The sequence below is a fragment of the Hymenobacter tenuis genome (genome assembly GCF_054780495.1).
On the sequence record NZ_BAAGWF010000001.1, the window covers coordinates 2253572 to 2368058 of the forward strand.

98 protein-coding genes (2 of these 98 cut by a window edge) are annotated in these 114487 nt (G+C 57.3%); 61 read left to right on the forward strand and 37 right to left on the reverse strand.

The window, feature by feature from the left end; all coding sequences use genetic code 11:
* Positions 1-902: the 5' portion of a cation:proton antiporter gene (locus ACYVGU_RS09785; RefSeq protein ID WP_460621889.1), read on the reverse strand. 385 nt of this gene lie to the left of the window's left edge; the window shows 902 of its 1287 coding nt (coding positions 1-902); its start codon is at positions 900-902; the stop codon falls past the left edge of the window.
* Between the two features lie 217 nt (positions 903-1119).
* Between ACYVGU_RS09785 and ACYVGU_RS09790 the strand changes: the two genes are divergently transcribed.
* Together ACYVGU_RS09790 and ACYVGU_RS09795 are read left to right on the forward strand one after the other, a co-directional pair.
* Positions 1120-2112, forward strand: coding sequence for a DUF2157 domain-containing protein (locus ACYVGU_RS09790; protein ID WP_460621890.1), 993 nt, complete (start codon positions 1120-1122; stop codon positions 2110-2112).
* Positions 2093-3322 (forward strand): hypothetical protein, encoded by a 1230-nt coding sequence (locus ACYVGU_RS09795; protein WP_460621891.1) that lies wholly within the window; start codon positions 2093-2095, stop codon positions 3320-3322. Before ACYVGU_RS09790 ends, ACYVGU_RS09795 begins: the two co-directional genes overlap by 20 nt.
* 27 nt (positions 3323-3349) lie before the next feature.
* On the opposite strand, the gene ACYVGU_RS09800 is transcribed toward ACYVGU_RS09795, so the two are convergent.
* On the reverse strand, positions 3350-4696 hold the full coding sequence (locus ACYVGU_RS09800; RefSeq protein WP_460621892.1) for a type IX secretion system plug protein: 1347 nt from the start codon (positions 4694-4696) through the stop codon (positions 3350-3352).
* Between the two features lie 263 nt (positions 4697-4959).
* On the opposite strand from ACYVGU_RS09800, the gene ACYVGU_RS09805 reads away from it, so the two are divergent.
* Complete coding sequence (locus ACYVGU_RS09805) at positions 4960-5997, forward strand: class I SAM-dependent methyltransferase (protein ID WP_460621893.1); 1038 nt, start codon at positions 4960-4962, stop codon at positions 5995-5997.
* Between the two features lie 124 nt (positions 5998-6121).
* Here the strand turns inward: ACYVGU_RS09805 and ACYVGU_RS09810 are convergent, their stop codons facing one another.
* A complete protein-coding gene (locus ACYVGU_RS09810) occupies positions 6122-8032 on the reverse strand; it encodes an ABC-F family ATP-binding cassette domain-containing protein (protein WP_460621894.1) in 1911 nt (636 codons plus the stop codon).
* Positions 8033-8784: 752 nt separating this feature from the next.
* On the opposite strand from ACYVGU_RS09810, the gene ACYVGU_RS09815 reads away from it, so the two are divergent.
* Positions 8785-9330 (forward strand): hypothetical protein, encoded by a 546-nt coding sequence (locus ACYVGU_RS09815; RefSeq protein ID WP_460614652.1) that lies wholly within the window; start codon positions 8785-8787, stop codon positions 9328-9330.
* Positions 9331-9431: 101 nt separating this feature from the next.
* The gene (locus ACYVGU_RS09820; RefSeq protein WP_460614653.1) at positions 9432-9674 is read left to right on the forward strand and encodes a hypothetical protein; all 243 of its coding nucleotides are present in this window, start codon (positions 9432-9434) and stop codon (positions 9672-9674) included.
* A 176-nt stretch (positions 9675-9850) separates the two neighbouring features.
* Here ACYVGU_RS09820 and ACYVGU_RS09825 read toward each other — a convergent pair whose 3' ends face one another.
* Complete coding sequence (locus ACYVGU_RS09825; protein WP_460621895.1) at positions 9851-11479, reverse strand: amidase; 1629 nt, start codon at positions 11477-11479, stop codon at positions 9851-9853.
* Positions 11480-11804: 325 nt separating this feature from the next.
* Here ACYVGU_RS09825 and ACYVGU_RS09830 point away from each other — a divergent pair, with 325 nt between their 5' ends.
* Positions 11805-12209, forward strand: coding sequence for a hypothetical protein (locus tag ACYVGU_RS09830; RefSeq protein WP_460614655.1), 405 nt, complete (start codon positions 11805-11807; stop codon positions 12207-12209).
* Between the two features lie 125 nt (positions 12210-12334).
* On the opposite strand, the gene ACYVGU_RS09835 is transcribed toward ACYVGU_RS09830, so the two are convergent.
* Together ACYVGU_RS09835 and ACYVGU_RS09840 are read right to left on the reverse strand one after the other, a co-directional pair.
* Positions 12335-14491, reverse strand: coding sequence for an AsmA family protein (locus tag ACYVGU_RS09835; protein ID WP_460621896.1), 2157 nt, complete (start codon positions 14489-14491; stop codon positions 12335-12337).
* 316 nt (positions 14492-14807) lie between these two features.
* Positions 14808-15032 carry a KGG domain-containing protein gene (locus tag ACYVGU_RS09840; protein ID WP_460614657.1) on the reverse strand — a complete coding sequence of 75 codons (225 nt, stop codon included), beginning with the start codon at positions 15030-15032 and terminating at the stop codon, positions 14808-14810.
* A 646-nt stretch (positions 15033-15678) separates the two neighbouring features.
* Here ACYVGU_RS09840 and ACYVGU_RS09845 point away from each other — a divergent pair.
* The 4 genes from ACYVGU_RS09845 to ACYVGU_RS09860 all read left to right on the forward strand — a co-directional run bounded on the left by ACYVGU_RS09845 (position 15679) and on the right by ACYVGU_RS09860 (position 18916).
* Positions 15679-16257: a 2'-5' RNA ligase family protein gene (locus ACYVGU_RS09845; protein WP_460614658.1), complete on the forward strand. Its 579-nt coding sequence runs from the start codon at positions 15679-15681 to the stop codon at positions 16255-16257.
* Positions 16258-16407: 150 nt separating this feature from the next.
* A complete protein-coding gene (locus tag ACYVGU_RS09850; RefSeq protein ID WP_460621897.1) occupies positions 16408-16878 on the forward strand; it encodes a hypothetical protein in 471 nt (156 codons plus the stop codon).
* Positions 16879-17029: 151 nt separating this feature from the next.
* Positions 17030-17491: a hypothetical protein gene (locus tag ACYVGU_RS09855; RefSeq protein ID WP_460621898.1), complete on the forward strand. Its 462-nt coding sequence runs from the start codon at positions 17030-17032 to the stop codon at positions 17489-17491.
* Positions 17492-17851: 360 nt separating this feature from the next.
* Positions 17852-18916, forward strand: coding sequence for an N-acetylmuramoyl-L-alanine amidase family protein (locus ACYVGU_RS09860; RefSeq protein WP_460621899.1), 1065 nt, complete (start codon positions 17852-17854; stop codon positions 18914-18916).
* 162 nt (positions 18917-19078) lie between these two features.
* Here ACYVGU_RS09860 and ACYVGU_RS09865 read toward each other — a convergent pair whose 3' ends face one another.
* On the reverse strand, positions 19079-19411 hold the full coding sequence (locus ACYVGU_RS09865; RefSeq protein ID WP_460621900.1) for a hypothetical protein: 333 nt from the start codon (positions 19409-19411) through the stop codon (positions 19079-19081).
* 178 nt (positions 19412-19589) lie between these two features.
* On the opposite strand from ACYVGU_RS09865, the gene ACYVGU_RS09870 reads away from it, so the two are divergent.
* The 3 genes from ACYVGU_RS09870 to ACYVGU_RS09880 all read left to right on the forward strand — a co-directional run bounded on the left by ACYVGU_RS09870 (position 19590) and on the right by ACYVGU_RS09880 (position 22476).
* Positions 19590-20900, forward strand: coding sequence for a PLP-dependent aminotransferase family protein (locus ACYVGU_RS09870; protein ID WP_460621901.1), 1311 nt, complete (start codon positions 19590-19592; stop codon positions 20898-20900).
* A 32-nt stretch (positions 20901-20932) separates the two neighbouring features.
* Positions 20933-21505 (forward strand): hypothetical protein, encoded by a 573-nt coding sequence (locus ACYVGU_RS09875; RefSeq protein ID WP_460621902.1) that lies wholly within the window; start codon positions 20933-20935, stop codon positions 21503-21505.
* A gap of 146 nt (positions 21506-21651) precedes the next feature.
* On the forward strand, positions 21652-22476 hold the full coding sequence (locus ACYVGU_RS09880; protein WP_460621903.1) for a DUF3667 domain-containing protein: 825 nt from the start codon (positions 21652-21654) through the stop codon (positions 22474-22476).
* A 102-nt stretch (positions 22477-22578) separates the two neighbouring features.
* Here ACYVGU_RS09880 and ACYVGU_RS09885 read toward each other — a convergent pair whose 3' ends face one another.
* The 7 genes from ACYVGU_RS09885 to ACYVGU_RS09915 all read right to left on the reverse strand — a co-directional run bounded on the left by ACYVGU_RS09885 (position 22579) and on the right by ACYVGU_RS09915 (position 33226).
* Positions 22579-23550: a deoxyhypusine synthase family protein gene (locus tag ACYVGU_RS09885; protein WP_460614666.1), complete on the reverse strand. Its 972-nt coding sequence runs from the start codon at positions 23548-23550 to the stop codon at positions 22579-22581.
* A gap of 151 nt (positions 23551-23701) precedes the next feature.
* On the reverse strand, positions 23702-24217 hold the full coding sequence (locus ACYVGU_RS09890; protein ID WP_460621904.1) for an STM3941 family protein: 516 nt from the start codon (positions 24215-24217) through the stop codon (positions 23702-23704).
* A gap of 14 nt (positions 24218-24231) precedes the next feature.
* Positions 24232-24768 carry an ATP-dependent protease subunit HslV gene (hslV, locus tag ACYVGU_RS09895; protein WP_460614668.1) on the reverse strand — a complete coding sequence of 179 codons (537 nt, stop codon included), beginning with the start codon at positions 24766-24768 and terminating at the stop codon, positions 24232-24234.
* A 109-nt stretch (positions 24769-24877) separates the two neighbouring features.
* Positions 24878-27211 (reverse strand): S9 family peptidase, encoded by a 2334-nt coding sequence (locus tag ACYVGU_RS09900; RefSeq protein WP_460621905.1) that lies wholly within the window; start codon positions 27209-27211, stop codon positions 24878-24880.
* Positions 27212-27394: 183 nt separating this feature from the next.
* Positions 27395-29971, reverse strand: coding sequence for a TonB-dependent receptor (locus ACYVGU_RS09905; RefSeq protein ID WP_460621906.1), 2577 nt, complete (start codon positions 29969-29971; stop codon positions 27395-27397).
* Between the two features lie 234 nt (positions 29972-30205).
* Positions 30206-31972, reverse strand: coding sequence for a pyruvate dehydrogenase complex dihydrolipoamide acetyltransferase (locus tag ACYVGU_RS09910; protein ID WP_460621907.1), 1767 nt, complete (start codon positions 31970-31972; stop codon positions 30206-30208).
* 627 nt (positions 31973-32599) lie between these two features.
* Complete coding sequence (locus ACYVGU_RS09915; protein WP_460614672.1) at positions 32600-33226, reverse strand: histidine phosphatase family protein; 627 nt, start codon at positions 33224-33226, stop codon at positions 32600-32602.
* A 207-nt stretch (positions 33227-33433) separates the two neighbouring features.
* Between ACYVGU_RS09915 and ACYVGU_RS09920 the strand changes: the two genes are divergently transcribed.
* From ACYVGU_RS09920 to ACYVGU_RS09950, 7 genes are all read left to right on the forward strand, one after another.
* Positions 33434-33865 (forward strand): hotdog family protein, encoded by a 432-nt coding sequence (locus ACYVGU_RS09920; protein ID WP_460614673.1) that lies wholly within the window; start codon positions 33434-33436, stop codon positions 33863-33865.
* The gene (locus tag ACYVGU_RS09925; protein ID WP_460621908.1) at positions 33862-35085 is read left to right on the forward strand and encodes a chorismate-binding protein; all 1224 of its coding nucleotides are present in this window, start codon (positions 33862-33864) and stop codon (positions 35083-35085) included. Before ACYVGU_RS09920 ends, ACYVGU_RS09925 begins: the two co-directional genes overlap by 4 nt.
* A 64-nt stretch (positions 35086-35149) precedes the next feature.
* Positions 35150-37072 carry a 2-succinyl-5-enolpyruvyl-6-hydroxy-3-cyclohexene-1-carboxylate synthase gene (gene menD, locus ACYVGU_RS09930; protein ID WP_460621909.1) on the forward strand — a complete coding sequence of 641 codons (1923 nt, stop codon included), beginning with the start codon at positions 35150-35152 and terminating at the stop codon, positions 37070-37072.
* A 14-nt stretch (positions 37073-37086) separates the two neighbouring features.
* Positions 37087-37911 (forward strand): 1,4-dihydroxy-2-naphthoyl-CoA synthase, encoded by an 825-nt coding sequence (menB, locus tag ACYVGU_RS09935; protein WP_460614676.1) that lies wholly within the window; start codon positions 37087-37089, stop codon positions 37909-37911.
* 129 nt (positions 37912-38040) lie between these two features.
* The gene (locus tag ACYVGU_RS09940; protein WP_460621910.1) at positions 38041-38409 is read left to right on the forward strand and encodes a DUF6370 family protein; all 369 of its coding nucleotides are present in this window, start codon (positions 38041-38043) and stop codon (positions 38407-38409) included.
* 57 nt (positions 38410-38466) lie between these two features.
* The gene (locus ACYVGU_RS09945; RefSeq protein WP_460621911.1) at positions 38467-38973 is read left to right on the forward strand and encodes a hypothetical protein; all 507 of its coding nucleotides are present in this window, start codon (positions 38467-38469) and stop codon (positions 38971-38973) included.
* A 273-nt stretch (positions 38974-39246) separates the two neighbouring features.
* Positions 39247-40746 (forward strand): serine hydrolase, encoded by a 1500-nt coding sequence (locus ACYVGU_RS09950; protein ID WP_460621912.1) that lies wholly within the window; start codon positions 39247-39249, stop codon positions 40744-40746.
* A gap of 70 nt (positions 40747-40816) precedes the next feature.
* On the opposite strand, the gene ACYVGU_RS09955 is transcribed toward ACYVGU_RS09950, so the two are convergent.
* Positions 40817-41035, reverse strand: a complete 219-nt coding sequence (locus tag ACYVGU_RS09955; RefSeq protein WP_460614680.1) for a hypothetical protein — start codon at positions 41033-41035, stop codon at positions 40817-40819.
* Between the two features lie 179 nt (positions 41036-41214).
* Between ACYVGU_RS09955 and ACYVGU_RS09960 the strand changes: the two genes are divergently transcribed.
* From ACYVGU_RS09960 to ACYVGU_RS09975, 4 genes are all read left to right on the forward strand, one after another.
* Positions 41215-41664: a hypothetical protein gene (locus ACYVGU_RS09960; RefSeq protein WP_460621913.1), complete on the forward strand. Its 450-nt coding sequence runs from the start codon at positions 41215-41217 to the stop codon at positions 41662-41664.
* Positions 41665-41717: 53 nt separating this feature from the next.
* Positions 41718-42830, forward strand: coding sequence for an acyl-CoA synthetase family protein (locus ACYVGU_RS09965; RefSeq protein ID WP_460621914.1), 1113 nt, complete (start codon positions 41718-41720; stop codon positions 42828-42830).
* A 224-nt stretch (positions 42831-43054) separates the two neighbouring features.
* Entirely contained in the window at positions 43055-45217 is a 2163-nt protein-coding gene (locus tag ACYVGU_RS09970) for a M49 family metallopeptidase (RefSeq protein WP_460621915.1), read from the forward strand.
* A gap of 109 nt (positions 45218-45326) precedes the next feature.
* Entirely contained in the window at positions 45327-45761 is a 435-nt protein-coding gene (locus ACYVGU_RS09975) for a hypothetical protein (RefSeq protein WP_460621916.1), read from the forward strand.
* 134 nt (positions 45762-45895) lie between these two features.
* Here the strand turns inward: ACYVGU_RS09975 and ACYVGU_RS09980 are convergent, their stop codons facing one another.
* Positions 45896-46591 (reverse strand): hypothetical protein, encoded by a 696-nt coding sequence (locus tag ACYVGU_RS09980; protein ID WP_460621917.1) that lies wholly within the window; start codon positions 46589-46591, stop codon positions 45896-45898.
* A gap of 189 nt (positions 46592-46780) precedes the next feature.
* Here ACYVGU_RS09980 and ACYVGU_RS09985 point away from each other — a divergent pair, with 189 nt between their 5' ends.
* Positions 46781-47242, forward strand: coding sequence for an ABA4-like family protein (locus ACYVGU_RS09985; protein WP_460621918.1), 462 nt, complete (start codon positions 46781-46783; stop codon positions 47240-47242).
* A 12-nt stretch (positions 47243-47254) separates the two neighbouring features.
* Complete coding sequence (locus ACYVGU_RS09990; protein ID WP_460621919.1) at positions 47255-48118, forward strand: hypothetical protein; 864 nt, start codon at positions 47255-47257, stop codon at positions 48116-48118.
* Between the two features lie 130 nt (positions 48119-48248).
* On the opposite strand, the gene ACYVGU_RS09995 is transcribed toward ACYVGU_RS09990, so the two are convergent.
* Positions 48249-49793 carry a hypothetical protein gene (locus ACYVGU_RS09995; protein ID WP_460621920.1) on the reverse strand — a complete coding sequence of 515 codons (1545 nt, stop codon included), beginning with the start codon at positions 49791-49793 and terminating at the stop codon, positions 48249-48251.
* A 500-nt stretch (positions 49794-50293) separates the two neighbouring features.
* Between ACYVGU_RS09995 and ACYVGU_RS10000 the strand changes: the two genes are divergently transcribed.
* The 14 genes from ACYVGU_RS10000 (at position 50294) to ACYVGU_RS10065 (ending at position 66791) form a co-directional block, all read left to right on the forward strand.
* Positions 50294-51199, forward strand: a complete 906-nt coding sequence (locus ACYVGU_RS10000) for an aminotransferase class IV (protein WP_460621921.1) — start codon at positions 50294-50296, stop codon at positions 51197-51199.
* 177 nt (positions 51200-51376) lie between these two features.
* Positions 51377-53101: a dihydroxy-acid dehydratase gene (ilvD, locus tag ACYVGU_RS10005; protein WP_460621922.1), complete on the forward strand. Its 1725-nt coding sequence runs from the start codon at positions 51377-51379 to the stop codon at positions 53099-53101.
* Complete coding sequence (gene ilvB / locus ACYVGU_RS10010) at positions 53064-54821, forward strand: biosynthetic-type acetolactate synthase large subunit (RefSeq protein ID WP_460621923.1); 1758 nt, start codon at positions 53064-53066, stop codon at positions 54819-54821. The genes ilvD and ilvB overlap by 38 nt, the downstream gene beginning before the upstream one ends.
* A gap of 153 nt (positions 54822-54974) precedes the next feature.
* On the forward strand, positions 54975-55580 hold the full coding sequence (gene ilvN / locus ACYVGU_RS10015; protein WP_460614692.1) for an acetolactate synthase small subunit: 606 nt from the start codon (positions 54975-54977) through the stop codon (positions 55578-55580).
* A 185-nt stretch (positions 55581-55765) separates the two neighbouring features.
* The gene (ilvC, locus tag ACYVGU_RS10020; RefSeq protein ID WP_460621924.1) at positions 55766-56833 is read left to right on the forward strand and encodes a ketol-acid reductoisomerase; all 1068 of its coding nucleotides are present in this window, start codon (positions 55766-55768) and stop codon (positions 56831-56833) included.
* 80 nt (positions 56834-56913) lie between these two features.
* Positions 56914-58185: a threonine ammonia-lyase IlvA gene (ilvA, locus tag ACYVGU_RS10025; RefSeq protein ID WP_460621925.1), complete on the forward strand. Its 1272-nt coding sequence runs from the start codon at positions 56914-56916 to the stop codon at positions 58183-58185.
* 439 nt (positions 58186-58624) lie between these two features.
* Positions 58625-59791, forward strand: coding sequence for a 2-isopropylmalate synthase (locus ACYVGU_RS10030; protein ID WP_460621926.1), 1167 nt, complete (start codon positions 58625-58627; stop codon positions 59789-59791).
* Between the two features lie 44 nt (positions 59792-59835).
* Complete coding sequence (leuC, locus tag ACYVGU_RS10035; protein WP_460621927.1) at positions 59836-61233, forward strand: 3-isopropylmalate dehydratase large subunit; 1398 nt, start codon at positions 59836-59838, stop codon at positions 61231-61233.
* 180 nt (positions 61234-61413) lie between these two features.
* Positions 61414-62013, forward strand: a complete 600-nt coding sequence (gene leuD / locus ACYVGU_RS10040) for a 3-isopropylmalate dehydratase small subunit (RefSeq protein WP_460621928.1) — start codon at positions 61414-61416, stop codon at positions 62011-62013.
* A complete protein-coding gene (gene leuB, locus ACYVGU_RS10045) occupies positions 62001-63125 on the forward strand; it encodes a 3-isopropylmalate dehydrogenase (protein ID WP_460621929.1) in 1125 nt (374 codons plus the stop codon). The genes leuD and leuB overlap by 13 nt, the downstream gene beginning before the upstream one ends.
* A 227-nt stretch (positions 63126-63352) precedes the next feature.
* Entirely contained in the window at positions 63353-64309 is a 957-nt protein-coding gene (locus ACYVGU_RS10050; protein ID WP_460621930.1) for an alpha/beta fold hydrolase, read from the forward strand.
* 3 nt (positions 64310-64312) lie between these two features.
* Positions 64313-65365: a sensor histidine kinase gene (locus ACYVGU_RS10055; RefSeq protein ID WP_460621931.1), complete on the forward strand. Its 1053-nt coding sequence runs from the start codon at positions 64313-64315 to the stop codon at positions 65363-65365.
* 23 nt (positions 65366-65388) lie between these two features.
* On the forward strand, positions 65389-65886 hold the full coding sequence (locus ACYVGU_RS10060) for a DoxX family protein (RefSeq protein ID WP_460621932.1): 498 nt from the start codon (positions 65389-65391) through the stop codon (positions 65884-65886).
* A 113-nt stretch (positions 65887-65999) separates the two neighbouring features.
* Positions 66000-66791 (forward strand): LytR/AlgR family response regulator transcription factor, encoded by a 792-nt coding sequence (locus ACYVGU_RS10065; protein ID WP_460621933.1) that lies wholly within the window; start codon positions 66000-66002, stop codon positions 66789-66791.
* A 234-nt stretch (positions 66792-67025) separates the two neighbouring features.
* Here ACYVGU_RS10065 and ACYVGU_RS10070 read toward each other — a convergent pair whose 3' ends face one another.
* From ACYVGU_RS10070 to ACYVGU_RS10085, 4 genes are all read right to left on the reverse strand, one after another.
* Entirely contained in the window at positions 67026-67823 is a 798-nt protein-coding gene (locus tag ACYVGU_RS10070) for a LytR/AlgR family response regulator transcription factor (protein WP_460621934.1), read from the reverse strand.
* A 166-nt stretch (positions 67824-67989) separates the two neighbouring features.
* Positions 67990-69108, reverse strand: a complete 1119-nt coding sequence (locus ACYVGU_RS10075; RefSeq protein WP_460621935.1) for a sensor histidine kinase — start codon at positions 69106-69108, stop codon at positions 67990-67992.
* A gap of 78 nt (positions 69109-69186) precedes the next feature.
* Complete coding sequence (locus ACYVGU_RS10080) at positions 69187-69876, reverse strand: hypothetical protein (RefSeq protein WP_460621936.1); 690 nt, start codon at positions 69874-69876, stop codon at positions 69187-69189.
* Between the two features lie 375 nt (positions 69877-70251).
* Positions 70252-72453, reverse strand: coding sequence for a TonB-dependent receptor (locus ACYVGU_RS10085; RefSeq protein WP_460621937.1), 2202 nt, complete (start codon positions 72451-72453; stop codon positions 70252-70254).
* Positions 72454-72825: 372 nt separating this feature from the next.
* On the opposite strand from ACYVGU_RS10085, the gene ACYVGU_RS10090 reads away from it, so the two are divergent.
* The 5 genes from ACYVGU_RS10090 (at position 72826) to ACYVGU_RS10110 (ending at position 78701) form a co-directional block, all read left to right on the forward strand.
* Complete coding sequence (locus tag ACYVGU_RS10090) at positions 72826-73482, forward strand: HAD family hydrolase (RefSeq protein WP_460621938.1); 657 nt, start codon at positions 72826-72828, stop codon at positions 73480-73482.
* 95 nt (positions 73483-73577) lie between these two features.
* Complete coding sequence (locus ACYVGU_RS10095) at positions 73578-74459, forward strand: pirin family protein (RefSeq protein WP_460621939.1); 882 nt, start codon at positions 73578-73580, stop codon at positions 74457-74459.
* Between the two features lie 125 nt (positions 74460-74584).
* A complete protein-coding gene (locus tag ACYVGU_RS10100; RefSeq protein ID WP_460621940.1) occupies positions 74585-76312 on the forward strand; it encodes a PQQ-dependent sugar dehydrogenase in 1728 nt (575 codons plus the stop codon).
* 169 nt (positions 76313-76481) lie between these two features.
* Positions 76482-77192 carry a hypothetical protein gene (locus ACYVGU_RS10105; protein WP_460621941.1) on the forward strand — a complete coding sequence of 237 codons (711 nt, stop codon included), beginning with the start codon at positions 76482-76484 and terminating at the stop codon, positions 77190-77192.
* A gap of 306 nt (positions 77193-77498) precedes the next feature.
* A complete protein-coding gene (locus tag ACYVGU_RS10110) occupies positions 77499-78701 on the forward strand; it encodes a Gfo/Idh/MocA family protein (RefSeq protein ID WP_460621942.1) in 1203 nt (400 codons plus the stop codon).
* A 104-nt stretch (positions 78702-78805) separates the two neighbouring features.
* On the opposite strand, the gene ACYVGU_RS10115 is transcribed toward ACYVGU_RS10110, so the two are convergent.
* Both ACYVGU_RS10115 and ACYVGU_RS10120 read right to left on the reverse strand, forming a co-directional pair.
* Positions 78806-79159: a hypothetical protein gene (locus ACYVGU_RS10115; RefSeq protein ID WP_460621943.1), complete on the reverse strand. Its 354-nt coding sequence runs from the start codon at positions 79157-79159 to the stop codon at positions 78806-78808.
* A 108-nt stretch (positions 79160-79267) separates the two neighbouring features.
* Complete coding sequence (locus tag ACYVGU_RS10120; RefSeq protein ID WP_460621944.1) at positions 79268-79816, reverse strand: DUF4136 domain-containing protein; 549 nt, start codon at positions 79814-79816, stop codon at positions 79268-79270.
* A gap of 242 nt (positions 79817-80058) precedes the next feature.
* On the opposite strand from ACYVGU_RS10120, the gene ACYVGU_RS10125 reads away from it, so the two are divergent.
* The 6 genes from ACYVGU_RS10125 (at position 80059) to ACYVGU_RS10150 (ending at position 85750) form a co-directional block, all read left to right on the forward strand.
* Positions 80059-80508, forward strand: a complete 450-nt coding sequence (locus ACYVGU_RS10125) for a GNAT family N-acetyltransferase (RefSeq protein WP_460621945.1) — start codon at positions 80059-80061, stop codon at positions 80506-80508.
* A 207-nt stretch (positions 80509-80715) separates the two neighbouring features.
* On the forward strand, positions 80716-82020 hold the full coding sequence (locus tag ACYVGU_RS10130) for a PAS domain-containing protein (protein WP_460614721.1): 1305 nt from the start codon (positions 80716-80718) through the stop codon (positions 82018-82020).
* Positions 82021-82062: 42 nt separating this feature from the next.
* Positions 82063-82419, forward strand: a complete 357-nt coding sequence (locus tag ACYVGU_RS10135) for a hypothetical protein (RefSeq protein WP_460614722.1) — start codon at positions 82063-82065, stop codon at positions 82417-82419.
* Between the two features lie 46 nt (positions 82420-82465).
* Positions 82466-83224, forward strand: a complete 759-nt coding sequence (locus ACYVGU_RS10140; RefSeq protein WP_460621946.1) for a hypothetical protein — start codon at positions 82466-82468, stop codon at positions 83222-83224.
* A gap of 39 nt (positions 83225-83263) precedes the next feature.
* Positions 83264-84934: a M28 family peptidase gene (locus ACYVGU_RS10145; RefSeq protein ID WP_460621947.1), complete on the forward strand. Its 1671-nt coding sequence runs from the start codon at positions 83264-83266 to the stop codon at positions 84932-84934.
* Between the two features lie 213 nt (positions 84935-85147).
* A complete protein-coding gene (locus ACYVGU_RS10150) occupies positions 85148-85750 on the forward strand; it encodes a hypothetical protein (protein ID WP_460621948.1) in 603 nt (200 codons plus the stop codon).
* Between the two features lie 68 nt (positions 85751-85818).
* Here ACYVGU_RS10150 and ACYVGU_RS10155 read toward each other — a convergent pair whose 3' ends face one another.
* Together ACYVGU_RS10155 and ACYVGU_RS10160 are read right to left on the reverse strand one after the other, a co-directional pair.
* Positions 85819-87366, reverse strand: a complete 1548-nt coding sequence (locus tag ACYVGU_RS10155) for a glycosyltransferase family 39 protein (protein WP_460614726.1) — start codon at positions 87364-87366, stop codon at positions 85819-85821.
* 209 nt (positions 87367-87575) lie between these two features.
* Positions 87576-87821 carry a hypothetical protein gene (locus ACYVGU_RS10160; protein ID WP_460614727.1) on the reverse strand — a complete coding sequence of 82 codons (246 nt, stop codon included), beginning with the start codon at positions 87819-87821 and terminating at the stop codon, positions 87576-87578.
* A gap of 145 nt (positions 87822-87966) precedes the next feature.
* Here ACYVGU_RS10160 and ACYVGU_RS10165 point away from each other — a divergent pair, with 145 nt between their 5' ends.
* Positions 87967-89313 (forward strand): YfcC family protein, encoded by a 1347-nt coding sequence (locus ACYVGU_RS10165; protein ID WP_460621949.1) that lies wholly within the window; start codon positions 87967-87969, stop codon positions 89311-89313.
* Between the two features lie 83 nt (positions 89314-89396).
* Here the strand turns inward: ACYVGU_RS10165 and ACYVGU_RS10170 are convergent, their stop codons facing one another.
* A complete protein-coding gene (locus tag ACYVGU_RS10170) occupies positions 89397-89798 on the reverse strand; it encodes a DUF6960 family protein (RefSeq protein WP_460621950.1) in 402 nt (133 codons plus the stop codon).
* A gap of 632 nt (positions 89799-90430) precedes the next feature.
* On the opposite strand from ACYVGU_RS10170, the gene ACYVGU_RS10175 reads away from it, so the two are divergent.
* Both ACYVGU_RS10175 and ACYVGU_RS10180 read left to right on the forward strand, forming a co-directional pair.
* Complete coding sequence (locus ACYVGU_RS10175; RefSeq protein ID WP_460621951.1) at positions 90431-92251, forward strand: alpha-amylase family glycosyl hydrolase; 1821 nt, start codon at positions 90431-90433, stop codon at positions 92249-92251.
* A 160-nt stretch (positions 92252-92411) separates the two neighbouring features.
* The gene (locus tag ACYVGU_RS10180) at positions 92412-94250 is read left to right on the forward strand and encodes a glycosyltransferase family protein (RefSeq protein ID WP_460621952.1); all 1839 of its coding nucleotides are present in this window, start codon (positions 92412-92414) and stop codon (positions 94248-94250) included.
* A 109-nt stretch (positions 94251-94359) separates the two neighbouring features.
* Here ACYVGU_RS10180 and ACYVGU_RS10185 read toward each other — a convergent pair whose 3' ends face one another.
* Complete coding sequence (locus ACYVGU_RS10185) at positions 94360-95382, reverse strand: fasciclin domain-containing protein (RefSeq protein ID WP_460621953.1); 1023 nt, start codon at positions 95380-95382, stop codon at positions 94360-94362.
* 135 nt (positions 95383-95517) lie between these two features.
* Here ACYVGU_RS10185 and ACYVGU_RS10190 point away from each other — a divergent pair, with 135 nt between their 5' ends.
* From ACYVGU_RS10190 to trpS, 5 genes are all read left to right on the forward strand, one after another.
* Positions 95518-96378 carry a DUF4198 domain-containing protein gene (locus ACYVGU_RS10190; RefSeq protein ID WP_460621954.1) on the forward strand — a complete coding sequence of 287 codons (861 nt, stop codon included), beginning with the start codon at positions 95518-95520 and terminating at the stop codon, positions 96376-96378.
* A gap of 101 nt (positions 96379-96479) precedes the next feature.
* Positions 96480-96854 carry an STAS domain-containing protein gene (locus tag ACYVGU_RS10195; protein WP_044002696.1) on the forward strand — a complete coding sequence of 125 codons (375 nt, stop codon included), beginning with the start codon at positions 96480-96482 and terminating at the stop codon, positions 96852-96854.
* 157 nt (positions 96855-97011) lie between these two features.
* A complete protein-coding gene (locus ACYVGU_RS10200; RefSeq protein WP_460621955.1) occupies positions 97012-97929 on the forward strand; it encodes a ribonuclease Z in 918 nt (305 codons plus the stop codon).
* A gap of 84 nt (positions 97930-98013) precedes the next feature.
* Positions 98014-98763: a VUT family protein gene (locus ACYVGU_RS10205; RefSeq protein ID WP_460621956.1), complete on the forward strand. Its 750-nt coding sequence runs from the start codon at positions 98014-98016 to the stop codon at positions 98761-98763.
* 83 nt (positions 98764-98846) lie between these two features.
* Entirely contained in the window at positions 98847-99824 is a 978-nt protein-coding gene (gene trpS / locus ACYVGU_RS10210) for a tryptophan--tRNA ligase (protein ID WP_460621957.1), read from the forward strand.
* Between the two features lie 84 nt (positions 99825-99908).
* Here trpS and ACYVGU_RS10215 read toward each other — a convergent pair whose 3' ends face one another.
* The 5 genes from ACYVGU_RS10215 to ACYVGU_RS10235 form a co-directional block, all read right to left on the reverse strand.
* Positions 99909-100742, reverse strand: coding sequence for a hypothetical protein (locus ACYVGU_RS10215; RefSeq protein ID WP_460614737.1), 834 nt, complete (start codon positions 100740-100742; stop codon positions 99909-99911).
* Positions 100743-100921: 179 nt separating this feature from the next.
* Complete coding sequence (locus ACYVGU_RS10220) at positions 100922-102061, reverse strand: CaiB/BaiF CoA transferase family protein (RefSeq protein WP_460621958.1); 1140 nt, start codon at positions 102059-102061, stop codon at positions 100922-100924.
* Positions 102062-102090: 29 nt separating this feature from the next.
* Entirely contained in the window at positions 102091-102777 is a 687-nt protein-coding gene (locus ACYVGU_RS10225; protein WP_460621959.1) for a P-loop NTPase family protein, read from the reverse strand.
* Complete coding sequence (locus tag ACYVGU_RS10230) at positions 102774-103091, reverse strand: hypothetical protein (RefSeq protein WP_460621960.1); 318 nt, start codon at positions 103089-103091, stop codon at positions 102774-102776. Before ACYVGU_RS10230 ends, ACYVGU_RS10225 begins: the two co-directional genes overlap by 4 nt.
* Positions 103092-103137: 46 nt before the next feature.
* Positions 103138-103878, reverse strand: a complete 741-nt coding sequence (locus tag ACYVGU_RS10235; RefSeq protein WP_460621961.1) for a class I SAM-dependent methyltransferase — start codon at positions 103876-103878, stop codon at positions 103138-103140.
* Positions 103879-103986: 108 nt separating this feature from the next.
* Between ACYVGU_RS10235 and ACYVGU_RS10240 the strand changes: the two genes are divergently transcribed.
* Positions 103987-104997, forward strand: coding sequence for an oxidoreductase (locus ACYVGU_RS10240; protein ID WP_460614742.1), 1011 nt, complete (start codon positions 103987-103989; stop codon positions 104995-104997).
* Between the two features lie 6 nt (positions 104998-105003).
* Here ACYVGU_RS10240 and ACYVGU_RS10245 read toward each other — a convergent pair whose 3' ends face one another.
* A complete protein-coding gene (locus ACYVGU_RS10245) occupies positions 105004-106140 on the reverse strand; it encodes a porin (RefSeq protein WP_460614743.1) in 1137 nt (378 codons plus the stop codon).
* A gap of 127 nt (positions 106141-106267) precedes the next feature.
* A complete protein-coding gene (locus tag ACYVGU_RS10250) occupies positions 106268-107398 on the reverse strand; it encodes a redoxin domain-containing protein (RefSeq protein ID WP_460614744.1) in 1131 nt (376 codons plus the stop codon).
* A gap of 578 nt (positions 107399-107976) precedes the next feature.
* Here ACYVGU_RS10250 and ACYVGU_RS10255 point away from each other — a divergent pair.
* Positions 107977-109620 (forward strand): DEAD/DEAH box helicase, encoded by a 1644-nt coding sequence (locus ACYVGU_RS10255; protein WP_460614775.1) that lies wholly within the window; start codon positions 107977-107979, stop codon positions 109618-109620.
* A 71-nt stretch (positions 109621-109691) separates the two neighbouring features.
* Here ACYVGU_RS10255 and ACYVGU_RS10260 read toward each other — a convergent pair whose 3' ends face one another.
* From ACYVGU_RS10260 to ACYVGU_RS10270, 3 genes are all read right to left on the reverse strand, one after another.
* A complete protein-coding gene (locus ACYVGU_RS10260) occupies positions 109692-110216 on the reverse strand; it encodes a DUF4349 domain-containing protein (protein ID WP_460621962.1) in 525 nt (174 codons plus the stop codon).
* Positions 110217-110695: 479 nt separating this feature from the next.
* On the reverse strand, positions 110696-113620 hold the full coding sequence (locus tag ACYVGU_RS10265; RefSeq protein WP_460621963.1) for a family 43 glycosylhydrolase: 2925 nt from the start codon (positions 113618-113620) through the stop codon (positions 110696-110698).
* 332 nt (positions 113621-113952) lie between these two features.
* Positions 113953-114487: the 3' portion of an NAD(P)/FAD-dependent oxidoreductase gene (locus tag ACYVGU_RS10270; protein WP_460621964.1), read on the reverse strand. The gene runs 377 nt beyond the window's last position; only the last 535 of its 912 coding nucleotides appear in the window; its start codon lies off the right edge, out of view; the stop codon is at positions 113953-113955.

A 114487-nucleotide genomic window follows, 5' to 3' on the forward strand; every position in this document is an offset into this window, starting at 1 on the left:
CCAAATAAAATCAAAATGACGACAATGAACAGGCGTTCCAGCTGATCAGTAAACTCATGCATTTCCGTGTGATACTCATGGCTGCGCTCATGCCGCCGAAGCGTTACAGCGGCCACAAACACGGCCAAAAAGCCATAGCCTTTCAGCAGCTCCGTAGTGCCATAGGCAGTAAGCGTAACCGCCAGTGCCACAAATCCATACGCCTCCGGACTGATACTAATTCGGCGGGGCAAGTCAAAAATCAGGTACGACAGCACCTTACCGGCCAGCCAGCCGGCGAGCACGCCCATTCCCGTCCGGTAGAGCACATCCATCCAGGCCCAATGCACTAGGCGCTCAGCTAGCGGCAAAGCCGCCACGGGCAACAACACCAGGGCCAGGTGCACAAATGGGAAAGCTAATCCATCGTTAAGGCCAGCTTCACCGGTGAGAGCAAACCGTACGTTGTCTTCCCTACCCTCGCCGGGCTTGCCAACCTGCACGTCGCCGGCCAGTACGGGGTCGGTGGGAGCCATACTGGCGGCCAGCAGCACTGCTGAGGCCGGCGCCAACCCAACCATCCACCACGCGGCACCCGCAAACCCCACAATCGTGATAATCATCAGCACCAATACCAGCAGCAGCGGAATGCGCCAGCGAATGAATGAAAACTTGCGGTCGATTTTAAGGCCGGTGCCCGTGAGGGCTACCGTAACGCAGATTTCGGTGAGGTGCGTGGTAAAGCCCGAGTATTTGACGGGGTCAGGTGTAGGCAGCCCCAGCGGCAAGCTGTATACCAACATGCCCAGACCCACAAACAGAATGGGGTACGACAGCGGAAACTTCTTGAGCAGAGATGGTAACCAGGCCACGCCCATAATGGCAATGCCCAACACTACCAGAATCAAATTATAAAGCGACATGCAGCGAAATCCAGAATGAAGAGGAATACCCGCTTACGCAACCACTGCCCCTTTGGCTGTCCGGCCCAGCTTCCTTGCATGCTGCTAAAGCGCAAGGCGGCATTTCATACTACTCAGCCATTCAGCGGCTTGCCTACCTTCCTTGCCTCCCCGGAAAGCACTATGTTTGCTCGCCCGCCACTATTGGCGCTGGCCGCTTCATGCAGCAAGCTATTCTATGACGGAAACTATCCTGGCTTCGCTACGGGCCCGGCACCTGCTACCTGCTGAGCAGGCAGCTGCTATTGCGGAATATGAGCATAAAAAGCCCTTCTCCTTATACGTTGAGCTGCGCACCCTGCTAGCGCTAGGCGTTACGTTGCTGAGCACTGGCCTGGGGCTTCTGATCTATCAGCATATTGACAGCATTGGCCATGGCTTTGTGGTGGCGGGCATCGCGCTGATTTCCGGAGCCGGATTTGGCTACGCGTACTGGAAGCGGCAGCCATTTACCTGGCAAGCGAATCCTAGGACTTCTACGGGTGCCTCCTACATCTTACTACTAGCCTGCCTTACCTTCTTAACCTTGGTAGGCTATCTGCAATATCAATACAATTTCTTCGGGAGCCGGTACGGGTTGCTGGTGTTACTACCTACCGTGCTGTTCTTTTTCTGTGCTTACCGCTTCGACCACGTGGGCGTACTCTCCATGGCCATTACGGGGCTAGCGGCCTGGGTAGGCGTCAGCGTGGCTCCGTTGTCGGCCTTCACCCAGAACAATTATTCTCTTCCTCACCTTGATTCCGCAGCTATTGGGCTCGGGCTGCTTTTGTGCGCCGTGGGCTTGTTCTCGGAATACGCTGACAGGAAAAAGCACTTCGGCTACACCTACTTGCTACTAGGCAGCAACCTAGCGCTGGTGGCGGCCAATAGTATTCTGTGGCGCGGAGAAACGGAGCTTGGTTTCCTGTCGCCCGTACCGGCCGCCTTGCTCATTCTAGCCCTCAGCGCCGCCCTGTATCGGTACGCCAAACGAACGCACTCCTACGTGTTTCTGCTGCTAGGGGCGCTTTATGGATATACAGCCTTCACATACCTCTTCTTTCAGCTCGATAGCTCTATTTCCGTGGCGCTGGCCTTCCTGTATTTCCCGCTGTCAACCATCGGCGCCATTTGGCTATTACTCAACCTGAAAAAGATTCTGGAAATCCATGAAAGCAAAAGCCTATAACGAGCAGTGGATTTTCAATGGGTTTGTACAGAAAGCCGCGCGGCGCTGGCGGAAAAGCCACTTGCTTTCTGACGCGCATGTTTCAGACATTACCCAAGCCTTCCCCGACGAGCACTATTCGCCGCACCTGTTCATCAAGATCACGCTATTCATCTTCACCTGCATTGGGAGTGCGGGGGCAAGTTTGCTGTTCTTTCTGTCTGTACTAGGATCTTTCTCCAACGGAAATTCAAGCGTCGATGAGGAGTCGTTGATTATGTCATGCTCTCTGCTGTGCAGCGTTTTCGCCTTTATTCTGCTAGAAACTCTCATCGTGTCTAAGCGCCTCTATCGCTCAGGTGTAGACAATGCCTTGCTCTATATTGCGCTAGGCTTTGGAGTAGCAGCACTCTTGTATTTTTACAACAAAGCATTGATTGGGTCTTTGGATCTGGAGGGTTCGTTGGTGCGGGGCGTACTATGGCAACTGCTGCTACCTGTATGGTTTTTGCTGCTTGTAGCCCTAGTCCGCTACGCCGATCCGCTGGTGGGAGCCGTCAGCTTCGGGGTGTATCTGGCAATTGTAGTGGCCTTCATGCTGCCGTTTGCCCTAGGCAAAGCCCTGCTCCCGTTTGCCTTGATGCTGGCCACCGTTGGCAGTTACTATACCACCACGCAGCTTGCCCGCCGAGCCGACTACCCGTACTACCAAACTTGCCTCCGAACCCTGAAGGTTTTGGCGTTAGCCTGCTTTTACCTTGCTGGCAACTACCTGGTAGTACGCGAGGCAAACGCGCTGCTCAATAACCTGTCGGTATCTGTCCAGATCAGCTTTGCGCCTTTGTTTTACGTCTTCACGGCAGCTATTCCAGTGCTCTACATTTACCGGGGTCTGCGGCATTTCGACCGTATTTTTCTGCATACGGGCCTGGTGGCGCTGGCTTTTTCGCTGTACACCTACCGCTTCTACCGGCAGCTACTACCCCCAGAAGTAGCGCTTACCCTGGGCGGCGCGCTGCTGATAGTAGTGGCCGGTTGGGCCTTGCGCTACTTACGTTCTACTAGGCATGGCCTAACCTCCCAACCTGCCGACAGCCCAGAGTTCAGCCAACTAAACCTGGAAGCCCTCGTGATGTCGCACGTAACCGAAAACCAGCTGAAAGCGCCCGAGCCTAGCTTCCAGTTTGGTGGGGGCACCTCGGGAGGCGGTGGCGCCGACGGCAACTACTAAGGGTGCCACTTGCCGGCCACAATTACCCTAGGGACGCCGGCCGTTTACCGTCACGGTCTGGTACCCAATCAGCAAATCAGAGCGGGTGCCAGGCGGGCGGTAGTACACCAGCAGATCATACTGATTTTCGGTTTCTTGGTGGCTGCCTTCCCAGTACACGCTGTTGGGGCCTTGGGGCGTTTGCACGGCGTAGATGTAGTTATAGTACCCTTGCTTCAGCAGCGCATGGCCGGTATACACTTGGTTTGCTAGGTCGTAGGTGAGCTTAAACTCATCCTTGAGCTTCCAGTCGGTGAGAGCACCTAGTACATACACGGGGCCGGGCGCGGCTTGCGCAGCTCGGAGCTGAAACGTTACGTCAAGGTATTCGCCATTGGTAGCGCCGTTGCCATACTCGCGGCTTTCAATCACGCGCTGGCCGTTGATATCATCGTATTGGGTGTAGCCCTGGCCGTTGCGGGTAGCTTCGGACAGCAACACGGCCGTGCGTGGCGAGGCTTCGGCATCGAGCTTCGCCACGCCTTGCCCTAGGGCCCGGAACGTGCGCAAGTCAAAGAAGCGGAACTCGCTTAGGCCCGGAAAAGCATTTTCGAAGTTGAAGTACTGGTAGTCAAGCTGGCGCTCGGCATCGCGCACAAACGTGGGGCGCAGGTTATAGCGGGCATTATCCCAGCGGAAATTCTGGCGCAGCACCACCTTCACTTCCTGCGCCGGATTTACCAAGTTCATGCTGTAGCGAATCCCGAAATCCAGCTGCTGCAAGGTGTAGCGCTCCTGCCCCGCCACCGGAATTCCCTGCTTCAAAAATACCTGCACGCCGCCCTCATCAAACACCAGCACGCGGCGCGAGAGCAACGGCGTGCCGCCCGGCCCCTGCACTACCCACAGGTAGTTGCCCGAGAGCTTCACCCGCGGCATCCGGACGCGGTAATGGTAGTAGGGAACTTTGGTGTTAACGGAAGCCCGGTAATCCGTGATGTTCTGCTCGTTAATCTCGTTCAGAAACTGCATGTCCGTCAGCACCGACGGCTGCCAGTTCACGTCGCAATGGATGAGCTTGGCCGTGAGGCGCTGCCCCTGCCCGCCCAGCACATCAAACTCCAGCGCCAGCGGTTGCCCCTGTACCAACGGCACTATCGGCGGCGTAAACACCTCGTTGGCTTGACCTGTGGGCATATAGCACTGCACCGTCCGCACGTTGGGATCGTAGGTAGCGTCCTCGTAGCGCAGGGTTTTGTCGGCGTAGTACTCGGGTGCCTGCTGCCCCGGCGCACTAGGCCGGCGGGCGGCATTAGGGTCTGTAATGGGTGTACCCAATGGCACGCAGGCAGTGGCGGCAAGCAGGAGAAGTGGGTAGAAAGGCAGTAGGCGCATAAGCGAAAGTAGCGCGAAGTGGGAGTACCACACTACTCTACCTACGTTTTCAATGTCATTTTATGCCTCAGCGCCCTATTTTATAACAAGGGGCGAACAGGTTTCCTTCATATCAGCCTGCGGCAGTTAAGCTGAGTATCAGTAGGAAAATATGGTGTGTCCTTAAGGCACTATCGTTTGGGAGGAACAACCTGGTTGCTGGTTTAAGCCGGCTTATAACATCCAAAAACCATATTATATAATAAAATTTTACTATATATTACATGATATCCAAACTGCATACGACCATGGAGCAAGCTTCCGTCCCCGACCAACTCATGCAAATGCTCTTCGGATTTGCTGCATCACGCGCTATCGGAGTTGCGGCCGAACTCCATATTGCCGACCATTTACAACATGGTCCGAAAACAGCGGAGGAACTGGCAAAGCAACTAGGGGTTCATGCCAGATCCTTATACCGCGTACTGCGAGCCTGCGCCAGCATTGGCGTGTTTTCTGAAGACGGGGAAATGCGGTTTTCCTTAACTCCCTTAGCAGAGCCCTTGTTGAGTGATGCGCCCGGCAGTTTGCGGGCTTTTGCCGAAATGATTACTACTGATTGGCAATATCAAACTTGGGCAGAGCTACCCTATAGTGTAAAAACCGGCAAACCATCTTTCGACAAAGTGCATGGTATGTCGTCGTTTGACTATTTCTGGACGCACGAAAGAGAGGGGAAACAATTCAATGATGCCATGACGAGTAACAGTGCTTTCAGCAGTGTTGCCGTTGTGAATGCTTACGATTTTTCTCCTATTTCTACTTTGGTAGATGTAGGCGGCGGGCATGGCTTTCTATTGGCCTCCATTCTAGAAAAATACCCTAGTGTTAAAGGTATCCTATACGACACCCCAGCTGTTGTTACAGAAGCCGGCCAGCTTTTAGCTCGTCACGGTGTGTTGGAGAGGTGTGAGAGAGTTGGGGGCAATTTCTTTGATCAGGTTCCTCCAGAAGGTGATGCCTATATCATGAAGCATATCATTCATGATTGGAACGATGAGCAATGCATCACGATATTCAGAAACTGCCGTAGCACCATGAAAGAAGGCGGCAAGGTGCTAATCGTTGAAATGATTGTGCCGGAAGGAAACGAGCCGTCGCCAGCCAAATTTCTTGATCTGCAGATGTTACAGTATCTGCCCGGCTGTGAACGAACGGCGAAAGAATACCGCGAACTGCTTCACGCAGCCGGTTTTGAACTGACTCGAATTGTACCAACGATGTCGCCATTCAGCATCATTGAAGGCGTCGGAATAGCGTGAGGTTACTCAACGAAAACTTCATCTACCCTCAACAGGAATCTTTTTTTGTTGGACGCCTTCGTAGAAAAAGAAAAGCCCCGCTTGAAGCTTTATCAAGCGGGGCTTTTCTATACAATGCGGTCTATTACATCTCGGCCAGCATTTCCCAACGGTCATTCAGCTGGGCTAGCTCCTTTTTCACCTGCTCGAACTTGAGCGTAGCGTCCTTGAGCTGGGAGGCGTTTTGGTAAATCTGCGGGTCGGCGAGCTGGGCTTCGTATTGGGCTAGCTCCTTTTCCCGCTCGTCAATCTTCTTTTCTACCTCAGCCAGCTCTTTTAGGGCTTTCTTCTGGTCGGGAGAAGGAGTTTTGGCCGGGCTGGCATCCACTTTCTTTTCCTCTTTGGGTAGGGGCTTTGGAGCCGAGGGCGAGGGTAGTCCGGCCTTTTTGGCGGCCTTCTCGCGGTCTTCCTGCCACTGCTCGTACTCGTTGTAGGTGCCGGGGTACTCCTTTAGCTGGTAATCCTCGATGTACCAGATCTTGTTGGCCACGTTTTCCACAAAGAAACGGTCGTGACTAATCACGATGTAGGTACCCTGGTACTGCTCCAGCGCCTGAATCAGGATGTTCACCGACTGCATGTCCAAGTGGTTGGTCGGTTCGTCGAGGAGCAGGAAGTTGGCTTCCGAAATCAGGGTTTTGGCCAGCGCCACGCGGCTTTTCTCGCCGCCACTTAGCACCTTGATTTTTTTGTACACCTCGTCGCCGGTGAACAGGAAGGAACCTAGCACCGAGCGCAGTTCCATTTCGGAGCGCTTCGAGCCGGCTTCTACCATTTCCTGCAGAATCTCGTTTTCGATGCGCAGGCTTTCCAGCTGGTGCTGGGCGTAGAACGACATAATGACGTTGTGGCCTAACTGGTGGTTGCCAGTGCTAGGTGCCTCCGAACCCGCAACCAAGCGCATCAGCGTCGATTTGCCTTTACCGTTGGCCCCAATCAGCGCGATTTTGTCGCCGCGCTCAATGTGCACGTGCGTATCGCGGAAGATGATTTTCTCGCCGTACTTCTTGCCCACGTGCTCCATGCGCAAGATATGGCGGCCGGGCGTCACGGTGAAGTTGAACTTAATATTCACCCTTGCATCGGCCTGCGCGACATCGTCTATGCGCTCCAGCTTATCCAGCATTTTCACGCGGCTCTGGGCCTGCTTGGCTTTGCTGGCCTTGGCCTTAAAGCGCTCAATAAACCGCTCGGCCTGCTTAATCTGGGCCTGCTGGTTTTCGAAAGCGCCTTTCTGGATGGCGTTGCGCTCCTCTTTCTCTTCGAGGTAGAACGAATAGTTACCCGCGTACGGTACCAGCTTGCCGCCCGTTACCTCCACGGTAGTGTTAGTGGTGCGGTCCAGGAATTCCCGGTCGTGCGATACGATGATAACGGCACCTTCATAGCCCGCCAGGTAGTTTTCAATCCACTTAATGGAGGGCAAGTCCAAGTGGTTGGTTGGTTCGTCGAGGAGCAGCAACGAGGGTTGCTGCAGCAGAATTTTGGCCAGCATTACGCGCATGCGCCAGCCACCCGAGAATAGTTTCAGGGGGCGCTGCAGCTCCTCAGTGGTAAAGCCAAGGCCCTCTAAAATCTCTTCGGCGCGGGCTTGCATGGTGTAGCCACCTAGCGCCTCGAAGCGCTCCTGTAGGTTCGCCAGCTTTTCTACCAGATCATCGGTGTAGTTGGTTTCGAACTCCAGCAGCACCTCGTCAATCTTCTTCTGAACATCCAGCGCCTCGGCAAATGCTTGCATGGCTACCACCAGAATCGACTCGTGCGAGTCGTAAGAAAGCAAATCCTGGTTCAGAAAACCCAGACTCACGTCTTTGCTCATCGAGATGCTGCCGCCGTCGGGCTTGTACTCGCCCACTAGAATGCGCAGCAGCGTCGATTTGCCCCGACCGTTGAGCCCGATGAGGCCAATCTTATCCTTGGGCTTGATATGGAGGCTGGCCTTGTCGTACAGGGTACGCGAGCCGAAATGAAAGTCGAGGTCGGTAATGGAAATCATCCTACTTTGCGGGCTATGAAGCCGCAAAGGTACGGGTTCTGCAGGATGAGTTTTACTTGTCCGGTTACAAAGGTTGAATAGCCTGCCGGTTGCGTGTCACTGATGGTTCTTTTATCTCTCTATACGCTTTACAAATTATCTAATCTGAGCTACTGAGAGCAGCTTCAGCCTTAGGTTTACTGCTGAGGTTCGATCTGTATATCAGCGCTAATGCATTCGTGTAAAAGCTCAGTTCCTATATGCTAACTCAGAAATCCTACGATGACCTCGAATGTCATTTAGCCGGCGCTTTATCAGCCGTTGCGGGCCGTTTCACCTGTGATGGTGTACTGGGTCCGGAATGGCAATCAGACTATCTGCCTGAACACGTTGCCCATAGCAAGCAGATTATAATGCGGGCATGGATTGACGAAGGCTACAGTAAAGGAAACCAGTCGAGGCAGACGTTATACACGCTGGTGCTACATTTGGGAGCTTCGTCGTTGCAGGTTTACCTGCAGGAGCGGGAGCTGACTGGCATTCTTGTCAGAGGCCTGAATCCTGAGTGGGTCAGAATTGATCCTTCCAGTAAACTGGTAGAGGTACGGTTTCCGTGAACGCCCTCCCTTCCTTCGATATAATCCCTAATGGTTGCTCCAGTAGCACAGCTACCAGAGGTACCTGGGCATTGTGCATGCACTTAGCGCTCAGATAGTGGGCTTCCTGCTCCTTTTCGTCACAAACCACCTTGCCACCGCCTCGTACACTCCTGCATGAATCGCTCTTTACTACCCTTTGCCTTTTTGTTAACCCTAGTAACTGCTTGCCGCTCGGCGGAGAGTGAAACCTCCGTAGCCGAGTCCCGCGACAACGTACCGGCCGAATTGGCTGGTGAGCAGTCAACGACTGAGAAAGTAGGCAACACCGGGCGGGGCCATGCCTACGTGCGACGCTTCTATGAGCAAAAGGGGCGTTATTACGCTGAGGTCGATTATGTGCAATTTCTGAAAGGGGCCGATGCAGTAGCGGCCGCCCAGCGACGTGGCGATGCGATGGAGGAGGTGCAAAATGGCGACACGGTATACTCCGTGCCCAACGACTATTACATCGTCAACGACGACAAGAAAGTGCGCACGCTACCTCTGCGCACCGGGGCAACCTTCCGGTTCTGGCAGCACGGTGGCACCCAACTGGCCCAACGGCCCTTGTCGCCGGAGCAGGTGCTGGCTACACCGCCGCCCTCGCTCACGTATGCCCCTTTTATGGTGGAGACCAAGCAAGGAGAAATTATCAGCCTGACAGAGCAATTTGTGCCCTAATAAACGGCCATGCCCACAGTTTTTGCGACAAAAACGTGGCTTAAACAGTCGGCGCTGTCGTACAAGAGAGCAACTGTTTCACTTTACTACCTCCTTTTGTTATGGCAACTACCCCTCCCTCCGCTACCCCCGATGATACCGATGACCGCACTGCTCAGGCCGCCAAAGGGCAGCAATCTGGCAGCGCAGTAGGCCAGTCCTCGGGGCGGCCAAGCTATGGCAGCGGCGGCTACGAGCTGAACCTAGATGCGGAAGAAGGCGCAGAAGGTGGCTCTGGTAGCGCTGGCTCTTCCAACGAGCGCACCAGCCGCGAACAACCCAACGAGGATGAATCTGGCAAGTAGCCGTAGATTTATGTAGTAGGCTTCGGCTACAACCAGCTCCTAGCAATCAGCCCCGGCACCTGGCTAAGATAATCTTAGCCAGGTGCCGGGGCTGATTGTTTTAGGTTGCGTGCAGAGCCAGCAGTTTATAGCTGCTATACATGCCATGAATTGCTAGGCCTTACTCCTGCTTTAAGCTAGCCAACAAAGGGCGGCTTGAACGTGGGGGCCGACCGCTTTTTGGAGGCTTGCTCGTAGGCGTAAGCTAGTGCCAGCAACGGCCCTTCCTGATAGGCACCGCCCACAAACGATAAACCCACCGGCAACCCATGCACCAAGCCCATCGGCACCGTGATGTGCGGGTAGCCAGCCATGGCGGCCGGTGAAGAGAACCCCGGCCCACCGCCCGAGTCGCCGTTTATCAGATCAATGCAGCGGGCTGGAGCGTTGGTGATGGCTACCAATCCGTCGAGCTTGTTTTCGCGCATGACGGTATCAATGGCGGTGCGGGCTCCCTGATGCGACTTGCGCAGGGCCGCCTGGTATTTGGCGCTTTGCAGGCCTTCTAGCTTATCGGAGCTTTCCAGAATTTCCTGCTGGAAGAAGGGCATGGCCTTAGGCTTGTTCTCGGTGTTGAAGCGAATAACGTCGGTGAGGGTTTTCACGGGAGCACCAGCCGTAGCCAGGTACTTGTTCACACCATCCTTAAACTCATAGAGCAACACATCGTACTCGGCTTCGCCCAAGGGGTCGGTGAGTTTTTCTACTTCTACTTCCACAACGGTAGCCCCCTGGGCTTTCAGCAGCTCCACGGCGGCCAGCAAAAGCGGAATAGCATCAGAGCCTCCTTTCAAGTGGCCTTTCTCTACGCCTAGCCGCTTGCCTTTCAGGGCATTGGCATCCAGAAATTTCGTGTAGTCGGGCTGAATTTTGCCAGTACTTTCCTTGGTAACCGCGTCGGTGGGGTCTTCGCCGGCCAAGGCACCTAGCAAAATGGCAGCATCCCGGACGGTACGCGTCATGGGGCCGGCCGTGTCCTGGGTGGCTGATATCGGGATGATGCCGGTGCGGCTCCAAAGGCCCACAGTAGGCTTAACGCCCACCAGCCCGCTGCACGAGGCCGGTGACACAATAGAACCGTCGGTTTCGGTGCCGATGGCAATGGCGCACAGGTTGGCAGCAGCGGCCGCACCCGAGCCGGCGCTGCTGCCGCTTGGGGTGCGATCGAGGATGTACGGGTTTTTGGTTTGACCGCCGCGGCTACTCCAGCCGCTGGTAGAGCGCGTAGAGCGGAAATTTGCCCACTCGCTCAGGTTGGTTTTGCCAAGCAGCACGGCGCCGGCTTCACGCAGCTTCTTGATGATAAAGGCGTCTTGCTGGGCTTTGTGTCCGGCCAGGGCTAGCGAGCCCGCCGTGGTTTGCATCTTGTCGGCGGTATCGATATTGTCTTTTACCAGCACCGGAATGCCGTGCAGTGGGCCCCGCACTTTGCCGTTTTTACGCTCCTCGTCCAGTTTATCGGCCAGGGCTAAGGCATCGGGGTTGGTTTCCAGCACCGAGTTCAGCTTGGGACCGGCTTTGTCGATGGCCTCAATGCGCTGCAGGTACAGCTCCGTGATGCGGCGCGAGGTAAGCTGCCCGCTCTTCATCTTTTCTTGCAGAGCCGCCACGGTAGTTTCGTCTAGCTCGAAGGCTTCCGGAGCTGCGGCATTTGTACCGCTTTCGGCGGTTTTGGGTTCCGAGCCGGAGGAGCAGGCCGGCAGGGAAAGGGTTGATAGCGCGAGGCCGGCTAAAGAGCCGTTGCGCAGAAAAATTCGGCGGTTCATACAAAATCAGATTTAGGCCTTCAAGATAGACCGGAAACCGACGCAACGTATGCGCGCTGGCTGCAAATCTGTGGGGAGCTCCACCGTAATAATTCGGGTGTTAACACGTCCGACTCAGCCACTACCTACGTAAACCCATGTAAATACACAGCAGCCTGTTCTTTGCTTCAGTTTACTGCCCTTACCTAGCTGTAGGAGCAGCTTTACTGGCGCGGGTCAGGCATTTTCTGGGTACATACACTTGCTCAGGAAATAGCACCTAGTATTCTGGCGCTTGGCAGTGTGGTTACCCGTTGCAATATGACCTGTCTCTACACGCCTTGGTATGCAGCAGCATCTTATCCTGGACACGCCGGAAATTGTTATCAGCTACGATTACAGCAACCAATGGCTGCATGCTAATTGGCGGGGCCACCATACCCAGGAAAGCGCCCGTACTGCCTGCCAGCACATGCTGGAGGCGCTAAGCCAGTGGCCCACGGCCAAAATCCTGAATGACAATACCAACGTGACCACGGCGGACATGCAGCTTACTGGCTGGGGCCTGAGCTGGCTGCTGGATATGCACACGGCCGGCCTGCGCTTTGCAGCCTGGGTATATGCCCCCGATTTTAAGGGCCGGAAAAACTCGGAGGAGATGCTGAAATACGTGGAGAAACCGGTTATTGCCACCTTCACTGATATGGCCGCCGCAACCCAATGGCTTCGGCAGCAAAGAGCCACAGAATAGGTTCTGGCGGAACATCACTAGCCCCGCACTACCGTTAAACCCTGAGGCATGCCAGGCCACTGCATGGTAGGCTACTCGATGCGTAAGAGGGTCCCATTCCTTTTCAGATTCAGATAACAGCTTGGCTATTCGCTTTCGCTGAGCTTTTTGGCCAGGCGAGCCGGTACGCCGGCGCTGTTCAGCAAGCCGCTCACTAACCCTTGGCGCCACAGCGAAAACACGGAATAGCGGAGTTCCCGGCTCGAACTGATTTTGCCGGTTTCCAGCGGCTGGCCGGGTTTACGGGGGTTGTTGTCGCGGATGAAGATGCCATTGACGGCAGACGTTCCGATGCGGTGCAGCACGCCGGGCCGCTCCTGGTCGTTGAGCAGCTGTAGCTTCAGGTTGCTGTATTCGCTCCACATGGTTCCGGTGGCACTGTGCCGGTCCAGCGCCATCTGAAACCGGATGCTGCGGATATCGCCGCTGCGGAATGCCAGGCCGCGCGTGTTCACGGTCATGGAGTTGAGGATGGTAAGTGAGGTAGCCCCAAATGCGCCCGAGAAAGTGTGCCGGCCGGCAGCATCGAGCAGGTTTGCCCTGAGCGCGACCCTAGCAAATCCGGCGTTCTGCACCCAGCCCGTTGCCTCCCCGGTCAGGGGCCGCGTTGCACTCATGCGCTGGGGGTTGTTGGTGATGTTACGCAGCGTGATGCCCAGGCGGTTCAGGCTCATTACCCCCAGTTTAGGATCGCGCGGTGCCCGGTACAGCATCGTGATGGTAGCCCCTTCTACGCGCAGCTTCTCTACCCCAAAGCGGAACGGCAGCTGCCCCAGCTTTTCAGGCGTGGCAATGGATGGTTTGGGGTTTATCGGAAAGCGGCCATCAGAACGGGTGCTCACGCTGGGGCGCCGCAACGTGAGGGTCTGTACATGGAATTCCTGCTGGTTGGCGGCCGCCGGATAATCGAATCCTGTCAGCAGCAACTCCGGAATCTTTACCGAGACGTGGGCACTTTGGTGGCCTTTGCTGCGGGCCAGCGCCTCTACGGGCATAGTTGGCACTACTAGGGTATTGGTGAGGCGCAACTGCCCCGCCCGGGTATCGGCGGTTAGCTTTTGCCACGACAAATGGTAGTATGGCGCATCGAGGGTAGCCGTGGCGCGCCCCGTCCGGACCAACCACCGCTGCGCGTAATACATACTCGACGGCTGGCGCTGGTGCGGGAGCACGCGCATATCCGAGGCGCTTACTTCAATATCGGCTACAGATGGGGCCAGTTCCAGCCCGGCCACGCGCAACTGCCCTTTCTCAACCACCAACTGCTTGAGGCGGCATTCAGTGAGGTAGTTGGCCAGCAGCTCATGCAGGCTGGGCGGTTTCTGAGAAGGCAACGTAAGTGCCAGCCGGGGCCGACTGAGGCGCAAGGTATCGGCCCGAAAGTGCTGGCGTGCAAGTTGCGCGGCATCAAGCCCAGTGAGCACCACCTGCGGCAGCGCCAAACTGATGCGCGCCGCTCGGGTACGCGTGGCTGTAATGCCTTGCTCAGGATGTACGGCCACTGCCGCAAGCCGCAAACGGCTAGAATCTGAGGAGAAACTAGCCTTGCCAAGCGTTACCTTATGGTCCGGCATGCGCAGCACGGCTCCCTGCAGTTGGGCTGCTAGGCCGGCCGCGTAGCTAATCCGGCTGGAGTCGGCGCTGCCTTCTGCACTCAGCCATAGGTCGCGCACCTGAAGGGCACTTTCTCCTAGTTGTACCTGCGGCTGGGCACTGGCGCCGTAGCTGACCCACACGTGGCGCGCCTGCACCTGCTTAATTCGCAGGCCTTCCAGGGGGAGCTGCTGGTGCAACGGCGCCTTACTTCCTCCTGCCGGCAGCCCCGACAAGCGCAAGGCCACTGAATCGAGCACGACGCTATCAATGGGCACTTGCTTTCCCCGCAGCAGCGCCAGCAACCCAACACTACCTACCTCTAGGCGGCCAACCGCCAGCCGAAGCCGGGGCATACGGGCCGAATCGGGGGTGGTGCCGACGGTGCGTATCTGTATGTGACGAAGCCGTATGGTTTGTTGCCAGAGGCTAGTGCGCAACTCGCCAATGCGCAAGTGGTAGCTGCCCTGGCTGCGTTTGGCTACCTGCTTCTCCAGTGTGCTGCGCAGCCAAGGGTCTAGGAAAAACGTGAGGCCCACAACTACCGCCACTACTAGCACGCCCAACCCCAGCAACAGCCAGCGCCCCCAGTGTTTCTGGGCCGTAGGAGAAGCTGAAACCGGAGTTGAGGCAAGCGGGGCTGGTGTCACGAAACAGGGTTACGGAGTTGGCTTTCAGAAAGATTAAATCCTGCTTCATTTTCTGCGTGATGCGAACCTGAAGCTTACATTAGCCAGCGCCGCAGCACTAGGCCCTGAACACACAAACGCCCCACCATGTTTTGGCGGGGCGTTTGTGCGGGTACCTGCTGCCATAGGGGCAAGAAAACGTCCGCACACGGTGCGGAGGCTTTTTCAGGCAATGGCGGTACTATGTACTAAGTGAGATTGGGGACATGTGTACACGTAACTTACTACCCTTCCAGAGAAGCCAAACTCTCGGCTCCTCTACGTAGGGGAGGTGCTGCTAGGCTCCGGCTTGGCTGGTGCGGGTGCGGCTGGCCTGGCCACCTTTGCGGCCGGCTGCGCGGGCCTCCTCAGACGTGAAGCGGTGACCACGGCCACTCTCGTGCGAGGCCCGGCCGCCTTCGCTGGCAATGCGGCGCTGCGTGGCGGGGTCCATGGCAGCAAAGCCACGAGGACGCTTGGTTACAGTTGGCTCGGCTGGGTTGGTTGTGCGGGTGTTAGCCATGATAGGAGGAATTTGCTGATGAAAAAACAGAGTCTGTTTCTGAGTCTCTTAACGGCACCAGCGTCGGCTAAGGTTTTGTTTCATCGAGCATTTACGAGCTTATAACGAGCAAATACCACTTTATAACGATAGGCTCGTCCGTAGTTACCCGTACTGTTGAGACAAATACGGACGAGTTTCATTGCGCTGACCGCCTTGCTGGGCCTAACTGAGCCTCGGCGACAAAGCCACTGGCAACTCAGGAAGAGCAACCCTGCAACCGGCCGCCATCCGAAACCCAATCCGAGTGATCCACTGCCGCCAGGACGCACGCACACGTTATACCCGGCCACTAGGTGCCAGAATGCACGCTTTATCTTACTTTCAGCACCGAGACCCGTGTTGGCTAACCCTTGCTCATATGGATGCCCTTTCCCCTACCCCTGCACCAGCCCTGAACTGCCGCCATCTGCGAAGGCATCAGCTCTTAGTATGCAGCACCACCTCATGACGCTCCTTTTATGGATGTGTATTCCCTACCGATTTCGGCCCCATGAGCGGTAGCAAGCAACCCGCTTTCAGCCGCCGACAAACACCATTCCTCCGGCAGGCCCAGGCCAGCTGTGAGCAAACGAAACCCTGCCACGCCGTTTCAGTTAAAGAACCGATGCTCGCAATAACTTCGCTGTTGAATCCGCAGAACGCGGAACGAATTAACCGCCTGATTAAGAGTCTGGAAGCTGAGTTTGGCCTTGATGATGTGCAGGCCACGCCCGATCCGCATATTACGTACTGCCTAGCGGGGGTGCGCAAGCTCTCGGCCCTGAAGCAAGTACTGCGCGAAACGGCCCTCACTACTCACCCGTTTGCGGCCTACACCACGGGGCTAGGCGTTTTTCCGGGCGCTAACCCAGTTATTTATATTCCGGTCCTGCGCTCCGATGCGCTGAACCACCTGCACCAGCGCATTCTGCGGGCTACGGCGCCGCTGTGCCTGCGCACCGATAAGTTCAGCGGCCCCGACTGCTGGCTGCCGCACATTTCCCTAGCCCTGCACGACACCACACCCGAACTGCTCGGCCCCGTGATGCAGTACCTGAACCAACACACCTTTAATCTAAAGCTGAGCATCAACAACCTGGCTATACTGCGGGAAGAAGATGGGCTATTTATACCGGAGAAGATCTTCCACTTTGAGGGGCATAAGCGCGAAGCCGTACCTACGCTGTTTGAAACGCAACGCTAGGTACTAGGCAGGCACGCGGGCCAAAGTGCGGCAGGTGTGGGGCCGCCGGTAAAACTTGTGCTGGCAGGAATGGGTTTTGTGGTGCGCGCAGGCTTGTATTTTCCGGCCCGGCTGCGACCTTTACGGCTTCCAACTCACCTTTTCCCCCGTATGACTGCCTACTCCATTGTTCTCGCCCTACACTCTTGGTCGCGTTGGCTTGTGTTGATTTTTGGCCTGATTGCTTTGTTCCAAGCTTTTGGCGGCTGGCAGGGGCGCCGCGCCTGGACCGGGGCTGATAATGGAATGGGAGCCGCTTTTGTGGGCTCTATGCACCTGCAGCTGCTGCTAGGCCTGATTCTGTATTTCGGCCTGAGCCCGGTGGGCCTGAAAGCCTTTGAGTCGGCGGGTGGCGCAGTCATGAAGGACCCCACGGGCCGCTTCTGGGCCGTAGAGCACCTAGTGGGCATGTTGCTGGCTGTAGTAGCCGCGCAGGTCGGCCGCACCCTAAGCAAAAAAGCCACCGATTCAGTACTTAAGCACAAGAAAGCCTTTACCTGGTTTTTAATTGCACTAATCTTAGTTCTGATTATGATTCCATGGGGCATCTGGAACCCGGAACGCCCTCTTTTCCGGGCTTAATCAACTAGCAAGCGGTTATTTTAAGGATTTCGCTTTGTAGAAAAGGCTGTTCAACTGAACAGCCTTTTTTTATTTTTCTCAGATGTGCTCCAACCTATATTCTTATCTTGCCATCGTTCTGTATTCCCACCACCGTCTACACATGCAGGTTATGAAAAAACTTCTTCCCTTTAGCGTATTGATTTTGGCCGCCTGTGAGCAGCCCGTCGCTACTGAAAACGCGCCCCAGGCCCGTCAAACTGCTAACTACGCCGCGCAAAGCGTCGATTCTTACGTGCGTGGCTATGCCAAGTACGAGCAGTGCGTATGGGGCCAGGGCATTTGCGCCGTGGCCGTTACAGAAGCGTCCACTACCAGCACCGGCACCCTGAGTGAGCGCACGCCCCGCGTCCGGCTGCAGCTGCGCGGCAACAAGCTCGACGCCCAGTTCCTGACTCCCTTCGACTCGACCGTGAAAGTGATTACCATTCGCCCCAATGAAGAGTTTTTCATCGCGCAGCCCGAAACTGACGCGCTGGGTGCCAAAGCCATTAAGGTAAAGCAGGGCACCTACCGCGTAGAGCGCGCCTGGGGCGAGCACGGCTGTGTGCGCCTCAACGTGCAGTTGTACTAGCCCTGCGGTTTTACTAAGCCCAAACAGCCTCCACCTCTGCCCGGGGATGGGGGCTGTTTCCTTTTCCCCAGGCTGTGCGGTGTGAACTGCCAAGAGTCATGGCTGAAAACTGAAGGCTATGCAGCGCCGGCTCTAGCTTTATGTTTCGCGCAGGGAAGGCGAGCGAATGACTCTGGCTTTGTGCTTTGAAAAAAAGCCGCCGATATAGCTGTCGGCTTTTTTTGTTCGTATTCTGAAGTTTTAACACCTCCTTTGTACTATATATCAGCCTAAACCAGCCGTGGCCCGGCCTTCGTTTTGGTTGCGAAAGGCGTTTCGGCGCTTTTGCTTCATCTTATTGCACCCTACTTCCACTCTGGTTTGAGAAGATCTGCCCTCTTCGTTCTGTTTTTCCTGATTTCCCTGAGTGCCTTTTGCCAGCGCGGCTACCGCCGGGTGGTGGCCAAGCCAGGCGATGGTGTGCACACGCTGCTGTATCGGTACGGCCTGAACCCAAGGCAGCATATGCGGCAATTTCAGGAGCTGAACCAGGGCCGACTCAGCCGAAACAAGAGCTTGGTAATTGGCCGTACGTACTTGCTTCCTAGGGCCAGTGCTGCTCCAAACCGCGCCAAAACGGCTAAATCATCAACCAAACCAGCCAGCAAAGCCAGCGCCAAAACCACCGCCGCAACCCGCGGCACGGCCATGCCGGTTTCGCAGCTATTCGGGCCCACGTATGGGCGCGTGCAGCCCCGCGACGGGGCCTTGCGGGGCGCGGTGTACTACCTCTCTTCGGGGCACGGTGGCCCTGATCCAGGGGCCATCGGGCAGTATGGCGCCAATAAGCTGGCCGAAGATGAGTACGCCTACGATGTAACCGTACGCCTGGCCCGCGTGCTGATGGAGCACGGTGCCAAGGTGTATGTGATGGTGCAAGACCCCAACGACGGCATTCGGGATGAGGCCGTACTCAAGATGGATTACGATGAGGTGGGCCACCCCAGCCAGCGCATTCCGCTCAGCCAAGTGTACCGCCTGCGGCAGCGCATTGCCGAGGTAAACCGCCTGCATGCCCGCCACAAAGGCGCCTACCAGCGGCTACTGGCCCTGCACGTAGACAGCCGCAGCGCGGGCCAGAACATTGATGTGTTTTTCTATCACCACCCCAAGAATGCCTCGGGCCTGCGACTGGCCAAAAACATTCACAAAGTGTTCACGGAGCGCTACCGCCGGGCTCAGCCCAACCGCCCGTACTCCGGGAATGTATCGGAGCGCGGCACCTTGTTTGAAGTGCGCAACAGTTTGGCGCCGGCCGTATTTATGGAGCTGGGCAACATCCGCAACCAGAAGGACCAGCGCCGATTTGTAGTAGCCGACAACCGCCAGGCCCTGGCCAACTGGATTTACGAAGGCTTGCTGGCCGACTACCGCAACAAGCGGTAAACTCGCGCCCGCCAAGACCTCCGGCTACTAGGCGCACACGTGGTGTAAACCGGTTTGGGCCATGCCGGCGCCTAGTAAATACACCACCTTCCTCCTACTGATTGCAAGTACGTGCCGGGCAAGCACCAAGTATAAACCTGCGGGTTTCCCTTCCTGACGCCCCTAGGGATTCATCAGTAGGAACAACAAGTTGTGGTAGAGGATGCCCTGCTCGCCATCATGGATACCATCAAGTCCCGCGTCTTCCATAAGGGCTTCCACTTCCTCGTAGTCGCGCAGAAAATCCATTTCTACCTCCTCGGAGTCGGGCACCTGGGTGTAGGTGAGGTAGCGACGCTTTTTTTCCAGCGTGATAAACAGCCGCTGGTGCTTGGTTTGGGCGATAAGCAGCGCCTCACAAGGCTGCGTGCTCTGGCCATCGGCTGACCGAATGAGGATGGTTGTTTTTTCGGCGGCGGGCGTGTGCAGCAGGAAGCTGGCGGGGTCGAGGCTCATACAGGGGCTAGGAAAGGGGACGGGGCCGAAAGGTAGCATTCTGCCGCCAGCTGGTGCTGGGTTGGGCTGATTTAGCAGGCCTAGGGTGGTATTTCGGCTAAACCGGTAGCCAGCATAGTCCGGTTAGAAAACCTACCTTCAAGGTCCCAAACTTCCCATCCACCCCACCCTTTTTGTCATGACGAATCCTCAAGACCACGCCTGTATTAACGGGCAGCGCCTCCACCCCGAAAGCCTGATGATGAGCTATGGCTACACGCCCGCCTGGAGCGAAGGAGCCATCAAACCGCCCATTTTCCAGACCTCGACGTTCGTGTTCAAGAACGCTGAAGAAGGGAAAGCCTTCTTTGAGCTGGCCTACGGGCTGCGCCAGGCAAACCCTGATGAGGAAATGGGCCTGATTTACTCCCGCCTCAACAACCCCAGCCTCGAGATTCTGGAGCACCGCCTTACCCTTTGGGATGGCGCCGAGGAAGCCGCCAGCTTCGCCAGTGGCATGGCGGCCATCAGTACCACCCTGCTGGCGCTGCTGCAGCCCGGTGACGTGGTGCTGCACTCCGAGCCCGTATACGGCGGCTCCGACTTTTTCCTGAAAAATGTACTGCGCAAGTTTGGCATTGAGGCCCAGGGGTTTCTGCCCACTGCCACGCCCGAGGAGCTAGCTGCCCAGGCCGCGGCCATTGCGCCCGGCCGCCTCGCCATGATTTTCGTGGAAACGCCTGCCAACCCTACCAACCACCTCGTTGACCTCGAAGCCTGCGCCGCCCTAGCCCGCCAATACAGCACCCCCGACAAGCCCGTACGCCTCGTAGTTGATAACACCTTCCTAGGCCCTGTTTTCCAGCACCCTCTGAAGCACGGCGCCGATGTAGTGCTGTATTCAGCCACCAAGTTCTTGGGCGGCCACTCTGATCTGATTGCCGGGGCTGCCCTCAGCAGCAAGGCCCTGATGAAGGAGATTAAGGCCATGCGCACCTTCATGGGCACTATGTGCGACCCCAACACCGGCTGGATGCTCATGCGCAGCCTCGAAACTCTGAAGCTACGCATGGAGCGCGCCGCTTCCTCGGCCCAGGTTATTGCCGACTGGTTACGCGCGCACCCGCTAGTAGAACGGACTTACTACCTCACGCACCTAGAGCACTGCCCCGTGCAACAGGACATCTACCGCCGCCACTGCCTCTCGCCCGGCTCCATGATTTCGTTTGACATCCGGGGCGGCGAGGCCGAAGCCTTCCGCTTCCTCAACGCCCTGCGCCTCATTAAGCTGGCCGTGAGCCTGGGCGGCACCGAAAGCCTGGCCGAACACCCCGCCACCATGACCCATTCCGACATCACCCCCGCCGACCAGCTTGAAATGGGCATTACCTCCCAGATGGTGCGCCTGAGCATCGGCGTGGAGGACCCGCAAGACCTGATGCTGGACCTAAGCCAGGCCTTTGAAGCCGTGGGGATGCCGAAAGAGGTGCGCTTAGCGGAGCTGGTGTAAGTTCTTTAAAGGTATAAAAGCTAATTCCTTTCGTGAGCAAAAAGCAGAGAATAGAATATCTTCAATCTGCCGTTTTTTCTGGGAATTGGCACGAGGCACAATATGCGTGCAACAGGCTATTTCACTTCGGTGGGCGGTTTAACAAAACAGGCCGTAAAAAATGCCGTCGGTTTCTAATCGGATTGTTAAATCAAGAAAACCCTCAGGCTAGAAATGCAGCTGCTCTGACATTTAGAATCTACCGATTCAATGCCGCAGCAGGTCCATTGTTTCGTGCTGTCCATAAGCCAGAAAACTTTAAATCCAGAGGTACGCTTGTATATGCTCTTGGAAAGCTGAATTGTAGTCATCATCTAGGCGAACTATTCAGTATTCTGTTTGGAGCTGCTGGAAATTGGGAAGTTCAAGTACATGTTTTGAGCATCCTTGATGAACAGACCTTCTCGTTTACCAAAGAAGAACTACAGAAGATAAAAAGCGAATGGTATTCCATTCAAAACGAGTGGAATGAGCTCAATAATATTGACGAGAATAACATTCGTAAAATTGAATTTGACCGAATTTTGATACAAAGTTTCGTCGATGATTATCTGATTTATTTATAAAAAAGCCCGCCGCTGAATCCAGCGGCGGGCTTTTTTGTGCTGCTGGGTTGGCTCCCAACGCATAGGTAGCAGGAACGGGTAGGCATTCGAGAATATATTGTTTTTCAGGTATATTCCCACCTTGTTCTCCTCTACGGTTTGAGCTCATGGAAACCCTAGTACAAGCGGCTAGCCCAACTAATATGCATGCGCAGGCTACCCAGCATTCTTGCCTGAACTGCGGCACCGCGCTGCACGACCAGTTTTGCGCGCACTGCGGGCAGCCCGCCAATACGCACCGCCTGAGCATGGCGCATTGGCTGCACGATATTCCGCACAGCATCTGGCACGTTGATAAAGGACTCCCCTACACACTGGGCCAGATGCTGCGCCGCCCCGGGCCAACACTACGGCGCTACCTGGCGGGCCAGCGGGCGCCCTTCTTCCGGCCCCTCACCTATCTCCTGCTTATCACGGGTCTTATTACCTTTTGCTATGTGGTGTTGCATTTGCGGCCTTACAACACCCACGACCCTAGTATACCGCCAGCCATCCAGGCCATGCAAGAGCGGTTCTTACAGTTCTTCTCGAAGTATCTGAATTGGTTTACCGTGGCCTTGCTCCCGCTCACGGCCCTCGTGGCGCGGCTCTGTTTGCGCCGGGGCGGCTTCAATTACGCTGAGGCCCTAACCATTACAACGTACGTTACTGGCACCTACCACTTCCTCACGCTTCTTACCCTGCCGGTGTTGTACCTGCTCAATGGCACGCGGGCGGGGCAGCAGTTTATGGCCATGATGATGCTCGTTTCCTTTGCCTACCAAACCTGGGCGTACGCTAGCCTGCTCCAAGGCACGAACCTGTCGGGAGCGGGGCGCGTGCTGCGGGGGTTGGCTACTGCTATCGGCTCGTATGCGCTCATTCTGCTATCTGCTATTATGCTGCTAGTGTTCATCAATTGGGATCAGTTTATCGCCCTATCAAAACCCTAGGCACTTGCCAGGCGCAAAGTGCCCCGGCTTGCAACGCAGGTTAACCAAAAAAGCCCGCCGCTGAATCCAGCGGCGGGCTTTTTGATAAGCGGTTTGCGGCAATTACTGACCTAGCACCATGGCAAACACCAGCGGCGCTACAATGGTAGCATCCGACTCGATGATGAACTTAGGCGTGTCTTGGCCCAGCTTGCCCCACGTGATTTTCTCGTTCGGCACAGCACCGGAGTACGAACCGTACGAGGTGGTCGAGTCCGAAATCTGGCAGAAGTAGCCCCACAACGGAACGCTGGTGCGGCCCAGGTCCTGGTGCAGCATGGGCACTACGCAGATCGGGAAGTCGCCGGCAATACCGCCGCCAATCTGGAAGAAGCCTACTTTGCTTTCCTCGGTAGCCTGCTGGGTGTACCACTCGGCGAGGTAAATCATGTACTCGATGCCGGTACGCACGGTGTGTACATTCTTAATATCGCCCGAAATAACGTGGCCCGCGAAGATGTTGCCCAGCGTAGAGTCTTCCCAACCGGGGCAGATGATCGGCAAGTTTTTCTCAGCGGCAGCCAGCATCCAAGAGTCCTTGGGATCAATCTGGTAGTACTGCTCCAGCTCACCCGACTTCAGGATCTGGTAGAAGAACTCATGAGGGAAATAACGCTCGCCAGCCTTGTCGGCCTGCTCCCAGAACTTCAGTACCGAGTGCTCCAGGCGGCGCATGGCCTCTTCCTCGGGAATGCAGGTGTCGGTTACGCGGTTCATGTGGCGCTCCAGCAGGGCCTGCTCGTCGGCTGCCGTCAGGTCGCGGTAGTTGGGTACCCGCTCGTAGAAATCGTGGGCTACCAGGTTGAAGATATCCTCTTCCAGGTTGGCACCCGTGCAGCTGATGATTTGCACCTTATCCTGGCGGATGAGCTCCGCCAGTTGGATGCCCATTTCGGCGGTGCTCATGGCGCCAGCCAGGGTAATCATCATCTTGCCACCATCGGCCAGGTGCTTGTTGTAGCCTTCGGCGGCATCAATCAGGGCAGCGGCGTTGAAGTGGCGGTAGTGGTGCTTGAGGAAGTTCGTTACGTTCATCGAATCGTGTTTTCTGTACTTGTGGGTGTGCGGTTTACAATCAAATATCAGCCCGGAATCGTTCAATCAGGTTACGCTATATCGAAGATTCTGAATAGCGTACTATCAGGGCTGGGTTGCTCACAAAAAGAGGCCTAGCAAGGCGGTTGAGCTATGAGTTACGTGGGAATTCAGGTGGTTGAAGTTGGGCCGCGGCACTCTGCTTTAGTATATACTCCAGCACCTGCTCGGGGTTAATATCTACCCCACTCAGGTTTACAGATAAGGCAGTGAAACCTAGCCCAGGGTTGAGGTTTGCCAGTTTACGCTTCAGGGGCGGTAAGCGGTTGATATAGGCCTGCTCATTGTGCAGGTGCAGGCAGATAAAGTATTCGTGGTTGATAGACTGCACATATGCGTCCTGAATATCAGCCCACGGAATCATTCCCACGCCTAGGGTTCGGTCCAGAATGCCCTCGTCGGAGATTTGCAGCCGCGGCCGGGTATCAAAAAACTGCCAGGCGCTTACCACCGCGCACATTCCAAAGAAGGCAATGGCGACCAGCCCCATTCCCCACTTGCCGTCAGCAACAATCATCCAAACGCCCATGGTTACAAACGCTAATCCGCCCAACGTGAGGAGAGCGTAGCGCCAGCGCGAGTTGTAGTAGATGAGGTCCTCAGTCATGACGGTGTAGCTGCTTAGCTGGGCTCTTCAATCATCAGGTTGTGGTTGGTATAGATGCAGATGTCAGCGGCAATGTGCAGGGCATCTTCTACCATTTGGCGGGCCGTGAGGTGGGGCGCGTGCTTTTTCAGGGCTAGGGCTGCGGCCTGGGCGTACATGGCACCCGAGCCAATAGCCGCCACGTCGAAGTCGGGCTCCAGCACGTCGCCGGTGCCGGCAATGATGAGCAGCTCGTCTTTGTCGGCTACCACCATCATGGCTTCCAGCTTGCGCAGGTACTGGTCTTTGCGCCACTCTTTGGCCAGCTCAATAGCGGCGCGGCGCAGCTGGCCGTTGTAGCTGCCCAGCTTCTCCTCAAACTTATCGAGCAGCATGAAGGCATCGGCGGTAGAGCCCGCAAAGCCGGTTACTACTTTGCCATCGTGGAGCTTACGCACTTTGCGCACGTTGCTTTTCGCTACGTGCTTGTCCATGGTGGCCTGGCCATCGGCGCCAAGGGCAATTTCGCCGTTGTGGCGCACGCCCAGCACAGTTGTGGAACGGATTTTCATGGCAGAATCAGAAAGAATAAAAACAGTTTTTCGGCGGGGAGGCGCAAAGCTACGGGAATCCAGCGGCAACGCCCAGCGCGCAACGGTACACCGCCACGCGCTGGCCGGCTTACTGCACCGCGTTGCGCGGATCAGTTACGGGTTTCATTTCGTAGTCGTGCGGAGGCTCAGCCCCGGCTAGGTGCTGCACAAAGTAATCCCAGCGGCGGCGCATCATGTAAGGCCCGTAGGCTCCGTAGCCGTGGGCAGCATTCGGGAACACTACTAGGTCGTAGCTGCGGTTAGCCTTGGTAAGCGCCTCTACTACCAGCCAGGTGTTATAGGGCGGCACGTTGTCGTCCATGAGGCCGTGGGCCAGCATCAGCTTGCCTTGGAGGTTTTTGGCGAACGTGGCATTAGCCTGGTTGTCGTAGTTGGTGGTGCCGTCGGGGTTCGTTTTGAGCAGGCCAATGTAGCGCTCGGCCCAGTCGTCCTCGTAGTTGCGGTTTTCGTGGTTGCCCGATTCCGAGATGCCAACTTTAAAGAACTCGGGGTAGCGGAACATAGCGGCGGCCGTGGCGTAGCCTCCACCCGAATGGCCCCAAATGCCGGCGCGTTCTACATCAATGTAGGGGTAGCGCTGGGCTAGTTGGCGCATGCCGGTTATCTGGTCCGACAGCGTATTTTCAGCCATGTTGCCGTAGCAGGCATCGTGGTAGCTCTTGGAGCGCAGAGGGTTGCAGCTACCCTCAATTATTACTACTACAAAGCCTAGCTCCGCCAGGGCCTGATGGTCGGTGCGGGCGGCGCTGAACGACCAGTTGCCCACACCACCGCCCTGCGGGCCGGGGTAGATGTAATTAATAATGGGGTACTTTTTGCCGGGGTCCAGGGTAGTAGGCGTGAACATCAGCCCGTACAGGTTGGTCTGTCCGTCGGCGGCTTTTACTGTGATAGACGTGGGTGCTTTCCAGCCGGTAACAGCGAGGCGGGAAATATCCGTTTTCTCCAGGGTTGAGAGCAGCTTGCCATCAGCAGAGCGCAGCACCGTCTGGCCTGGCTTGTCAGGTTGAGAGTAGGTATCGATGAAGTAGTTACCCGAAGGTGAGAGGGTAACCTGGTGGTTGCCGGGTTCAGGCGTGAGCAGCTTGAGGTTTTTGCCATCCAGCCCAATGCGGTATAAGTGCGTGAAATAGGGGTTGCCCGGTTCCCGGCCATCGGCCAGGAAATACAGCTCCCGCTTCTTCTCATCCACGTGCAGCAGTTGGGTTACCACCCAATTGCCTTTGGTAATCTGACGCTTTACTTTGCCGGTACCGGCATCGTAGAGGTAGAGGTGTCCCCAGTTGTCTCGCTCCGAGTACCAGATGATTTCTTTGCTCTTGGGCAGATAGCGCCAGTTGATTGCGCCCTGGCCCGACTCATACTGCGTGGCTACGGTTTCAGTAAACACGTCGCGCACGGTGCCGGTAGTAGCATCTGCAATGTGGAATTTCTCTTCCTTATGGTCGCGGGAAGTCGAGACGAAGGCCAGTTCCTTGGTATCGGGGCTCCAGTCCACGTCATCGAAGGTGCCGCTGCTGGAAATATCATCGGAGAGCGTGCCCCGGTGCGGGTCAGGGGCCATCTGGAAGCGCACCACTTTCGTGCTGCTTACTTCAATTATTACCCGTTCAATGGTGGCAATGTCTTTATCACCGGGCAGGGGGTATTTCCAACTGTCCAGGCGGGGGTGGCCAATGTTGGTGGTCACGAGGTACATGTCGCCTACCTTGCGCTGGTCTTGGCGGAAGGTGGCAATCTTGCGCGAGTCGGGCGACCAGCGCAGCACCGGTTTGTCGCTATGCGTCCAGCCGGCGTTGTCGGTAGCGTAGCCGTAGTCCTTGGTGCCGTCGGTGGTGAGTTGGGTAAGCTCGTTGGTGCTGGTATTGCGCACCCACAGGTTGTCGTCCTTGATGAAGGCAGCCAGCTTGCCGTCCGGCGATTCTATTTCGTTAGCTGCGTTGGCGCTGGGCTTCTCCGGCGAGGTATCTGGGGCTAGCTGCCCACTTACTACATCGTATTTCCAGGCTTTGCCGGCGGCCGCAAAGGCAATGGATTTCTCATCAGGAGCATACGAAAGGTTGCGGAATGGCAGGCGGTTGGCCTCATAGGTTTTGCCGCTGGCCGAAGACAGCGCAGCGGCTAGCTTGGCTTGGTCGAAGGCTACGGAGCGGGATTTGCGGGCGGGGTCTACCAGCACGAACTCACTACCCCGGGCGGTAAGCACCCGGTACCAGAACCGGTCGTTGGCGAGCCAGTGCGGCTGGCCGGCACTACCGTCTATTAGGGGTTGGGTGTTGTAGCCTAAAAAGCGTTCAGCCCGGGCGTAATCCTGGGCCGTGAGAACGGGCCGCTGTTGGGCCGAGGCAGTGGCCGGAGCCAACCATACCACCGCCGAAAGGACCAGTAGATACTTGTGCATAAAGTTGAGAGAAGGTGGGACAGCCGCCCGATTCCGGCGGGGACGGAAGGTAGCACACATTCTGCTCACTGCACATTGGTAACCGCGCAAACCTGTATAAACGCAGCATGCCGGACGAGCTAGGCCACTACCCCAGCTCATCCGGCATGCTATATCTAGCGTAACGGCTGCTACCCGCAGAAACTAGAAGCGGGCCTGAAGCTTCGCAAAGTAAAACCGCCCGTTGGCACCCATTTGCACAGGGTCCCAGGCGCCGCCGGTTTCCGTGAGCTGCGGATTGAACAACGTGGGGTAGCGGTTGAAGAGGTTAGCGCTGCCTACAATGAACTGCAAATTGTTGGTGATGGCATAGTTCAGCGTCAGGTCCGTTGTGATGCGGCTGTCGTAGTTCATCTCGTCGCCGTTGAAGTCGATGAGCGTAATTTCATCAAAGCGCACAAAGCGCACTAGGGCACCGAAGCGGCCCAACTGGTAATCAAAGGTGAGGTTGATTTTGGAAGGCGGCGCGGAGGCTTTCACAAAGGCTTGCTCCCGCGCGCCAAAGAATTCATCTTCCCGGCCCGTCAGGCGGCCTGAGGTCTGGATCCGATCAATGCGCAACCTGTTGAAGTTGGCAGCCAGCGTGGAGTTCAAACGGCCTGTGCCAAGCGTGAGCGTGTGGTTTAGCACCACATCAAGACCTAGGGAACGTGTGTCGGCGGCATTTGCAAAGAACTGGGCCTGATTTACCCGAAGGGCTTCTAAGTCCGCCCCGATAACGGGGTCCAGATTCCCGTCAGAGTCTCTGGAAGGAAACTGGCTAGTAAGCACCACGCGGTCCTTCACCTTGATATAGTAGCCGTCCAGGGTTAAGCTCAACGTGGAGCCTAGGCGGCTGGTGAGACCAATGTTGGCGCTATTGGAGGTTTCCTGTTTGAGCGCTGGAATGCCTAATTTTTGGGTAACAGGGCTATTGTTGCGGGCCAACAGCACTTCTACCGGCTCGCCATTGATGAAGTTGGTGAAGGTTGAGTTGAAGTTGATTTGGGCCAGAGAAGGCGCCCGGAAACCGGTGCTGTAGGTGCCGCGCAGCGTCAGGAACTCCGTGAGGTTAAAGCGCGTGGAGGCTTTATAATTGAGGGTGCTGCCGAAGTCAGAGTAGTTTTCGTAGCGCAGAGCCGCGGCCAGCAGCCAGCGCTGCGTCACGCTCAGTTCGCCATCTACATACACGCCAAAGTTGTCGCGCTGAGCCTTGATGGCATCGCCAGGCTGGTAGCCGGGGAAACCCTGTGAGCCGCCCGAAAACTCGGGGTTGTAGTTGCGGTACGAGCCTTCTTCGCCGGCAAACAGTGAATACCATTCGCGGCGCCATTCGGCCCCGGCAGCTAGGTTGAAGCCCTGCAGCACCGTTTTATAGTTGCGCGTCAGGCCCAGGTTTACAACGTTCTGTTGCAGCTGAAACCCACCGGCATCAAAGGAAGTGGGAGAGCTAGCGCCCAGGGAGGCATTCAGCGTGTTGCGCACGCCGTACTCAAAGCGGTTAGAGCCGAAGTTGTTGCTCAGGTCCAACTGCCAAGCATCTTCCGTAGCGCCCAAAGCGGTTCGGAAACCGGCTACAGCCGAGGCATCCACAATGTCGCTGGTAATGATGGGGTCGAAGCCGTTGGGGTAGATGGCCGGCACGTTCCGCCTGTCTTCGGGGAAACGAGTCCAGGCGTAGGCGGCGCCTTTGCGCAGGTTGCCGCCGCCAAACACGTAAATGTGGGCTTTGTCGGTGAGCGCAAACTTGGAGTTGATATACGCCGAGGTGTTGCTGACTTCCGGGTCGCCGTATTCGCGGCGAGCCAGGCCATCGGGTGCCGGAACCGCGGCCCGCTGGGTGTGCTCGCGCTTGTTATAGTCGACGGTAGCATTGATGAAGCTTCCCTTCTCGCCGAGACCTAGTCCGTAGTTGAGGTTGGCGTTGAAGTTGCCACCGTCAAACTTCTCATCGTCGCGGCGGTATTTGGCGTCGTAGGCGCCGTAGTTCACGTTGGCAGTCAGCTCCTTTACTGAGCTTTTCAGCACGATGTTGATAACGCCCGCAATGGCATCGGAACCGTACTGGGCCGCCGCTCCATCGCGCAGAATCTCAATGCGCTCTATGCTGGCGGCAGGTATCACGTTCAGGTCGGTGCCCGTGTTGCCGCGGCCGCGCGTACCAAACAGGTTTACCAGCGCCGACTGATGCTGGCGCTTGCCGTTCACCAGTACTAGGGTCTGATCGGGGCCCAACCCGCGCAGGGTGGCGGGGTCCACGTGGTCGGCGCCATCGGAGCCGGTCTGGCGGTTCGAGTTAAACGACGGGGCTACAAACTGCAGCAGTTGGTTTACATCGAGCTGGCCGGTTTTGGTGGTTACCTCGCGCAAATCAATGATATCCACTGGCGAAGGTGAATCGGTAACGGAGCGGTTCTGGCTGCGTGAGCCCACCACCTGCACTTCCCCAAGGCCCGTGGAAGCATCCGTGAGCCGCACACTTACTTGGCCGCTACCTTCCACTTCCTGCGTGGCATACCCAATAGAGCTGATTTGCAGGCGAGGGCTAGCGGTGCGAGCCCGTAGGGCAAAGCGTCCGTCGTTGCCGGTGGCGGTGCCATTGTTGGTACCTTTTTCCACCACCGTAGCCCCTATTACAGGTTTGCCGGCGGCATCCAGCACTTGTCCCGTAATGGCTTGGCCTTGGGCAAAGGCCGCAGCGCTGGCCAGGCACATAGTCACTGTCAGTAGATTCTGCTTCATATGCATCACATGATTTTAGTAATCAGACAACCAGGCGCTGCCGGCGTAGCACCCTTCGCTGGTAAGTATATATATTTTATAATCAATTTTTAATCTGAGGCCTCTTAATACCTCGTCGGCTACCCTCAATTGCATGGCAAACTGACCGCCCGTTTCAGCTCAGGCAGTACCTAGGAAACACAAAAGCCGGTTCTTTCGAACCGGCTTTTGTAATACTGGAATAACGAGTGCTTATCAGATGAGCATGCGCATGGGGTCTTCCAGCAGGCTTTTCAGCGTCTGAAGGAAGGCCGCACCGGTGGCACCATCTACCACGCGGTGGTCGCAGCTCAAGGTCACTTTCATCACGTTGCCAATAGCCAGCTGTCCGTCTTTTACCACGGCCGTCTGCTTAATGCCACCCACGGCCAGAATGCAGGCATCCGGGGGATTGATGATGGCGGTGAATTCTTCGATGCCGAACATGCCCAGATTCGAGATGGTGAAGGTGCTTCCCTCCCACTCGGCGGGCTGTAGCTTCTTGCTCTTGGCCTTGCCAGCCAGTTCTTTCACCTCGTTGGCAATGGTAGAGAGGCCTTTGCCATCAGCATTGCGCACGACGGGTACCAGCAGCCCTTCGTCCACGGCCACGGCCACGCCAATGTTTACCACCTTGTTCTGGCGGATTTTGTCGCCAAGCCACGAGGAGTTCACAGCGGGGTGTTGCTTTAGAGCTACGGCTGCGGCTTTGATAACCAAGTCATTGAACGAGAGCTTCGCTGGCGAGAGGGCATTCAGCTGGCCGCGCACTTCCATAGCGCGGTCCATCAGAATTTCCATCGTCAGGTAGAAGTGCGGTGCCGTAAACAGGCTTTCCGACAAACGACGAGCAATTACCTTACGCATCTGCGACACAGGCGTGTCGGTGTAGGTGCCTTCAGCGGGGGTAGCAGCCGGAGCGGCAGCGGGTGCAGCTTTTGGCGCTTCGGCTTTGGGCTGCTCGGGCAGGGCGGCCTGAATATACTCTGACTGCGTGTTGGCGGCCTGAGCTGGCTGCGAAGCCTGGGCTGGAGCAGCGGCGGCAGCAGGCTGCGCGCTTTCCAGGTCGCGGGATACGATGCGGCCGTTTTCGCCGGAGCCTTTAATGGTGCTTAGGTCAATGCCTTTGTCTTTGGCAATGCTCTTGGCCAGCGGCGAAGCGAAGATGCGGCCGCCATTCTGGGCCGGAGCAGCTTCAGCGGCTGGCGCAGGGGCCGAGCTGGTAGCAGGAGCAGCAGTTGCCTCCGCGGCAGCAGCGGGTGCCGGAGCACTTCCGCCCGATTGGCCACCTAGCAACGCCTGCACGTCGGCGCCTTCTTCCCCAATGATAGCCAGAATGCCATCCACGGGAATAGCCTCGCCTTCCTTCGGGCCGATGTAGAGTAGCGTACCGTCTTCGTAGTTGTCCAGCTCCATGGTGGCCTTGTCGGTTTCCACTTCAGCCAGCACGTCGCCGGACTTCACCTTGTCGCCTACTTTCTTGAGCCAGGAGGCGATGGTGCCTTCCGTCATGGTGTCGCTCATCTTCGGCATCCGGATAACCGTAGCCTTTTTGCCGTTGCCAGCAGGGGCAGCAGCCGGAGCGGGTGCGGCGGCAGGAGCAGGAGCCGGGGCGGCCGGAGCGGCTGCTACGGGAGCTGGAGTTGGCGCCGGAGCAGGTGCTGGGGCAGCTTCGGCTTTAGGAGCTTCAGCAGCCGGAGCCGGAGCAGCACTGCCACCGTTTAGCAGAGCCGAAATATCTTCGCCTTCTTTGCCTACAATAGCCAACAGGCCATCAACGGGCACTGATTCGCCTTCCTTCGGGCCGATATACAGGAGAGTGCCGTCCTCGTAGTTTTCGAGTTCCATCGTAGCCTTGTCGGTCTCCACTTCGGCCAGGATATCCCCGGATTTTACTTTGTCGCCTACTTTTTTGAGCCACGAAGCAATGACCCCATCGGTCATTGTGTCGCTCATTTTGGGCATTTTTATGAGTTCGGCCATCTGGGTCTTCGTTGGGTTGAGTGGGCCAAAATTAGCCCGAAAATCCGGGGGTGCAAACTAAACCCCTTCTTCTAAGAGCACGCGTAAAACAGCGAATTTTCGCCTTTGCAGGCAGCCTCTGGTTTAGATATCGGCAACGGCAACTTGAATCAGAATCAATACCGACTTCTTTACTCGAAGGTTATTGGCACTGTCCATTGCTCCTGGCTACACTTCTGGCGGTCGGCTAGGTTGCTACGCTGAATGGTAAGGGAGTGAATTACAGGCCGCACTAGGGGTAGTAACCGCTGCAACTGGGCTGAATCGGTTGCTGATTCAACTGTAAAACGTGGTTTACCCGAGCTTTTCCAAACTACTCTAGCTACACGAATCTGCTCCTGATTGATCTGGAGGTCCGGGTTTATAACGAAGCTAACAAATACCCTTCCTTTTAACGCTGGATGGCTAATGCGCAAAGGCTTAGCTTCCAAATCATCTATTTGATAGCAATACTCGGGAGAATAGCAAAGAGCCTTCTGCGCCGTGGCGGTGGTTTGTTGTGGTTGTGGAGCTAGTAGGGGCTCCTTTGGTTCCGGCCCCTGGCAGCCAATTAATAGGCTAAGCCAACCGCCGGCTATCCAATAGGCCCTAGGCGTGGGTTTCATGCAAATGCCGCACATCCAGAAAGCTCTTCACCGTAAACTGCGAGCCGGTGTAGTGCAGTTTGTAGAGGCACAGGTTATGGTGCTCGAAAGAATCCATCTGGCTGAGCGGGTAGCCTAGCAGCTGGCAGAGCAGCACGCGCATAGCACGGCCGTGCATGCACACGAGCACGTTTTCTTCGTCGGGGCGCGAGGTAATCAGGTCGATGACGGGGCGCTGGCGGGCCGCTACCTCATCGGGGCTTTCGCCCCCTATCAGGCGAGTATGCGTTTGGCCGGCTTTCCAGCTCTGCAGTACGTCGTGATATTCCTCGTCTTCTTCCGGCGTGATGCGAGTGCCCTCGCGCACGCCCCAGCTAATCTCGTTCAGGCCGGCGTGCTGCTCGTGCGGCAGCCCCAGATCCAGAAAACCCTGCACCGACTGATGGGTGCGCTGCAAAACAGAGGTATACACCTTAGCAAAGGGCACGTGGCGGTAGGCCGCGAAAAAACGCGCTGCCTGGCGGTGGCCAGCCTCGTTCAACGACGAATCGACACCGCTGCCCTGTACAATGCCGCGCACGTTAAAATCGGTCTGGCCGTGGCGAATGAGGTATATTTTTTTGACGCTCACTTTCCCCCTAGTTTTGCTGTTTCTGCCGTTAAAGTACGGCGATTTTGCTCGGGCGTTCATTTCGGGCGCCTGAGTTTTCTTCTATCTCTTACGCTACCTACGGCTTAGCTCTCGCCAGAACATCGGGCGCTGAACTTGTTATTACGGAACAAAGGTGTTTTTCTTTTTCCGGGATGACGCTGCCGCTCGCTTCTTCCACCCTTCCTCATGACGCTGGAGCAAATTAAACAGTGGGTTGGAACCCGCCCTACCCTCGCCGATACGCTCGGCATTGAGCTAACTGCCCTTACCGACGAGTACCTGGAAGGTCGTATGCCCGTTGATGGCCGCACCCACCAGCCCATGGGCCTGCTGCATGGCGGCGCTTCCGTAGCCCTGGCCGAAACACTAGGCAGCATTGGGGCCGCCACTAAAATCGACCCTAGTAAACAAGCCTGCGTGGGCCTCGAAATCAATGCCAACCACATGAAAGGCGTGCGCGAAGGCTACGTAGTGGGCCGGGCCACGGCTTTGCACGTGGGCCGTAGCACGCAGGTGTGGGAAATCAGAATCACCCACGAAGAAACCGGCGCCTTGGTATGCATCAGCCGCATTACCATGGCCGTAATTGATTTGCCCGCCGCCAAACCCCAGGCATGAGCACCCTCCAGCGCATTTCCTGGAAGCCCGACCTGCCAGTAGCCGACCGGCTGCAGCGGCTGGTGGCCCTGGCGCTTACCAGCGGCCGTCCCGTGGCCCTGTGGCGGCTTCCGAATGAAACGCACCCTAGGCTCTGCCTGAGCCTGAAGGTAGATGCCGCGTTTGTGGGGCTGCCGCCGGCGCTGGAGCCTACGGCTCCGGCGGGCTTTGCCTTCTTCCCGTTCCGCGACTCCGATCACAACCCACCACTTTTCCTGCCCGCCGACCTGTTCTTTGACCTGGCCAAGCCCGAAGAAATTCAGGTAAGCGCGGCCGCGGCTGGGCGCCTGCCAGAGCTGCGCCAGCGTTTCGCTAGCCTCTCTGACACGGCCAACCTGCCCTGGCACGTGAGTTGGCAGCCCGTTCCGCCCACCGCTTCGCAACCCGAGTATGAGGCCTTGGTTGCGGCGGGGGTGCAGGCTATTGAAGAAGGCGTGGTGCAAAAAGTAGTATCGAGCCGGGCGGTGCGGCGGCTGTTGCCGGCGGGGTTTGATGCACTGGCGGCTTTCGAGGAGTTACAGCAGCGCTATCCTAATGCCTTTGTCTCGCTGGTGAGTGCGCCGGGAGTAGGTACCTGGCTGGGCGCTACACCGGAAGTACTGGCTGAAATTACTGAGGACCAGGTGTTCCGGACAATGGCGCTGGCCGGTACGCAGCCGCTGCTACAGGGCATGAAGCCCGCCACTGCCCGCTGGGCTCACAAGGACCTGGAAGAGCACGCCATGGTGGCCCGCTACATTGTGAACTGCTTTAAGCAGTTGCGCCTTCGCGAATACGATGAGCGCGGGCCGCGCACGGTAGCGGCCGGGCAACTGCTGCACCTGCGCACCGACTTCGCTGTGCATCTTAACCACGTACCCTTCCCTACCCTCGGTACCGATATGCTGCGGCTGCTGCACCCTACACCCGCCGTGGGCGGCGTGCCTAAGCAGCCCGCCCTGGAATTTTTGCGCCGCAACGAAGGCTACGACCGCGCGTACTACGCCGGTTTCCTGGGCCCCGTGAACCTGCCTGATGCCGGCGTAGCGCGTTTGTACGTAAACCTGCGCTGCCTGCAGTTGCGGCCTCAGGAAGCCATTCTCTACGCCGGCACCGGCCTTACCATCGACTCCGATCCGGCCCGCGAGTGGCAGGAAACAGAGCTGAAGCTGCGCACCGTTGGGGCCATTTTAAGTGAATAACCTACTTCATTGCCTGAAAGTCGTATGGTCGTTCATTTAGGTATCAGCCGTTCTGCCCTATCCTATGCCTTCTTTGCAAGCCGTTCATAACATCCCCGAAATCTGCGCCCAGCTGGGCATTACGGATGTGGTGCTTTCGCCGGGCTCCCGGTGTGCGCCCCTCACCATTGCCTTTGCGCGCCACCCGGGCATTACGGTGCGTACTGTTCCTGATGAGCGGGCCGCAGCCTTTATCGGGCTAGGGCTGGCCCAGGCCCAGCAGCGGGCAGTGGCACTGGTGTGCACCTCGGGCACGGCAGGCCTCAACTATGCGCCGGCCGTGGCAGAAGCCTATTTTCAGCAGATTCCGCTGGTGGTATTTACCGCCGACCGGCCGCCGGAATGGATTGACCAGCTGGATGGGCAGACGGTACGCCAGTCAGATTTGTATGGCGCCCACGCCAAAAGCTCGTTCACGTTTCCGGCCGATACTGCCCACGCTGATGCCCAGTGGCATGCGGCGCGCATTGTGTCAGAGGCAATTGGGCTGGCAGAGCAGTTTCCAGCCGGGCCAGTGCAAGTGAACGTGCCGCTGCGGGAGCCTTTCTACCCCAAAGCCGGCGAGGAGCTCCAGTTTGGGCCCGTTAAAGTCACCCGTGAGCAGCCCGGCCGCCCTCAACTTTCAACACCTGTACTAGCCGAGTTGCGCCAGGCCATCCGTAGCACCAGCCGCGTGCTGGTGGTGAGCGGCCAGCACCCGGCCGATGCGCAGCTGCTACTAGCCCTCCGCCGGTTCGCAACCGCCTATCAGGTGCCAGTAGTCGGCGACTTAATTGCTAATTTGCACCTGCCCGCTGCGCCCGATTTCGACCAGCGCCTGCGCCCACTGGGCCGCCAGGATGTGTTTTTGGCCGTGCCGGAGCCGGGCCTGAAAGCAGCCCTTAAGCCTGAGCTGCTCATCACCTTCGGCAAGTCGCTTATTTCGAAGGCCTTGAAACTGTACCTGCGCACGGCCAAGCCCGCCCAGCACTGGCACGTGCAGCCCGCGGGCGCCGTTGCCGATACGTTTCAGTCGCTGACGAAGGTAGTGCGCCTGGAACCCACCGATTTCTTTTCGGTTTTGGCCGAAGACGAGCCTAGTAACATAGCTAGCGTGGTAGCCTCTGAGCCGACAGCACTAGGTTCGATATCGGGCCCAACTCCCCATAGTTTTGTGGCAGCGCAGGATGCTACGCGGGTTGCGACTGCGCCGGCCCCTAGTGGCCTAGTGCGGCTAAAGTGGCCCGGCAGTGGCGCCCAGCTGGGTGAGGCGGAAGCCGTGGCCAAAGCCGCGTACCTGAAACCGTGGGTGGCAGCCGAAAATTGGGCTACTGGCTTTCTGCAGGAGTTTATGCAGCAGCCTACGCAGCCGTTCAACGAGTTTACGGCTATTTACAAAGCCCTCCAGCTTCTGCCCGACCATACGGCGCTGCACTTGGCTAACAGCATGGCGGTGCGCTACGCCAATATACTAGGGCTGCCCACAGGCCGAACCGTAGAAATATTCGCGAACCGGGGCACCAGCGGTATCGATGGCTGCACGAGCACGGCCATTGGAGCGGCGCTGGCCCAGCCCGGCCGGCCGGTGGTACTGCTCACCGGCGACGTGGCGTTTTTCTACGACCGCAACGCTTTCTGGCACAATTACGCCACCCCTAACCTGCGCGTAATCCTGCTCAATAACCACGCCGGCGGCATTTTCCGCATGATTGATGGCCCGCGCCAGCAGCCCGAGCTGGAGGAGTTCTTCGAAACGCGCCAGATGCTTCGGGCCGAGAACACCGCCCGCGATTTTAACCTGCGCTATTTCGCTGTTTCTTCATTTGCTGAACTAGAGTCGGCTTTACCGGTTTTCTTTGCAGCGGAATCCGGCGCGAGTCTGCTCGAAATCACCACTGACAGCCCCACCAACGCCGAGTTCTTCGAACAGTACCGCGCCGCGGTACGAACGTCATTCTCTCAATCATAAGGAAACCTTCCCCTATGGCCGAACAACTTACCTGGACCCCGATTAAGGAGTTCCGCGAAATTCTCTTCTCGCAGGCTGGCGGCATCGCCAAAATCAGCATCAACCGCCCCCATGTGCACAACGCCTTCACGCCCCTTACGGTGCAGGAGATGATTGAGGCCATGGATATCTGCCGCAACCGCACCGATATCGGCGTTATTATCCTGACCGGGGAAGGCGGCAAGGCTTTCTGCTCGGGCGGCGACCAAAGCGTGCGTGGCCACGGCGGCTACATTGGCGAGGACACCGTACCCCGCCTGAATGTGCTGGATTTGCAGAAAATGATTCGCTCCATCCCAAAGCCCGTAATTGCCATGGTAGCGGGCTGGGCTATTGGCGGCGGCCACGTGTTGCACGTCGTCTGCGACCTGAGCATTGCCGCGGATAACGCTCGTTTCGGTCAGACCGGCCCCAAGGTGGGCTCCTTTGATGGCGGCTTTGGCGCTAGCTACCTTGCTCGCGTGGTAGGCCAGAAAAAGGCGCGCGAAATCTGGTTTCTCTGCGACCAGTACGACGCGCAGGAAGCTCTCGACATGGGTCTTGTAAACAAAGTGGTGCCCCTCGATAAGCTCGAAGAAACCACCGTGGCGTGGTGCCATAAGATTCTGGAGAAAAGCCCGCTGGCGCTGCGCATGCTCAAATCGAGCTTCAATGCCGAGCTGGACGGACAAGCTGGTATTCAGGAGCTGGCCGGCAACGCCACTCTATTGTACTACCTCTCCGAGGAAGCCAAAGAGGGCAAAAACGCCTTCATCGAAAAGCGCACGCCCGACTTCTCGAAGTACCCCAAATTCCCATAAGGCCTCGGCCCGCAATCCAGTGTAGTAAGCGCTGCCTGCCTGTAAAGGGCGGGCAGCGTTTTTTCTGTACTTTTCGCCCCAGGCGGCGCGGCTGCCTATAGTTGTTACCTCATAACCTGCCCTCCCCTCATGAAACGCTTCCTACTCTTACTTGCCCTAGGCCTTGCCGGCGCCACAAACGCTCAGGCGCAGGTTACTACCACTAAAGCGGCCGCCAGCGTTACTGCCCCCGACCCAAACAAATCAGTGCAAGTTGTGGAGGCGTCCTGCGGTCAGTGCCGGCTCGGGCTGCCAGGCAAAAGCTGCGATTTGGCCGTTCGGATTGATGGCAAAGCCTATTTCGTGGATGGCACCAACATCGACTCGCATGGGGATGCGCATGCCAAGGACGGATTCTGCCAAGCCATCCGGAAGGCCAAGGTGCAAGGCGAGATAGTAGATAACCGCTTTGTAGCCACGTATTTTCAGCTTCTGCCGGAAACCCCCAAAGCAAAGTAACCGAGCAACAGTTGCACCCCAGCTACTCCCGTTTACCAGCCGCTATTTTTACGCCGTATGGCCAACTATCAGGTAACCAACAAGGGAACCCGCGACTTCACGCTTCTGGCCCATGATGAAGTGCGCGGCACGCTGCACTACACTGAATGGTTTTCTTTGAAAGCAGTGCTCACGCTGCCCGATGGCGCCACCTTTCGGATAGGTCCCAAGGGCGTGTGGGGCACCACTGTAGAGCTAACAGATCAGCAGGAGAAGGTGCTGCTGAACTTCAAGATGAACTGGAGCGGCACCATCATAATCAAGTCGAAGCTCAACAGCCGAGTGTTTCTGTTCAAGCAGAAAAGCCTGCTCAAAAACACCTTCGTTCTTCTGGATAAAGATGAAAAGGAGCTGATGGTAGTGAGTCCATCCTTTCAGTGGAACTCGCTGAAACCTAGCTATAGCCTGTCTGCTACTGAGGAGTTTGAGACTCTCGATGAGAAAGACGTGCTGCTGCTCACCACCATTCACTGCGCCAACTACTACATGTCGATGATGGCGGCTTCGGTTGCTATTGCTACTTAGGCTGGAGGCCATTCCAACTAGTCGAACTGTATTTCACTACATGCACACTCTGCTACTAACTAATTGGTTGGGCCCGATATTCTTTATAATTCTAACATTAGGGGCGCTTCTGATCTGGTATAGCTTGTTTGTGGAAGCTTTCAACCTGTTGCGACAATTCTTCCGCTGGATTCGGGGCGGCCAAAGAAAATTATAGCACAACTCACCCACAGAAATAAGCGGCTACGCAGAAGCGCATGCACAATCAGGCAGATTAGTATCCATCAATACAATATGAAAAATAGCTTCCTGCTTTTACTTCTTTTCCTGGCGCAAAGCGTTGTAGGCCAACAAAAAACACCCGCTCTCGCCCCTCGCACCGACGCCCAGAAGCTAGACTATTTTTTGAAGCTGACGGATACGCTGCGCACTAAAGCGCACAACTCCGGCATGGCGGTGGTCATTATCTACAAAAATCAGGTGCTTTATAAAGGTGGCCTGGGCTACCGCGATGTTGAAAAAAAGCTGCCGGTTACCAACAACACACTTTTTGAAATTGGCTCCTGCACCAAGGCCTTCACGGGCGTGCTGGCCTCGCAGCTGGTAGCCGATGGAAAGCTGAAGTGGGACGACAAAGTAGTTAGCCATTTGCCTGCCTTCAAGCTACAGGATACCTACGCCGCCCAGAATGCCACGGTTCAGGACTTGCTAACCCACCGCGTAGGGCTTGACAAGCACTTTTATCTGCTGTACGGCCCCAAGTTTTCAAGAAACGAAATGCTGGAGAAAGTCCAGCATTTGAGCTTTGACGGTTCTTTCCGGGAGAAATTTCTCTACAATAACCTGATGTACACGGTGGCCGGCATTGTGGAGGAAAAAGCGGCTGACACTACGTGGGAACAGCAGGTCAGGCAGCGCATTTTCGAGCCGCTGGGCATGAAGAACTCCTTTACCACCTTCGAAGAATTTCAGAAGTATCCGGAGAAAACCATCAGCTACAAAAACGATGGCACTACCCGCGTGCCGCAAGAAGGCTTAGACGCCTGCGCGCCGGCCGGCAGCATCACGTCAACTATTGATGACATGGCCAAGTGGCTGGGCATGTGGCTGGGCAAAGGCAGCGTACAAGGCCAGCCGTTTCTGTCGGAAAAGCAGTACAACTTTCTGACTAGCCCCCTCACCGTCCGGAACCCCGCCGAGCAGGTATTTTATGGTATTGGCTGGGACGTGGATACCAACCGCAAAATAGTTTACCACGATGGCCGCACCGGGGGCCAAAGCTCCCGCATTCTGATGATGCCGCAGGCCGGTTTTGGCATTGTCATCCTGACCAATCAGCAAACGGATTTGCAGAACCTGCTGATTCGGTACGCCACCAATATTTTCGTGGAAGACCAGTACGAGAAGATGCCTGATTTTGAAGGCTTTGTTATAGCCAATGCCAATAAAGCACAGAGCAAGCCGGAGCAGAAACTCTATACCATAGAGAACAAGGAAACGCTTAAAAAACTAGCAACTATAGCCGGAGTATACACGCACCCGGCGTATGGTACCATCAGCATAACCCGAGAAAACAAAAACCAACTCCGCTTTGCCTATTATGACTTTAAAGGCACTGTAAAGCAGACTTCAGACACTGGTTTTACGGCTTTCACGGAGCACTTTACCGGAACCGACCAGTTCGAATTTCAGGTGCTGACGGATGCCGCGGCCAAAGTCAGTGGCTTAGAAATCAAGCTGCCGTATTCGGCCCCGCTCACGTTTACCAAAACAGCAACCAGCAAAGCCCTGTAAGGTCACACTAATAGGGTATAATAGTAAGCGCCACCTAGTATCAGGTGGCGCTTCGTGGTTTTAGCTAAAATCAGAATATCGAGCCGTAGGCGGCGCAGCCTTCCCACCAGCCGAAGAAGTTGCGCAGCCGTTCGCTTTTGCGCTGTTTCTTCAGCAGCTTCCGGGCTCGGCGGGCCATATCGGGCGGCAACGGGGCCGGAATAGCTACTACGTGCTTGCGCAGCGTGAGGTAGCGCCGGAAAACAAAGGTTTTGGCCAGGGCAAACGGACTCGGGGCGGTGGGCTGCATGGCTTTGGGAGATAGTACTAGGGTAATATACACCCATAACCTCCTATAAGTCAAGCGGAAGTTGTTTAATTACCCGCTGCTCGGGAGCTTCCCAACGAATTTCGGTTATTCCTACGCACTGGTTTACTACCCCTCTTCGCCTCGCAAACCCCTAGCCGCCCTTTCACTTCCCTTTCCTCATGACCGATGCCGAATTCCACGATGCTATCCGGCGCGTACGGCGCTGGCACTGGCTGCACTACCTCTTGCAGGCCCTACTCATGCTTGGTGTGGTAGCGGCTATGGGCAGCCAGCTGCAACCTCAGGCGGCCCGGCAGCCACAGGCACCTTCGGGGCTGGCGCTCGGGCTGCTGGGGGCCTTAGTGCCCGTGGTGGGTGGGGTACTGTATCTGGTTGCCCGGCGCCTGCGGCCCAACCTGAGGCGGCTGGCCGAAGAAAATCTGCGTATTTACAAGGGCCGGGTATTTCTGCGCAACAGTTTGCTGGGCTTGCTTGGGTTGCCTTTTTTGGTTTCGTACTTCCTTACCCGTGGGGTGCTGGAGCTGGTGGCGTGCGGTTTTCTGCTGGTGGTTTTGTGCTTGGTCACGGCGCCTTCGGCCAAAACCTACCAGCGCTGGCTGCTCACCTAGGGTAGTTGGCGGCCCCAAGTGTCTGTTTTTGCTTGATTTTCTGATTCTCTTGTATGGCTTCTTCCTCTGACCTGCTTCCCGACTCCCTCCTGCTCAACGGCCGCGAATTCCTCTACGCCGATATTCAGCAATACCCCGCCAACTCCCCCACTGACCTGAATGGCTACGAGGCGCGGGTGCTGGACTTCTGCCGGCAGTGGCTGAACGGAGCGCAGGAGTTTGGACTGCAGACCTCGGGCTCTACGGGCACGCCTCAGTCTGTGACCATGACGCGGCAGCAGCTGGAAGCCTCGGCCCGGCGCACCGGCGACTACTTCGACCTGGGCCCCGGTGACCGAATGCTGGTGTGCCTGAACTGTGAGTATGTGGGTGGCCTCATGATGCTGGTACGGGCATTTGAGCGCCGCATGCACCTCACCATTGTAGAGCCCCAAGCCGATCCGCTAGCCCTTGTGCCGGCCCAAACCACCTTTGACTTCACCTCCTTTGTGCCCTTGCAGCTGCGGGCCGTGCTGGAAGCCGGCCACGCCCCGCGCCTGAATCAGATGAAAGGCATACTGGTGGGGGGCGCCGCCGTAGAGCGCAGCCTGGAGCGCCAGATCCAGGAGCTGACGGTGCCCGTTTACGTGACGTATGGCATGACGGAAACCGCCTCGCATATTGCCCTTCGCCGCCTCAACGGGCCTAGTCCGGCCCCACATTACCAAGTGCTGCCCGGCATTGAGGTAGGGCAGGATGAGCGCGGCTGCCTTACCATCCGGGCCGACGTGACCCGTGGGGAGCTCATCACAACCAATGACCGGGTACAGCTCCTAGATGCGCACCGTTTTGAATGGCTGGGCCGAGCCGATTTTGTGATAAACAGCGGCGGCGTGAAAGTGCAGGCCGAGAAAGTAGAGCTAGTGCTAGAAGTAGCTCTCATGGAGCTGGGCCTAAGCCGCCGAGCTTTTGTAGCTGGCCTGCCCGATCAGCGGCTGGGGGAGCAGGTAACGGCTTTTGTGGAAGGCGATGCGCTAACGCCTGAGCAGCAGCATGCCTTGCAGGAGTTGCTCGGTCAGCGCCTGGGTAAGTATGAACAGCCCCGCGAACTGATCTTTGTGCCCCGATTCCGCACTACAGCCTCCGGCAAGCTCGACCGCCTCAGCACCGTGCGAGAGGCTCACTAGGCATTGCTTGTGGGCAAACCGGGCCTGACCGCCCAATGCCTAACCCTGCGTTTAAGCACAACCGCCCTGGGCCCCTACTGGGGCGGTTGTGCTGCCAGAGTTTGGCTCCGGGCAGGCCCTAGTCAGGAAAAGTTCTGGCAAGCTAGATTTGCTTGGCTTGCGCTTTCTTGCTTTCGTTAAATTATGCGTTGATTTGTACAAGTTCTCCACTCTGCCTTGTATTAATGAAGCGCCCTCCCCTATCGGCGGCTGCCCTCTTGCTGATTGCTCAGCTGGGCGGCGGCTGTGCCAGCACCTCCCACATCACCGCTCCCCCCATCACGGCTGTTAGCAGCAGCCCCACCGAGGTAGCTCCCCAAGCACAGCCCGTAGCAACCGAAGCGCCAGCAGCACCCGCCACTCCGCCCTTTCAGGTAGTTACGGAGCAGTTCGCCGACCTGCGTATTCTGCGCTACCAGGTGCCCGGCTTCGAAGAGCTGGAACCCCGCCAGAAAGAGCTGCTGTACTACCTGTACGAGGCCGCTCTAAGTGGCCGCGACATTATCTACGACCAGAATTACAAGCACAACCTGCGTGTGCGCCGCACCCTGGAAGCGCTGTGGCCCGCCAACCAGGAGCGCCTGACGGCCAGCACCAATCAGCAGCAGATAGCCCAGGCCGGCAAGTTTGCTACTTACGCCAAGCGCGTATGGTTCAGCAATGGCGTGCACCACCACTACAGCACCCGCAAGTTTGTGCCCGAGTGCACCCCGGCCTATTTCAAGGAGCTGATTTTTGCCACCGACTCCAAACTATTGCCCCTGGAGCCCGGCGAATCAGTTACCAAGTTTCTGGCCACGATGACGCCCATCTTGTTTGACGCGAATGTGGCCCCGAAACGCGTAAACCAGGAAGCTGGCAAAGACTTGGTGAAGACCTCCGCCAACAACTTCTATGAGGGCATGACCCAAACGGAAGTGGAAACGCTGTACAAGAAAAAAGCCAGCAAAAAAGAGGCACAACCCGTTTCCTACGGCCTCAACTCCAAGCTGGTAAAGGACAAGCAAAACCGCCTGATTGAACGCGTGTGGCACACCGAAGGCATGTATGGCCAGGCCCTCACGAAAGTGGTGTACTGGCTGACCAAGGCCGTGGAAGTAGCCGAAAACCCCGAGCAAAAGCTGGCCCTGCAGAAGCTCATTGAGTTTTACCAGACCGGCGACCTGAAAAAATGGGATGAGTACAACATTGTCTGGGTGCACGATACCAAATCGCGCACGGATGTAGTGAACGGCTTTATTGAGGTGTACGGCGACCCGCTGGGCTACCGTGCGGCCTACGAGTCGGTGGTATCGTTCAAAGACCTGGAAGCCACCAAGCGCATCAAGGCCATCGGCGACGAGGCCCAGTGGTTTGAAGATAACTCCACCATCAAGCCCGAGCACAAGAAGCAGAACGTAGTCGGGATTACCGCCAAGGTAATTACCGTGGTAGTAGAAGCCGGCGACGCCGCTCCCAACACGCCTATCGGCATCAACCTGCCCAATGCCACCTGGATCCGGAAAGAGCACGGCTCGAAGTCGGTGAACCTAGGCAACATTGTGGATGCCTACGGCCTGGCCGATGCCGGCGGCCTGCTGGATGAGTTTGCGTTTGATGAGGCCGAAAAGCAGCGCGCCCGCCAATACGCGGCGCTGGCTGGCAAGCTGCACACCGATATGCACGAGGTAATCGGGCACGCTTCGGGGCAAATTAACAAAGGCGTGGGCACCCCCAAGGAAACCCTGAAAAGCTACGCCTCAGCGCTGGAAGAAGCCCGCGCCGACCTGGTGGCGCTTTACTACCTCCCCGACCCCAAGCTGACCCAGCTGGGCGTGGTGCCCTCCGCCGACGTAGCCAAAGCCGAGTACGACAACTACATCCGCAACGGCCTGATGACCCAGCTGGTGCGCCTCCAACTCGGTGAAACCGTAGAAGAAGCTCACATGCGCAACCGCCAGATGGTAGCGAAATGGGCTTTCGAGAAAGGCAGCAGAGACAACGTTATTGAGAAGATAACCCGCGACGGCAACACGTATTTCCGGGTGAACGACTACGGGAAGCTACGCGGCCTGTTTGGGCAGCTACTGCGCGAGCTCCAGCGCATCACCAGCGAGGGCGACTACGCAGCCGGCAAAAACCTAATTGAAACCTACGGCGTGAAGGTTGACCCAGCCCTGCACAAGGAAGTGCTGTCTCGCTACTCAAAGCTCAACATTGCCCCCTACGCTGGCTTCATCCAGCCCAAGCTGGTGCCCGTACTGCAGGACGGTAAAGTGGTGGACGTGAAAGTGGAATACCCCACTGACTTCTCGCAGCAAATGCTGGAATACGGCCGCAAGTACCGGTTGCTACCCAACTACAACTAACCTGAATTCTAAAAATACAGGGAAAGAGCCGGTACCACTACCACATCTTTCCCTGTAACTTTTGCCCGCCACTCCAGATCCTCGTCTAACTTCTCCAACCATTCACCTCATGAAACACCTTTTCTCCACGCTGCTGCTGGCCACACTGCTGGGCTCGGCGGCACACGTTCAGGCACAGTCGGCTCCGGCAGCAGTGCGCCCTATGCAGTCTGAGCCTGTTCGGTACGAGTTCTGCGAATTGATGCGCACGGGCGCCATCAACCTGGGCAAAGCCGAAAAAGAAAAAAGCGGCGACATCTTCGTTGACTTCGGCTACGGCTACGAGAAGCTGGGCGGCTCGGAGCAGGTAGTGCGCGAGGCCGGCAAAATTCAGGTGTTTGCTACCACCATCAGCGCCCTCAACTACATGGGCAGCCTAGGCTGGGAAATTGTGCAGATTATGGAGCACCCCATTAACTACACCAAAGGTGAGCCTAGCGAATATGTGCGCCGCTATGTGCTGCGCCGCCCCACCTCGGCTAAAGCCATAGGCGCCGCCCGCTAACGGCAACGCCTGCTCCCTCTGAAGCAGCCTCGCCCGGCATCTGGCTACAACGCTAGGCGCCGGGTGAGGCTGTTTTTGGGCGCGGACCTACGGGTGTGCAGCCGCACCTTTTACTGGCATACAAACTGGTGTTGCTAGGGTTGCGGGGCGGGCAAAGGGGTAACGGGTGGCGGGTCTTCGCGAAGTCCGCTCTGCGAAAACAAGCGCTGCCGCCCCCTAACCACCCGAATAAAGTCGCTCAGAAAAAGCTTAACCCGCCCGAAGAAAATGACGCCGCTCATTTCATCCTCGGGCTGTTGTCCCGCCGCTATAGCCTGCCGATACCCTGCTCCGGTGCCCACCCCAATCCACCGAAATACCCGGTAATGGGCCGCAATGGAGGGTTCTACCATAAACAGCACCTCGTTGTTGGTTCGGCGCACGCCACCATCCGGAAAGTAGTATTTAGTATAGTAGCTGCCCGCGCCCAGCTGCAAGGGCGTACTCAGCTCCCAGCGCTTGTTCCCGATGAACACGTACTCGCCATACGCCACCACATAGCGAAACCGAACCTCGTCGCGGGTACCAGCTGGCGTCCCGATGGGCTGCGCAATACGCGTCGGTACGCCTCCAGAAAGCCGGTACAGACCTATGCCTGCCCGCCAGCGGCCGCGCCATTCTATGCCGCCTTTTATTCCGTTGATTCCTACTACTTTGCCATTCAGAATAGAGAACCGCTGATCAAACTGAAACACCGGCCGGCGGTGCGCCTGGCGCACAAAGGTACTATCAGCAAGTGCCCAGGCGGTTTGGCCGGGCAGTAGGGCTAGCGGGATAGATAAGGCAAACAAACGGGATAGACAGGCGGCATTCACGGCACAAAAATACGTTCTCCGGCGAGGAAATCAGGGGCAGGGCACTTTGGCTCACCACCTGCCCTAGTACGGTTGACCCGGTGTAACGGCGGTTTCACCCCATTTTACCCTGACAAACACCTCCATTATCCCCATGTTTACGGCGTCATCCGCTACTAGGTCTATATGGTACTGCAACCCGACGTTCTGTTTTCGCTGGCTAACCCGGTTGCTATGTTGGGCTGGGCCTTGCTGGTGCTGGCTCCACGCTGGTACGTAACGCAGCGCCTAGTACTGAGCGGGGCCCTGCCACTCCTGCTGGCCGCAGCGTATGCCCTCCTGATTGGCTTGCACTATATTGGGCCTCATGGTTCCGAAGGCGGGTTTAGCTCTTTGGCCGGGGTAGCAGCCTTGTTCCGCAACCCGTGGGCGCTGCTGGCGGGCTGGGTGCATTACTTGTGCTTCGATTTGTGCCTCGGCATCTGGGAAAGTCTCGATGCGCGGCGGCGCGGGGTGCCGCACTTGCTACTCGTGCCGTGCCTTCTGCTCACGTTCTTGTTTGGGCCAGTGGGGCTCCTTCTATACTCTTTGGTGCGGCGTTTCTATGGCCGCGATGTTGCTACTTCCGCCTCCTCTGTCACGCGTTAGGTTTCCGTCGCCATGTCTACTTTCCTACCCCTGAAAACAACCTCAACCGGTACCTTGCACCCTTTATCCCGGCGCGTGGCGTTACCGCTGGCCTATGCCGCTGAGTGGCTTCGCGTGCTGCACCGCGTGAATCCGGTGTTGTCGGGGGCGGGTTGGCTGCACGTAGGGTTTCTGCTGTTGGCCCTCATGCTTTTGCCCTTCGACCATCGGTTGGTGACAGGCGTACCGGTGTGGGTGAAGCCCCTGAAGTTTGCCCTATCGGGCCTCCTCTACCTCTGGACGCTGGCCTGGCTGCTGGCCGATCTGCCCTCCCAGGCCCAGCGGGCCGTGCGCCGCATCAGCTGGGGAGTAGGCCTGAGTATGGTGGTTGAAATGGTGTGCATTTCGGGCCAGGCCGCACGGGGCACCACCTCCCACTACAACATCGCTAGCACCTTCGATATGCTGGTTTTCAACCTGATGGGCGTGTTCATCCTGCTGAATACCGTGCTTACCATGTGGGCCGTGTACCTGGTGTGGCGACACCGCCCGCACGGCCCCGCTGGCTACGTATGGGGCGTGCGCCTAGGCTTGTTGCTCTTTCTTATTGGAAGCGTACTCGGTGGCATGATGATTCACCTCAACCAGCACACGGTGGGCGCCCCCGATGGTGGCCCCGGCCTCCCCGGCCTCGGCTGGAGCACCCGCGCCGGCGACCTGCGTATCGCCCACTTCCTAGGCCTGCACGCCTTACAAGCCGTGCCGTTGCTAGGGTGGCTTATGGCCCGAACCGTGCCTAGTCGAGCGGTGCTACTCACATGGCTAGGGGCGTTGCTCTATGCCGGCTTAGTGGCGGCATTGTTTGGCCAGGCCATGCACGGGTTGCCCCTGTTTTAGAGGTAGGATATGTAGGTAGATAGGATATATAGGCCGTCATTCCGAGCGCAGTCGAGGAATGACGGCCTGTTTAATGACGTTCTATTTTACTTCGTCCTGTACCCTCCTCACTATTCACCACGTCATCCTCCTACTTCAACTGCTTGAATTTGCGCTGGATTACCTCTTGCACCGGCACGTTTTCGATTTTGCTTTCCAGCCAGGAAATGATATCGAGGTAGAGAAAAGGCCGGCGCTCAAAAGGGTTTTCGGCAATGCGCACGAGCTTGTCTTTGAGCTGGATAAAGGCCTCTTTTAGCTTAGAAGGAGCCACATCGCCGAGGTTGCGCAGGAACTGGAATATGGCCTCCTGCATTTGCTGCTGGTCGTTCATTTTGCCCAGGAAACGGTACACCGAGCGGATTTGGTAATCCAGGGCCTCGTCGCGACCGGCTTCGTAATGGGCAATCAGGTTCAGAATGCGGGCAAAGCACTGAATGTCTTCGCGCAGGCTCGCCTCCTTGAAATAGATAACCTTGTTAAGGTACTCAATGGCCTTATCCGACTGGCCACTGCCGAAGTAGAGGCTGGCAATTTTATAGTAGAACACCAACCGCCGGTGCGAGTCGAGCTGAATGCGGAAGTGGTCGAGCTTTTCCAGCAGCTCCGGAATGATGGTGAGGCCTTCCGTAAACTGCCCGCGCATGAAATACCCATTAAGCCGGTTGGTGTAGATGTACAGGAACAGCAGCATTTCAATGTTCGGGTTCGAGTACCGGTTGGGGCCAGCGGCGTAGGCCTCTAGCTGTGCTAGCACCTGCTCAAATTTACTGTAATACAGCATGTTGTGCGCCGTAATCAGCAGGTTGTGCAGGCCTTTGATGTACAACATGGCCTGCTGCTCCCGCATGAGTGGGTTGTTCTCAAACAGATCTACCCATTTCTGCGCGTAGCGGAAGCACAGCCGGAAGTTCTGCGTGATGGTGTAGTACCACACGTGGGCCTGGTAGTAATAGAGCTGCTCATAAAAGCCCGCTTCCCGCGGGTCCATTGCGGGCAAACCGTCGTGGAAGTAGGCCGTGATTTTCTCGTAGTCCTGCTGGTTGCGGGTGTGCCCTATTTTGAGGTAGCGCCCGTACATGCGCAGCGCCAGGTTGGACAGCTCGTGCTCCCGCGAAACGTGCGCCACAGTACTGGTCGCCTCGTCCGATAACTCACGCGCCCGTCCTCGCAAACTGCGCGTGATGTACTGCCCTTCAATCAGCTTCTCAAAGTCGAGGGCCAGCAATACAATGTGTTGCATTTCAGCCTGCCGCGCCGAGGCTTTCACTTTTTCCAGCATGCGTAGGCTCTGCTGATAGAGGCCCCGGTTGTAAAGCACGCGGGCATAATCAAGTTGCTCCCGCAGCTGAATATCGAGGTTGTGACTGGCGTGGTACATGCGCAAACTCGACAGCAACTGCCGATACAAGTTCGCCTTTAGGTTGGCTACTTGCACTTTCTTAATGGCTGGCACCTGGGCCAATACGCGCTCCTCGTCGTACTTCTCCTGTCCTTCCAGCGCATCGAAAAGCTGCAGAAACTTCAGCCCATCAGTAGAGCCCTGCCGGTTGGCAAACAGCCGGAAGTGCCGCTTTTCAGTGCGGGTCAGGGTCTTGATTAATTGAAAAACCGGATCGGAATTTTCGTTGGGCATCGTATTTGGGGAAAATACAAGTTATTACCTATCAATATTTTACCTAATAAAAACCAAATATTAGAAATGGTAAGGAAGTAAGAAAAACGTTTTAATGCTTAGCATAAGCTAGTGTACTTGCGCTCATCAATAGAGCGTAAAGATGATATGCCTGAGCACTTTTCCACTTCTTGGTCCGCAATATTTCTTCCTCTTGTAACGGCCGGCTGGCGAGCCATACTTACGCAGGCCACACCTTCCGGAGATACTATCAGCGGCTGCTACTCTCTCCAAAGAATTGCAGCAAACCAAGGCTCCGGTAGGCCACTCCTTCTACCCTCTTCCTCTTTTCACTTTCGATTTCCATGACCTCTGTTTTCCGCCTCGTCCTGCATGTCATTATTCTGCCACTGCCGGGCTGAAAGGAAGCGCATTGTCCTGATTCGACTAGCCTTTCTCAGCCCCGCGCTCGGAAAGGCTTTTTCATAGCCATTTTTTCTCTCCCTACCTCACTTACTACCATGTACTTCACCAGTAACACCATTGCCTTTTTGGATGGCGAGTTTGTGCCGGCTGAGCAGGCTACCTGCGGCGTGTATGCCCAATCCTTGCACTACGGCTACTCCGTATTCGAAGGAATCAGAGCCTATAATACGCCAACCGGAACCCGCATTTTCAAGGCAGAGGAGCACTACGAGCGGCTGCATTACTCGTGTAAGAGCATTGGGCTGCCGCTGGAGTATTCGGTAGAGGAGCTTACGCGCATCAGTTATGAAGTACTGGAACGCAACAACCTGACGGATGCGTACATCCGGCCGCTGGTGTATGCCGCTACCCCCAACATGAGCCTGAAAGCCGCCACCACCAGCAACCTGCTGATTGCGGTGTGGGAATGGGGCAAATACCTCGGCGACCAGAGCCTGCGCCTCACCATCTCGCCCTACGAGCGGCCTAACCCCAAAGCGGTTCCTATTGAGGCCAAAGTAGGCGGTCATTACGTCAACTCCATCATTGCCAGCACGGAGGCCAAAGGCCGCGGCTATGATGAAGCTCTACTGCTGGATATGAACGGTTACGTAGCCGAAGGGCCTGGCGCCAACTTCTTCTTCGAGCGCGACGGCGAGCTGTACACGGCCCCACAAGGCAGCATTCTGCGCGGCATCACCCGCAATACCATTATCGATCTGGCCCGCGAGTCTGGCATTACAGTGCATGAGAAGTTCTTTAAGCCAGAGGAGCTGCGCACTGCTTCAGCGGCCTTCATGACGGGCACCGCGGCCGAGGTTATCGGCATTGCCTCGGTGGATGATGTGGTGTTTGAAAAGTCGTTCCAGCACTCCATCGGCGGCATGCTCGCCGGCCACTACCACGCTCTTGTAACGGGGCAAGCGGTGAGCCGCAACGCGAGCTACGCCGAGAAAGCTTAATAGAGGCCTACAGGATATCAGAACGAACCGATAACAGAACGTCCTGCTGAGCGGAGCCGAAGCATCACTACCGCTTCGTTGCAGAACCCTAGGCCAGTTGAGCAGCCAACGGTAGAGATGCTTCGGCTCCGCTCAGCAGGACAGTTTCTTACCAAACCCATAGCACAAACTCCACCCATGGCCCTGAATAAATACAGTCGCATCTACACCCAGGACGACAGCCTGCCGGCGTCCCAAGCCATGCTCATTGGCTCGGGGCTTTCGGATGCTGATTTGCACAAGCCATTTGTGGGCATCTGCTCCACGGGGTTCGAGGGCAACACGTGTAACATGCACCTCAATGGCCTTGCCGACCAGGTGAAAGTAGGCGTGCAAGAGCAAGGCCTGGTAGGACTGCGGTTTAACACGATTGGGGTCAGCGACGGAATTACCAACGGCACGGCGGGCATGCGCTACTCCTTGGTTTCCAGGGAAATCATTGCTGATTCCATTGAAGCCATGGCCGGGGCGCACAACTACGATGCGCTGGCCTGCGTGATGGGCTGCGACAAGAATATGCCCGGTGCTCTCATTGCTATGGCGCGACTGAACCGGCCTTCCTTGATGGTGTACGGAGGCACTATTAAGGGCGGCTCGTTTAAGGGGCAGCAGCTCAACATTGTGTCGTGCTTTGAGGCCTATGGCAAGAAGCTGCAGGGGCAGATATCGGACGAGGATTACAAGGGCATCATCCACAACGCCTGCCCGGGTCCGGGGGCGTGTGGGGGCATGTACACAGCTAACACCATGGCGGCGGCCATAGAAACGCTGGGCATGAGCGTCCCGTTTTCCTCGTCCTCCCCAGCAGTGAGTCAGGAGAAGCAGCAGGAGTGCCTCACGGCCGGCTCCTACCTGCGCCGCCTACTCGAACTTGACCTCAAGCCCCGCGACATTCTGGTTCGCGAAGCCTTCGAAAATGCCTTGGTGATGACCACCGTGCTCGGCGGCTCTACCAACGCGGTGCTCCACCTGATTGCCATTGCCCACGCCGCTGGCGTGCACCTCACGATGGAGGACTTCCAGGCCGTGAGTAACCGCACGCCGGTGCTGGCCGACCTCAAGCCCAGCGGCAAGTACCTGATGGAAGACCTCTCGGCCCTAGGCGGTGTGCCAGCCGTGATGAAAACCCTACTGAACCTAGGCCTGCTCCACGGCGACCTGCTGACGGTAACGGGCCAAACCCTGGCCGAAAACCTCGCTAACGTGCAGCCCCTGGGCGCCGAACAGGATTTGCTTCGCCCTCTGGATAACCCCATTAAAGCCGACGGCCACATTCAGATTCTGTATGGCAATCTGGCCGAGAAAGGCGCCGTGGCGAAAATCACGGGGAAGGAAGGCCTCCGGTTTGAAGGTCCGGCTATTGTGTTCAACTCCGAAGAAGAGCTGAACGAAGGCATCACGCAGGGTAAGATTCAGCCGGGTCATGTGGTCGTGATTCGCTATGTGGGGCCCAAGGGCGGACCCGGCATGCCGGAAATGCTCAAGCCGACCTCAGCCATCATTGGGGCAGGCCTAGGCGACAAGGTAGCGCTCATTACAGACGGCCGCTTCTCAGGTGGCACGCACGGCTTCGTGATTGGGCACGTCTGCCCCGAGGCCTACGATGGCGGCACCATCGCGCTGGTGGAAGATGGCGACTGGATTGTGCTGGACGCCGGCACCAACACCATTGATGTGCAGGTAGATGACGCGCTGCTGGAGCTACGCCGCCAGCAGTGGCAGCGGCCCCGGCCCAACGTGCAACAAGGCGTGCTGCTGAAGTATATCCGCACGGTCAGCGACGCGAGCCGCGGCTGTATCACTGATTACCAGGAAGACCATGTACATGAATCCACAACCCCAGCCCGCGCCAACCTCGCCTGAAACGGCCGTAGCCACGGCGGAGCTTAGCACCCAAACGCTTTCGGGAGCACAGGCTACGCTGCACGCGCTGCTGGCGGAGGGCGTGGACACCGTATTCGGCTACCCCGGCGGTGCCATCATCCCGATTTATGATGCGCTCTACGACTTCAAGGAGCAGCTAAACCACGTGTTGGTGCGCCACGAGCAAGGCGGCATTCACGCGGCCCAGGGCTATGCGCGTTCGTCGGGCAAGGTGGGAGTGGTCTTCGCGACTAGCGGCCCCGGTGCTACTAACCTCGTGACTGGCCTAGCCGACGCCCAGATTGACAGTACGCCGCTGGTGTGCATCACGGGGCAGGTATTCGCGCATTTGCTGGGCACCGATGCCTTCCAGGAAACCGACATCATCAACATCACAACGCCGGTTACCAAGTGGAACCACCAAGTAACAGATGCCAGCGAGATTCCGGAGGTACTGGCCAAAGCCTTTTACATCGCGCGCAGCGGTAGGCCTGGTCCGGTGCTGATTGACATCACCAAAAACGCTCAGATTCAGAAGGCCGACTTTGAGCCGTACCAGCCCTGCACCCACATCCGCAGCTATAGGCCTAGGCCACTTATTCGGCACGAGTACGTGGCGCAGGCAGCTGCTCTCATCAACCAAGCCAAGCGGCCGTTGGTGCTCTGGGGCCAAGGCGTATTGCTAGGCCAGGCCGAGCAGGAGTTCAAAAAGTTCATTGAGAAAAGCGGCATTCCAGCCGCCTGGACCATTCTTGGCGCTGGCGCCCTACCCACCGGCCACCCGCTCAACGTGGGCATGCTGGGCATGCACGGCAACTACGGCCCCAACGTGCTGACCAATGAGTGCGACGTGCTCATTGCCATCGGCATGCGTTTCGACGACCGGGTAACGGGCCGCCTAGATAAATATGCCAAGCAAGCCCAAATCATTCACCTCGACATCGACCCCACGGAAATCGACAAGAACGTGAAGGCCACCGTGCCGGTGTGGGGCGACTGCAAAGAAACCCTTCCCCTGCTCACGCAGCTAGTAGAGCCCCGCTCCTACCCCGAGTGGCGGCAACGCTTTACGGAGCACGACGCCGAAGAAATAGCGGCCGTGATCCAAGACGAGCTGTTTCCGACCTCCGACGAGCTGACGATGGGCGAAGTAATTCAGCAGCTGAATGAGCTGACCCAAGGTGAGGCCATCATCGTGACTGATGTAGGTCAGCACCAGATGGTAGCTTGCCGCTACGCCAAGCTCAATCACACCCGCAGCAACATTACCAGCGGTGGCCTAGGCACCATGGGCTTTGCTCTGCCGGCCGCCATCGGGGCCAAGTTTGGCGCACCGGAGCGCACGGTAGTAGCTGTTATCGGAGACGGGGGCATTCAGATGACGATCCAAGAGCTGGGCACCATCATGCAGACGGGCGTCAACGTGAAGATTCTGCTGCTCAATAACCAGTTCCTAGGCATGGTGCGCCAGTGGCAGGAGATGTTCCACGACCGGCGCTACTCCTTCGTGGATATTGCCAGCCCCGATTACGTGACCGTGGCCCGTGGCTACAGCATTGCCGGCCGCCGCGTAGACAGCCGCCCCGAGTTGCAACCAGCCCTGCGCGAAATGCTGGAGCACCCCGGCTCCTTCCTGCTGGAAGTAATGGTGACGAAGGAGAACAACATCTTCCCCATGGTGCCGCAAGGCTGCGGAGTAAGTGAAATCCGACTGAAATAGAACGCGGTCCGACAGATCAAAAAAGAACGTCATGCTGAGCGCAGCCGAAGCATCTCTACCGCTGACTAATTACTGGACTAAGCCTCTACAACGAAGCGCAAGAGATGCTTCGACAGGCTCAACATGACGGCTTAGTAGCTACCCCTTATAACCATGAATCAGCAACCCATCGAACGGCAGGAGTACAACATCACGGCCTACACCGAGAATCAGGTGGGACTGCTGAACCGCATTGCCATCATTTTCTCTCGGCGCAAAATCAACATCGAGAGTCTCAACACGTCGCCTTCGGAAGTTGAAGGCATTCACCGCTTCAATATTGTGGTGGTGGAAACCGAGGAGGTAGTGCGCAAAATAGCCCGGCAGATTGAAAAGCAGATCGAGGTGCTGAAGGTGTACTTCAATACCAACGAGGACGTGATCTGGCAGGAAATGGCGCTGTACAAAGTGCCTACCGATGTCATTGCCGAGCGGGTGATTGTGGAGCGACTGCTGCGGGAACATGGCGCCCGCGTCGTGGTGATTCGGAAAGACTACACGGTATTCGAAACCACTGGCCACCGCGAGGAAACCGACAAACTTCTATCCGTTTTGGCCCCTTATGGCCTCATTGAGTTTGTGCGCTCGGCCCGCATTGCCATCATCAAAAACAGCCAAGGCTTTCACCACAAACTCCGCGAGTTTGAGCGAGTGGAACCCAGCCACGAGGTCAGTGAAAACGACTACCTCAACAGCCGCGACAAGGTATTCACGATGTGAAAGCACCCGCCATCGTGAGCAAAAAAGCACGTCATGCTGAGCGAAGTCGAAGCATCTCTACCTCTAACTAACTACTGGCCTAGGCCTATTTCAATGAAGCGGTAGATATGCTTCGACTCCGCTCAGCATGACGGCCTGAAAACAACAAAACGACATTTTCATCTTCCAACCCAATACCCAACATCATGGCAACCATCAACTTTGGCGGCGTAGAAGAGCACGTAGTGACCCGCGACGAATTTCCTTTGGACAAAGCCCGCGCTATTCTGAAAGACGAAACCATTGCCGTGATTGGCTACGGCGTGCAGGGCCCTGGCCAGGCGCTAAACCTGCGCGACAATGGCTTCAACGTCATCATCGGGCAGCGCCGCGATTCTGCATCGTGGAGCAAGGCCGAAGCCGATGGTTGGGTGGAAGGCGAAACGTTGTTCGACATTGAAGAAGCAGCGGAGCGCGGCACTATCATCGCCAACCTCCTCTCTGATGCCGGCCAGATTGCAGTCTGGCCTACATTGAAAGCCAAGCTCACGCCCGGCAAAACGCTGTATTTCTCGCACGGCTTCGGCATCACGTTCAATGACCAGACTGGCATCGTGCCGCCCGCTGATGTGGATGTGGTATTGGTAGCTCCCAAGGGTAGCGGTACCAGCCTGCGCCGCCTGTTTGTGGCGGGTGGCGGCCTGAACTCCTCGTTTGCCGTGTTCCAGGATGCTACCGGACAGGCCTACGAGAAGGCTATTGCCCTTGGCATTGGGGTAGGCTCGGGCTACTTGTTTGAAACCGACTTCAAGCGCGAAGTATACTCTGACCTTACTGGTGAGCGGGGCGTGCTGATGGGTGCATTAGCGGGCATCATTGAGGCCCAATACCAAGTGCTGCGTCAGCGTGGCCATTCCCCTTCTGAGGCCTTCAACGAAACCGTGGAAGAGCTCACCCAGAGCCTCGTGCCACTAGTTGGCGAAAACGGCATGGACTGGATGTTCAGCAACTGCTCCGTAACCGCCCAGCGCGGCGCCCTCGACTGGAAAGGCCGCTTCCGCGAGGCTACCCTGCCCGTGCTGAATGAGCTCTACGACAGCGTAGCCTCGGGCCAGGAAGCCGCCCGCACGATTCAGCGAGGTTCTACCCCCGGCTACCGCAAGGAGTTGGAAGCGGAACTGAAGGAAGTGCGCGACTCAGAACTGTGGCAGACCGGCGCCACCGTGCGCGAGCTACGCTCCAAAGCCACTGAAAAGGTGGAAGAACTAAGCTAACTACACCATTGAATCTAGAAGAACGTCATGTCTCGCTCCGGTCGACATGACGTTCTTTTTTGGTGCTCACAACTACCCCTATGGAACCAGAAACCCTAACCTCTGCCCCAACGGTACGCTTGGAAAACGTGGAGCGAGCGGCGCGCACGCTCGATGGCGTGATTTACAAAACGCTGCTGCAACACAACCTAGGCCTATCCGATGCTTACGGGGCGCAGGTGTACCTAAAGCGCGAGGACCTGCAGGTGGTGCGTTCCTATAAAATTCGGGGGGCGTATAACAAGATGGCCGGCTTGAGCGGGGAGCAGTCGGGGAAGGATGTGGTGTGTGCCAGCGCCGGTAACCACGCGCAGGGAGTGGCCTACGCCTGCCAGCTGTTGGGGCTGCGGGGCCATATTTTCATGCCCGCCCAAACCCCGGCGCAGAAGGTAAACAAGGTGCGCTTGTTCGGGAAAGACCAAGTGGAAGTTGTCCTGACTGGGGCCACCTTCGATGACACGTACAAGGCAGCAAAAGATTTCTGCGACCAGCGCGGCAGCACCTTCGTGCACCCCTTCGATGACCTAGCCATTGTAGAAGGGCAAGCCACGGTAGGCCTAGAGATTCTGCGCGACGCCCCCGGCTCCATTGATTATTGCTTCATGCCCATTGGCGGCGGTGGTCTGGCCTCGGGCGTCAGCAGCGTGTTCCGGCAGTTGAGCCCCCACACCAAGCTGATTGGCGTGCAACCATTAGGAGCACCTTCCATGCAGCGCGCTATCCAGACTGGCCTACGTCAACCCCTAGAGCACATCGAGAGCTTCGTGGATGGGGCAGCCGTGAAGTGCCCCGGCGAACTGACGTTTGAGCTATGCCGGGAACTACTGGATGAGGTGGCGCTGGTACCGGAAGGCCAGGTCTGCGAAGACCTACTAAAAATGTACAACGAGGAAGGCATCGTGCTGGAACCAGCGGGCACGCTCAGCGTCTCAGCCCTGCACCAGTACGCCGATCAGATTCGGGGTAAAACGGTGGTGTGCGTGCTTAGTGGCTCAAACAACGATATCACCCGCATGGAGGATATCAAGGAGCGGGCCATGCGCCACCAAGGCCGCAAGCATTACTTCTTGGTCACCTTCAATCAGAAGCCCGGCGCCCTCCGCCGCTTCGTGAACAACGTCCTCCACGAGGGCGACGACATCATCCAGTTCCAGTACATCAAGAAGAACAACAAGGAAAAAGGTCCTGTCTTTATAGGCCTAGAAGTCCAGCGCCCCCACGATATAGATGGAATCCAGTTGCGCATGGCCGCTGAAGGCTTCGGCTACGAATACCTCAACGGCAAGCAAGATTTCCTGAGTTTACTTGTGTAGTTCGAGTTGAAAGAACGTAGCTCCCCTCCTCAGATGAGGAGGGGCTGGGGGTGGTTGAACTGGCCTAGAACCACTTACTAGAACAATTTATCAGGCCGTCCTGCTGAGCGGAGTCGAAGCATCTCTACCGCTTTCCTGAACCGTGTTAGGCCAGTTGGTTAGCCAGAGGTAGAGATGCTTCGACTCCGCTCAGCATGACGGGCGTTGTAAACAACGATTGGTCAACCACCCCCAGCCCCTCCTCATCTGAGGAGGGGAGCTTCGTTCTTTAGGATGTTGGCCATTGTATTTCATTAATACACAATCCACTCATCATCAGTAATTTATAATTTACAAATCAACTTTTAGAAATAGTAGGCGTGCCGAGAAACCGTTTTCATTCGCACACTGAAGCCATGTACTTGCGGGCAGCACATTTCGCTGACAGAACCCTATCGACATGGCAACTCAAAAAATCCACATCTTCGACACGACCCTGCGCGACGGGGAACAAGTGCCGGGCTGCAAGCTGAACCGGGACGAGAAACTACTGATTGCCCGACAGCTAGAGCTACTAGGTGTTGACGTAATTGAGGCTGGTTTTCCGGTATCAAGTCCCGGCGACTTTGCAGCAGTAGCGGCCATTGCAGCTCAAACGCGCTACGCTACCGTCTGTGGCCTTTCGAGAGCAGTGGAAAACGATATTGTTACAGCCGCTGAGGCGTTGAAATCTGCCAAATATCCGCGCATTCACACCGGTATTGGTACCTCTGATTCGCACATCCGATTCAAGCTCTGCACTACCCCTGAGAAGGTATTGGAGCGGGCCGTGGCAGCTGTGAAGCTGGCGAAGTCCTTCGTGGAAGACGTGGAGTTTTACGCTGAAGACGCGGGCCGCACGGATAATGAGTTTTTGGCCCGAGTCTGCGAGGCTGCTATTCGCGCCGGTGCTACCGTGCTCAACATTCCCGATACTACCGGCTACTGCTTGCCGAGCGAGTACGGCGCCAAGATCAAGTACCTCGTGGACAACGTGCGCGGCATTGAGCATGTGCGTCTCTCCACCCACTGTCACAACGATTTGGGCATGGCCACGGCCAACTCTATTGCCGGCGTGCTCAACGGAGCGCAGCAAGTGGAGTGCACCATTAATGGCGTGGGTGAGCGGGCCGGCAATACGGCCCTGGAGGAAGCCGTCATGGTGCTGCGTCAGCATCCCTACCTCAACTTCGAGACGGGCATCAACACCAAACTGCTCGCCGAAACCTCGGCCATGGTGTCGCACCTCATGTCGATGCCGGTGCAGCCAAACAAGGCTATTGTGGGCGCTAACGCGTTTTCGCACTCCAGCGGTATCCACCAGGACGGCGTTATCAAGCACCGCGAAACCTACGAAATCATCGACCCACGCGAAGTGGGCATGCCCGATTCGGTCATTGTGCTCACGGCCCGCTCCGGCCGCGCTGCCCTGGCCTACCGCCTCCAGAAAATCGGCTACGACTTCGACCGCACCGCACTCAATAAGGCCTACGCCTCCTTCCTTGTCCTCGCCGACCGCCAGAAAGAAGTGGTTGACGAGGACTTGCACGTGATGGTGGAGCAGGAGCAGTTGGTGACGGTGGAGTAGCAATAGCAGCATGTCGTTCCGATTAATCATCCCACCCCACTCTCATGTCGTCTAAAACCTTATTTGATAAAATCTGGGACGCGCACGTGGTGCGTGAAGTAGCTGGCGGCCTCACGGTGTTTTACATCGACCGCCATCTGATTCACGAAGTCACGAGCCCTCAGGCATTCGACGAGGTTACGGCTCGCGGCCTCACCCTGCGCCGCCCCGAGCAGATAGTTGCCACCGCCGACCACAACGTACCCACGCGCCACCAAGACCAGCCTATTCAGGACCCGCTGTCCCGATCCCAAGTGGACAAGCTCACGGAGAACTGCGCCAAGTTTGGCGTGGAGCTCTATGGCCTAGGACACCAATACCAAGGCATTGTGCACGTAATTGGGCCGGAGTTGGGCATTACGCAGCCGGGCCTGACCATGGTGTGCGGCGACAGCCACACTTCTACCCACGGCGCGTTTGGCACCATTGCCTTCGGCATTGGCACCAGCCAGGTGACGCAGGTAATGGCCTCGCAGTGCCTCTTGCTAGACAAGCCCAAGCGCATGCGCATTACCCTAGATGGCGACCTGCGGCTTGGCGTAACGGCCAAGGATTTGATTTTGTATGTGATTTCGCAGTTGGGCACCGGCGGCGCCACCGGCTACTTCGTGGAGTACGCGGGCAGCGCCATCCGGAGCCTGAGCATGGAAGGACGCATGACTGTCTGCAACATGAGCATTGAAATGGGTGCTCGTGGCGGCCTCATTGCCCCCGATGCCACCACGTTTGACTACCTGAAAGGCCGCCGGTTTGCGCCCCAGGGCAAGAGTTGGGACCGGGCCGTAGCACATTGGCAGACCCTGTACTCGGACGAAGACGCCGTGTTCGACGCAGAGCTGCAGTTCGATGCCTCGGCCATTCAGCCCATGATTACCTACGGCACCAACCCCGGCATGGGCATTCCGCTCTCGTCCAACATTCCGGTGCTCAACGGGGGTAGCGAGGCGACTAGCTTCGATAAGTCGTTGCGCTACATGGGCTTTCAGCCGGGCGAGTCGCTGCTGGGCAAGGAAATCAACTACGTATTTATTGGCAGTTGCACCAACTCGCGCATCGAGGATTTGCGCACGGTAGCGGCCTACGTGCGGGGCAAGCAGAAGGCGGCCCACGTGGAAGCCATCATTGTTCCTGGCTCCAAACAAGTAGAGCAGCAAGCCATTGCCGAAGGCCTCGACAAGGTGCTGGCCGCTGCAGGCTTCGAGTTGCGCGAGCCCGGCTGCAGCGCCTGCCTAGCCATGAACGACGACAAAATTCCGGCCGGTGCCTACTGTGTCTCTACCTCCAACCGCAACTTCGAAGGCCGCCAAGGCCCCGGCGCCCGCACCCTGTTGGCCAGTCCGCTGGTAGCTGCAATTACAGCGGTGGAAGGTCGCTTGGTGGATATCACGCAATACTTGAATTAGACACTAGAACTAAGGCTCCCCTCCTCAGATGAGGAGGGGCAGGGGGTGGTTGATTGATGTAAGAACAACTTTAGATCTAGTTCTAAAAACCGTTCTAGACCACTTCAACCACCCCCAACCCCTCCTCATCTGAGGAGGGGAGCTTAGCCTAGCTCTAACTTTATAACCCTTCCCCACCCCATGGAAAAATTCCAAACGCTACGCTCCGGCGTGGTGCCGCTGCCGATAGAAAATGTGGATACCGACCAGATCATTCCGGCGCGCTTTCTGAAGGCAACAACCCGCGAAGGATTCGGTCAGAACCTGTTTGCCGACTGGCGCTACACCGCCGACGGGCAGCCTAGGCCCGACTTCGTGTTGAACGACACCCGTTACCAAGACCATCAGATTCTGCTAGCCGGCAAGAACTTCGGGTGCGGCTCTAGTCGGGAACACGCCGCCTGGGCCTTGTATGATGCCGGTTTCCGAGTGGTTATCAGCAGCTACTTCGCTGATATTTTCCGGGGCAACGCACTCAATACTGGCCTACTGCCGCTGCAAGTTTCCGATGAGGTGTTGCAGGGCCTTTTTGAGGCGGTGGCGCAGGACTCGAATACCGCACTGACGGTGGATTTGCAGGCCCAGACGCTTACCATACCGGGTTGGGATGAGGCGATTCACTTCGAGCTGGACGCTTACAAAAAAGAGTGCCTGATCAACGGGTACGACGACATTGATTTTCTCATTAGCCAGGAGGCGGCCATCACGGCTTATGAACAGCAGCGGTCATGGGTATTCTAAGCAAACGAATTGTGGTGTTGCCGGGCGACGGTATTGGCCCCGAAGTGTGCGGCGAGGCGGTGCGCGTGCTGCGCGCGGTGTCGAGCCGCTTCGGGCACGAGTTTATCTTCGATTATCAGTTGATGGGAGCTTGCGCTATTGATGCCACGGGTACTCCGCTGCCAGATGCTACCCTCGATGCCTGCCGCCAGGCCGATGCGGTGCTACTCGGTGCCATCGGCGACCCAAAATATGACAACGACCCCAAGGCCAAAGTACGCCCGGAGCAAGGCCTACTAGGCCTGCGCAAGTCGCTAGGCCTGTACGCTAACATCCGCCCCATCACGGCTTACGACCAGCTACTGGAACACTCCCCACTAAAAGCGGAGCGCATCCAAGGCACCGACATTCTGATTTTCCGGGAATTAACGGGTGGCATTTACTTCGGTGAGAAAGGCCGCAGCGAGGACCGCACCTCGGCCTACGACAACTGCACCTATTCGCGGGAGGAAATCCTGCGCATCGCGCACCGGGCCTTCAAGGCCGCTGAAACGCGTCGCCACAAGCTCACGCTCGTGGATAAAGCTAACGTGCTGGAAACCTCTCGCCTGTGGCGCGAAACCGTGCAGAGCATTGCCCCCGAGTACCCTAGCGTAGCCCTCGACTATCTGTTCGTGGACAATGCTGCCATGCAGATTATCCTCAATCCGCGCCAGTTTGATGTTATCCTGACGGAAAACATGTTCGGCGACATCATTTCGGATGAGGCATCAGTCATTGCCGGCTCGCTAGGCCTGTTGCCCTCAGCATCAGTGGGTGATGGGGCTGCGCTGTTTGAGCCTATCCATGGCTCCTATCCGCAGGCCAAAGGCAAAGGCATTGCCAACCCCATTGCCACCATCCTCTCGGCCGCTATGCTCCTCGACCACTTCCACCTGCAAGAGGAAGCCGATTGCGTGCGCGACGCCGTGCAACACGCCCTCGACCAAGGAGTGGTAACGCCGGAGCTGAACCCCACCACGCTCTACACCACCGAGCAGGTCGGCAACTTCATTGCCTACAGCGTGCTGGACATTGCCGATTGTGAGGTACACCGCAACAACATCAGGCTCGGGATGAGCACTATTATTTAAGAGAAGAAGTATGGGTGGGGACCCTAGCCCAGTTGTCCGGCAGCAATGCCGGGCGGCTGGGCTTTCTTGTTTCCTGGGAAGCCGAAGCGCTTCAGTTGGCCCTAGGGCTTTCGTTGCTTCGCCCTACTCCTGCTGCATTTCGCCCCGATTCGGCTGGAAATGAGACGTGATTTTATGGAGGTTTGACGCAGTTACTACCCTAGTCTTACCTGCTACTCACAACTCCCATGACCAGTCTCTGCCTTCGTCCGTTGCGTTTCCTGATTGCCTGCGTGCTGCTTCTGACTAGCCTAGGCCAGTGTTTGGCGCAAACCAACCAGTCCGCCCGCTCCACTGGCACTACTACCCTGCTCACCTCGGATTCCGTGAAGCTGTTTGTGCAGGTATCGGGGAAGGGGGTGCCGTGCGTGTTTGTGCATGGCGGGCCGGGCGCGGGCAGCTACTCGTTTGAGAAACTAGGCGGCAACCGGCTCGAAGACCAGTTGCGCATGATCTACTTCGATCAGCGCGGTAGCGGACGCTCGGCCAGCTCAGTGCGCAAAGATTACTCTATGGCACGCTTGGTGCAGGATCTGGAAGAGTTGCGCCAGCACCTAGGCCTAGAGAAATGGGTGGTGATGGCGCATTCATTCGGAGGAACCATTGCTACGGCCTACGCCACCAAATACCCCGAGCGGGTGCAAGGCTTAATCTTAGTGAACAGCGTGCTGAACCCCGCGGCTTCGCTGGAAGCCATGCTGCAAGTCGGCACCTCCCTGCTACCTACCGCTGAGCAGCCTAACACGAACATCCCGATGATGCAGCGCTTCGGCATGGTCATGGGCGCGTTACAGCAAAAGAAACTGGCCTACCAGCTCCAATACTCCGCTGATTCCCTGGCCGCTCGCGCCAGCCGTGCTGTCCGTGCGGTGCCTGCCAACCAGGATTTTGCTACCCAGGTTTTCAGTGGCCGCCTGCCCGATTATGGTCAGGACTACACGCCCGCTACGGCCCAGCTCACTATGCCCACGCTGGTGATTGTAGGCCAGGACGACCGCACCACGGGTGCTACGCCGCAGTCGTTCCGATTCTCAAAGCAGCAGGTAGTAACGCTGCCTGGCAAGCACTATTCCTTTCTGGAGCAGCCGGTTCAGTTTCGGCAGGTGGTGGTTAGCTTCGTGCAAAAGCTGCCTCGCAAATCTTAATCTATGTCCGTCGCATCTGAGCGCCCCACCCCTATTCGCCTAAACGACCGGTGGTTTCTGCTCATCGGCATCCCAGTGCTGTCGGTGCTGGTGATGTTGCCGCGAGGTGTCCTGCATGTAACTTCCTTTCCGGTCTTTCTGATAAACTGGGGCGTTTCGCTGCTGTTCACCTGCTCTTTTTGGTTTACGGGTCGGGCCCTCTGGATTGCGCTGTTTCGCCGCTTCCCGCACGTCGATCAAACCGTGCGCCGCCTGTGGCTTCTGGCGGCACTCAATACCACCATCGCAGCCGTCGTTACGCTGATCCTGGACAGCATCGTGGGGATGCTGCAAAACACCCGGCTCGACTGGCCTACGTTCTGGTTTGAGTTCGGCCTGAATATGGTCCCGACGGTTGTGGTGCAGCTGATTTACGAAAGCTCGAACTTCTTTCGGCAGTGGGCCGACAATGTGCGGCGGGCCGAACAGCTTCAGAGCGCCGGCGTACAAAGTCAGCTCGAAGCCCTGCAAAGTCAGCTCGATCCGCACTTTCTGTTCAACTCCCTCAACACCCTTTCCGCCCTCATCGAGCCCGAAAACGAACCTGCCCAGCAGTTTGTAGAACAGCTCTCCGACGTGTACCGCTACGTGCTGCTGGCCCGCGAGCGAACCACCGTGCTGCTCAGTGAAGAGCTGGCTTTTGTGGATGTTTTCCTGGCCCTGCACAAGGTTCGTTTTCGCGACAACCTGCGCGTGACCCAGCACGTGCCACCCGAAGCGCTAGGCCAGTTGGTAGCCCCGCTCAGTGTGCAGTTACTCGTAGAAAACGCCCTGAAGCATAACGTAGCCTCGCGGGAGCACCCTCTGGAACTGCGCCTCACCGCCGATACGGCGACAGGATATTTTACCGTCGAAAACACGCTGCGTCCGCGCACGGCGGGCCTGGCACCGGGCACCGGCACTGGCCTACGCAACGTGCGCCACCGCTACGAATTGCTACAAGCGCCGAGGCCCGTAGAAGTCAGCACCGACGATGGTTGGTTTCGGGTGCGGCTGCCACTGCTCAGCGCCTCCTAGGCCACTCTTTTACCCTCCTCGCCATGAAACCACTGCTTGTTCTTTTGATTGCATTCGGCGTGCTGGCGGCTGGCACGCATTTCGTATTTGGCGAGGCTGATTTCGTGCTGGCCGGCACGGGCGCTATGTCGGCCATGCTGGTGTTTACCGCCATCGGGCACTTTGCTTTTACCCAAGGCATGATGCGGATGCTCCCGGAGTTTCTGCCCGCCAAAAAAGCGCTACTATATGCCACGGGGGTGTTGGAACTGGCCGCCGCTGTGGGCCTGCTGCTCCCCGAGTGGCGCGAGCGTACTGCTTACTGCCTGCTGCTGTTCTTCGTGCTGATTCTGCCGGCCAACATTCACGCCGCGCTAGGCCACCTCAACTACCAAACCGGCGCCCCAGATGGCCCCGGCCCGCGCTACCTCTGGTTCCGCATTCCGCTGCAGCTGCTTTTTATGGCCTGGACGTGGTATTTTGCCTTGTACCTGCCGTTCTTTCAGGCCCTGCTGAAACCGTTTCACGAATCTCAGCCCTAAGCCTGCTGCTCTGCTTATGCCTGTCAGAATTCGCAGTGCTACAGCGTAAGGCTTCATGGGCACCGCCGGCATGTAATTCATACTTCTCCCTCTGTTCAACGTTGCTTTTCTCAATGACAGTTTTGCTGCTCGAAGATGAATATCCGGCCGCCGAGCGGCTGCAGCGGCTGCTAGGCCAGGCCGCGCCCGAAGCGCTGGTCGTAGCCGTCCTCGACAGCGTGGCCGGCGCCTTGCAATGGCTCAATACCCACCCCGCGCCCGACCTGATTTTGTCTGATATTCAACTTGCCGACGGGCTTAGCCTGGAAGTATTCGAGCAAGCCGTGGTGCGCAGCCCCATCATCTTCACCACGGCCTACGATGCCTACGCCATCCGCGCTTTCAAGGCCAATAGCGTCGATTATCTGCTGAAACCCGTGAAGCTAGCAGAACTGCAGGCGGCCCTCACCAAACTCCGCGAGTGGCGCACAGCACCGGGAACAGCTGTTGTTACCCTCCCCGAAAAGGACGCCACGGCCCACCGACTGGAGCGGCTACTGGATGCCCTGCCCCGCCCCGACCGCCAGTACAAAACCCGTTTTCTTGTCCGCAGTGGCGAGCAGCTATTGCCTCTGCCCGCTGCGCAAGTGGCCTGGTTCCAGAGCCGCCACGAAACCACCACCCTCGCCGCCACCGACGGCCGCCGCTTCGTGGTCGACTACACCCTAGAACAGTTGGAAAGCCTGCTCGATCCTAGCCTGTTTTTCCGCCTCAACCGCCAGTTCATCGCCCAACTGCCCGCCGTGCAACGCCTACACCCGCACTTTAACGGCAAACTGCTGCTAGATCTACAACCTGCGCCCAGCGACGAGGTGTTGGTGAGTCGAGAGAAAGCAGGAGCGGTAAAGAATTGGCTGGAAGGGTGAAAACCGATCAATTAAAGCGATGAGAAAGTAGGAGGAACTGAGCTAGTTCCCCTCCTCAGATGAGGAGGGGTTAGGGGTGGTTGACTCATCGTTGAACGGCAGGCTAAGCATAGTTTTCTAGTTCTAGTATTTCAACCACCCCTAGCCCCTCCTCATCTGAGGAGGGGAACTAGCTCTAATCCTTACCAAGCTTACTTCCTCATTACCTCTTCATCTCACTACTCTAACACCAACTCATCGATCTAGCCACGCTTTAAACGCGGCTACTTTTTCGCGGCTTACGAGCACGGTGTCGTTGTCGGGGGCGGTGGGCTTGAGGATAGTTTGGAGGCGGGAGTTGGTGTAGTGGATGATGTCGTGGATGGCCTCGGCGTGGGCCAGGTAGGCGCGGTTGAGCCGGAAGAATTCGGTCGGGTCGAGCATGCCCTCCAGCTGTTCCAGGGTGTAGTCGACGACAAACTTGCGGCCTTCTCGGGTGTGCAGCAGCGTGACTTTTTCGAGGCTGGCGAAGTAGGCAATCTGTTCCACTGGAATGGCCTTCAGGTGCTCTCCCACGCGCACCACAAACCGCGACTTATATTCCTTGGCTGGCTGGGCCTGGCGCAGCACCTGAGCCAGCAGGTTGGCGTCGAATGCGGGGGTAGCAGCTTCGCGCTGGCGCTGCAATTTCGCTAGGGCCGCCGTCAGCTCCTCCGGGTCGATGGGCTTGAGGAGGTAGTCGACGCTGTTTACTTTGAAGGCCCGCAGCGCATACTTATCATACGCCGTGGTGAAGATGACGGGACTGGTGATTTCCAGGCGCTCAAACAGCTCGAAGCTGAGGCCATCGGCCAGATGAATATCCAGAAACAGCACATCCGGCGCCGTCCGCAACGACTGCAGCAAGGCCTCCGCTTCCGCCACCGATTCGGCCTTGCCGATAACCTCTACCGGCTGATCCTGCTTGCGCAACAGCTCCGTAAGGCGTCGGGCGGCCAGCGGCTCGTCTTCAATAATCAGGGCTTTAAGAGTCAAGGTAGAAGTGGAAAGCATGTTTTTAGAACTAGATGCTAGCTCCCCTCCTCAGATGAGGAGGGGTTGGGGGTGGTTGATGATGCAAGAACGACTTTTAGGGTTAGTGCTGGCAGGATTCAACGCTCCGGTCAACCACCCCCAACCCCTCCTCATCTGAGGAGGGGAGCTTCGTTCTGACTAGCGGCTACCGCAGTTCCAGCACGGGCAGCACCACCCGAAACTCCGCTTCGGTTTGCTCTACTAGCACGGGCTGCGAGGTCAGGAAGGCGTAGCGGGCTTGCAGGTTTTTCAGGCCTAGCCCCATGGATTCACCGTCGGCGAGACGGCGCGGGCGGCGGAAGTTGCGCACCGTGAGGGTGCGGGCCTGAGCATCCAATTCAATATTGATGCGAAGCGGGTCGCGCTGCGACGTGGCGTTGTGCTTCAGGGCATTTTCGAGTAGCAGTTGCACCGCTAGCGGCGGCACTTGAAAAGTTTCCAATTCGGTGGCGGGCGGCAGGTGCATTTCTACTTGCACGCCTTCGCCGAGGCGGGTGCGCTGCAAAAACAGGTAGGCCTCCACGAAGCGCATTTCCTCAGCAATCGGCACCACTTCCTGGTCCTGACTATCGAGCACGTAGCGGTACACTTGGCTGAGCTGCCGGATAAAGCGTGAGGCGCGCGCCGGGTCGTTTTCCTCTACCAGCGAGGTCAGGGCATTGAGGGAGTTGAACAAGAAATGTGGGTCGAGCTGGCGGCGTAGGGAGTCGGCCTGGGCCTGGGCATTTTCCTTTTGTAGGCGCTCGGCCTGAATAGCGGCTTCGCGCCAGCCCAGCAGAAACGAGCGGCTGTGCAGAAATAGGGAAATGACCACTGTAATGAGCAGCGGCACCACAAATGGCCGCCACGTAAGCGAGCTGAGCGGCCGGTGATGATAAAACACCAGGAAGCCGCCCGTGACCAGCAGAATGACCAGCAACGACATCACCAGCGAAAAGGACAGTGTAATCAGAAACCGCCGAATGGGCTGCTGTGTCCAATCGACGCGTCGGTTTAGCCACTCGTTAGGGTAGCCATTGGCCAGCCATAGGCCAGTGGTGTAGCAGAAGTTGTAGCCGAACGTGACCAGAAAATCTTCGCTCCAGATCTTGCATTCCCGGCAAAACAGCAAGCTCAGCCCCAACGACATAGCTAGCATCAGGCCCATCATGACGGCCCAGCGCCGGTGCGGATAATGCTTGCCCAGGTTCTTGACGGAGTTTTCCCGCGCGGCAGCAGATTCCGCCGAGACCGGGCGCGTCGAAGACAAAGCAGATTCAAGCATATTCAAGGCCTTAAGCAGGCAAATAAAGCAGACGAAATGATACTGGAGCAGGCCGCGCGGGTGCTAGGCCACGCAGGCTTATTTGGCCGACGCCGTTTCGTAGCCTTTCAACCGGCCGTCGAGCTGCCGCTCACCCCAGTTCGGCATCAGCGGAGAGGTGGGCTTGAAGGCAGCAAATCGGGTTTTGGCCTCCTGGTACAGCGGCTTTGCTACCTCGGCCCCACCCCCGAACATGGCGGGTGTGTAGTACACATTGTTGGCCTGCACCAGGTAAATGCGCGGATTAGCGGGGTTGGCTTTTTTCGCTTCGGCCAGGGTTTCGGTTACCATGCCGGAGTACTTCATGGAGCGCAGCATCGGCGACACACCCAGGCGGGCCTGATAGATATAGCTCTGCAGCACCAGCAGCTCCGACGCGTCGCCGCTCAGCTTTCGGGCTTGCGCCAGCGCGGCTTCGGCCTGATCGAGGTACTTGTCTTTCGTGTCGCCATCTTCCTGGCTCACGAAGCAGGTAATGAGGCGGGCGTAGGCCTGGTAGTAGCGGGGCAGCCAGTCCTTAGGAGCCACGGTAGCCGCACGCTCCAGCTTGGCATCTACCTGCTTCAGCTTGGCCGCGTCGCCGGTTCTCATCAGCTCCTGAATGGTAGCAGCCATGAGCGAAGTATAAGCATCGGTGGTAGCAGCAGCGGCGGGCGCAGCGGGTGCCGACTGGCCTACGGCGGCAAAGGAAGCGGCAACCAGGGCGAGGGTGAACAGGGTCGTTTTCATGAGAGAAAGGGTTTGTGGTAGTTGATGTTTCAAAGGTGACCTAGTGCCGATCCGAAAGAAATTTGCTGTTACCGAAGCGTCGGATTTTCTAGATGAAGCGTGTTGAATAGTTGTTAAGCTCCCCTCCTCAGATGAGGAGGGGTTGGGGGTGGTTGAAGTGGACTAGAACGACAACGCTAGAACGCCTCACTCTCGAACGTCATGCTGAGCGGAGTCGAAGCATCTCTACCGCTTCGTTGCTGTGCTCCTAGGCCAGTAGTTAGTCAGAGGTAGAGATGCTTCGACTGCGCTCAGCATGACGGTCCTTGTAAAGCAACGCTCCGATCAACCACCCCCAGCCCTCCTCCTCTGAGGAGGGGAGTTACAAACTGGCATTTACTCGGGCCGCTCGTTCACATCAAGCGGGTTCTGCTTGTTAATCGAGATAAAGACCCCCAGAAACACCATGCGCGGCGCGGTGGGCGTAATGGCCACTCGGTTGTGGTTACCGCCTAGGTCAGGTTGGGAGGCGAAGCGGTAGCCGTACACATTCTGGCGCCCCAGCACGTTGGAGGCGGCTAGATGCACCACCGTGTACTGCCCAAATAAGCGGGTGATGTAGCTGGCATTTAGGCTCAGATCCTGGTAGCTCGGTAGCTGGCCCTGGTTGTAGGCCTGCTCAGGGTCGTTGAGGTCGTGGTAGCGGCGGGGGCTGCCGTAACTTGCCGTAGCTCCAAACAGTGTATGCAAGCTCGAAACCCAATATTTCCCCACCACTGACACGTTGTGCCGCGCCGCAAACGTGGGCACCGCCGCTACTGGGTCTTGGCGGTACTGGCGCTTGGTATCCAGGAAGCCGTAGCTGAGGTAGTACTCCAGGTTCTTGATGGTTTTTCGGTCGCGCCACATTATATCCAGGCCACGGGCATAGCCAGAGCCGCCGTTGTTGTAGGCCAGTGCGTTGCGGATGTTTTGGCCGTCGTAGCGGGTGAGGTGGCGGTAGGTTTTGTGGTAGGCCTCTACCTGCAGCAGCTGCCGGTCGTGGGTGTATTGGTACGTGAGCACCGAGTGGGTGGCCTGCTCGAAGCGCAGATTGGGCTGCACCAGCAGCAAGCTGTTGTCGGGTGTTTGGAAGAAGCGGCCGTAGGCGCCGGAGAGGGAGCTGTTTTCGGTGGTTTGATAGGCTAGCGCGAGGCGCGGGGCGGCATTCCACTGGCCTAGCAATGCGGAATATTCTCCGCGCCCGCCCATACGGCCCGCTAGCCTATCCGACAGCTGAAAGTCAGTTTCCAGAAACCCAGCCACTCGTTTTTCCAGGAAAGACGGCGTGTATACCGTGGGCGAAGCAGCACTGGGCTGGATGTGCTGGGTCACTTTCTGGGCGAGCATTTCGGCGCCTATTTTCACGTTCCAGCGGGCCGCGGCCGAGTCGTTGATGAGCACTACGCGGGCTACGGCGGCTTGCTCCAGGGTGCGGAGGCGCACGGTGTCGGGGGCCAGGCGCTGGTTGTCGCGGCTGAGGCTAAGACCCGTTTGCAGACTCCAGCCGCGGCGCAAGGGGCTGCGGAAGGTGGTGTTGAGGTAGCCATTGCCGCTACGCAGGGCCACTTTCTGCTGGCCGGCGGGCTCCGGGCTGGGCTGCCCAATGCTGAGCTGCTGCTGGCTCCAGGTGCCATACACTTTCAGCATACCGGCTTGGCCAGTGCGGTGGCGCAACCCCACGGAGGCGTTCAGCCCGCGCGGCGACTGGTACCACGTCACGTTCTGAGGCAGCAGGTGCTGGTAAGGCGTCAGGTTGGTGTAGTCGAGGGTGGCATCGAGGGAGGTCCGCTCCCAGCGCTTGGTGCGGGAGGCACCCACAAATACCGAGGTGGCGGAAATGCCGGTTTGCGTTTCCGGAGCCAGATCAGTGGAGTTCAACAGCAACACGCCCGATAGCGCCTGCCCATACAGCGCCGAGTAGCCGCCGGTGCTGAACACAGTGCCTTTAAACAAGCTGGGCGAAAATCGGCCGCGCGCTGGCACCGCGGCCACAGTGGCATTATACGGGTTCTGCACGGGCAGCCCATCCATATAAATCTTGGTTTCGGAAGCCGCACCACCCCGCACGAACAGCATACCATCCTCGCCTACCCGCGTGGTGCCGGGCAGCGTGTTGAACGCCGCGGCTACATCGGCCAGCGCCCCGGCCGTCGTCTGGATGTCGCGGGTGTTGAGGGCGGCGCTGCGGTGCTCATCACTGGCTTCAAACGCCCCGGCCGTAATCACCACCGAGCCTAGCGCATGAGGTGTGCTTTTGAGCACCACCTCTAGCTGCACAGGCTGCCCATTCAGCACCACGGGCCGCTCTACCGTCACGAAGCCCAGTAAGCTGGCCTGCAGCACATAGGTACCGGCGGGCTGGGCGGTTTCGAAGGAGAAGTGGCCTAGCGAGTCGGTCGTGGCCCCATCGAAGGTGGTTTTGAGAAACACATTTACGCCCGGCAGCGCCTGCCTGTCGGCGTCGAGAATGATGCCGCTGATGCGGGTAGTAGACTGGGCCAGCAGGCCTAGAGTCGGGGCCAGCAGCAGGAGTGCAAGGAGTAACAGTCGTTTCATGGGGGTAGCAGCGTAAGGATGAACCAAATGTGGCCCGCTGCCCATTCCGATGAAATTTGCTGTTACCGAAGCGTCGGATTACCCGGATGAAGCGTAGGAAATTCGCTGCAGTAGCAGGAAAGCCGTGTGGTATAGCTTGTACCCATTTGTACTGCAACCAGTGGTGCTGGTAGTAAGCAGAATGTAGACAATAGGGCGTTAAAGCGGCCGCAGCCGCCTCAGTGCCACCGGTTTTGGCTGGGTGTCTACTCGCTGAGGTTGCTAACGAAAAGCAGCCTAGTGTTAGCGGAATGAGTCGTTGGGCCGTAAAGAGGCTATTTTGCATGGGCTACGCTGGCCTCTGGCGCCCTTCTCTTCCGGTATCACCTCCTTATGAAAGCATTCCTTTTTGACCTCAACGGCACCATGATTCATGACATGGACTACCACACCAGTGCCTGGAAACACATTTTCAACCATGAGCTGGGTGGCAGTTTTAGCTGGGAGGAAGTAAAGCCCCAGATGTACGGCAAAAACCAGGAAGTGCTGGTGCGCATGTTTGGCCCCGACCGATTTACGGAGCAGGAAATGGAGGAACTAGCCGTGCGCAAAGAGCAGCGCTATCAGCAGGAATTTCGGCCGCACCTGGCGCTGCTGCCAGGTTTGCAGGAGTTTCTGGAGCAGGCGCATGCGCGCGGTATTTTGCTGGCCATTGGCTCGGCGGCTATTCCGTTCAACATTGATTTTGTACTTGATGGCCTCGACATCAGGCGCTTCTTCAGTGCCGTGGTTAGTGCCGATGACGTGACGCTTAGCAAGCCGCACCCCGAAACATTTCTGAAAGCCGCGGCCCAGCTGGGCGTGCCTCCCGAAGACTGCCTGGTGTTTGAAGATGTACCAAAAGGGGCTGAAGCTGCCCAGAATGCGGGCATGCACGCCGTTATCCTAACCACTACGCATCAGGCCGCCGAGTTTGAGCAACTGCCCAACGTGCTGCACTTCGCCGCCGACTTCACCGATCCGTTTATGCGCACGTTGCTTCAGGACTAGGCCTGCTACCTCCGTAAACCTGCCGGCTAGCTGGGTGGTTGCTGAGGTGTACCGCCAGAGCGCGGCTCGTACTTTTTACTACCCTTACTTTCGCTATGAACCCTTCTTCTGGCCGCCGCATTTTTCAGGTGATTGATGGCAACAAAAAAGTGGTGGGTGATGGGTTCGACGTGACCAGCCCCATGCCGGGGCCGCGCATTCGGCAACTCAGCCCGTTTCTGCTCATCGACCACACCGGCCCCATGGCCGTAGCGCCCACCGAGTCGCCCCTGGGCACGCCGCCGCACCCGCATCGCGGCTTCGAAACCGTAACGGTGGTGTATGAAGGCTACCTCGCCCACCGCGACACGGCGGGCCACAGCGGCACCCTGGGCCCCGGCGACGTGCAGTGGATGACGGCTGGCGCCGGCTTGCTGCACGAGGAGCGCCACGAGCGGGAATTTGCTCGCCGCGGCGGCACCCTGGAGTTACTGCAGTTGTGGGTAAACGTGCCCAAGAAGGATAAAATGGCCCCACCCCGCTACCAGAACATTCGGGCCCAAAGCATACCTAGTGTGCCTACCGCTGATGGCCGCGGCAGCATTCGCGTAATTTCAGGTGTGTACGAGGGGGTAGCGGGTCCGGCGGAGGTGTTCTCACCTATCACGCTGCTGGATGTGCACCTGCCCGCCGGTACCGAGACCAGCTTGCAGCTACCGGCTGAGTATAACGTGGGCATTTATGTGGTGAAAGGCAGCATTACCCTTCATGGCAACCGCCCGGCCACCACCAAGCAACTCGTAGTATTTGGTTGGGACTCTCCGGACGTGCACCTCACCGCCACTGAAGACGCGGTTCTGCTGGTGCTGTCCGGCGCCCCCATTGAGGAGCCACTGGCTACCTACGGCCCCTTCGTGATGAATACCAACCAAGAACTGGTACAAGCCATTGCCGACTTTGAAAGCGGCGGCATGGGTACGTTTCCGGAAGACGAATAAACAGCTTCCCGGAGCGCCACCCTAGCTGTTTTTGATAAGGTCAAGCATAACATAAAGTAACGCCGGTAAGTAAGCAAAAGGCGCCTGCGGGCTCTCTACTTTACTTACCGGCGTTATTTTATGTTATGCGGCTACGCTTGATACTACTCTGGAGCCTAGGGGCCCTGCTACCCTACCTGGCCTCCGCACAAACGAGTACCGGCCCCCAAGGCGAGCAGTTTGCCATGCGCGTGGTAGCCCAGCAGCTCAGCGACCCGTGGGAAATAACGTATGGCCCCGATAACTACCTGTGGGTTACGGAAGCGCGAGGTTACCGCGTCAGCCGTATTGATCCTGCCACCGGCACCCGCCATGTGTTGCTGGACCTGAGCAAAGCCCGGGAGTTTCCGCGCTATGATAAGATTCCGGACGAGGTAGATGGCGGCAAGCCCTGGCCCCAGGGCGGACTAATGGGTCTGGCCCTGCATCCGCAGCTGCTTGCTGGTAAGCCTTACGTGTACCTGGCTTACATCTACCAGTTTGCCGGTGCTCAGGAACCGGGCAACGGCCGCGTGCCGAACTATGGCGGCTACTTCTTCACTACCCGCCTGGTACGCTATGAGTACGATGCCAAAGCCCAAACGCTGAACCGCCCCCAAGTGCTCAGCGACACTATTCCGGGCAGCAACGACCACAACGCCGGCCGCCTCCTGATTGCGCCGGTACAAGGCCGCGACTACCTGTTTTATAGCGTGGGCGATTTAGGAGCCGGTCAATTTGAAAACGGGGGGCGGCCTAACCACGCTCAAAACCCAACGTCGTACGAGGGCAAAGTGCTACGCTTTCATCTGGAGCCCCAGGCAGAGGCTTCCCCTGCGGGGCGCTGGATTCCGAACGACAACCCCTTCTCTCAGCAAGGCCCCAACGCCGTTTGGAGCCTAGGCCACCGCAATGCCCAAGGCCTGGCGTATGCGGTGGTAGGCGGTACCGGCCGGCTGTACTCCTCTGAGCACGGACCTTTCTCTGATGACGAAATCAACCTCGTGGAGCAAGGCAAAAACTATGGCCACCCCCTCATAATTGGCTTGGCTGATGGCAATTATGATGGCCTAGCTGCCGCTGCCTCGGAGCACCCAAGCCTGCCTGGCCGCTGGCACACTACCTACCCCACTATTGGCAGCGAGAAGGCAGCTGCTACCCAGCTAGGCGCTGCGTACCGCACCCCCATTTTCTCGCTTTACCCGCTGAGCAACCAGTTCCTGACCACCGTACTCACGCGCATACGCAACCAAGCTCCGACCCAACCCACCTGGAATTCAGAAGCCCCAAGCAGCCTAGACATATATACTGCCACTACTATTCCGGGCTGGCAAAATTCCCTTCTGATTCCGACTCTGAAAAGGGGCAAGCTGATTCGGCTGAAACTACATGAGGATGGTACCCGCATTGCCTCCGATACACTAATGTATTTTAAAGCCCCTGTTCGGTACCGTGACCTAGCGCTTTCGCCGGATGGCACCCGCATTTACCTGGCCACCGACAGCGCATCCGTCACTTCCGGCCCCTCAGAGGAAGCACCTAAAGGCACCGTTTGCAAAGGATGCATTGTCGAGTTTCGGTATATGGGTGGAGGCTCGGCCACTACCCCTTCAATGCCCGCAAACCCCGCTATCAGTCCTGACAAAGCCTTGCAGGAGGTCACTACCCTAGTAAAACGCCTAACGCCCCAGGATCAGCGCGTGAAACGGGCCGGCCTTCCGGCTGGGCAGCAGCCCCTCTTTGATCTGCTCCTGAAGCCTAGCCTAACGCAGCCAGAAAAAGCCCGGGTACGCCAACAGGCCGCGGCTCTGCTCACGGCACTTCGGCAACAGTAGCCCTGGCTAGCTACGCTTCTAATGGAAGCAATACTCATATTAGGCAGGCCACCTACCTGAAGCATTAATTCTTTGCTTTTGCCATGCTATTACTCTTTTATCGTGATACCTTGGGGCTACATAGGTTATACTAGCCCTTTCGTTACTATTATTCCGTCAATTGTATTTCATGAAATTACGCTTCCTATCGGCTGCCTTATTACTTTGCCTGAGTGCCTCTTGTCGTGAAGAGGCCGATGAAATTGTTGAGCCGGAATATGCCGATTGGTACGCCTTTCGCGCTCCGGATGCACGAGCCATTGAAGCCGTAACCGGCGACTTAGACGGTACCCTGATTATCACGACGGGCTTCCATGTGTATCAAACCAAAGACCGTGGTAAGACCTGGCAATCGGCTAGCTTGCCCTCCTCTCCTGGAATATTTGGCTTTGCACAACAGCAGGATACGTTGCTGGCCTTAACCGCTACAATAGGCACAGCCTTTGACTCAACTACCGCCTATGCCGCTAATCCCTCTTTATTCAGCCTAGATGAGGGCCGAACGTGGAAGCCTTATCGTAGTTGGCAAAGGAACGTTGAGCCACGAATACCAAGAAACCGGGTTACAACCGCCTCAGGAACAGAGTATAGCCTAGAAATAGTGTTAACGCCTATTTCCCCGCAGACAAGCAGTTCCTATGTAGAAACTGTAGGTATTAAAACCTCAACGGGAAGACGGCTGTCTGTTCCACAAGCTCATCAATTAACCAGCCTGTATCTAGATGCAAAGTCCCGGCTGTACGTCACGGCCTCGGCTCCGCTATGTGGGCGCCGAGAAAATTTTGCATTCTGCGGGGAGCAAAATGGGGTGCTTTACATATCGAAACAACCCCAGCCCTAGCTTCTGCAGCTCCTTAAAGTCCTTTTGCACCCCAGCCAACTATACGCAGTTAGAAGCAGCCGGCGGCGGATCACGCACTACACTGACACCAGCGCGTACACGTACACCGAGTAGACGTGTTTTTCCCGCAACAAATTCTTTTACAGGCCTGGCACACGCCAGGCCTTTTTGTGTGATGTACGCCTTGTTTTTAGCAAGTTATTCAACAGCAAATCAAGATTATATAAAATAAAATACTGCTTAACAGCAGCAACCCGCACCTGAAAAATCGGGTACCTCTATCTGTCATCTATCAACGGTTACGCTATGCTTCATTTTGATACCTTTCCAACTTCCTCGCGCCGGGACTTTGTGCGCACCTTGTCCTTAGGCCTTGGGGCAACGCTCGTGGGCGCTTCGGCGGTGGGGCAGCCACTTTCCTGGCTGGAGGAAATCAGCTACGGGCCAGCCAGCCGAGAGGCGTGGCAAGCGGGCCGACAACTAGGCGTGGCATTGGTAGGCCTGGGCAAGTACAGCACGGGCCAGTTGGCGCCGGCCCTACAAGAAACCAAGCTGTGCAAACTGGCGGGCATCGTGACGGGTACGCCCGCAAAGGCTGCTAGGTGGAAAAAGCAGTACAACCTGCCCGACAAGAACATCTACGACTACCAGACCTTCGATAGAATAGCCGACAACCCCGACATTGACATTGTGTACGTGGTACTGCCCGTGGGTATGCATGCCGAGTTTGTGGAGCGCGCCGCGCGGGCCGGTAAGCACGTCATCTGCGAGAAGCCCATGGCCACTTCTGCTGAAGACTGCCGCCGCATGATTGAAGCGGTAAAGAAGGCCGGTAAAAAGCTTGGCATTGGGTACCGCCTGCACCACGAGCCCCACCACCAGGAAATGATGCGCTTAGGCCAGCGAGAGGTGCTAGGCCCTATCAAAAGCCTAGTGGCCGACAATGGGTTTCGCTTTACTAACGACACCCCCTGGCGCGTGAGTAAGAAGCTGGCTGGTGGCGGACCGCTCATGGATATGGGTATTTACTGCGTACAGGGCGTTATTTATACCAAAGGCCAGTTACCCGTTTCCGTAACGGCCAAACTGGCGCCCAACCTAGACCCGAAAGGCTTGTTTAAGGAAGTAGAAGCCGGCGTAAACTGGCAAATGCAGTTTGCCGATGGCGCCGTGGCCGAGTGCCGCACCAGCTACGCCGAAAACCTAAACAGCCGCCTGCGCGCCGAAGCTGCCAAAGGCTGGATGGAACTGCAGCCAGCTTTTGGCTATGGAGGCCTGGAAGGGCGCACCAGCCAAGGGCCCATGAACCTGCCCAACGTGCCCCAACAGGCTCGCCAAATGGATGAGTTTGCCGACTGCGTGCTCAACAACAAAGTCACCCGCGTGCCCGGCGAAATGGGCCTGCGCGACGTGCAGATTCTGGAAGCCATTTACCGCGCCGCCGAAACTGGCCAGAAGGTATCAACCAAGGATGTGGTGGCCGTACTGGACCAAGCCAGCGGCCGCTAGCCGGTTGCTACCCCTGGCTGCGGGCTAAACCCCTACCCCAAAACAGCCAAGGCCCCCGCATGTGCAGGAGCCTTGGCTGTTTTAGGTTTGTACCTAGTGGAACCCTAGTCGGCGTTGCCGGTGGCGCCGTCGTCGGTGAAGTTGGCGGCGTTTTTAGGATTATGCTCGGTGTAGCTGGCTACCTCGTTGGTCAGGGCCACGTCTACATCGGCGGCAGCTCCTTTTTTGGTTTTGGTAGGAGCGCCCTTCGCAGCCGTTTTCTTCACGTCAGGGGCGGCTGCCTTATTGCTCTTCGATTTGGTAGCAGCCAGGTAAATGCCCGTAGCTACCGCGGCCACACCGGCCCCAATAAGAGCTAGTTTACCCGGTGCCACTTTCTTGCTAACCTTAACTTTTTTGCCGGTTGCTGGCTTGCCAGCCGTTGTCTTGCTTGCTGCTGATTTCTTTTGCTTAGCCATGAGATAGGAAGAGGTAGGTGAGGATGCGGATTGACAGGAAAGAGTAGTTGCCCTGCTAGCCTGCTGTACGCAGCAAACCCAAACCAGGTGACCACAGGCCCTACTTTTCTAGGGGTTGGTGGGGCTTACGGGGTACTTTTCAAACAAAGTGGCAATACCCTCATTGATGCGGGAAGCTAGTTTTTCGGGGTCTTTGGAAAGCGTGCTGGCGGCCACGCCCTGCCAGATTCGCTCGTTGCGGGCCGCATCTACAATGTCCACGGTGGCGGTGCCCTCCTGGTACGTCCCGACGGGCACCTGCTGGCTTTGCCAGTGGTAGCGGCGCTGTCCTATGTAGCGCGGCGCCTCCCGAATGTTGGTTTCGCGGGTTTGCACTTTCTGCTCCGTTACTACCCCAATATTCACCCACAAGTCCGGCGAGTCGGCGCGCTGGTAGCCGCGGCTTTCCATCTCGCGGGCCACGGCTTGCTTCAACTCATTTACCCCTAGGGCGCCCCCGGCATAAAAGGCCTCGTTCCGGGCCGAAACATCCATGAAATTATACGTTTTGTAGGCAGTAAAATTCACGCCCGGTGTTTGGGTAGTTGATTCTACCCGAACCGGGGAGCAGGCGGCCGTGGCCACCCCTAGCGCAAGCACGAAAAAAAGCGTTTTCATAAGCATAAAGTAGAATGTGGCAGCGCGGGTAAGCAGGACTTCAGCCAGAACCCAGGGCTAGTGAAATCACCGCCAGAATCCGCCCCACCAGATGCGAACAAAGAGTGGCTAACAACTCAGCTACTGCAGAGAGCAGCCAATAGGTATACGCGCCGACCGGCCTAAGCGCTGCCCCATGCTACGTTCTGCCTAATACCGCCCATCTTTGCGGCCTTCGTGCTACTATTTTCGCCTCTTGCCTCATGACGTTAACCTGGACTACCAAACCCTTTTCTGCTCTTACGCTGGCGGAGCTGTATGCCCTGCTGCAACTTCGCTCGGAGGTATTTGTGGTGGAGCAAACCTGCGCCTTTCAGGATATTGATGGGCAGGACCAGGCGGCGCATCACTTGCTAGGGTTTACCGAGGCAGGTGAGCTAGCGGCGTACTCCCGCCTGTTTGGGGCCGGCATCAGCTACCCCGAGGCCAGCATCGGGCGGGTGGTGGTAAGCCCCAAATTCCGGCGCTACGGGCTGGGCAAGGAGTTGCTGCGGCAATCCATTGCGGCGGTTGCCGAGCTGTTTGGCGAGCAGCCCATCCAGATTGGGGCCCAGCTGTATCTGCAGGCTTTTTATGAAAGCTTCGGCTTCCGGCAGGTGGGCGAAGGCTACCTAGAAGACGATATTCCGCACATCCACATGATTCGCGCCTAGGTCTCTTGCAGCGCTAAACCGCTAGGGCCGGCGTCATTCTGCCCCCTACCTTTGTACAGTTCAGTTTATCGTATTTTACTCCACCACCTCGCACAGTGCCGGCCGTCTTTTCGGCTAGTTTAGTAATAAGCATTACGTTTTACTGTTCCGCTGTAGCGGCGAGCTCGCCTAGTAGTAAGCGTCTTATACCTGCTCTTTCATCATATCATGCCTACTCCCGAATTTCCGGTTAACTACCAGAAGTTGTTTCATGCCCTCTCCGACAACTTTCTGCTGATTGCGCCGAATGCTGACGCAACCATTCTTGATAACACCAACAGCCACGAGCGGGTCTCGATGAAAAGCCGGGAGGAGGCGGTAGGCAAACCCTTTTTTGAGGCCTACCCGGCCTCCGATGAGGAGTCGGCCCGCATCATTCGGGAGTCGCATGAGCACGTGCGCCTGTACCGGGAGCCACATACTATGCCTCTAATTCGTTATGACCTGGAGCGCCCCAGCGAGCAGGGAGGCGGCTTAGAAGAGCGGTACTGGGAGGCTACGCACTACCCCGTTCTGGACGAGCAAGGCCAACTGGAGTTTATTCTACAGCGCACCCAGGACGTGACCGAGCGGTATCGGGCGGAACTGCTCAGCGAGCAAACCCGGCTTGAACTAGCGCGGCAGCAGGAGCGCACCAACTTTATCTTGGAGTCGTTGCCCGTGATGATCTGGACGGCTTCTCCCGATGGGCAGCGCGATTTCTTTAACTCCCGTTGGTTGCAGTTTACGGGCAGCACGCTAGGCCAGCAAACCGGTGAGCAGTGGCTGCAGCAAATTCACCCCGATGACCAGCAGCGGATACTGGGCCTGTGGCACGAAAGCGTACGCACCGGCAACCCCTACCAGGCCGAGTACCGCCTGCGCCGCCACGATGGGCAGTACCGCTGGATTCTGATGCGCGGCCAGCCCCACCGCAACTCCCAAGGCCACATTACCATGTGGGTAGGCGGCGGCACCGACATTCAGGACCAGAAGCAGATGGTGCAGGAGCTGCTGGAGCAAAACGAGCAGCAGGCCATCCTCTCTGATCAGGCGTACCAGGCGTTTCAGCAGGTGCAAAAGCAGCGCGAAACGTTCTATAACCTGTTCATCCAGACGCCGGCCCTGATCTGCATTCTGCGCGGGCCGGAGCACCGCTTTGAGTTCGTGAACCCGCCGTATCAGCAGCTGTTCCCCAACCGTGAGCTAGTAGGCAAAACTGTGCAAGAGGCCCTGCCCGAAGTTATTGAACAAGGCTTTATAGAGTTGCTGGATGGCGTGTACAACACGGGCCAGACCTTCGAGGGCAAGGAAGTAGAAATTATGCTCGACCAGGATGGCAGCGGCAACTTGCAGCGACACTACCTCAACTTTACCTATCAACTCTTTCAGGAAAACGGACACAAGGCGGGCATCACTGTGTTTGCCTTCGATGTTACGGATTTGGTGTTATCCCGCCAGGCTATTGAGAAACTGAATTCTGATGCTCGCTAGGCCGAATACTTGTTCTGCTTTCGGGCGCTTATTTCAGTTAGTATGGAGTTAACCAACCTTGATTTTCAACAGGCTCGCATCAAGCAGGTGCTGTTTAAGTCGCGGCTGCGCTCCATTCTTTATGGAGTTCGGGAGCCCGACCCAACCATGTTTTCCATGCGCGAAAACCCGTTGGGCGAATGGCTGTACGCGGTGCTAAAGCCGCAGTATGGCGCCACCTTGTTTGTGCAGCAGCTGGAGCAGGAGTTGCAGCGCATGCTCGATACCAGTCGCGAGCTGGTGCAACAATACCAACGCGGCCAGCTAGAGGAATCCCGCTCGGGCTTGGAGCGCCTCGATGCGCATGCCGCCCGCATTGAAAGTTTGCTTAAGCAGCTAGAGCAAGCATCCGCAGGCTAGGCCTCAACGGTAGGCCAGCCGCCAGATAGTGTGACGATTTTATAGAATGAGAGTTATTTTCTTGCTGCTGTTGTGGGCAGCCGCGTTATCTGCTTTTGGGCAACAACAGCCTCATTCCATTTTCCTGCAGGTACTGGCTCCCCGGGGCGTCAATGCCTTAGGTGAGGCATTTGATGGGGCACCGGTACGCCAGCTGGTAGCCGACCAACTTACCCGTATGGGCTACCGCGTAGTACACGACCGCCAGGAGTTTGCGCAGCTGGCCGCCCAGCAGTATTCTGACTTCATTTATGCAGATGTGCTGTGCATCGGTCCGGCTACTACTACGCCCAGCGTTACGCTCATAATCCGCGACAGTCTCAATAACGTGTGGTACCGCTACAGCGAGGATCGGATTGGTCTTTCTATGGGAATTGCCGGCACCAGCCTTACAGCCACCAAGCACCTAGTACGCGTACTGCCGGCCACCTTTACCCCTCGCAGGTTTATTACCTCAATAGACGAACAACGCGGGCCTCATTTTTTAAGCTACGGCAAAATTGAGTTTAGCGCCTTTCTGGAAGAAGCACTTGCACAGCCGGAACTACGTCGAAAAATTAAGCCTGAAGGGTTTCGGGCAGAGCTGCAGATAGACTCCTTGGGCTTTGCTTCGTTGCAACAGGTACTGCTTCCTACTACCCTCACCCAAACAGAAACCACGTTTCTGCAAAACCTGATTCTGGCCTCGCCCCGCTGGCGGCCAGCCTACACGCAGGGCAAGCGCACAGCTACTACCCTCACCTTTAGCTGGAGCAGAACCAAGTAAGCTGGCGCAGGTACGGGCGCGGCTGCGTATTTTGGGCCGATGAAACAACTGCCCCTCCTGCTGGCAGCCGGCATACTGCTTGCCGGCTCCACTTCTGCCCAAACCACTCAAACCACTTCCCCCGTCCCGAAACGCGTAGCCAAGGCCCTGACCAAGGTGAAGCCCGACGATATAAAAGCGCACATTCAGTACCTAGCCGATGACCGACTGCTGGGCCGCAAGCCGGGCACGCCGGGCTACCAACTGGCCGTCGACTACGTAACCAATCAGCTTAAAAGCTTTGGCGTGCAGCCGGCCGGCGAGGAGGGCAGCTTTACCCAGCGCGTGCGCCTGCGCCGCGCCACTACCAGCCCGGGCGCTACCGTCACGCACCAGCCGGCGGCCGGCAGCACGGCCTTAGCTCCCTCCGATGTTCACCTCTACCCCCACCCCGAAAAGCCCAGCACCAGCCTGGCCGCTTCGGGGTTAGCGTTTGCTGGCTATGGGATTTCGGCCCCCGACCAGGGCTACGACGACTACCAGGGCCTTGATGTGAAAGGCAAGGTAGTAGTGATTGTGCGCGGAGCTCCTCGCAGCTTCCCCAGCACTGTGGCTGCTGCCAGCCAAGACCAAACGCTGCTGGTGCAAACCGCCGCCCGCCACGGCGCAGTTGGTGTGCTGTTCTCTTCCATGAAGCCCCCCACGACGGCGGCCACTACTGCCGGCAGCCGGCCTATAACTACCACTAGTGTACTAGGCACTGATGGCCGCGTAGCCGCGGCGCGCGGTTTTATCAGTGGCTCGGGCATTGAGCTGACGGGCACCGTATCAGTGGCCGGCCTACAAACACTGCTGCGTAGCGTGGCGTCCGATACGGCCCGCGTATTTGGTAGCCTGCGCCAAGGTAAGCCGGCTCCGGTGGCCTTGGGTGGCACGTTGCAGGCCAGCTGGCAATCTAGCTACCAAGACTTTGAAAGTTACAATGTGGTTGGCAAAATTCCGGGCTCCGATGCCAAGCTCCGCGAGGAGTACGTGGTGCACTCGGCCCATCTCGACCACCTAGGCGTGGGCACTCCCGTGAAAGGCGACTCTATCTACAACGGCGCCCACGATAACGCTTCTGGCGTAGCCTCTGTGCTGGAAATTGCCCGGCTGTATTCGCGCCTGAAGGAGAAACCCAAGCGGAGCATTTTGCTGGTGTTGCAAACCGGCGAAGAGCTGGGGCTCCTAGGCTCAGCCTACTTTGCAGCCCGCCCTACGGTAGCAAAATCGGCTATTGTGGCCGATGTAAACACCGATATGCCCACCATTATTGCGCCCCTGCTTTCGGTGGTGCCACTGGGGGCCAAACACTCCACCTTGGCCCAACCCGTGGCCGAAGCCGCGCGCTACCTCAACCTGACGGTGGAAGAAGACCCGGAGCCCGACCAGAACCGCTTTATCCGCTCCGACCAGTACAGCTTCGTGGCGCAGGGCATTCCGGCCCTGCACATCAAGTACGGCAACCGCACCGCCGATGGCAAAAACAACCTCAGCGAGCAGGTACAGAAGTGGCGCGCCCTCACCTACCACAAGCCCCAGGATGACATCAACGGCACGTTTGACTTTGAAGCAGGCCAGAAATACGTGCAGCTTAACTTCCTGATTGGCTACCTGGTAGCTCAAAACCCGCAGCGCCCCACCTGGAACCCCGGCGACTTTTTTGGGCAGCGGTTTGCGCAGCAGCCCTAGCTAGTACGCCAGGTAAGTAAGCAGTCAAAAGTAGTGGCTGGCCAAACAGACAAGTTGTTCTGTTTGGCCAGCCATTTTTCCTATCTGAATTCCATATATATTTCCGAATATTACCCGCTCAACTGCCGTGCTTCCTGGTAGCCATCCGTACTGCTTGCAGTAGGGTTATTCTTAGGGTAGCCCTGGCCTGTTCACATCATCTATGCTTGCTTTATGATTATTTACGGTTCCAAAGCTTCTCACCTTCTTACCGAGCCGGTGGCCGGCACCTGCAGCCATTGTGCTACTCCTGACAGTTTGCGCGTCAGCGTATTTGGACGCTATGCGCACGTCTACTGGATTCCGTTGTTCCCGATTGGCAAGACCGGCGCCTCGGAGTGTGGCCACTGCCGGCAGGTGCTGGAGCCCAAACAGATGGAACCAAGCCTGAAACAGGCTTTTGAGGGCGTGAAGCAAAATGCTAAAGTGCCGCTGTGGCACTTTGCCGGGTTGGGCTTGGTAGTGTTAATCGTGGGCTGGGGCCTAGTGGTGGGCAGCAAAAACCGGGAGCAAAATCAAACGCTTATTACGGCCCCGCACAAAGGCGACCTGTACCACATCCGGACCGAAAACGGCCATTACTCCCTAATGAAGGTGCACGAGGTGGCCGGCAACAGCGTAAAGCTGCTGGCCAATAACTACGAAATGGAAAACGAAACCAACGTGGAGGAGCTCAACAAGCCCGAGAACTTTGCCGCCGACCCCGTTGAGCTTACCCGCTACGATCTGAAGATTATGCTGGAGAAAGAGGAAATTGTGGACGTAGAACGCGAGTAACCTTTAGTGCTTTAGGCAGTTCTCTGGTACTACCCCTTCAGGGCCCGCCAACCGTTTGGCGGGCCTTTTTAGTGGTCCTGAAAGTCGCCCCACTCGGCCAGTGCCTCTTGGTGTTCCTGCGTTATCTGCCTCCGGATGGCCGCATCAGGACCTGAGCACCGCACAATGGCCGTGCCTTGCTCCCGCGCGTATGGGTTCCGGACTTCGTCAAAACGGCAAAACTCCTGGAAGTGCGCTTGCAAGTCATCGGGCTCGTCGTCGATGATAAGGATGTGCTGCCAGGTTTGCACAGCGGCCGCCGGAAACCAAAACAGGTAACTGCCATTGAAGCTCTGGGCTGACGGCATAGGCCGGCTTCGGTTAAAGTAGTTGATGGCGCCGGCCTGCCCGTAATTGGCCGTCAGGATGAGGGTGTGGGCGCGGGTAGCAGCGGGTAGGCTTTGGTAGGCCTGCCAGGTTTTGTCGGCCATTTCCTGCCAGCCCTGCATGTCGGCATAGTCCTGAGGTAGTGGGTGGTCGCGGCCATCTTCCCAGCGCAACAAACCAAGGTCGCGGTACTTCTTACCAAGCTCCACCATGCGGCCCGGTGAGTACAGCGTAAACAGAAACGGCAGCACCGGAATACTGGCCAGAAACGGAACTACCAGAAACACGGGCCGCAGCACTGCGGCCACGCGGGGCACACGCTGAAGCTGGTGCTCCCACCACACCGCGCCCGCCGCAAACAGAATGGGGTAGTAGCCCAGGGCGTAGTAGCTTTTGCCGTGCAGCACCGTCAATATCAACAGCCCGGTACAGTACACAATGCCCACTGCCTGGTAGGGCCGCAGCCGCTGGCTTAGCAGCAATGCCCCGATGCCTGCCAGCCACACCAGCAACGTTGGGAAACACATCAGCATCTGGTCTTTCCAGAAATCGCCTACGGATACATTTACTAGCTGGCTTTCCTGTAGCAACTGCATGTGGTGCAGAAACGGAATGTCGTGGGTAAGCTGCCACACCAGATTGGGAAGCCAGAGCAGCAACGCTAGGCCCGCACCTCCCCAAAATGCGCGCGTGGCCAGCACGCGCCGCAGTGGAGTTGCCAGAATTCCAACCCCTAGCGCCGCAATAAAGAACAGTGTCGTGTACTTGTTTAGCAGCGCCAGTCCTAACACCAAGCCTACGCTATAGAGGTAGCGCGCCGCCGACCGCTCCTGAAAGCAAATTAGCAAGTAGCATACCAGCGTAAAGGCAAAACATTCGAAGGAATTGGGCTGAAACAGGAAGTTGACTCGTGAAAACGCACTGTTGAGGTAGCAGACTCCCGCCAGTAGCACCGCCCAGGTACCGCCCCCCATGCGCTGCACGGCCCGCGCCACCACATATATGGTCAGGCTACCCCACAGAATAGGCCAGAACTTCACCCAAAACCAGCCACCACCCAGGGCCAGGGTAATCCAGCTTTGCAGCGCAGTAAGCGGGGGCACCTCTAGGTAGCCCCAGGCCAAATGGTGGCCGTAGTTGAGGTACAGGTACTCGTCGCGGTGTAGTTCGTAGGCGTGGCTGGCCAGCAGGTAGCTAGTGGCAAATTTGATGAGCGCCAGTAGCAACGGAAGGAAGCGGGAAGATTTCACGCCTCAATATAGGATTTACTGCATATGCAGCTCGAAATACTTATGCTGCCTCAACAGCAGTAGACGGCGGCTATTACATTTTCTGCCAGTACTACTTACTCAAAGCGGTATAAGTGCTCAGGTTGCTCAAACGTAAAAGGCCAATACGTGTGTCAGTTCGGCACCAGACCCACGTGTTCTGATAGGGTCGAGGCTTCAAGATAGCATCCCTACAGTTCTTCCGGCAGCCTGATTCCGTCGAGGTAGTCGCGCAGGCCGGCCGGGTGCTGAAACAGATGAATGAAGAGAATACGCTCCTCGTCCCACTCACACCATTCCTCCGCATAGAAGTCGCCGGCTGCAAACAGGCGCAGGCGGAAACTGTCCTGGCGGCGCTCGGCCAGCAGGTGGCCGTGCTGGCGTAGGTGCTCAGCCTGGCGGTACATGTGCAGCTGTTTAAATTCGGCGTATTTCATGAGCGGCTTCCATAACCCGAAGGTACACCCCAGCGGTTCCGATGTAGCGAAAAGGTGAATGACCAAGCCAGAGCGTACTAGGCCCCAGCACACCAGCAAGCGCTTTCATGCCTTCCTCGTCTCACAATTTCACCATCTTCGCGGCATGAAATCGATTCGCTTTCCGCACCCGCTAGTGTTGCTGGTGGGGTTTATCCTGCTGGCATGTGCCCTCAGCTACGTACTGCCCGCCGGCCTGTTTGAGCGCCACGCCGATGCTGCTACCGGCCGCGAGGTAGTAGTGGCCGGCTCTTACCACCGCGTGCCTGCCTCACCCGTCAGCCCCCTGCAAGCCATTGTCGATATCCCGAAAGGACTGGTAGATGCGGCCTCGGTTATTTTTCTGGTGTTTCTGGCCGGCGGTGCCTTCACGGTAGTTGACCTGACCGGTGCATTGCGCCAGGGCGTCGACTGGCTGCTCAACAAGTTTCGGAGCCGCGAGGCCATCGTGATTCCCATCATCTCGGTGCTATTTGCCACCATGGGCGCGCTGGAGAATATGCAGGAAGAAATCGTGCCTTTGGTGCCGGTGCTGCTGATTCTGATGCGCCGCATTGGCTACCCTACCCTCACGGCTGCGGCGGTTAGTATTGGCTCGGCGGCGGTTGGTGCAGCATTCAGCCCCTTAAACCCGTTTCAGGTGGGCATTGCCCAAAAACTGGCGCAACTGCCCCTGCTTTCGGGTGGTGCCTTCCGGATGGTGTTTCTGGTGCTGGCCCTGGCCATCTGGATTGGTGGCACCGTGCGCTACGCCGTGCGTCATCGCCTAGCCCCCGAAACAGCTGAAACCTCCGAACCCGGGGCCGCTGCTCAGGGCCGCAACCACGGCGTGGTACTGGCGTTGCTGTTTGGGGGGTTTGCCTTCTTTGCCTACGGAGTACTGCAGCTAGGCTGGGAGTTCGAGCAGATGGCCGCCTTGTTCTTTGCGTTGGGGGTAGTGGCGGGCCTAGTAGGTGGGCTGGGCCTTACGGGCACGGCCGAGGGCTTTATTGCCGGCTTTCGCGACATTGCCTTTTCGGCCTTGCTGATTGGGTTTGCCCGGGCCATTTTTGTAGTGCTGGAGCAGGGCCAAATCGTCGATACCATCGTCAACAGCATGTCGGCGCCGCTGGCCGGATTGCCCGCCTGGGTCGCGGCCCTGGGCATGATGGGTGTACACACCGCTTTGCACTTGCCCGTGCCCAGCGTGAGCGGCCAGGCCGTCCTGACCATGCCGCTGCTGGTGCCCCTCTCCGACCTCATTGGCCTTTCGAGGCAGGTTACGGTGCTGGCCTACCAATACGGTGCCGGCCTCTGCGAGCTTATCACGCCCACCAATGGCGCCCTCATGGCTATTGTGGCCGCTTGCGGCGTGCGCTTTGATGAGTGGTGGAAGTTTGCGCTCCCCCTCTACCTAGCGTTGCTGCTACTAGGAGCCGTGGCCGTAGTGGTGGGCATTGCCATCGGGGTGTAGCCTAGCATCTGACCTAGGCGCCCACCAACGCAAGAGGCCGCGAATCACATGATTCGCGGCCTCTTGCGTTGGGCCCAACGGAGTTACACAAATTGTAACTCCTCAGCCTCAAACACACGCTTGAGCTTGCGTTTCTTCTCCACAATCTGAAAACGGGCTTTGTCGGCGGCTTCATCCCAGTATACATCTGAAATCTGGCCCTGATGCGGCGGCTGGCCCGGGGCGGGGTTTACTTCCTTCACTAGGTCACCAAAGCTGAACGGAGGCTTGCCGTACAACTCCTTGAACAGTTCCCGGCTGACTTTAAACTGCTGCTCATCATAGCGGAGCAAGATCCAGTCGTCGGTTTCGTCGATTTTCTCGAATAGTTTACCCACCGGTTCCAGCCACTCAAAGGTGCGGCGGTTGGCAGGATGAATGTAGCTCAGCCCGTAGTCGGGCGTCCAGGAATACAGGCCGTAAATGACAGGTTTGGGACGAGGCACGAGGCAAAAAAGTAGAGGTACTACAACAGGTAATCAGCTAAAATCCGAAGCAACGGCCCCACATAGGCAAAGCCAACATAGAGGCCTTCAGCTGGCACTAGGCCCAATTTCAAGGTGCTGGTAAGTGATTTACCAGGGGCAATTTCCGGATTTTAGATATAACTACCCACATGGGCTCTTCGTTCATCGAAAGCTAGTAGTTTCATGTTAAGAAAGTGCCTGGCTATTGATAGCCGCTACCGGATAGCAGAAAGCAGTCGAAGGTAAACCACTAGCTGCCAGAGCCCCGGCAGATGTAGGTTAGGCAGTACCTGAAAATTGCTATTAATCATCTATAAACATCCTGCGGAGCAGTTGGCGCATCAGGCCAGCAGCCGAAGCATGTTGCTTGGCTGATGTTGACCTAGAAATTCCAACCATGCGAGTGAGATGCATTGAATCCGTTCAGCAGAACGTGCAGGAGCAGTCGGATACTACATAAGGAGCATGTGCTCCTGAAATGTCAGTAGAAAGCGTGTGTAGACTTCTGGTGCGGGCACACCAGCGGCAAGGAATAGGCATCGATAACTAAAACTCGTGAAAAGCAGTATGAGTCAGTTGTCGAGCTTTATGCTCCTTTCTTCTGAATTACAATGGTTAAAACTGCTTCTGCTCTACCCCGTACCACCTTACAGGATGGTATGGGCGCTTTACCGCACCTCCAAGGCACTACTTTTCGAGTTTGGGCACCTGCCGCTACGGCTGTAGCGCTAGTTGGGCCTTTCAATTCCTGGGACCCTAGTACCCACCCGCTCGCCCATGAAAATGACGGCTACTGGGCCGCCGATTTTGCGGAGCTTGGTCCTGGCACTGAGTACAAGTTCCACCTCACTACCCCCTCGGGCAAGCTAACCCGCAACGACCCGTATGCCCGCGAAGTCACGCACTCGGCCGGCAACTCGGTGGTGCCTACTCATAGCTTCGACTGGGAAGACGACCAGTTTCAGATGCCGGCCTGGAACGAGCTAGTAATTTACGAGCTGCACATTGGAACCTTTCACGCCCCCGACCCAACGCGCCCCGGCACCTTTCATGATGCCATTGAAAAGCTCGATTACCTGCAGGACCTCGGTATCAACGCCGTAGAAATTATGCCGGCTACGGAATTTCCGGGCAGCTTGTCGTGGGGGTATAATCCGGCTCATCCCTTTGCTATTGAAATAGACTACGGCGGGCCGGTGGCCTTCAAGGAGTTTATCAAGCAGGCGCACCGCCGCGGCATTGCTGTTATTCTGGATGTGGTGTACAACCACTTCGGGCCCGGCGACCTAGACTTGTGGCAGTTTGATGGCTGGGCTGAAAACGACGGCGGCGGCATTTACTTCTATAACGACTGGCGCGCCGAAACGCCCTGGGGCCACAACCGCCCCGACTACGGTCGCGAAGCCGTGCGCCGCTATATCCGCGACAATGCCCTGATGTGGCTGGAAGAGTTCCGGGTGGACGGGCTGCGCTGCGACTCTATCTCGCACATCCGCAACGTGCACGGCACCAACGACCCTTCCCACGATCTGCCCGATGGCTGGAGCCTGATGAAGTGGATCAACGAGGAAATTCGGGAGCGGATGCCCTGGAAGATTACCATTGCCGAAGACCTGCAGGGCAATGAGTACATCACCAAGTCGCCGGAGGAAGATGGCCAGGGCTTTTCGGCGCAGTGGGATGCGGCCTTTGTGTACCCCATCCGCGAGTCCCTTGTGACGCCCAACGACGAAGACCGCAACATGGAAGAAGTGGCCAAAGCGCTGAGCTATTCCTACAACGGCGATGCATTTCAGCGCGTCATCTACACCGAATCGCATGATGAGGTAGCCAACGGCAAAGCGCGCGTTACGGAGGAAATTATGCCCGGCAATGCTACCTCGTGGTTTCCGAAAAAGCGCTCTACCCTAGGGGCAGCTCTGGTGTTTACTGCCCCCGGCATCCCGATGATTTTTCAGGGCCAGACGATGCTAGCTGATGGCTCCTTCTCCGACGACCAGCCCTTGGATTGGAGCCGCGCCGAGGAGCACGCGGGCCTGGTGCACCTGTACCGCGACCTGATTCGGCTGCGGCGCAACCTCGATGGGAATACTCGCGGCCTGATGGGCCAGAGCATCGATATTTCGCATCTCAACAACGAGGATAAAATTGTGGCCTACATCCGCCGCGACCAAGGCGGCCCCGGCGACACAACGGTGGTGCTCTGCAACTTTGCCGATACTGCCCACCCGGCTTACACCATTGGGCTGCCTAGGGGCGGCCACTGGCGCGTACGCTTCAATTCCGATTGGGAAGGCTACGACCAGGAGTTTGGCAACTTTGAGAGCATGGACACCCAGGCGGAAGAAGGTGTATATGACGACCAGCCATTTCATGGCACGTTTGGCCTAGCGCCGTATTCGGTGCTGATTATTTCGCAAGAGCCAAGCTAGCGTACCCGCTGCGGCAGGTTTGGCTTTGGGGTTTGCCTAGTGTAGTGCTGTAAAAAGCAGTTCACTGGGCAAACCCCACTTTTTTTAGCGCATCCCGTAGGAAAACGCTAGCCAAACACCGCCAGAAGCCTATCTTGCCCACTCGCCCAATTCCCACGCTATGCAAGTTCCTCTCCCTACCCCCGAACCAATTGCTCCGGACGCCCTGCTCGTGGAAGTAGCCTGGGAAGTCTGCAATCAGGTGGGAGGTATTTATACTGTTATCCGCAGCAAAGTGCCCGCCACTGTGCAAGGCTGGGACGACCGGTATTGCCTGCTAGGCCCGTATTTCGCCAACCAGGCCCAGGGTGAGTTTGAGCCCTACGACGACCACCAGATGGCCAGCCTCACCGATCCGTTTGCCGGGGCCGTGCGCGAAATGCGCCGCCGCGGCTTCGATGTGTGCATGGGCATTTGGCTGGTAACGGGCCGCCCCCGTGTGGTGCTCATCAATCCGTTTCAGGCCTACCCGCGCCTTGGCCAAATCAAATCCGACCTCTGGAACGACCACCATGTTCCGATGCCCGACGGTGACGATTTGCTGCACCAGGTAGTGGCCTTCGGCGACCTGGCAAAAACCTTCCTGGAAATTCTGGCCGCGGAGGTAGTGCCGCCGCAGCGCCTGGTAGCGCATTTCCATGAGTGGATGACGGGCGTGGCTATTCCGGCCCTGCGCCGCGACCAAGTGCCGCTGCACCTGGTATTTACTACCCACGCCACGCTGCTAGGCCGCTATCTGGCCATGAACGACCCCAACTTCTACGACCACCTGATGCAGGTGGAGTGGCAGCAGGAAGCGCGGCACTTTAACATTGAGCCGGCCGTGACGATGGAGCGCGCTGCCGCGCACGGCGCCCACGTCTTTACTACGGTAAGCGAGCTGACGGTGCGCGAGTGCATTTATCTGCTCGACCGGATTCCGGATGCGGTGCTGCCCAACGGCCTCAACATTGAGCGGTTTGTGGCCCTGCACGAGTTCCAGAACCTGCACCAGCAGTACAAAACCAAGATTCACGAGTTCGTGATGGCGCACTTTTTCCAGAGCTATTCTTTTGATCTGGATAACACGCTGTACCTGTTCACGAGCGGCCGCTACGAGTACCACAATAAAGGCTTCGACCTGACTTTGGAGGCACTGGCCCGCCTGAACTACCGCCTGCAGCAAAGCGGGCTGGAAGGCAATATTGTGATGTTCTTTATCACGAAGCGCCCGTTCCACAGCATCAACCCGCAAGTATTGCAAAGCCGCGCCATTCTGGATGAGGTGCAGGCCACCTGCGAGGCCATTGAGCGGCAGGTGGGCGAGCGGCTGTTCTATGCCGCCTCCGCCAGCACCGACCACCGCCTGCCCGACCTCAGCAGCATGGTGGACGACTACTGGAAACTGCGCTACCGCCGTACGCTGCAAAGCTGGAAGACCACCAACCTGCCGCCCGTCATCACGCACAACCTGGTAGACGATGCCAACGACGACATCCTGAACTTTGTGCGCCGGGCCAACCTAGTAAACAACCAGCACGACCGGGTGAAAATCGTGTATCATCCTGATTTCGTGTCGCCCACCTCGCCCCTGTTCGGGATGGAGTACGGACAGTTTGTGCGCGGTTGCCACCTAGGAATTTTCCCGAGCTACTACGAGCCCTGGGGTTACACGCCGCTGGAGTGCGTGGCGCGCGGCGTACCAGCCATTACGTCTGACCTTTCCGGCTTCGGCGACTACGTGATGCAAACCGTGCCCAACCACGAAGACAAAGGCATATTTGTGGTGCAGCGCCAGGAAAAGAGCTTCGATGAAGCGGCCGAAGAGCTTACCGAAATGCTCTGGCAGTTTGTGCAGCTCAACCGCCGCGAGCGAATTATGCAGCGCAACAACGTGGAAAGCTCCGCCGAGCTCTTCGACTGGAAAAACCTGCGCGTACACTACGACCGCGCCTATACCCTAGCCCTGGAACGGGAATAGAATACTAGGTTGCTATTAGCGCTAAACCGAACAAGCCCGGCCCTGCAACGCAGGACCGGGCTTGTTTTTTATTGAAGGCGGTATGGAGCGTAGTGCCGATTACCGCTCACTAGGGCTGAATCACCTGGTTGATTACGTGCACTACCCCATTGGTGGCAAGCAAGTTGGCTGCAGTAATAGTGGCCGCTGTGCCGGTGCCGCCTCGTACGGTAAAGCCGTTACCGGCTGCCGCTACTGTTACGTTACCGCCCAGTGTAGCTACCGTGCCCGGTGCCAGATCAGAAGAGAAAACGCGGCCCGATGTGATTACGTGGCGCGACAGAATAGCGGTCAGATCAGCATCCGATACGGAGCTCAGCGGAGCCGTACCTAGCAAGGCGCGGAAAGCAGCATCAGTAGGAGCAAACACCGTTACGTTCGCGCTGGAGCTGCCCGCTGCGGCCAGAATGGCTGCCGCGGCAGGGCGCTGTAGCGCTTCCAGAAGCAATGTAAACTCAGGCGCTGTGGTGCTGCTGGCGCTGCTCACTACCAGCCCGGCAATTGTTTGCGAAGGCGGCATCAGTACGTTGTCAATGGCATGAATAACGCCGTTGCTGGCGCTTACATCGGCAGTTACTACGCGGGTGCTTCCATTAAGGAAAACGCCGGTCGTGTTTTTGGTTATATACAGTGTGTTATCGTTGATGGCCGCGCCACCCACCGTGCTGGCGGGCCGGGCAGTAGTACGGTTACTAGCCCCGGTCGGAATATCAGAAGCCGGCAGACTGGCCCCTACCACGTGGTAGAGCAGGATGCCCCGCAGTTGGTCGATTTGAGCCTGGTTGGTAATGGCCGTGATGTTGGCGGCATTATTAAAGGGCGGCGCCAGCTTCGCGAAAGCATCATTGGTGGGCGCAAATACCGTGAATGGCCCGGTGCCGCTGAGGGTAGTACCCAAGTTGGCCTTTGTGACGGCCGCCACTAGTGTACTAAACGAGGCATTGCCCTGGGCTACCTGCACAATGTTCTGCGAGGGGTTGTTGGTCAGAGTGTCCTCGTCGTCGTCGCAGGCAGATAGGCTAACAGTAGTTAGACCGCATAGCCATAAAGCCAGCACTCGCAGAATCGACCATTTTCTTGAAAAAGAGTTCATTTTGTTTAACTTTTTTGGGTGAAATATTAAACAACTTACTTCACTACCGATAACTCAACCGTATTGTTGGCTTTCTACCTGTTTTTTTTCACTTATGCCATCATCTTGTAACTTGGCTAGCCTACCTGCTGCCCCATGCACTCTGTTTCCGTTGCTTCCCGTACTGCGGCCTTTACTGCTATTTGCCTGCTAGGGGCCGAGGCGGTAGCCCGTGAGTTTTGGCTGGAGCCGGCCCGGTTTTTCGTGGCGCCTGGCACCAAGGTGCATGTGCGGCGGCTGATTGGCGAAAACTTTCAGGGTAGTACTTGGCCCGGCCAGCGCAACCGCTTGGTGTGCCTGCTCCACCTCGCGCCGGGACAGCCAGCCCATAATCTGCTACCCCCTTCTCTTGCGCCAACCCCCGACACGCTAAGTACCACGCTCACGTTTCAGCAGCCCGGCACCCACGTGGTGGCCCTTGCTACCACAGAGGTCTTGAGTACGCTCCCGGCTCCGGAGTTCACGGCGTATTTAAAGAAAGAAGGGCTGGACTACGCGCTGGCCTTACGCGAGCAGCGCGGTGAGGCCGCTACCCCCGGCCGCGAAGCGTACCGCCGCTGCGCCAAAACGCTGGTGCACGTTGGGAGCCCTGAGCACCTCCCCGACACGGTCCGCACGTGGTCCCGGCCGGTAGGATTACCATTGGAATTGCTACCTGAGCAAAACCCACTAACCCTGCCACCCAATGCGGCGCTTACCGTGCGGGTACTGGCCGAAGGAAAGCCGGTGGCCGGTCAGCAGTTAGCGCTATGGCGGCGCAAGGGCGCGACGGCGCACACACTAGTAAGCAAACTTCGCAGTAACCAAAACGGGCGGGTGCTGTTTCGTATATCCGGGCACGGTGAATACTTGGTTAGCACCGTCCGGATTACCGCGGCGCCTGCCAGGCAAGAAACTGACTGGCAGAGCACTTGGAGCAGCCTGACCTTTGGAATCCGAAATCAAAAACACCCGTGAAGCAGCCTTGTGTCAGTTTTTCACTCCTTCATCGTCTGTTCACCAACGAATAGTTTTTTTGTTACCTTCGTAACTCCCATAACCACCGAATGACCTGCGGTATGAAGTATTCCATAGATAAAAAAGAAACCTACACGATCATCACGATTGATGAAAAGAAGCTCGACACCACCGTCGCGCCTGATCTGAAGTCGGAATTCGTGAAGCTAAATGCCGAGGGCATTAACAACCTGATTCTGGACCTGAGCAACGTAAAGTACACCGATTCGTCGGGCCTCAGCTCTATCCTGATTGCCAACCGGCTGTGCAACTCTACCGGCGGTTTGTTAGTGCTCACGGGCCTGCAAGACCATGTAATGAAGCTCATTACCATCTCGAAGCTCGAGTCGGTGTTGCACATTCTGCCAACTGTGGAAGAAGGGATTGACCGCATTTTCCTGCACGCCATTGAGCGTGACCTGACCAGCAAAGAATAGCTTTTTGTAAGCTGCTAGCTGTTGGCTGTTGGTTGTTAGTTTTCGTGCTGACAGCTACCAGCCAGCAGCTTTTTCTTTTCTGTTGTTTTCCGGCAGCAGGTAGCCGCCTTGTGCTGCACTCTGCTTTCCTCTCACTAAAAGAAGCGTACCGCCGGTTTTGGAGTTTGAGCTGAAAATTCTGGGTAGTGCCTCGGCCACGCCGTTCATGGACCGCCACCACACGGCGCAGGTCCTAACGGTGAGCGGCACTCAGTACCTGATTGATTGTGGGGAAGACACCCAGCGCCGGCTGATGGAGCACAAAATCCGGCATCAGCGCCTCCACACCATCTTTATCAGCCACCTTCACGGCGACCATTTTTTTGGATTGTTTGGGCTGCTTGGCACCATGCACCTGAATGGCCGCACGGAGCCCCTCCGCCTGTTTGGCCCTCCGGGCCTGGATGAAGTGCTAACCACGCAGTTCCGGCATTCTTACACCCACCTCAACTTTGAGCTGGAGTTTACGCCCGTTGACCCCACCCAGCACGTCCAGATTTTTGAGGACAAAAACCTGACGGTACACACGCTGCCCATGCGACACCGGATTCCGTGTTGCGGCTACTTATTCCGTGAGAAGCCCAAGCGGCGGCGCCTGCTTTCCGAGCGCCTGCCGGCCGGCCTCACCCCTGCCCAGCTTAATGCCCTCACCCTCGGCGAAGATGTGCTCGATGACCTGGGCCAGGTGCAGGTGCAGAATGCTGCCGTAACTACCAACCCCAAACACGCTCGCAGCTACGCCTACTGCTCCGATACGCTCTACACGGAAAGCCTGGCCGACTTAGTACGTGGTGTTGATTTGCTGTATCACGAGGCTACTTTTGCCGATGACCTGCGCGAACGGGCTCTGGCTACGCACCACTCCACGGCCCGCCAGGCTGGTTTGCTGGCCCGCCGCGCCCAGGTGCACCGCCTCCTGATCGGGCATTTCTCCTCCCGCTACCGCGACCTGACGCCGTTGCTGGCCGAGGCCAAAACCATGTTTGAGTGGACGGAACTGGCGGTAGAAGGGCTACAGGTAAGCATAGCGGAATAACTCTGTCGTCTGGTTCTGGTTGTTGTTCCGAAAACTCGCGCCGCCGTGGCACGCCTGCCGCGCCGTCCGTTTTACTTGTCTTCTATGGCCCAATCGTTTACGCACAAAAAGCAGCAGCTGTATCTGGTGCTCAGCGGCATCTTCATTGTAAATGCGCTACTGGCCGAAATCATTGGCGTCAAGATTTTCTCGGTCGATGCGTTGCTAGGTCTGCCCGGCAACTTAACCGCCGGCGTTATCATTTGGCCGGTGGTGTTTGTTACCACGGATATCATCAACGAGTACTTTGGGCGGCAGGGCGTGCTGCGCGTCAGCTTCCTGACCGTGGGCCTGATTCTGTATTCTTTTCTCGTGATTCTGGCTACCACTAAGCTGCCGCCGGCCCAATTCTGGCTCGATGTGAACAGCAAGGATGCCCAGGGCCAGCCCTTTAATATTGAGTTTGCCTACCAGAGCATTTTCCGGCAGGGCCTAGGCATTATTCTGGGCTCCATCACGGCCTTTATTATCGGGCAGGTGCTGGATGCGTCCATCTTTCAGTGGTTTAGAAGGGTAGCAGGCGGGCGCTACGTATGGCTGCGGGCCACGGGCTCTACACTGGTTTCCCAGCTCGTCGATTCGTTTGTGGTATTGTTCGTGGCGTTCTATGTATTTGGCAACTGGACTTTTGATCAGGTACTGAGCGTGGCCAACACCAATTACTGGTATAAATTCGCGGCAGCTATTCTGCTCACGCCTGTGCTGTACCTAGCCCACTTTCTCATCGACCGCTACCTAGGAAAAGAGGAAACCGTGGAGCTGCAGCAGGAAGCGGCCGCTGATGTAAGTGTGTAATGCTTTTTTAGATAAGCACTTATTCACTTTCTGCTCCGACAGGCTCCTTAAAAGCCGATAACGCGTAATTCAAAGTAAACTACATGTCCCGCATTCTTACCGGCATTCAGAGCACGGGCCGCCCGCATTTGGGCAACCTGCTCGGCGCCATTCTTCCGGCCATTGCGCTGTCGAAAAACGCAGCCAATGAGTCGTTGTACTTCATTGCTGACTTGCACTCCCTCACCACAGTGCGCGACGCGGAGCTGCTGCGCCAAAACACCTATGCCGTAGCTGCGGCGTGGCTGGCCTGTGGGTTCGATACCGAGAAAAACCTGTTCTACCGCCAGTCGGATGTGCCGCAGGTAACGGAGCTGACGTGGTACCTCTCGTGCTTTACGCCCTACCCGATGCTAGCCAACGCGCATTCGTTCAAGGACAAGAGCGACCGGCTTTCCGACGTAAATGCAGGCTTGTTCACGTACCCCGTGCTGATGGCGGCCGATATTCTGCTCTATGATGCCGAGGTTGTTCCCGTGGGAAAAGACCAGATTCAGCACCTGGAAATTGCCCGCGACATTGCCTCAGCCTTCAATGGCCGCTACGGCGAAACCTTCGTGCTGCCCCAGGCCCGCGTAGATGCCGAGCTGATGACTATTCCGGGCCTCGATGGGCAGAAGATGAGCAAAAGCTACGGCAACATCATCGACATCTTCGCCGATGACAAATCGCTGCTGAAAACCATCCGCAGCATTGTCTCGGACAGCACGCCGCTGGAGGAGCCGAAAAACCCCGACACGGACACGACATTCAAGCTGTACTCGCTGCTGGCCACGCCGGCCCAGACGGAGGAAATGCGCCAGAACTACCTGCGCGGCGGCTACGGCTACGGCCACGCCAAAACGGCTCTTTATGAACTGATTGTGCAGCGCTTTGCCACGGAGCGGGAGCAGTTCAACTTCTACATGAACAACCTGCCCGAGGTAGACAAGCGCCTGGCTGAAGGCGCCCGCAAAGCCCAGGCTTACGGCTCGGAAGTACTGAATAAAGTGCGCGAGAAAGTAGGTTACTCGCGCCGCTAACGCAGTAGTTATAAAAGAGAACAGTCAGCTTGGGCAATGCTCAGGCTGACTGTTCTCTTTTATGGCTTTGCGCCAGATAGTACCCTAGTAGGGCAGGCCGTCGATGTTGATGGGGTGATGATCCTGCTCGTTGGAGAAGCTGAAGCCGACTTTGCGGGGGCGGCTGACTTGCTGGTTTTCCAGCTTTTGCTTCACGTTAATTTTCTGGATGTCTTCCAGCGGCGGCGCAATCAGGTCGTTGTTTACGGCGGCAATCATGGCGCTTTCTACGAACAGCTTGAGGCCGTCTTCCGTCACGGGGTTGTCCGACATGTCGTTGTCAGGCAGTTCTAGCTGCTGCACGCCTTCCAGAAAATAGTGGTTGTCGATGTTGATCAGCAACCGGCCTACTAGGTAGCCGGGGTCGTTCATGCGCTGGTATTTGATGCTGTCGGCCATGAAGTTATAGGCCATAATGTGCCCGAAAAACCGGCGACGGAAGTCTTCTTCCACGTACTTGGTGGCCATGGGACCGTAGTCATCGGGGAAGGTGACGATGTTGGAGTGCAGCACAAACACCAGTAGGTCGCCGGAGAAGCGAATGTGGAACTCCATCTCGTTTACGGGCCGGTACTCGATAATTACCGTCGAGTCGACGGGCGTGATTTTGCGGCTCAGCTCCACCACCAGCTCCTGCGACACCTTGCGCAGCATGGCAAAGGTGGCCTGCGTGTTGCGGTAAATGGCTTGTTTGGCCGACGACTTCTGTTTCAGGCCCTCAAAAATCAGATCGAGGCGGTCTTCGGGAGTTGGTGCGGGCTCGCCGGGGGCATTTGGGCGCTGCCCATCCGTATTGGGGCTACCAGTGGTAGCGTGCGTACTTTCTTCGGTGTGCGAAGAGCTAGCAGAAGTAGAGTGGCTATTGAGCGTTTCGTCCATGAAGTTCAATGCTATGAAAAAGCCCACACACGGGCACGAAAAGAGCAGGTGGCCCTAGGTAGTAACCGGGCGCAAACTGTCACTTACGCAAAATAACCAGTTCTGAGTTTTACCGGCGCATGTTTCGACCAATGCATCTTCTGTCTTGGCAATTCCCTGATCTTCCCGGCTACATCCTATTAACTCACCGCTGGAGGCACCAGCTTGGGCGGCGGAAGCAGCTCCTTAGCCGCTGGCCATGAGTTACTTCGGAACGCTACGGTGCGCAAGCCAGAGTGCGGAAACTCCGGGGTAGCGGGCAACAGCATGGCTTGGGCCGACGCTTGCCCAAGGGCCTCTCCTACCGTGCGTACCGCTCCCGCCGGTACAGCCAGCTTTTCCAGCGCCGCCAGCAACTCCGCCCCCGCTACTTCCGAAATCCGTTGGCGCAGCATGGCTTCCAGCTCTACTCGGTTCGCTACCCGGTTGGTGTTGGTTTGAAAACGCGCATCGGTTGCCCATTCCGCCCGACCTAGTACCGCGCACAGGTGCTGAAACTGACGGTCGGCGCCCACGGCCAGCAGTAGCCGTACGCCATCCGCCGCTTCATACACCGTCCCATACGGTACAATGCTAGGATGCCCAGAGCCCATAGGCTTCGGATCGTGGCCCGTGACAAGGTAGGTGGCGGCTTGGTTGGCTAGTGAGGCTAAGGCACTCTCCCAAAGCGACACCTGCACTAGCGCACCCTGCCCCGTCCGCTCACGCTGGTACAGCGCCGTTAGCAGGCCTTCTTTCAGCTGATGCGCGGTAAGCAGATCAATTAGCGCTACGGGCATTTTTTGGGGTTCTTGCCCTGCCCCGGCAGCGTTAAGGTGCATAAACCCCGTTTCGGCCTGTAACACGGCATCGTAGCCGGCGCGGTGAGCCTCGGGGCCGTAGCCGGTGATGTGGCCATAAATCAGGCGCGGGTTCAGGGCCGCCAGGGTGGCGTAGTCGACGCCCAGTTTCTCGGCGTCGCCGGGTTTGTAGCTAGCCAGCACTAGGTCGGTGGTAGCCGCCAACCGATGCACCTCGGTGCGGCCGGCGGGGGTAGTAAGGTCCAGCACCAGGCTTTGTTTGCCCCAATTAGCACACGAAAAGTACGCCGATACAGACGTGTCTGGGTCCTCAGCCGGGGTGCGCCAGGTGCGGGTTACGTCGCCGATGGGCGGTTCAACCTTGAGTACGTCGGCCCCTAGTTCAGCCAGAAACTGCCCGACTTGGGGGCCAGCCAGCACCGTTGCCAGCTCCAGCACCCGCAGGCCGGCAAGAGGTAATTGTTGGGAGAGTTCGACCATGGGCCGAAGGTAGGAGGCGCAACGCAAACTCAGGACGCTAGGTAGCCTCGCTCCCGCAGCTCGGGCCAGGGGTCACGGAGTTTTTCCAGGCGCCCGCCGTGCAGCAAGTACACCACATCGGCCAGCGCCAGCACCTCGGCATAGCGGTGGTCGGTAAGGAGCAGGCCGGTACGGTACTTGGCCGTTTGCATCAGGCTAGCGAGTTGCTCCACATGTACCGGCATAATTCCCGAAAACGGCTCATCCAGCAGCAAAAACCGGTTCTTGCGCGCCAGCAACAGCAGTACCTGCAGCAGCCGTGCCCCGCCCCCCGACAGCTCATTGAGCCGGCACCCAGCCTGCACTTGCTGCTGAAATTCCGGGAAACCAGCCAAGGCCTCCTCCGCATCTACGGCAAGCAGGCGGGCCGCTTGTCGGATGGTGAGGTTACCGGGCAATAAGGGAGCCTGTGGCAGGTAGCTCATCAGGCCCGCTTGCTGGTAAGCCGGAATTACACGCTGGCCGTTCACGCGCACGGAGGCATCGGGCACGCACCGGGAGCCAAAAACGGTTTGGAGCAGAGTTGATTTGCCGCTGCCATTACGGCCTAGCAGAGCCACAATCTGGCCGGTTTGCACCCGCAGGTACACATCCGTTAGGAGGGCGCGCTGGCCAAAGGCGAGCTGAATGCCATCGGCTTCCAACACCCACGGCCCTGGTTGCGAGGTGGGTTTCATGGAATCAGCAGGCTAGCAACTATTACCAGCAACACAAACAGCACTCCATCCAGGAGCATCACGCCGCCCCACAGCTGCCGGGGCGAGAGGTGCAGGTTACGGTAAAACCAGTACTGATGCGGCCGAAACTGGGAGGTCAGGTAAATAATTGGCGGAAAAGTCAGCAGCTTTAGCAGCAGCACAGGTACTAGCGGGGGCGGCCAGTTACCGAATTTGGGCAGCAACGAGGAACCGATAATCAGCCCCGATACGAGCAGCGTGTACACCAGCACGGAGCGGTAAAACAGGGCCAGGGCCTTCAGATAAAGCGTCATGAATAGGGCTACATGAATACTCGGCCCTAACGCGCCGGTTGCCGGTTTAGTCTTTGTGCCCTAGCCTTGCAAACACCGGAAACTCTACTTTTCGCTCGCCGGGTCCCCACAGCCTAGTCAGTTCATCGGCAATGAGCAGCACAGGGTCCTGGCCGTGCTGTTTTTCATATTTCACTACGCTCGACCACGTGCGCAGGTAGTTCAGAAACCACTCCGCCGACCACTCGCGGTGCACGGCAAACCGGGCTTGCTGCACGCCTGCAAATGGGAACGGCAGGCGGGCGTACGCATCATCAATGTGCCAGCGGTTCTCGTCCCAGTAGGGGCGCATGGTATCGGCGTAAAACGTGCGGAGCAGCGGGTCCAGCTCGGGGCTAATGTGCACGAGGCCGTAGCCCCATTCGGCCACTACCCCTCCGGGGCGCAGCAACCGACTGACTTCCTGATTAAACGCCGGCATATCAAACCAATGCACCGCCTGCGCTACTGTTATGAGGTCGAAATGTTGAGCAGGAAATGGCGTGTGCTCGGCCGGGGATTTTTGGTATGTGATGTTTGCCCGCGTCGGAGCTTGCGCTAATTGGGCCGTACTAATGTCGGTGGCCTCCACGTGCCCAAAGTGCTCGGCCAAGACAACGGCCACCTGTCCATTGCCGGTGGCACAGTCCCAAGCACGGCCGCGGTGTGTTACTTGAGGCAAGAGCCAGGCGTAGAGTTCCGCCGGGTAATCAATGCGGTAGCGGGCGTACAAATCAGCTTGGGATGAGAAACGGTCGAGGGCGGGCATAGCGTATTCGGGAGTTTGTGCGTTTGTTTGCGGTTCTTCGCGGCGTAGCGTCGTATGGGTTTATCGGCGCCGACTACCTAGTCACCGCAACTCACTCACGCCTCTATTATGACCAACGTACTGCAAACGGGCCTGCTGGCCTTTGGGATGTCGGGCCGGATATTTCACGCGCCGTTTCTGGCTACGCACCCGGGGTTTCAACTGCGGGCCGTGGTAGAGCGCACCCGCAAGCAAGCCGCCGATTTTTACCCGGGCATTATCAGCTACAATAGCGTGCCCGAGCTATTAGCTGATCCGGAGCTGGAATTGGTCATCATCAACACGCCGAACAATACCCACTTCGAGCTGGCCCGCGCGGCCCTGCAAGCGGGCAAACACGTGCTTATCGAAAAGCCCGTTACCACTACCCTCGCGCAACTCGACGAGCTACTAGCCCTGGCTGCGGAGCAAAACCTGCACGTGCTGGCGTACCACAACCGGCGCTGGGACAGCGACTTTCAACTGGTGCAGTTAGTAGTAGAAAGCGGCCAACTGGGGCGGCTCACAGAGGTGCATTTTCGCTTTGATCGGTACAAGGCGGCACTTAACACGAAGGTATTCAAAGAAGACCCGGAAACGGCGGGCAGCGGCCTTAGCTTCGACCTAGGCCCGCACGTACTCGATCAAGCGCTGAGCTTGTTTGGGCGGCCCGAGGCTTGGCATACAACCCGGGCTAGTAACCGGCCTGGCTCCCGCGTCGATGACTACTTTCATTTTCACCTTACGTACCCCAAGGGCCTGAACGTGTTCGTGACGGGCAGCCTGCTCACAGCCGCGCCCATACCGGCGTACGTGCTGCACGGCACGCTAGGCTCGTTCCAGAAGCAGCGTACCGACGTGCAGGAACCTCAACTCGACCAAGGCATTCTGCCCACCGACGACCAGTATGGCCTGGATGACTCCATTGGAACGCTGACGACGATAAGCAGCCCTGGCGCTAAAACCGTAACGGAAATACCGGCACCGCGCGGCAATTACCCTGGTTTGTTTGAGGCTGTGTACCAAACGCTGCGCCACGGCGCCCCCTACCCCATCCGGGCCGAGGAACTGCGGTGGCAGCTGGCAATACTGGAGCAGTAACCGGGCTTAAAACGACAGCGCCACGCTAGAAGTCAGGTTGCCGTACGAGCGGGTGGGTAGGCCGTTGCGGTCCGTCAGGAAATCCTGGCGGCCCTGGAACACGCGCCCCTCCACCCGAAACGCCACGTTGGTAGTAGGCAGGTAATCAAGGTTCAGAGAAGCAGCTTTCACATTGAAATCGGCCTCGCTGCCCAGTGGTGAAGCAGTTCTGATTATGACACCGTGCCGGGCATAGTAGTACTCCAGCCGGCCCGTCGCCGACCATTTTTCGGCCAACCGATAGCGCAAAAAGGCGGCGCCGGCGTGCCAGGTATCGGCTTTGCTGCCACTAACGGCCTGCTCCTGCTTGCCCACATCAAACACCCCGGCTACACTCAGCCGCTGGGTGATGCTGTAGCTGAGGTAGAAATCATGAAAATAGCGGCGGCGCTTGGGCTGGCCTTCGGGCTGCTCGTTGCCTAGGAAAGTGCTGCTATTGACGACCAGCTTATCGGTGGGCTTCCACTGCAGTTGCGTGCCGAGGGCTTTGGCTTGGTTGTTTTCGCGGATATTCTGCCATCCGTTGAGCACTAAGGCGGTAAGAGTCAGCTTGGGGGTAGGCGCATAGGTGAAACGGGCACCGGCCTCGTAGTAGGGCGAGTTTTCGGCCATCAGGGAGCGAGTCAGCGTCCAGTTATCCTTGCTAAGCGCCGACTCAAACCCAATGTGCGAGGCGAAAACGCCCACATCCAGCCAGGCTTTTTGGAATGGACGGAAACCGGCGTAGGCCTCAAACAAGTGTTTCAATACCTGGTCTTCGACCGCATAATTCGCCGAGACGTAGGTGCCCGCGTGTAGCCCTAGCGCGCCGCGCACCTGCCCATTATCATAGCGCACGCCCAACACGGCGTTGTTCACCGTGAATTCATTCTGCCGGTTGTGCGAGTACAGGAAGCTAGGACGTTGGTTGCCCCGTGCGTGCTGTATGTCGTAGCCGTAATAGCCATCTACAAAGCCGTAGGTGGTAAGCGGCCCCGTAGCAGGTGCCTCAGAGGGTGCCATGGCTGGCCTCGCGGCCACAGCAGAGTCGGTTGCCACAGTTACCTGGGCTAGTGCGGCAGAGGCACTTAGCCAGCCCAGGCAGAGCAGCGCAAGAGCTTTCATGCGAAGGGGGCGCCACGCTGTTGTTTTCAAACGCGAGCAGGGCAGAGAACTAGCGGCAACGTAACTGTGCACTAACGGAACGAAATACATGCGGCATCTCGCACGGGAGCTTATCACCGTAGCCAGATTACTTGATATACTGCGCCAGAGCAGCTCGCAACTCCGCCCCTTTGAGGTTGACCGCCACAATTTTGCCAGCAGGGTCAATCAAGTAATTCTGCGGGATGCTACGCACTTGGTAGCTCTTCGCCGCTTCGTTTTCCCAACCGCGCAGGTCCGATAGCTGCGGCCAGGACAATTTATCATCCTGAATGGCCTTTATCCACTTTTCGCGGTCCTTTTCTTTATCGAGCGATACGCCCAGCACCTCAAAGTTGCGCCCCTTGTATTCCTCGTAGGCTTTGGCCACAGAAGGGTTTTCCTCGCGGCAGGGACCACACCAGGAAGCCCAGAAATCAACCAGCACGTATTTGCCGCGGTAATCGTGCAACGACATAGTTTTGCCGTCGGGAGTTTTTTGGGTGAAGTCTGGTGCCTGGGCGCCAATAGCTACGGCTTTCAGCCCTCGTACCAACTCGCCGTATCTTTTGCCCTGAGGCGTGTTCTTCAGCGCGGGGCTCAAGGCCTCATAGAGAGGACCTACGGTGGCGTATTGCGGCACATCCATCATCTTCATGCCCATTAGCGCGTCAAGGCTAACTAGTGTGTTAGGATTGTCCTTAATGAAAGCATAGTGGGCCTGGGCAATCTGCTTGCTGACTGCTTGAAACCTGCCCCTCATCTGTTCCTGGAAAGCGGGGTCTTGGCGTTGCTGCTCCGTGGTCTTCTGAGACTCTGCCCCAATGGCATGCATACTCGCAATGGCAGGTGCTGTGGCGGCAAGTAGCCGCGCATAATCCTTATTAAGCGCCCCACCAGTGAGGGTAGCGTGGGCCAGAGAATCGGGGCTGGTTACAAGCGCGGTGCCGGGTTCCAGGTAGAGGCGGGCACGGTCGCCCAGCGCGCCGAACAAGCTGCCGAACCGGCCGTTGCGGCGCATAATCAGCTCGGCCATAACGGGCGCTTCAACGGTGCCTTTCAGCTCAAAAGCTCCGTTTTTAAGCGTGGCTGAGTCCGTCACGGTCATTCCGCGCACCAGATATACTTTGGCCGGCGCATTTAGCTTACCCAGTTTGCCCTTAATAACGAACGGAGCAGGAGCTTGGGCATTGGCGCACCACGGTGCAAGCAGCAGGAGGCCTAGTAAATACTTTTTCATAGATAGGGAAACGTGGAATAAAGCCGATTAAGTAACAGAAAGCTGAACAGTGCAGGCCTCAGAAGTCAAATAACGGATAATTATGATTTAGTATTATACCTATCTAATAGGTTGAGGTCTATTTTCTCCTGGCTTATCATGTGAAAGCGCTACATCTAACGGCACGCCGTATGGGCAAGCTTGGTTGTCGGATGACTTTTAGTTGATGGCTGCCGTTTTCCTGCAAGCACTGGCGGGTACTTTGCTTTCTGTAGCACGAGCACGCGTGGGAGCGCCTACCGCAAGCTGGTTTTGGCATCACCGGTAATGAAACGCAGCGCATTTGCACGCGTAGGTGGGGTACGTAAAGTAGTTTTTTGGACTCGACAGTACTTAAACATAGCGGACCTAGGCCCTGACCGGTTATTGAAGAGGTTGCGTGGCTCGTCGCACCCAAATCCCTCTATCTTTGTTCCCATTACAATACAGCGGTTCGCTGACCAGAAAGCAAGGTCAGCCATCAATCATTTTAAACAAGCTGCGCCTTGACATTTCACGAATTCAACCTCCACGACGACCTACTGGCCGGCGTGGACGCCATGAACTACCAGAACGCTACCCCCATTCAGGAGCAAGCCATTCCTAAAATACTTGAAGGCAAAGACCTGATTGCCTGCGCTCAAACCGGCACTGGCAAAACGGCCGCCTACCTGTTGCCGCTCCTGGATAAGATTTCGCACGCCAAGCACGGCACCACCTCTACCCTGGTGCTGGTGCCTACCCGTGAGCTGGCCACCCAGATTGATGAGCAGGTCACCGGCTTCGGCTACTTTGTAGAAGCTAGCTCCATTGCCATTTATGGCGGCGGCAAAAGCGAAGGCTGGGAGCAGCAAAAGCGCGCCCTCACCTCCGGCGCCGACATCATCATTGCCACGCCCGGCCGCCTTATTGCCCACATGCAAATGGGCTACGTGAAGTTCGAGGACCTGAAGTACCTAGTGCTCGACGAGGCCGACAAGATGATGGACATGGGTTTCTCCGATGACATCATGAACATTGTGCGCCAGTTGCCCAAGCAGCGCCAGACGCTGCTGTTCTCGGCCACCATGCCCAACAAAATCCGGGAGTTTTCGCAGCAGATCCTGAATCAGCCCGAGGAAATCCGGCTGGCCGTTTCGAAGCCCGCAGCCGGCATCGACCAGCAGTTCTACCTGGCCTTCGACCGCCAGAAGATTTACTTGCTCGAGCACATCATTAAAACGCAGGATGTGCAGAGCATGGTGCTGTTTACGAGCCAGAAAGCAGCTGTGGGAGGAATTGTGCGGGCTATCAACAAGCTTGGCATTGAGGCCCGCGGTATCAGCTCCGACCGCACCCAGGAGGAGCGTGAGGAAATCATGCGGGCCTTCAAAAACAAGCAATTCCCCATTCTGGTAGCCACCGACGTACTGAGCCGCGGCATCGACATCGACTCGTTGAGCCACGTGGTAAACTACGATATTCCGCGTGCTGCCGAAGACTACGTTCACCGCATTGGCCGCACGGCCCGCGCCGCTACCAAAGGCACAGCCATCACCTTCATTTCGGACCAGGACCAGGACCGCGTGGTGAAGATTGAGAAGCTGATTGAGCGCGAAATTGAGAAGAAGAACATTACCGAAGAGCTAGGCATTGGCGAGGCCCCGGAGTTTGACCCCAAGCGCTTCAGTGGCCTGCGCGGCAAAGTGGGCGGCCGCCCTGAGCGTGGTGGCAGCCGCTCCGGCGGCGGTAGTGGTGGCCGCGACCGTGGCCCACGCAGCGAAGGCGGCGGACGCTCTGGCGGCCCCCGCGACGGCAAAGGCCCGCGCCCCGACCGTGGCGACGGCAAGCCCGATGCCCAGCAGCAGGAGCGAATTGCCAAAGCCCAGGCCGCACTGGCAGCACTAGATTCGGGCCAGGCGCCAGCCCAGCCCTATCAGCGCCCCGCTCGCGAGGCGGGCGCAGAAGGCAGTGAAAGCCGCCCGCGCCGTGAGCCCCGCGCCCCGCGCCCGGAAGGTGAAGCCCGCCCGCCCCGCGAACCCCGTGCGCCCCGCTCCGAAGGTGAGGCAGGCACAGAGCCCCGCGCGGAAGGCGAAAAGGCCGAAGGGCAGCGCCGCCGCAAGCGGGGTGGCCGCAACCGCAACGGCCGCGGCCCACGCCCGGAAGGCGGCACTGCCCCTTCCGACGCTACGGTTTCGAGCCCGGTAGCACCTAGCGCTGAGTAAGCGAAAACCACACAAAAAAGCCCCCGCTGCGGAAGTAGCGGGGGCTTTTTCATTAGATGACTGGGAGAATTTTAAGCGTCGCTCTTTCCCCAAATGAATAACCAACGCACGGCTTTGTACACGCCTACTGCTACGTAGCCTAAAGGCCCTAGCCGGGTTTTGGGCCGCAACTCGATGGTTAGGGTAGCGTAGCTGGTTAGGTGCTGCAGCCGCTGCAACTGCCCGGTAAACTGGTCTATTTCGGTGTTGAGTCGTTGCAGCTCTTTTTCCACGGCCACGGCCTCCGTAACGTTGGCCGCTTTCGCTAACAACTCGAGGTAGCGCTGCCGAGCCTTTTGCGCATTCTCAAGTCGGATTTGATAGTCGGTGTATTCCTCCGTCACATCTTGCCCGCGCAGGTTCTGGCTTTCCACTTTCCCAATGCCGGGCAGGGCCTGCAATACCACCGGCAACCGCTCAGCCGGCACCCGCAGCTGCATCCGTTCTTCACTGGTCTGGACCAGGTAGCCTTGCTCCCGCACTACCAAGCGCCTTACGCGGGCCTGGGCGGTATCGGGGCGCGTTACCCGCAGGCGCACGTCGGCATTGTACACCATGCGCCTTGGGGCTGCGGGTTGCGGCGCCTGTTGCTCCGGCAGCTCGGCAGCAGTGGAGTTGGGGGAGCTTTTGGCGGCACCTGTTACTACTACTTCGGAGAGAGAACCGGATGCGGAAGCATGTGGAGCTGAGGCGGTACAGCTCGTTAGCCACCCTAGCAATATTATTCCCTTCAGGACGCGCCTGCTGCTACCTGGTAGCAATACATATCGGTAGTAATTCATTTCTCGCTTGCGTCAGCTTGGGATAGTGTCAGGACTACAGCGAAACTAACCCGCTTTCTTTTGCGCGTTGAATATAGGCTAAGTGCTATGACTCAAGCGCATTCTGGACAGTTGCAACGACCTGTTTTTTCTAGTGATACTAGGTCTGCCGTTTGCTGGAAGTGTGCGAGCGTGCTTTCCAGCATAGGCATCTAAAGCAAAACACCTCCCTTACAGCGTAAAGGAGGTGTTTATGGGCAAAAGCTCTAGCAAGGTTACTTCACCATCACTAGGCGTTGGATATGTACTTTGCCAGCAAGTCGCAACTGGCAGGTGTAGATGCCGCTAGCTAGCTTGGCACCATCCAACGTGAGCGAATACTCGCGGCCCCGCTCGGCTGAGCCATCATACAGCGTAGCAACTAGCTGGCCCAGGAAATTGTAGACCTGCACTTGAGCCGGAGCTGTTGTGGCCGACTGGAAGCGAATAGTGGTGCTGGTGGTGAATGGGTTCGGGAACGCGCCAAACTCGGGCTCGAGCACCGTTTTGTTGGCAGCCAAGTTTGCACTCTGAGCAGTAGAGCGGGCGGCCACGGCGGCGCAGTTTCCTAGGTTATCGTGGTGGTCGGGGCTTCTTAAGTGGCTGTCTACGGCGCTGGCATCAACGCACAGCTCTTGCCCATTGTGGCAGAGCAGCACCTTGTCGTTTTTGTTGCCGCAACGAGCTTCCAGCACCGTTAGTGTCACGCGGGCGGTAGCAGTGCAGCCGTACTCGTTGGTAGCTGTTACTTCAAGCTGGAACGTGCCGGGAGTGGTGGCCGTGAAAACGGGGCTAGCAGCCGTGGTGCTACTTAGGCCGGCCACCGGGCTCCACTGGTAGCTGGTGCCGCCAGTGGCCGTGAGCGTAAGCCGCTGCGGACCGTAGCCCAGATACAAGGTAGTAGCCACGCCACCCGTGTACACCGTGTTTTCGGGCGTTGCGGTAATGGCGGCCGAGGCCGGTGCGCCTTCTACGTACACTACCGCAGTTGCCTTGGCTTCGTTGCCGCTGGCATCGCGCACGGTTAGCGTTACGGTATTATCGCCCAGGTTGTCGCAGGTGAAGGTGCTCGGTGACACGATCATGGCATAAATACCGCAGTTATCAGAGGAGCCATTATTGATGCTGGCCGCCGTAATGGTGGCCCGGCCCTGCACTAACGTAACCGAGATATTCTGCGCAATGGCGGTTGGCCCCTGTTCATCTTTTACCGTTACGGTTGCTTGCGCCGTGGCCGTATTGCCGTTGTTGTCCGTCACGGTCAGCACTACCGTATTGGCCCCTAGGTTTGTGCAGTCGAAAGTGGTTTGGCTGGCTTTCACGGAGGCTATTCCGTAGGCATCATTGCTGCCGTTATCGAGGTCAGCAGCTGTAATGGTGGCGTGGCCTTGGGCATCGAGTAGCACGGTGAGGTCGCGGGCCAGGGCAACGGGCGGCACTTTATCTTCCACGGTATACGACCACAGGTCACCTAGGGCCACTACTCCGTTCGTGTTGCTATCAACGCGCCAGTAATACTGCCCCAAGGCGCTGGTGCCAGGAATTGTAAAGGAAGTTGCCGTAAGCGAAGTAGCCTGTACACGCAAATCATGAGGCGAAGTGCCGAGCAGCAGGTTGTAGCTAGGAGCCGAGCCCGACCACTGCATCGTTACGTTTTCGGGGTTCACCTCGCCCTGCCCGCTGGCCGGTGCTACCACCGTAGCCTTAGCCGTGGCGGTGCTGGTGCGGTTGATGTACCAGCGCTGACACAAAAAGCCGTTTTGGTCCCACAAAGCCAGTTGCGTACCGGGCGTGGTAGAAGCTGCGGGCACTTCAATTACCCGATTTCCGGTCAGGGAAGTCAGTAAGTAAGCCCCATCAGCCGTGCGCTCAATCTTGAACTTCTGACAGTTGTTGTTGAGGTAGGGCCAGAGGTGCAGCTTGGTGCCATTGCCGGGGTTGCAGTTGATAACATCGGCGGCCAACCCTCCCTGCGCATTCGTAATCTTATAGGTACCATCGCCGAGGGGGGTGAAGTCCCACTGCTGGCACGTCATGTTGTTGTACTGACCTTGGGCAATGGCTTGGCCCGCCGCGCCGGTGCAGCCCCAGGCATCCCACGAGAGGCCGCTGTTTTGGTTGGTAATGCTGTAGCGCCCGGCGGCTACCCAGTCGCGGGTCACAAAGGGCCAGCCATCCGTGGTGCTGATGCCCATATTGGCAATATCCAGCTTGGGGTTGCCATTGTCGTTGCGGTCGTAATAGTGCAGCGAAACGAAGTTGGCGCCGTTTTCCCGTAGCAGACCAAAGTGCCCAGGGCCTACGTATTTGCCGGAGCTCGACAAAATGCGCGTGCCACCACCACTGCGCAGGTCTACGCCGGCCTTGTCCACATACGGGCCGTTGATGTTGGTTGAGCGGCCCATTACCAGGAAATACGTGCTGTTCACACCTTGGCAGCAGGCGCCACGGTTCACCACCATGTAATAGTAGTTGCCTTCTTTAAAAAGGTAAGGCGCCTCCCACGAGGCCCGGTTGCCGCCGGCTACGTGCACTATAGGAGCACCCGCTTTCCGCAGGCCGGTGGCAGGGTCGAGTTCAACAATACCAATACCGCCCGAAAACGAGCCGTAGGTCATGTACACTTTGCCATCATCGTCCTTCAGGAGCGCCGGGTCGATGGCATTGATGTCGGTTTGAGTGGCGGATGAAACCACCATGCCTAGGTCCGTCCACTTGTAGTTGGGGGAGTTTTGGTCGAGCGTAGGGCTAGTAGCCACTCCAATAGCTGAGCGGGGCGAGCCGAAGGCAGAGCAAGAATAGTAGAGGTAGTACTTCCCGTTCATGTACGTCAGGTCGGGGGCCCAAAACGTACCATCGAAGCCGGGCACTGCTTGGTTAATCCAGGAAGGCCACGTACCAATAGGGAAAACCGTTTTGGGTCCCGGCTCCCAATGAAACATATCGGTTGAGTAAGCCGCGTAGATACCCGCTCCGGTAGTGAACATCCAATATTTATTGCCGTCTTTGGTGATGGTAGATGGATCGTGCGAGCCAATGGCACCGTCGAGGGCATAAACCGGCGCTAAAGAGCCGCATAGCACTAGCGTAAACAACACAAGCCGGGCCAATGCCTGCTGTATCTGGTTGGGCCAAAAACGAATGAGTACTGTGTGTTTCATAAAATGGTGGGATTTAAGAAATGTCATACACAATCGATTGTGCAAATATCATTACGATGCATCACAATCGATTGTGTATACTAGAACGGGAAAGAGGTGATGATGGGATTAAACAATGTGCTGAGGACACTTGCGCGCTTAACACGAACCACGGATAGTGCTAAAGGCACTAAAAGGTACTGACTTGTATCGGAAACAGACAAACTAATCTTTCTTTTTGCTACAAAATATTTCTGCACAGCGCTACGGCTCTGTTTTATTAGGTGTCTAACCAAAAGGGGCTTCAGCTATTGCTAGCTGAAGCCCCCTATATACGGCTCTGGTACCTCCCCTTACATTTCCGCGTAACTCCCCTCCATAATCAGTTCCCGATTGATAAAGGCACCAGCTTTTGCACCACCAGCAACGCTGTTAGCCACTTGCCGCATTAGGGTAGTGGCATCGCCAGCGGCAAATACTCCTGGCACACTCGTCTGACCGAACTCCGATACCTCGATGTGCCCGGTTTCGGTTAAAACGCACCCTAGTGACACGGCCAGATTACTAGCCAAGTGCGTAGGAAAGCGAGCAAACAACGCATCTATTTCATGGTGCTGCCCATCGGCCGTACGCAGCTCTTGCAAGTAGCCAGCTGCATGCGCTATTGCTGCTATTGGAGTTTCAACTACGGACACTTGATACCTGGCCAGCACCTGTTGCGCATCAGGCGTAAAGGCGGCAGGTCCGTTGGTAAACAGAGTCAAGTGGCGGCTCCAATTTCGGATCAGCGTTACCAACTCGATGGCCGTTTCGTCATTGGCCAGCAACCCCAGCCGTTGCCCTCGTACCTCATACCCGTGGCAATACGGACAGTGTAGCACTGAAATG

What these genes read in the sequence shown, in the direction of transcription:
- ACYVGU_RS10235 (WP_460621961.1), bottom strand. Translation starts at nt 103,878, where the DNA reads ATGCCCGCCCTCGACCGTTTCTCATCCCAAGCTGATTTGTACGCCCGC.
- ACYVGU_RS10145 (WP_460621947.1), top strand. Translation starts at nt 83,264, where the DNA reads ATGAAACAACTGCCCCTCCTGCTGGCAGCCGGCATACTGCTTGCCGGC.
- ACYVGU_RS10150 (WP_460621948.1), top strand. Translation starts at nt 85,148, where the DNA reads ATGATTATTTACGGTTCCAAAGCTTCTCACCTTCTTACCGAGCCGGTG.
- ACYVGU_RS10120 (WP_460621944.1), bottom strand. Translation starts at nt 79,816, where the DNA reads ATGAAAACGCTTTTTTTCGTGCTTGCGCTAGGGGTGGCCACGGCCGCC.
- ACYVGU_RS09845 (WP_460614658.1), top strand. Translation starts at nt 15,679, where the DNA reads ATGCTCGCAATAACTTCGCTGTTGAATCCGCAGAACGCGGAACGAATT.
- ACYVGU_RS09970 (WP_460621915.1), top strand. Translation starts at nt 43,055, where the DNA reads ATGAAGCGCCCTCCCCTATCGGCGGCTGCCCTCTTGCTGATTGCTCAG.
- ACYVGU_RS09840 (WP_460614657.1), bottom strand. Translation starts at nt 15,032, where the DNA reads ATGGCTAACACCCGCACAACCAACCCAGCCGAGCCAACTGTAACCAAG.
- ACYVGU_RS10230 (WP_460621960.1), bottom strand. Translation starts at nt 103,091, where the DNA reads ATGACGCTTTATCTGAAGGCCCTGGCCCTGTTTTACCGCTCCGTGCTG.
- ACYVGU_RS09890 (WP_460621904.1), bottom strand. Translation starts at nt 24,217, where the DNA reads ATGACTGAGGACCTCATCTACTACAACTCGCGCTGGCGCTACGCTCTC.
- ilvB (WP_460621923.1), top strand. Translation starts at nt 53,064, where the DNA reads ATGAATCCACAACCCCAGCCCGCGCCAACCTCGCCTGAAACGGCCGTA.
- ACYVGU_RS10095 (WP_460621939.1), top strand. Translation starts at nt 73,578, where the DNA reads ATGAACCCTTCTTCTGGCCGCCGCATTTTTCAGGTGATTGATGGCAAC.
- ACYVGU_RS10075 (WP_460621935.1), bottom strand. Translation starts at nt 69,108, where the DNA reads ATGCTTGAATCTGCTTTGTCTTCGACGCGCCCGGTCTCGGCGGAATCT.
- ACYVGU_RS10130 (WP_460614721.1), top strand. Translation starts at nt 80,716, where the DNA reads ATGCCTACTCCCGAATTTCCGGTTAACTACCAGAAGTTGTTTCATGCC.
- ACYVGU_RS10190 (WP_460621954.1), top strand. Translation starts at nt 95,518, where the DNA reads ATGCACTCTGTTTCCGTTGCTTCCCGTACTGCGGCCTTTACTGCTATT.
- ACYVGU_RS10160 (WP_460614727.1), bottom strand. Translation starts at nt 87,821, where the DNA reads ATGAAATACGCCGAATTTAAACAGCTGCACATGTACCGCCAGGCTGAG.
- ACYVGU_RS09880 (WP_460621903.1), top strand. Translation starts at nt 21,652, where the DNA reads ATGGAAACCCTAGTACAAGCGGCTAGCCCAACTAATATGCATGCGCAG.
- ACYVGU_RS10245 (WP_460614743.1), bottom strand. Translation starts at nt 106,140, where the DNA reads ATGAAAGCTCTTGCGCTGCTCTGCCTGGGCTGGCTAAGTGCCTCTGCC.
- ACYVGU_RS10070 (WP_460621934.1), bottom strand. Translation starts at nt 67,823, where the DNA reads ATGCTTTCCACTTCTACCTTGACTCTTAAAGCCCTGATTATTGAAGAC.
- ACYVGU_RS09950 (WP_460621912.1), top strand. Translation starts at nt 39,247, where the DNA reads ATGAAAAATAGCTTCCTGCTTTTACTTCTTTTCCTGGCGCAAAGCGTT.
- ACYVGU_RS10240 (WP_460614742.1), top strand. Translation starts at nt 103,987, where the DNA reads ATGACCAACGTACTGCAAACGGGCCTGCTGGCCTTTGGGATGTCGGGC.
- ACYVGU_RS09900 (WP_460621905.1), bottom strand. Translation starts at nt 27,211, where the DNA reads ATGCACAAGTATCTACTGGTCCTTTCGGCGGTGGTATGGTTGGCTCCG.
- ilvN (WP_460614692.1), top strand. Translation starts at nt 54,975, where the DNA reads ATGAATCAGCAACCCATCGAACGGCAGGAGTACAACATCACGGCCTAC.
- ACYVGU_RS10055 (WP_460621931.1), top strand. Translation starts at nt 64,313, where the DNA reads ATGTCCGTCGCATCTGAGCGCCCCACCCCTATTCGCCTAAACGACCGG.
- ACYVGU_RS09795 (WP_460621891.1), top strand. Translation starts at nt 2,093, where the DNA reads ATGAAAGCAAAAGCCTATAACGAGCAGTGGATTTTCAATGGGTTTGTA.
- ACYVGU_RS09910 (WP_460621907.1), bottom strand. Translation starts at nt 31,972, where the DNA reads ATGGCCGAACTCATAAAAATGCCCAAAATGAGCGACACAATGACCGAT.
- ACYVGU_RS10085 (WP_460621937.1), bottom strand. Translation starts at nt 72,453, where the DNA reads ATGAAACGACTGTTACTCCTTGCACTCCTGCTGCTGGCCCCGACTCTA.
- ACYVGU_RS10215 (WP_460614737.1), bottom strand. Translation starts at nt 100,742, where the DNA reads ATGGACGAAACGCTCAATAGCCACTCTACTTCTGCTAGCTCTTCGCAC.
- menB (WP_460614676.1), top strand. Translation starts at nt 37,087, where the DNA reads ATGGCCGAACAACTTACCTGGACCCCGATTAAGGAGTTCCGCGAAATT.
- ACYVGU_RS09815 (WP_460614652.1), top strand. Translation starts at nt 8,785, where the DNA reads ATGAATCGCTCTTTACTACCCTTTGCCTTTTTGTTAACCCTAGTAACT.
- ACYVGU_RS09960 (WP_460621913.1), top strand. Translation starts at nt 41,215, where the DNA reads ATGACCGATGCCGAATTCCACGATGCTATCCGGCGCGTACGGCGCTGG.
- ACYVGU_RS10100 (WP_460621940.1), top strand. Translation starts at nt 74,585, where the DNA reads ATGCGGCTACGCTTGATACTACTCTGGAGCCTAGGGGCCCTGCTACCC.
- ACYVGU_RS09790 (WP_460621890.1), top strand. Translation starts at nt 1,120, where the DNA reads ATGACGGAAACTATCCTGGCTTCGCTACGGGCCCGGCACCTGCTACCT.
- leuC (WP_460621927.1), top strand. Translation starts at nt 59,836, where the DNA reads ATGTCGTCTAAAACCTTATTTGATAAAATCTGGGACGCGCACGTGGTG.
- ACYVGU_RS10220 (WP_460621958.1), bottom strand. Translation starts at nt 102,061, where the DNA reads ATGGTCGAACTCTCCCAACAATTACCTCTTGCCGGCCTGCGGGTGCTG.
- ACYVGU_RS10060 (WP_460621932.1), top strand. Translation starts at nt 65,389, where the DNA reads ATGAAACCACTGCTTGTTCTTTTGATTGCATTCGGCGTGCTGGCGGCT.
- ACYVGU_RS09920 (WP_460614673.1), top strand. Translation starts at nt 33,434, where the DNA reads ATGACGCTGGAGCAAATTAAACAGTGGGTTGGAACCCGCCCTACCCTC.
- ACYVGU_RS09885 (WP_460614666.1), bottom strand. Translation starts at nt 23,550, where the DNA reads ATGAACGTAACGAACTTCCTCAAGCACCACTACCGCCACTTCAACGCC.
- ACYVGU_RS10115 (WP_460621943.1), bottom strand. Translation starts at nt 79,159, where the DNA reads ATGGCTAAGCAAAAGAAATCAGCAGCAAGCAAGACAACGGCTGGCAAG.
- ACYVGU_RS10140 (WP_460621946.1), top strand. Translation starts at nt 82,466, where the DNA reads ATGAGAGTTATTTTCTTGCTGCTGTTGTGGGCAGCCGCGTTATCTGCT.
- ACYVGU_RS09955 (WP_460614680.1), bottom strand. Translation starts at nt 41,035, where the DNA reads ATGCAGCCCACCGCCCCGAGTCCGTTTGCCCTGGCCAAAACCTTTGTT.
- ilvD (WP_460621922.1), top strand. Translation starts at nt 51,377, where the DNA reads ATGGCCCTGAATAAATACAGTCGCATCTACACCCAGGACGACAGCCTG.
- ACYVGU_RS09965 (WP_460621914.1), top strand. Translation starts at nt 41,718, where the DNA reads ATGGCTTCTTCCTCTGACCTGCTTCCCGACTCCCTCCTGCTCAACGGC.
- ACYVGU_RS10105 (WP_460621941.1), top strand. Translation starts at nt 76,482, where the DNA reads ATGAAATTACGCTTCCTATCGGCTGCCTTATTACTTTGCCTGAGTGCC.
- ACYVGU_RS09995 (WP_460621920.1), bottom strand. Translation starts at nt 49,793, where the DNA reads ATGCCCAACGAAAATTCCGATCCGGTTTTTCAATTAATCAAGACCCTG.
- trpS (WP_460621957.1), top strand. Translation starts at nt 98,847, where the DNA reads ATGTCCCGCATTCTTACCGGCATTCAGAGCACGGGCCGCCCGCATTTG.
- ACYVGU_RS09990 (WP_460621919.1), top strand. Translation starts at nt 47,255, where the DNA reads ATGTCTACTTTCCTACCCCTGAAAACAACCTCAACCGGTACCTTGCAC.
- ACYVGU_RS09975 (WP_460621916.1), top strand. Translation starts at nt 45,327, where the DNA reads ATGAAACACCTTTTCTCCACGCTGCTGCTGGCCACACTGCTGGGCTCG.
- ACYVGU_RS09855 (WP_460621898.1), top strand. Translation starts at nt 17,030, where the DNA reads ATGAAAAAACTTCTTCCCTTTAGCGTATTGATTTTGGCCGCCTGTGAG.
- ilvA (WP_460621925.1), top strand. Translation starts at nt 56,914, where the DNA reads ATGGAACCAGAAACCCTAACCTCTGCCCCAACGGTACGCTTGGAAAAC.
- ACYVGU_RS10065 (WP_460621933.1), top strand. Translation starts at nt 66,000, where the DNA reads ATGACAGTTTTGCTGCTCGAAGATGAATATCCGGCCGCCGAGCGGCTG.
- ACYVGU_RS09945 (WP_460621911.1), top strand. Translation starts at nt 38,467, where the DNA reads ATGGCCAACTATCAGGTAACCAACAAGGGAACCCGCGACTTCACGCTT.
- ACYVGU_RS10205 (WP_460621956.1), top strand. Translation starts at nt 98,014, where the DNA reads ATGGCCCAATCGTTTACGCACAAAAAGCAGCAGCTGTATCTGGTGCTC.
- ACYVGU_RS10180 (WP_460621952.1), top strand. Translation starts at nt 92,412, where the DNA reads ATGCAAGTTCCTCTCCCTACCCCCGAACCAATTGCTCCGGACGCCCTG.
- ACYVGU_RS10165 (WP_460621949.1), top strand. Translation starts at nt 87,967, where the DNA reads ATGAAATCGATTCGCTTTCCGCACCCGCTAGTGTTGCTGGTGGGGTTT.
- ACYVGU_RS10050 (WP_460621930.1), top strand. Translation starts at nt 63,353, where the DNA reads ATGACCAGTCTCTGCCTTCGTCCGTTGCGTTTCCTGATTGCCTGCGTG.
- ACYVGU_RS10195 (WP_044002696.1), top strand. Translation starts at nt 96,480, where the DNA reads ATGAAGTATTCCATAGATAAAAAAGAAACCTACACGATCATCACGATT.
- ACYVGU_RS10175 (WP_460621951.1), top strand. Translation starts at nt 90,431, where the DNA reads ATGGTTAAAACTGCTTCTGCTCTACCCCGTACCACCTTACAGGATGGT.
- ACYVGU_RS09830 (WP_460614655.1), top strand. Translation starts at nt 11,805, where the DNA reads ATGCAGCAGCATCTTATCCTGGACACGCCGGAAATTGTTATCAGCTAC.
- ACYVGU_RS10125 (WP_460621945.1), top strand. Translation starts at nt 80,059, where the DNA reads ATGACGTTAACCTGGACTACCAAACCCTTTTCTGCTCTTACGCTGGCG.
- ilvC (WP_460621924.1), top strand. Translation starts at nt 55,766, where the DNA reads ATGGCAACCATCAACTTTGGCGGCGTAGAAGAGCACGTAGTGACCCGC.
- ACYVGU_RS10185 (WP_460621953.1), bottom strand. Translation starts at nt 95,382, where the DNA reads ATGAACTCTTTTTCAAGAAAATGGTCGATTCTGCGAGTGCTGGCTTTA.
- ACYVGU_RS09940 (WP_460621910.1), top strand. Translation starts at nt 38,041, where the DNA reads ATGAAACGCTTCCTACTCTTACTTGCCCTAGGCCTTGCCGGCGCCACA.
- ACYVGU_RS10090 (WP_460621938.1), top strand. Translation starts at nt 72,826, where the DNA reads ATGAAAGCATTCCTTTTTGACCTCAACGGCACCATGATTCATGACATG.
- ACYVGU_RS09810 (WP_460621894.1), bottom strand. Translation starts at nt 8,032, where the DNA reads ATGATTTCCATTACCGACCTCGACTTTCATTTCGGCTCGCGTACCCTG.
- hslV (WP_460614668.1), bottom strand. Translation starts at nt 24,768, where the DNA reads ATGAAAATCCGTTCCACAACTGTGCTGGGCGTGCGCCACAACGGCGAA.
- ACYVGU_RS09865 (WP_460621900.1), bottom strand. Translation starts at nt 19,411, where the DNA reads ATGAGCCTCGACCCCGCCAGCTTCCTGCTGCACACGCCCGCCGCCGAA.
- ACYVGU_RS09805 (WP_460621893.1), top strand. Translation starts at nt 4,960, where the DNA reads ATGATATCCAAACTGCATACGACCATGGAGCAAGCTTCCGTCCCCGAC.
- ACYVGU_RS10225 (WP_460621959.1), bottom strand. Translation starts at nt 102,777, where the DNA reads ATGAAACCCACCTCGCAACCAGGGCCGTGGGTGTTGGAAGCCGATGGC.
- ACYVGU_RS09870 (WP_460621901.1), top strand. Translation starts at nt 19,590, where the DNA reads ATGACGAATCCTCAAGACCACGCCTGTATTAACGGGCAGCGCCTCCAC.
- menD (WP_460621909.1), top strand. Translation starts at nt 35,150, where the DNA reads ATGCCTTCTTTGCAAGCCGTTCATAACATCCCCGAAATCTGCGCCCAG.
- leuB (WP_460621929.1), top strand. Translation starts at nt 62,001, where the DNA reads ATGGGTATTCTAAGCAAACGAATTGTGGTGTTGCCGGGCGACGGTATT.
- ACYVGU_RS09800 (WP_460621892.1), bottom strand. Translation starts at nt 4,696, where the DNA reads ATGCGCCTACTGCCTTTCTACCCACTTCTCCTGCTTGCCGCCACTGCC.
- ACYVGU_RS09850 (WP_460621897.1), top strand. Translation starts at nt 16,408, where the DNA reads ATGACTGCCTACTCCATTGTTCTCGCCCTACACTCTTGGTCGCGTTGG.
- ACYVGU_RS10030 (WP_460621926.1), top strand. Translation starts at nt 58,625, where the DNA reads ATGGCAACTCAAAAAATCCACATCTTCGACACGACCCTGCGCGACGGG.
- ACYVGU_RS10260 (WP_460621962.1), bottom strand. Translation starts at nt 110,216, where the DNA reads ATGGTGTACAATGCCGACGTGCGCCTGCGGGTAACGCGCCCCGATACC.
- ACYVGU_RS10265 (WP_460621963.1), bottom strand. Translation starts at nt 113,620, where the DNA reads ATGAAACACACAGTACTCATTCGTTTTTGGCCCAACCAGATACAGCAG.
- ACYVGU_RS10250 (WP_460614744.1), bottom strand. Translation starts at nt 107,398, where the DNA reads ATGAAAAAGTATTTACTAGGCCTCCTGCTGCTTGCACCGTGGTGCGCC.
- ACYVGU_RS10135 (WP_460614722.1), top strand. Translation starts at nt 82,063, where the DNA reads ATGGAGTTAACCAACCTTGATTTTCAACAGGCTCGCATCAAGCAGGTG.
- ACYVGU_RS10000 (WP_460621921.1), top strand. Translation starts at nt 50,294, where the DNA reads ATGTACTTCACCAGTAACACCATTGCCTTTTTGGATGGCGAGTTTGTG.
- ACYVGU_RS10110 (WP_460621942.1), top strand. Translation starts at nt 77,499, where the DNA reads ATGCTTCATTTTGATACCTTTCCAACTTCCTCGCGCCGGGACTTTGTG.
- leuD (WP_460621928.1), top strand. Translation starts at nt 61,414, where the DNA reads ATGGAAAAATTCCAAACGCTACGCTCCGGCGTGGTGCCGCTGCCGATA.
- ACYVGU_RS09985 (WP_460621918.1), top strand. Translation starts at nt 46,781, where the DNA reads ATGGTACTGCAACCCGACGTTCTGTTTTCGCTGGCTAACCCGGTTGCT.
- ACYVGU_RS10080 (WP_460621936.1), bottom strand. Translation starts at nt 69,876, where the DNA reads ATGAAAACGACCCTGTTCACCCTCGCCCTGGTTGCCGCTTCCTTTGCC.
- ACYVGU_RS09825 (WP_460621895.1), bottom strand. Translation starts at nt 11,479, where the DNA reads ATGAACCGCCGAATTTTTCTGCGCAACGGCTCTTTAGCCGGCCTCGCG.
- ACYVGU_RS09905 (WP_460621906.1), bottom strand. Translation starts at nt 29,971, where the DNA reads ATGAAGCAGAATCTACTGACAGTGACTATGTGCCTGGCCAGCGCTGCG.
- ACYVGU_RS09925 (WP_460621908.1), top strand. Translation starts at nt 33,862, where the DNA reads ATGAGCACCCTCCAGCGCATTTCCTGGAAGCCCGACCTGCCAGTAGCC.
- ACYVGU_RS09820 (WP_460614653.1), top strand. Translation starts at nt 9,432, where the DNA reads ATGGCAACTACCCCTCCCTCCGCTACCCCCGATGATACCGATGACCGC.
- ACYVGU_RS10255 (WP_460614775.1), top strand. Translation starts at nt 107,977, where the DNA reads ATGAACTACCAGAACGCTACCCCCATTCAGGAGCAAGCCATTCCTAAA.